The sequence below is a fragment of the Nocardia rhizosphaerihabitans genome, from assembly GCF_014646295.1.
Lineage (GTDB): Bacteria > Actinomycetota > Actinomycetes > Mycobacteriales > Mycobacteriaceae > Nocardia > Nocardia rhizosphaerihabitans.
In genome coordinates this window covers 1-115,343 of the sequence record NZ_BMNE01000003.1, presented here as the reverse complement: position 1 = coordinate 115,343, position 115,343 = coordinate 1, and the positions used below count along the sequence as shown (strand labels likewise).

Below are 115,343 nucleotides of genomic sequence, written 5' to 3'. Positions count from 1 at the left end.
ATATCGATATGAAAGCCACACTGAAGGCCAAGATCGGTGCAGACATCGAGGACTACCGCATCCTCGGCGCCTGCAATCCGCCGCTGGCCCACCGCGCCGTCAGCGCCGACCGGGACTGCTGCACGGACTGGTGACATCTGATCTGCGGTGCCGGGAGGCACTGCTGGAAGGATGTGTCCTGTGCCCAAGCCGTATCCCAAGGAGTTCCGCGCGGGCCAGCCGATGGCGTCGCGGACCGCGTGGCGGATCTGTTCGACCAACAAATGGTGGAGCAGTTTCGGTAGGAAACGCGGCTCCGAGTACAGCCGTTCAGGTCCACCGGTCCATGACGACCTCGTCGAGCGGAAGTTCACCGCTTGTTCACCAAATAGGTTGTGGCTCACAGACATTACCGAACATCACACGAGTGAAGGGAAGCTCTATCTGTGCGCGGTGAAGGACGTGTTCTCGGACCGAGATCGTGGGCTACTCGATCGACTCGAGGATGAAAGCGCGCCTCGCCGTTGATGCTCTGGGCTCGGCTGCGGCCCGACGCCGCACGGTCGGCGACCAGTTCGCTGGTTGCGTAGTTCACAGCGACCGCGGGTCGCAATTTCGGCGCAGACGATCTTGTTCAGGCGGTTCGAGAGGACCGTCGCGAATCGCAGATCGGCGATTTCAAGCATCGACCTCTCCTCCCTTCGTATCGGGCTGCTTGGATGCGATAGCACCTACAGCGTGCCCGCGGAGACCAGGGCATGCGATTGGTTAAACCCAGGCGACCTGTAGTCCGAATCCGGCGGCTGCAATCGCCTCTCTGGCAACCGCTTCGGGCGGTGACATCGGTCGTGTCAATGCCACCGCCCTTGGAGAGATGTACTGAAATCGGCGGTTGCGGACGTTTGTCAGATCTCGATCCGGCGTTTCCACCATGGGAGGTCGTGCGGGGCGAATGGGTCGCTGACCGTCCGGGCGATGACGCGATTGTCGAGCGGTCCGAGCTCTCTCCTCAGTTCTCGTTGGGCCCGGGGCCGGAGAGAACCGGCGGCCCGCTCGAGCAGCGTCCTGACGTGGTAATCGCCGCTGCGTAGGTTCGAGTCGTCATGTCCGTAGTCGGGTGCCAGGTCTCGACGTGAACGCCGACCCGTGTCGGCCCATCGTCGGAAGGCGTGGGCGACGGAACCGGGGTGCAGGCCGTGGGAGCGTTCGAAATCGGCGATCTGGCGATTCGCGGCGGGCGAGAGCCGTTGTATGACAGGAGGTGTCCGGTAGATAGCTGCAGGTCGGGGGTGTGCGTTGTGTCGCGGTAGCCGTGACCTGATCTCACCCGGTGATCGGCGAGGCATGGGGGAACTTCCAGGGGACCGGATATTGCAGGGTTCCCGCTGACTCTAGCGGCATGTAGCTGCTGGTCTCGATGGCACCAGTCCCGCCAGTCGTCACCTCAACAGGTGCCGCTGGATTCCGGCGAAGACTACTACCCCCTTTCGTGACGCCGACGCAGTTCGACGAGCTCTCGCCGGTAACCAACCGGGGACGGTTGGACTGTGGCCCATCCTGAAAATCGGCATGAGCGCGTCTCCAAAGGCCCAAGATGGTCTCAGGCCGTTGGCCTCGGGAGTGAGCGCCGTGACCGCTTCGAACCGCGCGCATCGCGGCAATAGAGTGCGTTCGCCAGCCAGTCATTCCCCCGCTCAGCTCTCGGCGAGGACCGCAGCATCCACATACCGTGGATCACGGGCGATCGCGGCGAAACTCGACTCGCCGTCGGCGTCAACCGATTCCTCCACCTCGGCCAACCGGACGAGTAGATCGAAATAGCTCGCCTCGGCCGTCCGCAACTGCGCGATCGCCGCCGTGAGGTCGATATCGGCGGCGAAACGCGCCCCGTCGACACCGACCAACAGGGTCGCCAGCCATCCGTCCGAATCGGCCGCGAACATCGCCCCGCTGGTTTCTGCCCAGAACAACACCGCGCTCGGCGCCATTTCAGAGCTCAACCGCCCTGCCGCGGCGAGCATCACCAGCGCGGTATAGATGTTCGCCTCACAGAACCCGAAGTGCATCAAATACGCCTCGAGCGCTCCCGCCCGATACCTCAGTACATAGGTCAGCCCACCGGTGTCCTCCCCGAAACAGTCGGCGAAATACTCTCGAGGCGTCATCCCCTCCTCGGCCTGCCGCCAATCCGGCGCCTTCCCGTCCCAGAACCACCGGTCATACATCGCGCCGTGATTGTCGATGGACTCCGGCCCCGGCGCCGGTGTCTCCAGCCACCGCTCGAATGCCTCCCGCCCCATGGGAATTCGAGCGGCAATGACAAACGTGTCCGACACAACCGGCTCCTCATCGATCTCGACGGCGCCCACCATCGCGGGCCCCGCGCCATCCTAAGATCTCGCCGCCTCCGCCTCGGCGGCCTGATCATCGATCGCTGCTGAGGCGACGCTGGCCACGGGCCGCCGCCAGCTCCTCGATACCGCCTTCAACGGGACCACGCCTACCGACGAGCAGCTCGGCTCCGTCGAGGTACCAAGCCTCGGAGATCACCGTTCAGCAGCTCCGCACGTGGTGCGCCGAATTCACCTGAGCGCACCAACCTGCGACTATGCCTGCGCGACCCGCAATCGAGGCAGTCCGGCGCCGAGCAACTCGCCTGACCCGGTCGACTCCGAGTTCAGGCCGGCCAGAACTCGTCCGAATCGCCGCGGCGAGGATCACCACCGCGATACCGACACCGAGCGATGACGGATCGAACATCGCGGCAATGCCGTTGGCTCCGATGAACCCGGCAGTCCCGGCCGCGGCCATCCGACCGTCCGGGTTACCCGACCACACTCGAATCGCGATGACCCCGAACACCACCGCCGCCCCGCGCACGGTGAGGGGTGGACGTGTTGCAGTCATGGACGCCCCGAATGTCGGCCACTGAACCGATTTTTCGCCACGGTATCAGTCCAGCCCAGGCGGCGGTCGGCCGTCGACGCCGTTCTAACGCTGAAACACGCTCGCACTGAGGCAATCTCGGCATCGAGCTGAGCGATCCGGTCGGCGTCAGAGTGCCCTGGGCAACCGAATTCGGCCGACGCTTCCGGCAACGGTACGGAGAGGGGATGTCAGGTCACCGCGCCAGAACGTGCCGGGTACGTCGCGTCGCTTTCGCCACCGCTGCCACACCGCGCGGGCCTGCCTGTGTGGCACACGGCAATACCGGCCTGTGTCACGGCAAGGGAGGTCAGAGCAGCCCGGGCGTGGTGCCCGGTGCTGCGGGCGGTGCGTCGGGTTCGCGCACCATCCGGAACGAATTGAGCAGCCCGAGCAGTGCGGCGAGGATCGGCACGAGCAGCGCCGCCTGCAGCGCGAGTGGCCGTGCGTCGGTGTTGATCCGGACGATCTCCTCGCGGATCGCCGGGGGCTGACCAGCGAGCAGGGACTCGAGTTCGGTGTTGCTCATGACCTGCGCGTCGTCCTCGAGGACCTGGGCGACGTGCTCCTGCTCTGCGGGTGGGAGCACCTCGCTCGACTTCGCCATCGCGGTGAAAGTGAGCGATAGCGTGGCCAGCATGACCGCGCCGGCGAACGCCAGACCGAACGAGAGCCCGAACGACCCGGCGGCGGAGTTGGTGCCCGAGGCTTCGCTGACTCGTTCCTCCGAGATCGGCGCGAGGGTGTAGTTGTTCAACTGCGAGACGAGCAGACCCAAACCCGCGCCGGCGACGACGAGCGGCGCCAGCAACGCCCACCCGAACTCGGCGCGGGGCACCAGCGGGACGAGCACCGCGATGCCGACGGTGACCAGGACGAAACCCCACCGGATGATCGTCGCCGAACGCCGAGCCCCTGCCCACTTCCCCGCGAGCAGCGCCACGGCGAACATGCTCAGCGACAACGGAGCCAGCGACAGGCCCGCCTGCATCGCGTTGTACTCGAGCACCATCTGCAGGTAGATCGGCAGAGCGATCATCGTGCCACCCAAAGCGATCTGCTGGAGCATCTGCCCGGTGACCCCGAGCCGGAACACCCTGGACCGGAACAGGTCCGGATCCATCAGAGCGGGTTCGCCCCGCCGCTTCCGGCGAATCAGCCAGTACGCGAGCCCGATCAACGCCGCCGCACCGACCACCAGCAAGGCCGCGACGGCCTCGCCACCTTCCTGCCACACCAGGATCCCCAGCACAATGCCACCCATGCCCACGACCGACAGCGCGGCACCGACCACATCCACTCCTCGCGCCCCCGTGTAGGGCACGTCGCGAACCAGCCCGATACCCGACAGGACGACGGCGATGATCACCACCTCGAGCGCGAACCCGACGCGCCACGACAGGTAGGTCGTGACGAAGCCGCCCAGCAGTGGTCCCACAGCGGCGGCGATCGCGGCCGCCGCGCCGACGAGTGCGTACACCTTCTTCTGCGCGGCCCCGTGGAAGTTGCCGTGCACCAGTGACTGCATGGCGGGCAACAGCAGAGACGCACCGATGCCACCGACCACGGCCCACAGGACGATCACCGTGGTCAGACTCTGCGCGAACGTCATCGCGGCCGCCCCGGTCGCGTAGCCGAGCAGGCCCAGCACGTAGGCGCGTCTGCGGCCGATCAGATCCCCGACTTTGCTGCCGATCAGGATGAAGGCCGCCGACACCAACGCCTCGAGCGCGATCGCGGACTGCACACCGCTGACGGTGGTGTCGAGGTCGCGCACCACCGCCGAGATCGACACGTTCATCAGCGAGGTGTCCACGACGAGGACGAACATCGCCATCGCCAGCAGGACCGCCAGCAGCCGTCCGCTACCCGACCACTGATCAGCACCCCCGGAAACCGCCCCGTCGACCATGGCAGTCCCACCACCTCGCTCGTCGTGAACCGGTGGCAACCGGTTCGGGCCAACCCACTGTTGAACCAGACAGTAGGCCCCTCGAGACCCCGAAACCCGCAACCAGCCACCAACCGTTACGACTGGCCCACTTCGTCGCCTACGAGCCCGCCTCGCCCGGTCCGGGTGTTGCCGAGGGCTCGCTACCGGCAGGTCGATGGGTCGGCGCAGGCTGTGAGCTCGCACGGGAAACGACGAGGACCGCACCGACCCACCGCTGTCATCTCGGCCGTCCGGCGTGCACCGCGGCTGTCAGAGACCTATGTTCGGTGCAGCGCACCGCTCAGCACCCCAATCCAGTGCGGGGTCACCGACGTTGGACCGGAGCCGGATTCGACGTGAATGCAATCGCCGATGCTTGGGATCGTGTGGCGTCCGCAGCGGCGCCGATCTGCGCTCCTGGCGCGTCGGAGAACAGGCCAGGCCTGGCCTTATCGAACGCCCGCTCGACCACATTGCGACCCTGGTAGGCATCGGAGTCGAACCCGGGCGGGCGTCCACCGTCACGTCCGCGTCGTTTCCGGTTGGCGACCTGATCAGACCGTTGCGGAATTACCACCACGATTCGCTTGCTCCGCAGCAGTTTTCGGTTCGCCGCCGAGGAATACGCCTTATCGGCCAAAACCCGATCAGGGGTGCGTCGCGCCGGACCACCGACCAGCTTCGGGACCACGATCGAGTCGAGTACCGCGGATATCATCGGGCAATCTGCGGCCTGGCCCGCGGGTGATCAACACCGCCAAACCCCGGCCGTTGCCGCCGGTGGCCAGATGAGCTTTGGTAGTCCGCCCGCCCCGAGACCGGCCGATCCCGTGATCAGCCGGCGCATGGCTCACCATCCGGGCCGGAAACCGCGCCACCACCACGACCGATGTTGGCGCCGTGTTGATGCACCCGCACGATCGTCGAATCGACCGCAACCACCCAACCGAGTTCCCGGTCGCGTCCGCGACCGCGGTCAACGCGACCAGCACCCGATCCCAGGTGCCGTCGGCGGCATAGCGGCGGTGCCGTTTCCATACTGTCTGCCACGGGCCGAACACCTCGGGCAGGTCCCGCCACGGCATCCCGGTTCGCAAGCGGAACAACATTCGCTCAACTCCCAGGCGGTTGTTGGGACATGTCCTGGCAGCCGAAGGTTCCACCGTCCAGTGCGCGCATTCAATGCGCCAATCGGGCGGCCATCGTGGTCAGGTTGTCGGCAAAGGTCAGCACGAATTCGACGCACAGGTTGATCAGTTCGTCGCGGCTGATGTCCATACCGCCGTCGAGCCAGGCCAGGACCAATTCGGCGGCGCCGCCGGTGATCATCAGAGAGACCGCACGGACCAGGGTTTCACTGCCGGCCGGCGGGTCGAACAGTGCGCGTTCCTGTTCGGCGACGACGTCGGCGATAGTGCGCATGGCGGCGGCGCGGCGGCGCATCAGGATTTCGCTGCCGTGCGCCTCGGCGAAAGCGATTCGGGCGCGGCGAGGATCGTCGACGACGGAATTGAGGATGGCGGTGACGGCTGCCCGCGTTTTGGCTGCGATGTCATCCGGTGCGGCGGCGAGTGCGTCCAATGAGCTGCGGATCGCGGTTTCGATGATCTCGTCGTGTACGGCGGCGGCGAGTGCGTCGAGGTCGTCGAAGCTCTCGTAGAAGAACCGCGGACCGACCTTGGCCTGTTCGCAGACTCCGCGCACGGTGGTCGCAGCCCAGCCCTGGGTGCCGATGATGTCGAGGGCAGCGTCCATCAACCGCCGGCGGCGTTCGTCGCGTCGCTGTTCGGCCGAGGTGCCGCGATAGATGCCGGTCGCTGCCCGTGTCACAACCCTCAGTATGCCGCATCAGAAACGGGAATCAATCGTTTACGGAAACGACTGATTCCTGTATGCTCCAAGTCACACCACATCGCAACGGTGCGAGAGGACAACGAAGATGATGTCGACCCTGGGCCGACGGGCCAAATCCGCCGTATCCGCTATTGCCGAGCGATATCCTTCGCAGACCCGCGCGCTGGCAGACCCGCTGCCCGGCAGCGGATTACGTCCGATCATGGGCGATTACGGTGTCCCGCTCATCGGGCACGCAATACCCGCGATGAGCGACAGTCTCGATTTCGCCCGCCGCCGTTTCGACAAGTATGGGCCGGTGCACTGGGCCGGACTTGTCGGGCGACGCGTTGTCATGGTCGCCGGACCGGAGGCCACCGAAGAGGTACTCGCCGACCGCGACAAGGTGTATTCCGCGCAGCGCGGCTACACCTTCTTCATCGGCCCGTTCTTCCACGGCGGCATCCTGCTGCGCGACTTCGAGGAACACCGCTACCACCGTCGGATTTTGCAGCAGGCCTTCACCCGGCCGCGGTTGGTCGGCTATCTCGATATCACCAGCCCGGCCATCGAGCGCGGTATGCGCGACTGGACACCGAATCGCGATTTCCAGCTCTATCCGGCGGCCAAACGCCTGCTGCTCGGCTTGTCCTCGGAAGTGTTCATGGGGGCGAATCTCGGCTCGGAGGCCGCCCGGCTGGAGCGGGCGTTCATCGATGCGGTGCGTGGCGGCCAGGCGCTGGTGCGCACGAATCTGCCCGGCGGTCTGTGGGCACGCGGACTGCGCGGGCGCGCAGTGCTGGAAGATCACTGTCGCCGCGAGCTGCCTGCCAAACGCGCGGGAAATGGCGAGGATCTGTTCAGCGTGTTGTGCCGCACCGCATCCGAGGAGGGCCATACATTCACCGACCAGGATATCGTCGACCATCTGATCTTCGTCCTGCTCGGCGCGCACGACACCAGCACGATCGCGGTGTCGATGATGGGGTATCAGCTCGGATTGCATCCCGAATGGCAGGACCGGCTGCGCGCCGAATCGCAGGCGTTGGGCAAGGAGTCACTCGACTATGCCGATCTGGACCGGCTGCCGACCATGGATCTGGTCTTCAAAGAGATTCTGCGGATGTACTCCCCTGTCGGGCAGCAGATCCGCGAAACCGTGCGGGATACCGCGATTCAGGGGCAGTTCGTACCCGCCGGCACCTTGGTGATGATCGGGTCGTACTCGGCCATGCGTCAGGCCCGCTGGTGGAACGACCCCGACGTGTTCGATCCCGAACGGTTCACGGCCGAACGGCACGAGGACAAGGCTCACCGCTATACCTGGGCCCCTTTCGGTGGTGGCGCACACAAATGCATCGGACTCTATTTCGGCGGTATGACAGTCAAGGCGATCATGCACCGCATGCTGTTGCACTACCGCTGGACCGTGCCCGCCGACTACACGCCGCCGATGGGCTGGGCAACCGGCCCTGTCCCCCTCGATGGCCTACCCATCCGACTCGAACACCTCGGCGCCTCGGTGTCCGCATGAAGATCGCCGCCGACCGCACCCGTTGCGAGGGCCACGGCATGTGCGAAGCATTGCTACCCGACATCTTTCGGGTGGACGACGAAGGCAACGTGACGGTGCTGACGGACCAGGTAGCAGAAGACGAACTCGACGACGTGCGGCTGGCGGTCGACAGCTGCCCGGTGGAGGCTCTGCGCCTGTTCGACTGAAGCACACTCGCGCCGGGGTTGTCGATGATGCCGCCGGAGACATCCTGGTTGTGTGGCAGACCCTGATCATGAACAGGGAGCGACGGATCGATCAGTGGCGGCCAGCGCCGCGAACCACGCACCGGCGGCGGGGGCGAATCGAACCCCTGACCCCCACGCTGACGAGCGTCCGCCACCGCCGATACCCGTCCAGGCGCTGACGTAGACGGTCGCGCTGACCGTGGTTTTCTCGACGATCACCATTCGTGGTCGACGCAGGCGCTGAACCATGGGCCGATGATGTTTCACGGCGCGGCGGACTCCCCCGCAACAGCGACGACATGGGCGATATGACCGAGCTTCGCGGGGTTGAACACCCAGTAGAGCCGGTCGATCGTCTCGTCGTCGGCCGCACCGACCCCGAGCCAGGCGATGGGGGCTCCGTCGCAGCTGATCACCACCGACGCGCGACCGTTGGCGTCGACCCAGTCGATGGCGACCCCCGTCCAGAAGTGTGAGGCGAACGCGGCCACGTACTTCGCCACGCGCGTCCGTCCGAATACCGGAATGCGCGAGGCATTGCGCACCGCGCCGCCGCCGTCGGAGTAACTGGCGACATCGGTGGCGAAAAGCGCCTCGAGTTCATCGAATTCACCGGCGCGCGCGGCATTCAAGAAGGCAGCGAGCAGACGTCGCTGATGCACGGTGTCGACTGATACCCGCCGGTCGGACTCGATGGCCTGGCGTGCCCGGCTCACCAGCTTCCGGGCGGCTGGTTCCTTGATTTCGAGCACTTCGGCGATCCGGCCGTAGGGGTAGTCGAAAGCTTCCCGCAGGACGAACGCCGCCCGCTCGGTCGGCGTCATCTTCTCCAGGACAACCAGGACCGCGGTCTCCAATGCCGCGGCGCGCTCCGCGCCGAGCGAGGGATCAGCACTGGTGTCCACAGGCTCGGGCAGCCACGGACCGATATAGGTCTCCCGGCGGACCCGCGCTGTCTGCGTGGCATTGATCGCCTGCCGGGTGGTCATGGTGACGAGGAACGCCTCCACATCACGCACGGAATCGCGGTCGGCGTAGGACTGCCACTTCACCCAGACGTCCTGGACGATGTCCTCGGCGTCGGCAACGGTGCCGAGCATTCGGTAGGCGATGCCGAACAGCCGTCCCTTCTGCGCGGAGAAATCGTCGACCGCTTTTCCCAGGTCGGTACCTGCGGGTCCACTCATCGCGCGGTCGTTCCGACGCCACCGGCAATCGCGTGATTCATATCCCCGCCTCGTTTCGGCCACCATCTCCCACGACGTTACTCGCGCCAGCCGTACGCGGGTGGCGTGGCATACAGCAACCATGCTGAGCGAGCAGCACCGAACAGCGGGTATCGAGTGCGCCCACACGATGCCGTCATTCGACCAATTTGCCTTCCGTCGATACATCTCGCATGAGCCGGGCGATATCGTCGGGGATCGCGGGGATCTCCTCGCGTTCGAGCTTGCCGGGACCGGACCACACGAGGTTCACCCGCAGCGCCGGATCCAGGTCGGGGTAATCGGACCGATTGTGGCAGCCACGGGTTTCGCGTCGCTCCAGCGCGGCTTCCAAGGTGGCGCGTGCCGCGAGCACCGAGGACTTCAGATCGAAGGCGTGCGCCAGATCCTGGAACCCGGCGGCGTCGGGGTGCACGCCGATATTCGTCATTCGATCCTCGACCTCGTCGAGTTCGGACAAGCCTGCCCGGATCCCGGTCTCGTCGCGCACCACGCCTGCGTGCTCGGTCATGGTGTCGCGCACGGCGCGTTGCAGGGCCCGTACGTTCTCCTGCCCGTCGACCGCCAGCAGCTCATCGATCTCGGCGCGGGCCTCGACGAGCGCACTGTGGGACCGACGCTGTGCAACCAGCTCGGCCGAGTACCGCGCTGCCGCCTCGCCGACGATCCGGCCGTAGACGAGCAGTTCGATCAGCGAGTTGCCGCCGAGCCGGTTGGCACCGTGCAGACCGCTCGATGCCTCGCCGATCGCATAGAGGCCCTCGACGCCGGTACCGTGATCTTCGGAGCGAACCCACACTCCGCCCATGGAATAGTGCGCCGTCGGCGCGATTTCGATCGGATCGCGAGTGATGTCGAGCATTTGCAGCTCCAACATCGTCTGATAGACGCGCGGCAGTCGCCGCATGATCGTTTCGCGAGGCAGGTGCGAAACATCCAGCCAGACAGCACCGTTCGGTGTTCCTCGACCCTCCTTGATCTCGGTATAGGCGGCCAGTGCGACCCGGTCGCGGGTCGAGAGCTCCATGCGTTCCGCGTCGTAGCGCCGCATGAAGCGCTCTCCCGCGACGTTGCGAAGAACGCCGCCTTCTCCCCGTGCGGCTTCCGATACCAGTGTCCCGGCCGCGTTCTCGGGTTCGATGAGCCCGGACGGGTGGAACTGCACGAGCTCCGGGTCACGAATCCGGCCGCCCGCGAGGACTGCGAGCCGGAACGAATCACCGGTGTTCTCATCACGTCGGGAAGAGGTGCGACGCCAGATGCGGGTGTGCCCACCGGCGGCGAGGATTACCGCGTCGGCTCGGAATACGTAGCGCTCGCCACTGTCGAGATCGAAACCGTAGGCGCCGAAAACCACGTTGTCACGCACCAGGATTCGGGTCACATAGCAGGTATCGACGATCTGGATGCCGAGCTGCGCGGCCCGGTTCACCAGGGTCCGCTGGATCTCGAGGCCGGTGTAATCACCGGCGAACGCGGTTCGCCGGTAGGTGTGCGCGCCGAAGAATCGCAGCGAGATCCGGCCGTCGGATTCGCGAGCGAACGGCATCCCCCAACGCTCGAGATCCTCGATTCCGCGCGCGGCGTTCTCGGCGACCACCTGGGCGGTATCGGGGCGCGCCAGCAGGTAGCTTTCGGTGATCGTGTCCGCCGCGTGCTGCTGCCAGCTGTCCTCGACGTCCATGGTCGACAGCGCGGCATTGATACCGCCGGCAGCGAGGGTGGTGTGCGCGTCCGCCTTCGGCCGCTTTCCCACCACCACAACATCGATGCCGCGCTCGGCCAGTTCGATCGCCGCACGGAGGCCGGAACCGCCGGTGCCGACGACGAGCACCGACGTCGCGATCTGACGTTCGTCGGATGTGAGCATCGCTTCGTTCCCTTCCGAAGGGGGCAGTGCGCGCGGGCGGGCCGACGCCGCCCGCGCGAACAGTTCAGTTGCTGGTCAGCCACTCCGACAGCCGCGTCTGCGCCAGTTGCGCATCGCCGCCGGGCAGCAGCTCGCGCTGCGGCACCGCCCCGAAATACCGGGCCTCGGGATCGGTGACCACCGTGCGCGCATCCGACCGCGCGCTCAGCACGGTCCGGATCCATTCGTCGAGGGCGATGACCTCCGGGCCACCGACCTCGATGGTCCCGTTCTTCGGCTCGCCCGCCGCCGTACGTCCGACAGCGGCAGCCACATCGTCCGCGGCCATCGGCTGCATACTGGAACCCGGGAGCCGCACCTGACCGTCAACGGTCGCGGAATCCGCTATACCACCGGCGAATTCGAAGAATTGCGTGGCGCGCACGATCGAGTACGGCAGACCCGATCCCGCGATCAGCTCCTCCTGCGCCACCTTCGCCCGCAGATACCCGGAATCCGGCAACCGTTCCGAACCCACCACCGACAGCGCGACGTAATGCCCGACACCGGCCGCGGCAGCGGCCTCGAGCAGGTTCGTCGTGGAGGTCCGGAAGAACTCCATCACGTCGTTGTCTGCGAACGACGGCGAATTGGAAACGTCGATCACCACGTTCGCGTCCTGCAGTACTTCTTTGACTCCCTCACCGGTGATGGAGTTCACGCCGGTATTGGGTGCGGCCGGAACCGCCTGGTGGCCGTGCTCACCGAGTCGTGCGACGAGCTTGGAGCCGATCAGGCCGGTGCCGCCGATGACGACGATCTTCATGCTCATTCCTTTCGTTCGGACGTTTCCGCGGGGTCAGCGAAACTCCGCTATACCAAGGACAGGGCAGGCGGTGATTTTGTGACAGTGCTTGTGCCGAGGCCGTTCGACTACGCTCGGTCCTGCGGCGCTACGTACTCGAAGGTCGGCCCCGCGGTGGTGCGGCCGTCACCGCTGGGCATCTTCATGAGCGCCTGGGCCTGGGACTTCAACGCGTACATCGTCCCCACCGCATCCCGCATCTGCGACGGGCTGCCATTGAAGGTGTCCTCCAGTAGATACAACAGCAGGCAGTAGGTGTTGTTGAATTCCACCTGCGCGCGGCGGACCGTGCTGCCTTCCGGATAGTCGGCGGTGCGGGGGTTGGGGCGCATCGGCAGCACTTTGTCGGGGTCGAACAGGATCGGTTCACCAGTGGGCCCGGACTGCGGGGTGTCACCGAGCTGGAACCGCTTGCCTTCCTTCAGTTCGAGGAAGCGATAGTAGTGGGCGACCTCGTCGCGATCGGGATGGAAGACGTCCTTCTCGCCGTCCCACACCTCGGTCCGTGCCGCGCCTTCGCCCTGCTCGACGATCTCGGCCAGCGCCGTCAGCGCCGACTTCAGATCGTGCACCGGAACGACCTGTCCGCCACCACTGGTGAAGTGCATCTCGTTGAGCTGCCGACCGGGGTCGCCGCAGAAGACGGCATCCTCGCCGAGGGTGTCGACCAGCGAGATGAGACCGAGTTCGACGGCCGCGTAGAACTGCCCGATCGTGTGGTAGCCGTCGGATTCGGGTAGCGCGTCCGCCGAGGCGGGCCGTTCGATGTTCAAGAACAATTCGAGGGCTTCGGAACCGAACGGCGCGAGCTGTATCTGTACGGATCGATCGCCGTGCGGCAGCGGATGCGGATACGCGGGCAGCAATTCGGGCGCGTCGAGCTTGGGCTCGCCACCTACCGCATTGAGCAGATTCGCCGCCAGCGCCAAGTGCAGCATCTCCTCTACGAATACGCTGCTGATGACCTGTGCCGCTTCGGCATTGGCGCCCGGCTCCAGCGAATACAGCGCGCACATGTACGGCGGTATGGTCGCGTGCTCGAGCTCGATCGCCCACTGCAGATGGCGACGCAGATCGTCCATTGTCTCGATGGCGTGACCCGTGCTGATGTCCATAATCCAACCTCGTCTCGACAGGTGTTCATGTGGTGTCGACAACTAGGACAGTGCGTCCGGGAGAACTGTGACAAGAACGTGCGACTCGCCGTCGCAACACCGGGTCGAGCTCGCGGGGCTCGGACACGGCGATCGTTTCGGGTCCGGCGGCGAGAGCAAGCCGCTGAAACACGACCCAAGAACCCCTGGACGAATGGCTCACGCAGACCTTCCACCCCCACCCCATCGAAGACACACTCGCAGCGCTCGAAGCCGCGCAGCCAGACCGCTCCCCCGAGCTCGACGCCGCCAGACAGCTCGTCAGGAGCTTCGACCGCAAGCTTGCCCGACACCGCGATGCGCTCGAAGCCGGTGCCGATCCAGCCACAGTGGCAGCGTGGACCCGACAGACTCAGGCCGAACGCCGTGACGCAATCGCGCGCCTGACAGCGCTGCAAGGATCGGCCGGCAACCAGGTACTTCGCCACTCGGATGCCGATGACAAGAACGCGGTCTACCGCCAGCTCGGACTGAAGCTCACCTATAGAGACGGAACACGGGTGATCGCCGAAGCGACACCACCCGTGGGCGTACTGTTTGTGTCCGGAGGAGGACACACTCGCTATCCACAACCATTCGGCTCGGCCGAGGTCGCAGACCAGAGAACGACCCAATTCGCTCCGCCAGCGCGTCACGACAGACAAACCTGCTGCGGCACATGCGGTTCAGCACGCACATACGACCACCGATCGGTCGCAAGAAGGTCCGTGCTCGTCGGACATGCGCCGCGCCCAGCTGACGGGAAAGACGGTTAGGAGTTTCCAGGTCGGAGCACGATAGCGCGCTCCTGGGCGACATCCTTCGAACGTCAGACTCGTCGGTGATGCCAGAGACGTGCCGTGGCCGAACGGATGACGAAAGTCCTGCATGACGTCGAAGCCTCCGAATCCATTGGTCTGCAACACCTCAGCGCCGACGAGAATCGTTACCTCACCATCTCCTCACAGCAAAACCAATCAGCCGTCACGCCGAGGACACGACGCATTCGACTGATCGGTGAATCGATGTAGTCAGCGGATGTCAGCCGCAGAGCGGCGCTATTCACTTCGATCGCTGAGATCGTCTGTGACCCAGTCGTTTGAGGCAAAGAAGCTGCGGTGGGATGACGCTCTGTCTCGATGGATCGCGAAGGCCAGCAGCCGAGTCGGCCAGGTCGCTCCGACGAACTTCAGCTGCGAGATCTCCTTGATGGAGCCTTTCATCGTCGCGTTGAACCACGTTGCCGTGCTGGATGATTGAGGCGTCCCTTGAGGTGCTAACTGGCGAAGCCCCTGGTAAGAGAGCTGATTACCAAGTCCGCTACGACTTCCGTCATCGAGTTCAATGGCTCGCCGACACCGGCAGTGGATGGGTCGCGCTGTGGGAGCCCCCGTGACCGACCAGGAGCGCTGGGAGATGGACTGATCTAGCCGGACGAGGCGGGGCACGTGCCCGGTGGGCACCTCGTTCCGCTGAACATCCTGTGCGTGTTGGACTGGGAACAGGAGCTCGGCATAATCGGCGACCGACTGCGCCGCTTCGCCTCGAGGTTGTCACGCCGACGGTATCGTTGACCCGATCCGACGTCCATCCCAATTTGACAGGGGTTCCGATGATTTCGGCCAGAATTTCGGCTTTGTCCGCTGGCGGCGCCCTTGCGTCGGCCACCCTTCTCGCCCTGACAGCGGCGCCCGCGTCCGCCGCGTCGGGCGGCGAATTCGAGACGATCTACTCGCTGACCAACGGCGCGTGTATCGCCGTGGTCGATTCGTCGGTGCATGGCCCGGGATACCCGGACTCGGCCGCGTTCACCGTCAGTACCAACATGACTGGCGTCGGCGCTTGCAGCCTGAAGGTCACCCTGCACTGGAAGAATCTCACCACCAGTGAAACCGGCATCCGCGTTGTCCATGCCATCGGTCCCGGCGCCTGGATGAGCGACCCCAAGTCGTCCATCTTCCAGCCGGGTCACGGACAGTTCGTCGCCACCGTCACTGTCGATGCCGTCCACCTCGGCGAGTCCGGACAGGTCGAGTTCTCCGTCTGAGCCGATGTCGAACCGCTCGAGCGTCGCCACGCTGGGTGGCGCAACGGCGGTGAGTCGGGCTGCAGGAATCGGCCGCAGCTCGGGATGAGGTTCCCCCGCTTTCTCGGAGGGCTCTGACTGTGGTCCGATAGGACCGGAAGGAGTCATTCGTGGCAGCACCGAAGAAGCACCCGGACGAGCTGGAGGCGCGGGCAGTGCGGCGGTACCACATTTCGGCTTCCTCGTACTCGGCGTTCTCCTCGATAAGCATGGCGAGCTGGGTCATCGCAGCGATGTCACCGGCCTCGGCCGCCGCGCGGTACACCGCCTCTGCGTCGTCAATGCTGCCGTGCTGGTCTGTGTCGGAAGCTGTGTTCGCCTGCACCCTACTCAAATGCAGACCACATGCGCCCGAACAACTCGACAACCCGGTCGCATCGACGATCGTGCTTGCCGACCGTGTGCTCGATCGGGCGCTGCGCCGCACAGAATAGCGCCGGCAGCGCATCGACGGCGACCGCGTGCTCGTCCGCCACGTCCACCTGCGCGGGGACCGCCCGTTATCTGATCGGGGTGAAGCCGGCGCCGACGCCACCCTGGGCCGCGAGATCCGCCAGCACGCCGCCGATTCCGGTGAACTGGACGGGGGCCCAGACGCGCAGCAGGTTGATCGAGGAGGCGATGCCGACCAGCGCCGAGCCCACGTAGGCCGGACCACCGGAATCGCCCGGGAAGACCAGCTGCCAGGACCGCACCGCGTTGCGGTCGCGTTCCAGCACCTTGCCGCAGGTGTGCTCGGTGACCTGGCCGTACTTGCACAGCAGCTGTCTGGGATCGGGGTAAGGGGTGATGCGGTCGACGCGATGGCCCTCCGGGGTGAGGTTGGTGGGCGTGACGACCTTGGGGTCGAGCTTGATCACCGCGTAGTCGAGCTGGGCGTCCTCCCGGAAGAGCTCCGAAGGCCACGTGCTGGACCAAGCCGCGAAATTCCCGACCTGTCGGCCGCCGACGCTCACGCCCTCATGCGGGACGCGCATGCAGTGCCCGGCGGTCAGCGCGACAAGATTGCCGTGGTTGTCGGTGCCGACGGAGGCGATGGTGCAGGTTCCGATCGAGGTTCCCGGGCCGACGACGACGTGGTCGTCGGCTTGTGCCTGAACCGCGGGCAGGATGGCAAGGCCGAGGGCGCAGAATGCAGCGGAGATGGATTTCTCGAGATTCACGGGTGTTCCCTTTCTCGACAATGCTCAGCTGTGATGTCGACTCGCCATCCGGGCCGGGTCGCGGGGGAACCGGTGCGGAGATTTTGCGGGCTCACCGGTTGGTTCGGGTCGGTCGGCATGGCCGGCATCGCCATGGTTTCGACCGTGAACTTGCCGGGCGGGAGGGCCAGACGCCGATCTCAGCCGCCACTTCTGTCGCTGTGACCAGCACATACCCGACCCGGCCGGTGGCGCGTCGATCCGCTCGGCGGTCCCGGCAGACTTCGCGCGGTCGCCAAGCAAATGGGCAGCGACCAGTGCGAACGTCAGCGGCTGCCACGAACGGGTCGAACTCATCCGCACATCCCAACACGGCTAACTGCGTAGACGATCAACGACATGCTCGAAGAAGACTACCCGGACTCGATGCCCGGTGTGTCGATGGTGCGCTTCTTGTAGTCGAGCTGAGGATTCAGTACACCAGCCAATTCAGGTCCGCTGGCCGTTTCGCGGCGTAGTACCCGCAGACACCACCGGCGAAGCTGGCACCGAGTAGTGCGAGGGCATCGGCACCTGCCGCAGCCTTGACAGCGGCGAGGCTGGCGCGGATGTCGTTGAGGATCGTGGACAGAGTCAACTCTTCCTGTTGGCCTTCGCTGCCGCCGTGACCGCGAAGATCGAACCGCAGCGATGCGACACCCTGCATTGGCCAGGCCCGCCGCGAGCCTGGTGAAGAACCCCCTTCCTCGCGAGTGACGCCACCACCGTGCACCATCACGACAGCCTGCCCAGATGGCCGGTCTGCGGTGACGAGTGTGGCGGCAAGGTGCAGCGGCAATGATCGCGTCGGCGGGAGGCAGCAGGTATTTCGATGACCACGACGTCGCCGCGGCGCGTGCTGTGCGTCGGAAGCCGGTCACCGCACGATGCGGGGCCGGCTTGCCGCGACCTGGTCCTTCATGGATCTCGGCGTATGCCGCTTTGGGGCGAGCCGTCCGTCTCAGTCGACAGCACCACGTCCGCGACCGTCGTCAAATGTGGACGGCCGCCGTCGGTGCTCACCTGCTCCAGCACGAGGCGGCTGGTCCTACCGCGCAGATGCAGCGTCGCTATCTGGTTGCCGAAGTAGGGGCCGGTGACCCGACTCCACTCGACCGACACTGGAGGAACGGTGGACACCCGGTCCAGGAGGAAACGCGTCACCCGTTCGGCGGCCCGACTCCACGAGACCCGGAAAATCACCTTCATGGCGGTCGGAACACAATTGTGCATCGGCGAACAGGTCAGCTGGTAGACCCGAGACCTCACGGCGTCGGGAAACTGCGCTTGTGCGGCATAGGCGTGGTGAACGTCGCCGGACAGCACGCAGATCGTGGCGGGCGCCCGTCCTCCCGTGCCGCTGCACTGTCCGCGGCCGACGCGGGCGACGAGCCGGGCGAGCCGGTCGAATGAATCTCGGAAGGCGGCCCAATGTTCCAGATCCGCTGAGCGCCGCAATCTTTCGGACCATCCGGTCACACGTCGGCCCCGCACCCCTGAGGCCATGCGCTCATTCCACGACTCCAGGTCGTGGACGGCGCGCGGCAGCAGCCACGGGAGCGAACTCCCCAACAGCAGGTGGTCGTAGTCGCCCTCGGTCTGTCGTTCGATCCACGAGAACTCGGGCTCGGAGACCATCGACCGCGTGCCACCGCCGAGTATGCGTCCGCACCGTGAATCGATGACGAGCAGCCGGGTTGTGCCGAGATCGCGGCGATACGACCATTGCGCTCCCTTCGCGCCGTCGGCTTCTTCGTCCGCTGCGGATGCGAAATCGCGGAGCAACTCCGCGCAGTCGCCGCCCTCGGATCGGATCCGCTGGTAGAGCTCGTCGTCGGCCAGGGCTGCGGGCGAGAGGTTGCCCAGGTGCTGGTAGATCCAGTACGACGACAACGCGCCCACGATGCGTTCCTCCCACCAATCGGTGGCCTCGATCTCGTCACGCCACGATCTCGAGATGTTCCAGTCGTCGATGACGTCGTGGTCGTCGAAGATCATCGACGACGGAACCGTGGACAGCAGCCAGCGCACCTGCGGGTCGGACCATGACTCGGAATAGAGCCACGTGTACTCCTCGAAGTTGCGGATCTGGGCGCCCGGCGGCTGGTCGAGGTCGTGCAACTCGTCGATGCGACGGAGGATCTCCGGGGACAGCAGCTCATCGGCGTAAACCTGGTCGCCGAGCAGTAACAATGCGTCGGGCAGATCTTCGGGTGGACGTTCCATGACTCGCCGCGCGTAGGCGTCGAGAGCGTCGGCGTCGAAGTGGTCGCTGTCCTGCGTCGCCGTCGGTGTGGCGAATCGGCACGAGCCGAAGGCGAGGATCAGATCGGCGTCGCCTCTGAGCGTGCGAATGACGGACGGGTACGGGGCGTCGGGGAGCGGCCAGACGCGCTTCCCGTTGAGACTGACCTCGTACCGCGTGACGGAACCGGCCGCCAGTCCCGCAATCAGGACGAGAGCGTAGTGGTGTCCGGCGATGGTCCAGGTGTTTTCGTAATGGCCGAGGACCTCGACAGTGCACGGTGCGGACGTCTCGACCCAGACGGTGGCGTCGCATTCGCCGACGTGACGCAGCAACGGACCCAGAACCAGCTCGGTCCTACTTTCCGGCAGCCGTGCCATCAGTCCAGACTATGTCGTGGACCGGCTGTCGAGCGGGGACATTTTGCCCCTTGCAGAACTGAATCCGGTTCGTGATCGAGGTACAGCCATCTCATGCCAGGGCGGGGCCAGCGGGATCCGTCGGATTCCGATGAACGCTACGACGACACACTCGATCGCGTGATCGGCATGCTTTCACGATCCAGCTCGGATTGGACCCGCATACAGTCTCGACGATGCCCGGCCTGATGTCGGCGGTCTCCGTGGGAGCGACGGTCTCCGTGGCCACGATCGTCTGAGTAGCATCGGGCCGGGTTCGGCGTCCATCTCCCCGGGTTTGCGCGAGGCTACAGGTGTGGAAGCGCCCCACAGAAACCCACATTTTGACCGGAATCAATGCGAAATCATGCGAATCGTTGAGAAGAGTTGTTTCGCGAAAGAGTCTGGTGCTGAGCACTATTGGGTCTTTGATAGGCAGGGTCCGGACAACTGGAACGCGCGACAGGTGGTCGCAGGTTCAAATCCTGTCAACCTCACAAGGAACCTGCGCTGACCTGGGCCTGAGGGATCTTGTTGTGTCCGAACACTTGACACGGCTTGGCCGAATCACACAGAAACCCCTCAGTCAGGGCGTCAAGCCCGCCAGAGCACCCCGCGGCTCCATCGGATGCTACAGATCAGGCCGCTGACGAAGATCCGATACCACTTCGTGAACAGGCAACCAGCCGTTCGCGCCAATACTCGGCATCGGAAGAGTCATTGATCGGAAACTCGTTGCCGCGGTACCCCATGGTCTCTTCCCGATTCCCGCCATCCCAGCACTCGCTACAGCGGCCTCCTCTTCACAAGCCTTGGCGCAGCACTAGTCCCTTTCTCCGCGCGGCCCCGTCAACGATCTTGTCAGTGCTCAGGGCGCGCCCAACGGAGCGCTGCCTTACCCAACCTCGGGGAAGCCCCAGCGAACCACCGATATTCAAGTCCTCAGCGGCCCGCGCCCTGTTGCGCCTTCTGATCCATGCCGCACGCGGTCCCGTATCGGAAGATTCTGACGACAAGGAGTTTTGATGACTGACCCGGTCAACGAGTGGGCCGTCCTCAACGACCTGTATGGACTCGAAACCACCGACCTCGATCCCGTAGGCGAACAGGAACTCGCTTCTATGGACGCTGCAGTACCGAGGACAACCAAGACCCCGAAACCTCTTACCAATGGCAACTCGGCAACGCCGAGAAGTTCGTCAACGGACGAATCGTGAAGAGCTACTTCGACATCGGTCAGTCCCGGTCGGTGCCCTGGCATCGCCGCACCGAAGCCGCCAAACTGCTCGACGACCTACGCAACCCTGGCCGCGGTTGGGCCGGCATCGTCGTCGGAGAAGGTACCCGCTGCTGGTTCGGTAACCAGTTCAGCCTCGTCGCACCCCGCATCCACGCCTACAACGTCTCCATCTGGGTCCCTGAACTCGGCGGCCGCTTCGACCCCGACAACGTCACCCACTCGGTGATGATGAACATGCTCGGCGGGCTCAGCGAGTCCGAACGCCAGCATGTACAGAAACGCACCCGCGCCAGCATGGACGCCCAAGTCCTCAACGAAGGCCGGCACCAAGGCGGACGCCCGCCCTACGGCTACCTCGTCGTCGACGGACCGCCACACCGCAGGCAGTGGCGGCGTCGATGGACAGGATGCGGAGTTTGAGGTTGTCGGCGGCCCGGTTGGGGCCCTGTCGTGCAACGGATCTTCCGCCTCTACCTCGACGGGCGCGGCGACCGCGCCATCGCCACCGACCTCAACCGCGAGAACATCCCTTGCCCGTCCGCGCACCGGCCCGAACAGAACCGACACCGCTCCGGCGACGGCTGGCAAGCCACGACAGTCGCCGCCATCCTCCAGAATCTCCGCTACACCGGGTACGCGATCTTCGGACGATGGACCAAGACCGAACAACTTCTCGACCCCGACGACGTCGCCGCGGGGCATATCGTCAAATTCAAACGCTCACCCGCACAACGGATCGTCCGCTCAGGCAGGCCCGCCCACCCGGCGATAGTCTCGGTCGAGACCTTCACACAAGCCACCCTCGAACGAAAGAAGCGCGCTGGAACAGGCAACCGCGCCCGCGGGCGCCTCGAACGGACAAGACCGATCACCACCGCGAATGTCTACCAGTTCCGCGGGCGGATCCACTGCGACATCTGCAACCGGAAGATGCAGGGCGAGATGCATCGGAAAGCGGTCTACTACCGGTGTCGTGGACGCTCACTGGCTCCAGGTAGCCCAGTGCAAGGCATCCATCCGGCAACTGTGGACCTCCGCGAAGCCGACATCATCGAACCCATCAACGACTGGCTATCCACCCTGTTTCACCCCGATCACCTTGATAGCACCATCGCCGCCCTACTCGACGCACAAGACGACAGTGAACGCGACACACGACGAGCCTCACTGCGACGCCGCATAGATCAGGCATCGACACGAATCGAGCGCCACCTGGCCGCGATCGAAGCCGGCGTCGACCCTCAGGCCGTCGTCGGCGCCATGAACTCCGCTCAAGCCGACAAGGCTGCCGCACAGGTCGAGCTGGACAATCTCCCCACTGAGGAAAGGCTTACCGAAACCGAGCTTCGCAAGATCATCGAATCGTACGGCGATGTCCGCCTGATTCTGGCGGGAGGCGCTCCTGAACATACGAAGGAGCTCTACAACGCAATCGAGCTCCAGATCCGCTATGCGCATCTGGAGCATCGAATGACCATTACTACATCCCCTGTCGGGGATAGCACTGGTGTCCGGAGGGGGACGCGACCACTACGCACACCAACTGTCCCAACGGATCTCGATCACGATCGGCTGATCAGGAGCCGTTGACACTCTGCTGTCGCATAAGCACTCGCCTCGGGGACACAGCCGCTCGGCCGCGCATTTCGGATGCGATGGCTCATCCCCGCTCGCGCGGGGAGCACGAGGAGCCGTTCGTGCGCAACGGTTTACAAGGGGGCTGATCCGCTGACCGCGTTGAAGGAAGCCGGTCTCGACACACCATCCCCGGCACCGCCGCCGATCCTCGACGACGAAGTGCGCTGGGTCCTCACCAAGGGCAAACTGCCTACCTCGGCGTGGATCGAGTGATCACCACCGCGCATTCCCTCGGCATCCGCTCCAGTTCGACGATGATGTACCGCCACGTCGACAATCCCCGCCACTGGGTTGGGCACCTGCGCGTGCTGCGCGGAATCCAGGACGAGACGCGGTTTCACCGAGTTCGTGCCGCTGCCCTTCGTCCACCAGAGCGCACCACTGTCCCCGGCGGGCACGGCCCGGCCCCACCAATCGCGACAACCGCGCCGTGCACGCCCTGGCCCGATGCTGCACGGGCGCATCGACAACATCCAGACCAGTCGGGTGAAACCAGGCACTCTCGGCACCCGGGCGATGCTTCAGGGCGGAGCCAACGATCTCGGCGGAACGCTGATGGAGGAAGACCATTTCTCACATGGCGGGTTCCCCGCACCGCTCGGCGAAAACGGTGGCGGAGCTGACCGAGATCGCGGCCGAATCGGGCGACCGCTGCGGGAACGCACCACGGTGTACGGGACAGTGGACCCCAAGGGCACGTCGCTGCCGATCTCCGTGGGGTGAGCGCCGGTTTCAGCGGTCCGAAGCGTGGACTGAGCCGTCGCGTGTGGCTGTCGGTGGATCAGCCCGCCGACAGCCGTGCGCCGTCAGGCCGGTGCGATGCGTGGTCCCCAGTAGTTGAGGTGAGCGGCCGAGTGGGCGAGTGCGGTGCGGCCGGGAATGATGTCCCAGATTCCGTATTTGTCGTGGGGGAAGTCGCGCAGGAAGTTGTTGAGGTCCACCGCGGTGGCGAACAGGCGGGCGGGGTCGATCGGTCCCAGCATTCCCGAGTTCGCCCAGTCGACAATGTGTTCGGCGATCCCGGTGATCATGGCGACCGGGTCGGTGAGGGTGAATTCGGTGGCGATGTCGTAGGCCTGTTTCAAGTAGGTGCCCGCGATGTTGGCGTTGCCGTAGATGTCGCCGGGCAGGCAGTAGTCGAACCAGTCGATGGGGTGGGTTTCGGTGATGTTGTCGCCCGAGATGCCCTGGTAGGCGAGGGAATTGCCGAGATGGAAGGTGCGGCCCAACCCGCGATGCGGTGAGGCGAGGGCGTGTACCCAGTGGCAGTCGCCGCGTCGGCCCTGCAGTGACCCGGACACGATGTCGCGACCGACCAGCGAGACCACTGCCCCGCCCTGGCTGTAGCCGAGCAGGCCGAACGACCCGTCGTGCGCGTTGATCAATCTGGTCAGTTCGGCGATGCCCATGTCGCGGGAGGCGCGGTAGGACGGTCGGCCCAGAGCGTCGAGCAGGGCGTCGCCGCCGCCGGGGACGGGTCCGAAACTGGCGGGATAGTTCACGTATTCGATGTCGAACCATTGCGGGTCGAGGGCGTTGGTGATGCCGGTCAGCATGCCGATGGGGTCCGACGGGCTGATTCCGCCCGGGTTGGCGTTGGCGGCGGCGACGGCTTCCCACGTGCCGGGCACGCAGAACAGTGTGTGCTTGGCGAGGGTCAGGTCGGGGATGATCAGGGTCTGCCCGACGGTGATCGTGTTCGGGTCGGCGAGCTTGTTGGCGGCCGCGATCAGCGGAAACCGCGCGCGGTCGCCGTAGAACCGCTCGGCCAGACCGGACAGTGTGTCACCTGCGACCACTGTGTGGGTGGCGGTGAGCCCGGGAACGATGAGCACCTGACCGACCCTGATCACGTTCGGGTCGGCTATCCGGTTCGCGATCGCGATCACCGGATAGAGCGACGATTCGCCGTAGAAGCGGCCGGCCAGCGCCGACAGGGTGTCACGTGCAGCAACCGTGTAGCGGATAGCCATGATCGACCTCTCGTCCTCGGGATCAGCATCGACGATTCCATTACCAGGCAAAACCGTCCCGAGTGGTGGAGTACTCGAAAATTGCGCCGATATCGACACCGTCGCGGCAGGACGGGCCACGACGAGCAGCCGGGCCCTGCGGGGCGACAGCCGGGGCGATCGACAGTGGGGTCTTCTGCCGCACATTCCAGATTCAAAGCTGACGCCATCGGCGCCTCGTCCCGCCACGCCATGTGTACCTCCGCCTGTAGACCTGCGACCGCAGCGTGTACCCGATCGCCCAACTGCGACGCGCGAGTGCGGGCGTCAGCAATGTTGTAGGCATCGGAGTCCACCGAAATCCCCACCGGTTCGGGAAAGCGCGACTTCTCGTTGAAAACGCTCTGTAGCGGGGACTTCCGACCTCTATCGTGCCTACCACCTTGTGCAAACGACGTTGATGAAGGAGCACAAGATGACCGGCGAAGTACAGCCCGAGACAACCAGCGGCATCCCCGCGCCTATCGCGGCGAAACGGCCCGCGATCGAAATCACCATCCGCTTCGACACCGACCAGCTCGCCGAGCTGGCTGGCCTCATGCAGGGTAGCCCGGCCGAAAGCAGCCCCGTGCCGGTGATGCCGAGCACCGACATCACCGGCACGGAGGCCAATCTGCCTGCGGTGACACCGGATCCGATGCCACCACCGAAGGAGGAACGAGACCTGCACCCGCTGGTCGCGCTGGGGATCGCGATGTCGCTGGCGATCGCAGCCGGTGTACTGGTCGACTGGCAGGCCGCGGTCACCGTGCTGGTGATCGTGCTCGAACTGTTCGTGGCATTCCGCGACGGCGAATAGCGTCGTGCATGATGAGGCCGCCGCCCTTGACCAGGGTGGCGGCCTCTTTGTGTGTTCGGTCGCGGCGGGACTGGCAGTCGTAGGCGAGCAATGGTCGTTGCTGGTGCTACGGGAGGTTGCCCTCGGCGTGCGGCGCTTCGACGCGATCCAGGAGGCGACCGGCGCCTCGCGCGCGATCTTGGGAGCGCGGCTGCGCGGACTCACGCAATCCGGAGTGCTCGAACGGGTTGAGTACCGCGAGCCCGGGTCACGCACCCGCCACGAATACCGGCTCACCGCCGCCGGTCGCGAGCTGCAACCGGTCCTGACCGCCCTGATGCAGTGGGGCGACAAGTATCTAACCGGCCCGGCAGGCCTCCATTGACCGTCACCCATACCGACTGCGGCGCCACGGTGCGGGCGACACCGCGATGCGAACACGGGCACGTGCTGCCGGACACCGGCCGGGATCTCACCGTCCATCACAACCGATAACCACGGCTGGCAGCATCGACGCTCCCGGACCAGCCCAGCGAACAGCGGGCACGATTCAACGCAGGATTCCCTCCCGCCGCCATCTGGCGACCTCCTCATCGGAAAAGTCGAGTTCGGCCAGCACCTCGTCGGTGTGCTCTCCGAGCGCCGGCGCGGGGCGCACCTGACTTCGAGCGACCCCGTGGAAGTGAATCGGCTGCCCGGCCAGCGTCAGCGGGGCCCCCGTCGGCGGGTGGGCCACCGTCCAGAGCATGTCGCGGCGGGCCAAGTGTCCGTCCTCCACGATCTGGCGCGCATCTTGGACCGGCCCGAACGGGACCCGGCCTCCGAGTCGGGCCCTGATTTCCTGCAGGGTTCGAGTTCGTGACCACGCTTCGATTGCGGTACGCACCTCATCTCGATGCGCTGAGCGGCCGGATCCTGAAGACAATCGCGAGTCTGAACCCAAGTCATCTCGACCGATGAGCGTGACCAGAAGGCGCCAGATCTCGTCGGTGGGTGCGGCGAGCGCGAACCAGCCATCCATCGCCGGGTACAGACCGAACGGTTCGAAAAACGGGTGAGCGTTTCCGACGCGATGGGCAACCGAGCCGTCGACCGAGTATTGGTAGACGATCCGTTCGCACAGGCTCACCATCGCGTCGTACATCGAGACATCGACGAACGAGCCTTGTCCTGTGCGCTGAGCTCGGACGACGCCGGCCAAAACCCCACTGGTGAGAAGTGCGGCCGGAAAGATATCGCCCAACCCAGGCCCCGACTTCATGGGCGGTCCCGCGGCCTCGCCGGTAACTTGCATGACTCCGCCCATCGCTTGCGCGACCACGTCGTACGCCGGCCAGTCGGTGAGTTCGCCCTCCCCTGTGCGCGGGTCGCCGAACCCTCGGATACACCCGTACACAAGCCGTGGATTGATCTCCCTGAGCGATTCGTAGGACAGGCCCAGCCGATCCATCACCCCGACGCGGAAGTTTTCGACGAGAACGTCGCACTGGGCGACCAGGCGCAACAGGACCTCGCGGCCCATGTCCGACCTCAGGTCGAGGCTGATGCACTTCTTGTTGCGATTGACACTGGCGAAGTAGCCGCCGTAGGTGTCTTCGTCGGTGATATCGGGGCCGGCTCGCCGGATCATGTCGCCTGCCAGCGGCTCGACCTTGATGACCTCGGCACCGAGGTCGGCCAAGGTCATCGTGGCATAGGGTCCAGCCAGCATGTGGGACAGATCCAGCACCTTGATCCCGCTCAGCGGAGCAGGGTCGCCTTGCGTGATGTCGGCCATGTCTCTCCTCGTTCATCTGTGAACAGAACTCGCGTCGATCGCTCGACCCGGTCATCGGTCAGCGGCCTGCGTTCTTCGACGCACAACAACCGGTCCGATTCCGCGCAGTGGCGGGATCCCATCCCGGAATCCCGCCTTCCCGCGAGGATCTCGGCGTGCGCTCGACAGCGGACGCCGAGGTCTGCCCCCGCGGGAAGGGTCACGGTTTCAATCCACTCGTGTCGTCGACGATGGGGCCCGTCGCATTCAGGCCCTGGCACCCGCAACTGCGGCAGGCGGCGTGAAGGTGGTGGTCGGGCTCATGCCCGCGGCGCGCCCCTTGAGTGCGATCGGCACCGCCATCTTTCGCGATGCCTCGTCGATCATCTCGTCGCCCAGCATCACGGCTCCCAGGCCACCGCCTGCGGCTGAGGTGTAGTACTCGTACGCCTGCAGGATCTGCTCGGCGCGGTCGTAGTCGGCTTGGCTGACCGCGTATGTCTCGTTGGCAGCGTCGATTTGCGCGGGGTGAAGCACCCACTTGCCGTCGAACCCCAGGGCGGCCGACCTCTGTGCCGCCCGGGTGTAGCCTTCGACGTCCTGGATCCGGCCGTAGGGCCCATCGATGGCTTGCTTCTTGTGAGCGCGCGCCGCCATCAGGATGCGCATCAAGATGTAGTGGTACGCGTCCGCCTCATAGCCGGGCGGCTGATCACCGACGACCAAGCTTCGCATATTGATGCTCGCCATGAAGTCCGCCGGACCGAACACGATGGTCTCCACCCGAGGATTGGCGGCGATCTCGTCGACGTGCACGAGACCTTCGGCGCTCTCGATCTGCGCCTCGATGCCGATTCGCCCCACCTGGAGCCCGCGAGCCTTCTCTATCTGCGTGAGCAGAATGTCCAGCCACGCCACCTGTGCGGCCGACTCGACCTTCGGGAGCATGATGCAATCGATTTCGGCTCCAGCTCCCTCCACCACGCGGACGACGTCCTGGTAGGCCCAGGGGGTGCTGACGTCGTTGACCCGCACGACTTTGGTGGGAGCCAGCCACTCGCCGGTCAGCAGGGCCTCGACGACGCGCTCGCGCGCGTCGTCCTTGGCGATCGGCGCTACCGAGTCCTCCAGATCGAGGAAGATCTGGTCGACCTGGAGGCCTTGCGACTTCGCGATCATCTTGTCGCTCGAGCCGGGCACTGCCAAGCAGGATCGCCTCAGCCGGGGCATCGTCTGGTCGTTCACTGGTGGTTCCCTTCATTCATTGCCTGATTGCCTTCCGACGCGCGACGGCGGCGGACTCGAACACTGCGGTCGGCCTCGAAAACCACGTCCCCGCGCTGGTTGACACCCCAGTGATGGCACTCCACAACCCCGGAGTCCTCCTGGTCGTCGCGGACACCGGTGATCTCGGTGTAGGCGTACAACGTGTCGCCGTGGACCACCGGTGCTTGGAGCCGCATGCCGGTCAATCCGAGTTCGGCGATGGCGTTCTCGGAGACGTCCTGCGAAGCGAGCCCGATGACGATGGACGCGGTAATGCCGCCGAACACGATCCGCTGCCCGACCGGATGGCCGACCATGGAGTGTTCGTCGAAGTGGGCCGCCGCGGTGTTGACGACGAGGTTGGTCAACAGCACGTTGTCCATCTCGGTCACCGTTTTCCCGCGAGCGTGCCGGAACTGTCGGCCCACGGTGTAGTCGTCAAAATATGTATCGGCTGCGGTCAAATGGTCGATAGTCATCGGGTAGCACCCACCTTGCCCAGCAAGCTGTCGGAGATGATTTTCAGTTGGATCTCCGAGGTGCCCTCGAAGATCTTCGTCAGCCGCGCGTCCCGCCAGTAGCGTTGCGCCGCGAAGTCTGTGGTGTAGCCGGAACCGCCATGGATCTGGAGTCCCTCGCTGGTCACTCGCTCGGCCATTTCCGAGGCCATGTATTTTGCCGCGGAGGCCTGGGGGCCGCACGCCTGGCCGGCGTCGATCTGCCTTGCGACGGAATAGGTCAGCTGCCGGGAGGCCTCGATCTGCGCAGCCATCTTGGCGAGCTTGAACCGCAGGCCTTGGAATTCCGCGATCGGGTGTCCGAACTGCAGTCGCTGCTGTGCGAATTCCAGCGCGTCTTCGAGCGCGCCGGTCGCCAGCCCGACAGCTCGTGCCGCGGTGTGGACGCGGGCGAGCTCCAAGAAGGACATTCCGGTGTAGAAGCCCTCACCCTCTACTCCGAGTAGCGCATCCGCCGGAACGCGGAAGTCCTCGAACACGAGCTCGAAGGTGTCCCATCCGTGGTAGCCGATCTTGCGGACAGGGGTGGCGTGGACCCCGGCGGGGAACTCACCGGCGGTCTTCTCTACGAAGAAGACACTGATGCCCAGGTGGCGCTTCCGGCTGGACGGCGGGGGCGTTGTCCGCGCGAACAGCACGATGTAGTCGGCCATATCCGCGTTCGTGCACCACATCTTTGCGCCGTTGATCACCCATCCGTCGCCATCGCGCACGGCTCTGCAGGTGATGCTGGCGGCGTCGGAGCCGGTGTCGGGCTCGGAGAGCGCAAAGGACCCGATGTACTCGCCGAGGAGCGCACGCGGCAAGAGTGCTTCACGTTTGGCCGCGCTGAGCCCCGCGGGCAGCACCGAGCTGCGAATGATGCTGCCGACGCTCATCCAAGCACGGGACAGTTCCTCGGTGACGAGGATGTACTCGAGCGCACCGAGGCCAAGGCCCCCATCGCTTTCCGGCGTCATGATCGCGAAGAAGCCGATCTCGCCCATCTTCTTGATGAGTTCCCTCGGGATCTTCCCGCCGATCGGGTCGAGCTCGTTGGCCAGTGGCAGTACTTCCTTGCGCGCGAATTCGCGAGCGAGCGCCTGAATCCCGAGCTGATCCGCAGTGAGCGAGCTGTTGTTGCCCGCGACATGTGTCTTCATGAACTGGGAGTCCCTCCAACAAGATTGGTCCTGGTGAAAGCGAGCACCGTGGCGCCCGACTGGTTGAACCCCTTCGAACGCCAGGTGACGATCCCACCGCCCGGCCTGCTCCTCGATGGCCGAAGGGCGACCACCTCACTGACGCCGGTCAGTGTGTCCCCCGGGTACACCGGCTCGAAGAACTCGAGGTCGTCGACGCCCAGGAAAGCGCCCTCGGTAGTGCCTTCGCTGAGGTCTTCGACCGAGAGTCCGAGAACGGTGAGGAACGTCAGGTAAGGATTCACCGGCGATGTGGAATGCCCGAGCTCGCGGGCCGACTCGGAGTTCACGTACAGCGGGTTGTAGTTCAGCGTCAGCGACGTGAACAGCATCGAATCACTCGCCAAGACCGTGCGGCCCCAGTGATGGACAAACAACTGGCCGAGCGCGAATTCATCGAAGAGGCGCCCCTTCCTCGCGCTGCCGATCTCGGCAAAAGTCAGTTCGGGCACAGTGGGAAACCTCCATGGTCTACATCGTTAGTGTTCATAATATTAGCCTTCTAACTAATGGTCAACTACAGCTCCGCGCTGGAGCGGGCAATGGACCCGGAAATCTGGATGGAGCGCCCACCCCTAGCCGATGGTCACCGACCGACCCGATCGAGCACGGCAGCCACCGAAGCGTCCAGGGTCGAGATCAGCTGATCGATCTCCGATTCGGTGATCACCAACGGTGGCGCGAAGGAGACGCACCCGTCGTATGCGCGCAACACACCGCCGCGGCCGAGGGCCTCACCAGGAATGAGAGCCGGGAAGTCCGTGCCACCTGCTGCCGCGAAAGCCTCCGGCGGGTTCAGATCGATGGAGACGATCAGCCCGAGGCTGCGAACTGCCCCGTAGACTTCCCGCGTCGCACTGAGCCGCTCCAGTCCAGCCCGGAAGTACTCCCCCAGTTTTCGCGAGCGCTCGACCAGGTTCTCGTCGTGGATGATCCGGAGGTTCTCCCGGGCGACCGCGCAACTCACGGGGTGTCCGCCCGTGGTGAAGCCGTGGAGCATCGGGCGGTCCGATTCCCGGAAGACCTCGTGGATCCGGTCGGACAGACCGACGGCACCCAGCGGGAGGTAGCCGCTGGTCACACCCTTGGACATCAACAACATATCGGGGTCTGCACCCCAGTGCTCCACGGCGAACATCCGCCCGGTCCGCCCGAAACCGGTGACGACCTCGTCGGCGATCCACAAGATGCCGTGCCGATCCAGCAATCTCCGCACTTCAGGCCAGTACTCCGGAGCCGGCATCGGACTGCCCGCCGGCATGGAGATCGGTTCGGCCACGAAGGCGGCGATGGTCTCGGGACCTTCTGCCAGGATGCGGGCCCCGAGGATCGCCAAATCCGCCTGCCAGTCGGCCGTCGGTTGGGGGACGTGGAGAAAGCCGGGCTGAAGTGGCCCGATACCGACGTGGAACTCCTTGTCCCAGGTCGCGGCGGTGCCGCCCATGGTCATGCCGTGATAGTTGCGTTCTCGCCCGATGATCTTGACGCGATCGGGTTCACCACGAAGCCAATGGAACAGCCGCGCGAACTTGTATGCGCTGTCGTTGGCTTCCGATCCACTGTTGGTGAAGAAGAACTGATTGATCTCGCCCGGGGCGAGCGCGGCAAGGTCGCCGGCCAGCGCCAGCGCCGGAGGTGTGGCTCGGCCGAAGAACAGGGTTCCGAAGGCGAGTTCCTCCATGCTGGCCGCGGCGACATGTGCCAATTCGCTGCGCCCGTACCCGACGTTGACGTTGATCAAACCGGCCATGCCGTCGAGGAGTTGGCGACCATCGGCGGTAGTCAGGGTCGACCCGGTGGCACTGGCGATGACAAGGGGACCGCCGGCTGCTACGCCCTTCAGCAAGCTCATCGGATTCACAAGGTTTCCGACGAACGGTTGCGTGGATTGCACGACCTGCATGCACGTTCCTTCCTGCTCCGGTCCACTCCCACTACAGGAGCGGACATCGCTCGGATGCGACTCGATTGGCGCCGGATTCGCCGAGCAATTACTTAGACTTGATACTATTAGAACTGACACTATCTTGGCTCCGCAGGGGAAGGCAATATCCTGTGAGCTCTAACTGTTCGAGTACGCTCCGGGTGCAGTTTCCAACCCGGTCACGCGATAGGAGCACCCGTGCACGACTCGCAAGCCCTGCAGTACGAGCGCCGGTTGCAGGAGCGGGCTCTCGAAGTCGACCCTCATGCCGATGTTGACGGCAACACCGCGATTCTCAACATCCTGCGGCTCGCGAATGTGGTGGGAGAAGACTTCGAGAAGCACATTCACCGCCCCCGGGGTTCCACTCGGGCCGGGTTCAAGGTGATGCTCGCCGTGTGGGTGATGGGCCCCCTCAGCCAGACCGACCTCGCGCGCTACTCCAACGTGACAGCCGCCTCGATCTCCAGCGTCCTCAACAAGCTCGAACGAGCAGGCATGATCCAGCGGACCCGAAGCGAGACCGATCGGCGAACCGTGACCATCGAGTTGACGGAGGCGGGGACGGAGAGCACCAAGGAGCTGTACCGGCTGCACCTGGCCCGAGAAGCTGCCTGGCTCGACGGCCTCAGCACCGCAGAGAAGGTGTTGCTGGCCAAGATCTCGCGCGACCTTCTCAGCCACCGTCCGTCGCTTCCGGACGACTCGCAGCCGACGACCCCGGTGTCGGCCGACATCGGTTGACATTTCGAGGCGCCCAGCGCACCGACTCGGGTTCACGCGACAGCGATGCAGACGTTTTTGACCTGAGTGTATGAATCCACGGCCGCCAAGCCCTTCTCGCGACCGAACCCGCTTCCCTTGCGTCCACCGAACGGCATCTCGACGCCGCCCCCGGTCCCGTAGTTGTTGACGAAAACCTGCCCCACCTCGAGTTGGGACGCTGCCGCCAGCGCCTCGGCGACATCGTCTGTCCAAATTCCGGCAACCAGTCCGAATTGGCTCGAGTTGGCAATCCGGATGGCCTCATCCATGTCGGTGATGGTCGAGATACCCAGAACAGGACCGAACAGCTCGGTCTGACTCAACTCGGCCCCGGGTGCCACGTTGTCGATCACGGTGGGCAGGACGAAGTTCCCCCGAGGAAGGCGGCTGCCGGGATCGCCGCCTGTCACGACCTGGGCGCCATCCTCTTCGGCCCGCGCCACATATTCCAGGACGCGATCACGCTGCTCGCCCGAGATGAGGGGCCCGACCTCCGTTCCGGCGGCCGTCGCTTCGCCGACTCGCAAGTTCTGCGCCTCATCGACGAGCAGTTCGCGCAGCTCGTCGTGTAGTTCAGGGAGGACCAGGACCCGCGATCCGGCGGAACACGCTTGCCCTGCGCTGCGGAACATGGTGCCGGCGATGGTTTTGGCCGCGACCGCCAATTTTGCGCGGCTGAGCACGATCTGCGCCGACTTTCCCCCCAGTTCCATGCATACCGGCGCGACTCTGCGCGAACACAATTCCATCACCCGTCCGCCGACGCCTCGCGAACCCGTGAAAGTCAGGTGCGCCACGTCTTCGTGCATCACCAGAGCCTCACCGGTTTCAGCGAAGCCGTGCACAACGTTGAACGCACCAGGCGGAAGCCCCGCCTCGACAGCCAGCTCTGCGATAGCCGTCGCAGTCAGCGGACTGCGCTCCGAAGACTTGAGAACCACCGTGTTTCCGGTAGCAAGGGCAGCCGCGACGCTGCGGGAGATCTGTTGCAGCGGAAAGTTGAACGGGACGATCACGCCGCACACACCCCATGGCTCTCGCAACGTGTAGTCCACCAGGCCTCCCGAGAGCGGGATGGAGGCACCGCCCACCTTGTCCGCGATGCCCGCGTAGAACTCGAAGTAGCGTGCAGCGACCTCGACGTCCATCAACCCCATCGAGAGCGGGATTCCCGCGTCCACGGCCTCGATGGTCGCGAGCTCGGACCTACGCTCCCTCAGCAATCGGGCGATGTTGTGCAGCGTTCGCCCTCGCTGCGCGAGCGGGGTTGCGCCCCACGCTTGCTTGAACGCCTGGAGGGCGTCCGTCACGGCGGATGCGACCAGCTCGGGTCCTGCGGCAGTCAGCGAGGTGACGATCGAGTTCGTGGACGGGTCCTCGACGTCGAAGGGGCGTCCGTCCGACAAGATCCGGCTGCCGGCGACAACACCTGCGTGGGCCTGAAATCTGGCGCTCAGCGTTTCGTTCATGACGGGATTCCTGTTCTCTATTTCTCTTCTCCGGGCTGCGGGGTATTGCCGACGGATCGGCAGTTGGGGCGTCGGCGCCCGATCGAGACCGAGTACCGCGCGGCAGACCGACTCAGGACGATCACCGAAGGCGACGCACCGCTCGGTGCACCGACCTCCACGGAATCACCTGGTCAACGCCGCCTAGCTCCGGCGGGCGACAGCCTGTTCGCCGAGCCAGGTGTTGACACCGACATCACCCTGCTGCACCATCTTAGTCATACGTTTAAGTCAAATGATAGACATCATTTGCGGCGAATCCAGGCGAATCAATGCGAAGCAACCTGTGAGCGCTCCCCGCCGTGACAGCTGGGCTCAGCGAATCGTTAGAGGAGACATCGTCATGATCGACAGCCACGCCGCGGTGCTCGCCGCGGTCGACGAGGCAGCGCGTCAGTACGGCGCGACCCACGTCATCAACGGAGCGGACGGCGACCCGCGCGAGCTACCGCACCATCAGTTGGGTGACGGTGTGGACTACTCGTTCGAGGCGGTCGGTTCGGCCCCGCACCGCGGCGACGGCACTGAGCCTCCTGCGTCCGACGGGTACCGCGTGCTTGGTCGGAATCGCGCCCGAAGGAACCGAACTCAGCGTCTCGGCAACAGACTTCTTCTTCGAGGAGAAGCGGCTGATCGGTTCCTCCATGGGCTCGGGCCACGCACACCAAGACATTGTCGAGCTCGCGCGCCTGTACCAGCACGGGCGCCTGCTGCTCGACGAGATGGTCACCAGCGTCGTGCCCAGCGAGATCAACGAGGGCTTCGAGGCAATGAAGTCCGGTGACGTCACTCGCATCGTCGTTGACGTCCAGTCCTGACAGTCGAAATGAAAGTTGAAGTGAGCTCAATGGCAAGCAACGAAGTCACGTTCCCGACTCCGGTGAACTACATCGCCGACGAGTGGTGCGAGTCCGCGACGGTCGGTGACGCGTGGAACGTCGACCCCAACACGCGTGTGCCCGTCCACCAGCAAATCACCACCCCGCCTGACGATCTCGAGCGCGCGCTGCGGCACGCGGAGCGCTCCTACGACATCGGCTGCTGGGACGAGGCAGCTCGGAGTGCGCGCGCCGACATTCTCGAACGCGTCGCCGAGATCATCGAGTCTCGCCTGGAAGACATCGCCCGCACGGACTCACTGACAACCGGCATCCCCATCACGGTCACACGCACAATTGCGGCCTTTTTGCCCGCGCGCGTCCGAGCGGCGGCGTCGGATCTGGTGAGCACGCCGCGCGTCACAGCGCTGGCAGCCGGTGGTCGCGACGTCCGCCTCTACCAGGTGCCGTGGGGGCCCGCGGCGATCCTGACGCCGTGGAACGGACCGAGCTTCATTCCGACTATCAAGATCGCGAATGCCATCGCGGCGGGCTGCCCCGTCATACTCAAGCCTTCGGAGCACGCTCCCGCCAGCACGCAGATCATCGTCGAGTGCTTCGTCCAGGCAGGCCTGCCCAGTGGCGCTTTGCAGATGGTGCACGGCGCCGGCGACATCGGTGCCGAGCTGTGCGCCGACCCGCGTATCAAGGTCGTCTCGTTTACCGGCGGACCTGGAGCCGGTCGCGCTGTCGCGCGGGCCGGTGCCGAGGACTTCAAGGTTCTGCAGCTCGAACTCGGCGGCAATAATCCGGTACTCGTGCTGGACGACGCCGACCTCGACGTCACCGCCGACGGGATTGTCGAAGGCATGACCAAATTCAACGGCCAGTGGTGCGAGGGACCGGGCAAGATCCTGGCTCCCCACAGCTTGGTCGATCCCCTACTCGAGGCGTTGACCGAGCGGATCTCCAAACTGGTCGTCGGACACTCACTCGACCCGAAAGTCGACATCGGCCCGATCTCCAACAGGGCCCAGTTCGAGGCACTCCAGGGCGGGATCGAGAAGCTGCGTGAGCTGGGGGCGACAATTCGGCAGCCCGCCCAGATGCCGGAACTCGGAGGCTTCTTCATGTCGCCCACCATCGCCTCGGGTGCTGACCCGGCGAAAGCCACCGCGGAGCTGTTCGGTCCGGTCGTCTCTCTGCACGCAGTGAGCTCGAGTGAAGAGGCGTTGCGCATTGCGAACGCCAATCCCTCGGGGCTCGACGCCTACGTGTTCGGGGCCGACACGCAGCGCGCGCTCGACATCGGCTCCAAGATCATCGCGGGCGAGGTCCGGATCAACGGTGCCAAGCTCGCCGACCTCGGTGAAGACTCAGCCCAGAGCTTCTGGGGTCCGTCCGGCATCGGCGGCCACGGTCCGGCCGAGTCGGTGCGCGTCTTCTGCGGTCACCGGGTGGTGGGAGTCGACTCACCCGATCTGCCGTTGTGACCTGCACTCGGCCATGATCTCCCGGCGGGCACCGCGACCAAGCTGTGCCCGCCGGTCACCCCCGCAATGTCGGTCTTTGGTGAACAATGAGCGGGGGCTGCGAATTCTCGGCACGATCCGCGAATCGCCCAGCGTCGCTGAATAATCGGTGCTCGAGGCACGCTGGGCTGAGGGCACCGAGATCGGGCAGGCAACATCTCCGCGATCCGCAGTTCCCCTGATCACTTCGTTCGCCGACGCGCCGTACCCGCAGTGTCAGCAACGCGCACTGCTCGCGCTGTCGCGCCCGCTCACCTGACGCCTCTCCAGAACCTGGCCGACCGCATGGCCGACGGACCAGCGCATTGTTTACGCACGCTCATGACGCCCATGTGCTGGCCGCCGAGGGTGCTGAGCTGTCGTTGCGCAGGGTCTGGCCGACGTTGCGATCGTCGGCTGCCGGAAAGACGAACTTTGAGCACGCCGGGTCATGCTGGGAACGTAATGGCCTCGACGGGAAGAGATTTGGCCGTCGGGCAAACGAGCGGCCGACAGGCCCAATCGCCGCGAGCGGTCGGGTGCCGTCGGCCCTCACCTCAGTATGCGGTGGGGCTGACGGCCGCCCGCCGGCCTCACCCTCAGCTCGTGGTCGGTTCCGCGCTCATCGAGGCACCTCGTCTGGCATTTCTTCGGCTTCCGTTGACCATGTCATTGAAACGATCGACGGCCCATACGGCCCGCAACGCTGTTCGGCCCATCACAATCGCCGGCGGAAACTTGGGCTTGTCCTTCCACACATTCCGCAGATCCTTGTGCCGTTCACCGTCGACGATCAGATCGGCGATGAGTGAACCGAGGTAGGGCGCCTGAGCCAGGCCGTGGCCGTTACACGCAATGGAGTAGAAGACGTTGTCGCCGACCTGCCCGGCCACCGACTCCCATGAGGATGTGATCGCGATCCAGCCTCCCCAGGCACGATCCACAGCGACATCGGCAAGTGATGGGAACCGCCTCGCAAAGGCGCCTGCGAGCTCTTCGACGAGCGCGGGATCCGGCTGTTTCCGCGGGAGCGGATAGGAAAAGCCGCGCTCGAGCCGTCGCACTCCGAACACGATTGTGTTGCGGGACGTCAGCCTGTAGTTCTCCATGATGTTGTGCTGAGTGGCCACCCCCGAGCGACTGCTCCACCCCAGTGCAGCCAAACGGTCGGGGGCGATCGGTTCGGTCTCCAACTCGATGATCCAGACGGGGACAGCGAGGTGACGAGGCGTGATGTCCCACTCTCCCGCGAACGCGTTCGTCGCCAGCACCACCCGATTCGCCCGTACCTCACCCTGGGGGGTGGTCAGGACGACCTGCCCACCATCACGTGTGACACCGGTGACCTTGGTCCGCTCGAAGACTCGCGCAGCCGAGTCCAGTAGTGCGCGACGTACTCCGGCAGTGAACTTGCCGGGGTTCATCATTCCGCCGATCGACTCACGCATGCCGCCGAGAAATCCCCGCGGGATCCCGAGTTCCTCGCTCGTACCCACCTCCACGTGACCTCCGGCCCGGCGGAGGATCTTGGCCACCCGGCGCACACGCCCCAACTGGCCCCGAGACACCGCCGCCAACACGTTGCCCGTCGGCTCGTAGTCACACTCGATGTTGTGCGTCCGGATGAGCCCCTCCACGTGGCGCGCGGCATTCTCAGCGAGCCGGACCATGCTCGGCATCTTCTTGCCGGCGAACAGGTTGAGCAGCTGGATATCTCCGCCTGGAGCCCCCACCAGCTGTCCGGCGTTTCGGGAGCTCGAGCCGTACCCGCAGAACTCGGCCTCCATCAGCACGACGTCTCGACCACGCTCGGCGAGCCGAAGCGCCGTCGACATTCCGCCCAGGCCCCCGCCGATGACGGCCACCTCGCAGGTGATGTCGGAGGCCAAGGCTCGTCGGACGTCACCGGGCGGATCTACCCAGCCACTGAAGTCGGTATATGCAACCCTGTCGGTTCTCATTTCAATTCTCCTTCACGATGCGTTCTTGTCCTCGGCTCGATGCGACAGCGCGCACCACGCCATGTTCAGATGCCGGTTGCGAACCCGTCTCCTCACGATGGGCATGCAATTTCTGGTACGAGATGTAGTAGGCGTAGAGCTGAAATCCCCAGACGGCGAGAGCGAAGATATAGAACTTGGTGCGCAATTCGTCGTCACCCGGGAACCGGAAGAAGTCGTCCATCAAGGCGACGGCGGTTCCCGCGGCGGTCGTCAGTCCAGCGCCGATGGCCAGACCCTTGGCACCTATCTGCCAGAGCCTCCACGAGAAATAGATCAGGAACACTGTCGTCAGCGCGTTGGTGATGAGGTAGAACGTTGCCGGGCCCATATAGAACTCGGGGAAACGGAACTGCTGGAGGTACACCCCTGCACCGATGGCCAGCGCAAACGCACCGATTTCGACCGCCACAGGCGGCTTGTAGCGATGGGTGACCTGCATCAGCCCCAGGACAAGGATCAGGGTCAGGCCGAATGAGCGCGAGAAGGCATCGAAGAAGTAGACCAGGGGGACCTGGATGCTGTGCTTATCGTTTCCGAGCAGTATCCAGACGAGTACGTTCAAGCCGGACGTGCCGATCACGATCCACTCCAGGCCGAGCAGATAGTTCTTGTACCGCCGAATGAACTTGAACCCGTAGGTGAAGCCTGCGAAGGTCATCCAAAGATCGGCCAGTAGGGCCAGTAAGAGGAGTATTGCCTCCACGTTTGTGTTCCTTTGAGTCAGGCCCGCTCAGGAGAGCAAGAGGCCGGTTGGTGTGTCGGTTTTCGACGAATGGCATCGGATGCGGACGCCCGTCTCGATTGTTGATTCAGGAAGCAATACCTCCAGCCGGCCGACATGAACAAGCGTCCAGGTGCGCGGTGACCGCCGCGCGTGGCCGAGAGCCGCTGGAGCCCGTGGCCGATCCAGGCGTCTGCCGTGGCGTGCGGGCCGAGTCGAGTGACCTCGTTGTTGCATGACAGTCCATTCCGCGGCGCTTCCTGCTCGCCCCGCCGGGCACTGTGGCCCGATTCGTGATGCAGCTCATACAGTACGCAACGCTAGTCATCTGATCAAGATGTTTGTTTTAAATGCTTGACTAAGTTCCCTGCCCGAACCACTGGGCAAGCACCCTCGACTGCTAGGCTTGGACCGACTTAATCAAGCGTCCAACACCTGGACGCCCGCCTAGGGAGGGCTCGTGTCTCGGATCACCGTTGCCCAGCGGCGCAGCGACCTCGTCGCCGCAGCAGTAGAAGTCATCGCGGTCCATGGCGTCGCCGGCGCGACAACCCGGCGGATAGTCGAGCAGGCCGGGGCCAACATAGCGATGGTTCATTACTGCTATGACTCCAAGGACGACCTCTTCGCCGATGTGTACAAGTTCGCGCTCGCAAGGTTCCGCACTGCCCTGACAGAAAGTGATCCACACACGGACCTGAAGGAGACAGCTCGCCAACTCCTTCGCGGAGTGATGAAGGTCTACCTCGAATCCCCCAGTTTCACCGCGGCGACATTGGAGCTCATCAGCTGGGCACGGCGTCGACAGGAGGGTGGTGTCATCGCTGTATACGACAAGTCGCTCGACACCGCCCGTGCCCTACTTCGCGAGGCCAGCTGGGACCGTCCGGTCGAGTCGGCGACGATCGATCAGATCGCCTTTCTCATCTCCATCTTGGCCGACGGCGTCGCCCTCCACTGGCTGAGTTACCGAGATCTGTCCAGCGCAGCGGAGCAGATGGAGATCGCCGTATCCACCCTCGACAGCTGGCTCGAGGCTCGGCTGGAATCGGCACCGGCAGATCTCTGATCGAAATGTCGTTCGATGGTCAACGTTGCCGGCCACACAGCAGGTCGTCGACGAGAACCGCGACATGCAGGGAGACGAGGATGTCCGGATCATCGAGGTCGACGTCGAGGACTCGAGCAATGCGGCCGATGCGGTCGTAGAGTGCCGACCGGGACATGTGCAGTTCGGCCGCGGCGTCGGATTTGCTGCCGGGGTGGCGCACGAGTGCTCGCAACGTGACCATCAGGTCGCCCTGGCGGCGGGCGTCGTGTTCTTTGAGTCGGCCGAGCTCTCGATCGGCGAACAAGCGCAGCCGGTCGTCGTCGGCGAGCATTCTCAACAAGCCCCGCAGATGCGCATCCTCGAGCCGGTACACGGCTCGGTCCGGCGCTTCCGGTCGAATCGAGTCCACGATGTGAAGTGCTTCGCGCAGGGTCCGGTCCACCTCCCCTGCACGCTCGACGGCCCGGCCGGCGGCCACGACGATTCGAGTCGTCCGGCTGTGAACCCGCTTGACGAGGTCGTCGGTCGCGGCGGCGGCATCAGCATTCATCGGGAAGGACAGCAGGCACCGCACCACCTCGTCGATCTCGCACACGAGGGCCGGCACGCACAATTCGTGTGTCGAGTGCACCAGTGCCCCAACGACGGATTCCAAACGTTCTGCCTGCCTGGCCGGCTCGTCGGCTGCTCGGTGCAGTCGGAGCGCCATCCCGACCAGCTGCCGGTCGACCAGCGGCACTCCCGCCAACTCGCAGCGTCGTTGTAAATCCGGAGCACCGGGATCTCTCAGTAGGCGCACGATGAGTTCGTGTTGGGTACGGCGGACCAAGCTGTCACGCTGGCGATCGTGCAGACGGTACGAGGCCAAAGCCGCGGCCGCGCGTTCAGCGGTCGCGACAAGACGTTGGCTGGGGGCGATGGGAGATTCGATGATCAATCGCCCCCAATCTCGGTCAGGCTTGCCCACCCTGGTCAGCAGCCATCCGCTCGCTTCGTCCCAGTTGGTGCGTGCGTCGAGCGCGATCGCGCGTGAACGGGTTCGCCAATCGGCCAGGAACGAGGAGGTATTGCCGGGGCCGGGACGGTAGTCGACGATGTCCTGGTGCCCGTCTTCGAGGACGACGGCAGCGCCCGCCAGGCGCTGCACCCATTCCAGAATCTCGACCGGCCCCGCCTCGGCGATGCTGAGCTCTGTGAAGATCTCGTGGACGCGTTGCGCTTCGCGAAGTTCCTCGACCTGCCGGTCCACGATCTGTTCGCCGAGAGCCTGTGCCACGGCAGCGAATCGAACTTCCCGAGAGAGCGCGATAAGCGGCAGAGACAGCCGCTCACATGGAATTGCGAGCGCTGCGGGTATCTCCCGCCAACGTCGTCCCAACTCGATCGCAAGCCCGGCAACGGCACTTCGATCAAGACTCTCGGCGAACGCGGCCAGGTCTTCAGCGCCATCGGGCAAAGCAATACCGGTGGTGAGAACGAAGTCGCCACGGCGCAGCAGGGGCCCGATGTCGGCCAGTTCTGTTGTGTGCACCCAATGGACCGAACGGCTCAGTCCGGCAGCACCCGCTACCACGACCGGTCCGGCGTTGCGAAGCGCCGGGACGGCCAGCGCCTCCCTGACGGACATGCCGGCCACGCTGTCTCCTTGGGTGATTCCAACTGCGACCGTCGACCCGAAATCGGCGGAATGACTTGCACTTCAACGGATCCGACAATTCTGCCGGTACGCTGGACGACCGAGGCTGGCGTGCCGACCACACACCCTCCGTTCAGGATGCTCCCACGGCCAACCGCCCCAGTCGCTCGTGGCACTGCCAACGCAGGGTGATCACGGTCGACCACTGCAGTGCACGCGCACCCGGGGAGGACAACAGACCCAACAACCGCAGATGGAATTCCGTCGGTCTCAGCCCGAACCGGATGAAGGCCTCGTCGTCGTTACCGCCGTACGGCGCCCACTTGGCCGCGAATTCGAGCATGTCGATCTCGAAGGGATCCATCTGACCGGCCGCCTCTCCGTGTGGCATTCGGGTGCCCTCCTGTATATAGATCCCGGCGTAGTGGTTGCGCGGGGACCCTTCTCAGCTGTCGAAGCGGAGAACGCCGTCGTCGATCGACTCGAGCAGGCGCACTGTGTCCGCGTAGTTCTGCGGGTTGACCCACGGTTCCCGGTCGCTCTGCAGTGGCAACCTGCCGGCGGCACGTTGCAGATATCCCGAGGTCACGTCGCTGACGTAGGGAAGCTCAGCCATAGACTGCCCGGCCACGGGGACCGGGGTGACACTGGTGAGACCCCGCTCGTCCATGTGCTTCAGGATCCGGCACCAGAATTCGTTGACCAGTTCGATGCGGAGAGTCCAGGACGCGTTGACGAAGCCGAAGCCGTACAGCAGGTTCGGGACCCCCGAGAAGGCCAGCCCCTTGTAGGTCCAGCAGCGGCCGAAATCGACTGGGTCACCGTCGATGTCGAAATCGGCTTCACCGCCCAGGACTATGTCCAGACCAGTTGCTTTCACGATGATGTCGGCCTCGATGTGCTGCCCGTTCTGCATCGCGATACCTGTGCGGGTGATCCGGTCGATGACGCCGGTAGCGACATCGGCCCGCCCCTCACGAATCGCGTGGAACAGATCGGCGTCGGGCACCACGCACACACGCTGGTCCCACGGGTCGTATGCGGGAGTGAAGTGCTGTTTCCGAACCTCTTCGCCGACGATTTCGTCGATGGCGTCGAAGATCAGCTTCTTGAAGACCTGCGGACTCTGCCGGGCCGCCGCATAGTTTTCCTGCTGGCTGGCGAGATTTCGTCCTCGGATCTGGCGAAACGCGGCTTCGGGTCCGAGTTCCTCCCTGAGCCGCGCAGTGTCGGGATCCACACCCGGTTCGATGTATACGTAGCCGGGTGACCGCTGAATCATGGTCACCTTCGCCGCGTCCCGGGCCAGGCTCGGAACAAGGGTCACCGCAGTGGCTCCCGAGCCGACCACAGCAATCTTCTTGTCGTTGTAGTCGAGATCATCAGGCCACTGCTGTGGGTGCAGCATCTGCCCACCGAAGGACTGCTCCCCGGGCAGGGGCGGGTTGTAACCGCCGCGATAGCTGTAGTAGCCGGTGGCGAGGTAGAGGAAGCGACATCGCAACGTCTCGTCGCGGTCGTCGCTCTCGATGGTCAGCGTCCACGCCTTCTCGACACTGCTCCAGGACGCGGAGCACAATCGAGTCCCGAGGCGGAGCCGTTCGGTGACTCCGAAGTCATCGGCAACCTCTTGAAGGTAGTGCTTGATCTCTGGCCCCGAGGCGATCGCCTGTGGCTCGGTCCACGGCTTGAACCCATACCCCAGCGTGAACATGTCACTGTCGGAACGGATTCCGGGATACCTGAAGAGATCCCAGGTGCCGCCGAGGGACTCACGCGTCTCGAGCACTGTGAACGTCTTGTCTGGACAGTCCTGTTGCAGCTGCACGGCGGCCGCTATGCCGGAGATTCCGGCGCCGACGATTACCACGTCGAACGAGGTCTCGCGGGTGGGGGTTTTCATAGTCACTCCTCAGTGATGCCGGGTGGCGGCAGGCAGATACGGGGCCGACGCGGGTCTGTGTCGAGACGCCCGGCGCGGCAGTGTCGCGCCGGGCGTCGTCAGGCCCAGCCCCTGGCCGAGCCTCGCAAGCCCCGGGAGGCCGTCGACTCGGCCGGGTTCAGACCAGTTCGAAGTTAAACACTTGACTAAGTCGTTTGATTAAACAAGCACGATTCTGAAGTGTCAAGACCCGGGCGAGGTATCTCAGGAAATGCGGAGGACCATCCCGACTCTGACCGCCTGCCTGCGGGTTGTCGATGTGCTCGTCGGGCTCGAAGTCATGCCTGCCGCGAGCGCTTCGGCGGCCGCGAGCTGCCTCTGGTCGGGCTGTGTCGCGGTGGCGAGGTTGACGACCGGCCGACGTCGGACACCACTACGTTTGCGCGGCCGGCAGCGAAGGTCCGTGCAGTTGCAGAACCGAATCCGCCGGCACCGCCGGTGACGATGACGGTGCGGTTGTCGATTCTCGGTGGGGCTCGGAACGTGGCGCGAAGAGCCGATCACTCCAGGCGGAGAAGGCTTGTCACGGTGGAGACATTGCTGCCGTCGGGCAGCTCCTCGATTGCCCTTATCAACTCGGTGCATCGTTGGGACCCGACCACGGGGCCGACAAGCTCGTGGAATTTCTCGCGCACAATCGCACGCCGGTCGCTCGCTGTGAGAGGTAAGGCCGAGTCAGCCGAGGCATGCAGTTCCGTCCCTCCCTCGAGCACAACGCGGACATGGGTTTGCTGAGTGCGTAGTGTCGCATCGAACCGGATCCGGACGCGTTCGGCCACCGACCTCAGGTCGGGGTCGAGGACTGTCGCGTGGGTGAAATCTTCGACCTGGCACGAACCCCGAACGAGAGCCAGTGCTGCGGTGAACGCCAGGCTGAACTTGCCCTCCAACGGTGTCGTGGCCACCGGGATCGCGCAGACAGTTCGCAACAGCTCCGGCACCGTCAGCTCGATCTCGCGCACGCGCCTGGGGTCGAGACCCTCGCGCAAAGTCAGCAGCGCATCGATCGCTGCGTGGGTACCGAAGCATGCAGCGTGCCTCTTGACCAAAACCTCACGTAGGTACCATCTCTCGGCAAACGGAACGATCACCGATTCAACAGCGGCCGCTTGACAGTGAGTTGCCGCGAATCCACCAGGTCCGAAGAGGGCATCACCCGGAGCTGTGACACCGGCCGCGGCCAACTGGGCCGAAAAGAGTCCCGCCTCAGACGCCCGCCCTACCTGCATCGCTTTACCCATCGAGCCGAACACCGCGCGTAAGCCTGCAGCTTGGGTCGCTGCGAGACCCCAGGCGCGTTGAATGCCGGCCGGCCCGAGACCGAGCAGGTGCGCGGCACCGGTTGCGGCTCCGAAGACTCCCACCGTGGCGGTGGGATGGAATCCCGCCTCGTAGTGCCGGGGCGCAAGCGCGGCACCGATGCGGGCTTGGGCTTCGAACCCGGCGATGTACGCGGCGAGCAGTCGGCCGCCGTCGACACTGGTCGGATCGGCTGACGCCTCGGCTTGCGCCCACACGGCGGGAAGAAGTGGTGCAGACGGGTGAAGCCCGCCCACAGGCAACCAGTCATCGAAGTCCAGAACATGAGCCGCGATGCCGTTGACCAGCGCTGCTGAGCGTGGCCCCACACGGGCCCCGTCGCCCAGTCGCGTGCAACGACCAGAATCGTTGGCGACCTCAGCCACCAGCTGCACGACTTCCTCGCACGAGCCACCGATAGCAGCAGCCAACGTGTCGATGATGCAATCCACCGCGATCTCGACGACGTCCGCCGGAACAGCCGCAAGTCGAAGCGCCGCCGCTTCCGATGCAATGTCGGCTTCACCAGCGCCCGTAGTTTCCGTCATCAATTGGTCCCTTCGGAGGATCGTGCCGTTCAGCAGCACGGTGGTTCATTCAGTGGTATCAATCCGGCATGATCGTCGGGCTGACGGCCTTCGCCCCGCGAGGCGGACCGAGCCCGCCGATTTCATCTCTCAACGTCCCTTGTCAACGTGCGCTTGTTGTCGGCTCGCCGCGATCGCTCGTGGTAACACTGTGTTGACCGGACATTGGTTCCGCTCCCATCCGTGCGTTGTGGTTATGCAACGCGCGGTAAGCGAAGTAGTACGCGCAGAGCTGGAATCCCCAAGTGGCAAGAGCCAAGGTGTAAAACGTGGTGCGGGTCGCGTCGTCACCCGGGATCCGGAAGAAGTCGTCCATCAGTGCGACAGCGGTGCCCGCGGCGGTAGCCAGCCCAGCACCGATCGCCAAGCGTTTGGCACCAATCCTCCAGAGCCGCAACGAGAAGTAGATTAGGAACAGTGTCGTCAGCGCGTTGACGACGAGGTAGAACGTTGCGGGGCCCAGGTCGAACTCGGGGAAGCGAAACTGTTGCAGGTACAGCCCCGCGCCGGTTGCCAACGCAAACACGGCGATGTCCACCGCCAACGGCGCCTTGTATCGATGGGTGACTTGCATCAACCCTAGAACGACGATCAGGGTGATGCCGAATGATCGGGAGAAGGCATCGAAGAAGTAGACGAGAGGGACTTGAAGGCTGTCCTGATTGCCTCCGAGCAGGAGCCAGACAAGAGCATTCATACCGGACGTACCGACGATCAGCCACTCCAGTCCGAGCAGGTAGTTGTCGTAGTGCCGAATGAATTTCCATCCGTAGACGAAGCCCGCGAAGGTCATCCATATATCAGCAAGCAGGCAGAGCAATTCCATGTTCGTGTTCCTTCGAATCAGGCCTATCCGTCGCGCAGAAGGCCGGTTGGCGTTGTGGTTTCGGCGAGCGGGGGCTATGCGTACGCCACATCACGCGCGTTCGGGTTCAAGCGCGGCACTTCGATACCCGCCGGCATCAGTGTCAAGATCAGCACGTTCACCAGCAGGAAGCGGCGCGAGCCATGAGAGTCGGTAGCCGATGCCGAAACGATCCCAGGCGGTGAACTCGAGAAGGGTTCTGCGAAACGGACTTCGGAGGGGCGCGGGACGCCGCCGACCACTACGGTCGACGGCGAAACCCACCGCCATGCAGGCGCCGGCGAGATTCGATGACTTGCCGCAAATATGGTGATGCTGCGTCGAACGCAGGTGCTATGTTCCGAGACCTAGGAAAAGGCAGCATCATGCATACATCGCCTGTTTGGCGTCCGTCAGACTCGGCCCGGCAGGCCAGCGCCGATGGCGGTGTAGTCGTCACGGCTGAGCAGTTCCATGGGGTCGGATATCTGCCCACCGACTTCGACCCAGCCGACGTAGTGTTCCGAGGACCAATCGAGTGCTCGCTGGATCTGCTCCGGGAACGACCGGATCTCGTCGAGGGTGTAGGTGAGGAAGGGATTCTCTTCGGGGCGCAGGAACGCGAGATCGTAGCCCGTCGAGAGGCCGAAGCGATACTCGTTCTCGGTCGTGTTTTCGCCACCGCCGTGGTATGTGGAGCCGATCCAGATGAGCGCGGACCCAGCCTTCATCACTGTCGGGACCGCTTCCTCGGGCCGCGGAGCGCGGTTGTCATCCCACAGGTGTGAGCCCGGAATCACCATTGTGCCGCCGTTCTCGGCGGTGAAGTCGCTGATCGCCACCATGATCTGCACCCGCGCTTCGCGCTGGTAAGTGGGATGACGCCACAGCCAGACCGTGTCATCGCGATGGAGCGGCTGGCGTCCCTGCCCCGGACCGATCTTGATGGCCTGCGTACCGCCGATGTGCATACCTGCTGGGCTGGTCACCGAGTGCTCGCCCAGGAAAACATCGATCGGTTTGTCGAGAATGCGCTCGGCGATGCTTCGGTACAACGGGTTCAACACGATAGTCACCATGTGTTCGGTCCGCGCGAACAAGCCACCGGCACGCTTTGTCTTGTTGCCCGCGAAGACCTCGTCGTGGCCGGTGTCGATCCCGTCCAAGATCGGGTTCAGGTCACTTTTGATGCCTTCGATGGTGGCCACATCGAAGAGCCCCTCGATGATCACGCCACCGTCTCGCATGATCACCTCCGTCGCTGCTTCTGCCGTGACGTCCGGGCTGAGACGGGTGAGTTCGTTGGTCGACATGATGGTCCGTTCGTAGTAGTCAGCGGGGTTGCCCCGACGGAGCGCCGGGCCGATTCGTGATGGAACTCATACTTTACCGATAGTTAGTCATCTGATCAATATGTTTGACTAAAATGCTTGACTAAGAAGACTCCCGAGGCCGCGGTGTCGGTGCCACCACCCGCTAAACTTGTTTGACTTAATCAAGCGTCCAACAATTTGGGCGTGCTGCTCAGGAGGATTCCTGTCACGGATCACCGTTGCCCAGCGGCGAAGCGATCTCATTGCCGCCGCTTCACCGCCAAGGACCACGTCCAAACCTGTTGCTTTCACGATGATCTCGGCGTCGATGTGCCACCCGTCCTGCATCGCTATCCCCGTGCGGGTGATCCGATCGATCGCACCGGCTTCATTCCGGCCTCCTGAGATCGGCGACCACACGGGTAACTCCGCCGTGTTTCATGAGCTGGAATCCGTCGTTGATCTCGTCGAGACTCAGAACTACCGAGATCATGTCGTCGAGGTTCAGCCGACCCTGGTTGTAGAACGCGACGTAGCGCGGGATATCGACGGGAAACCGGTTCGCACCCATGAACGCTCCTTGCAGGCGCTTATCGGAGACGAAGAGCTCCGACGCGCGCACAGTGACCGGCTGGCTGTCCGGGACGACTCCGAGGACGGTAGCCGTACCACCCGGCCCCAGCATGGCGAACGCCTGCTCGACCGTGGCAGCCAGACCGATCGCTTCGAAGGAATAGTCCACTCCCCCACCAGTGAGTTTCCGAACAGCTTCGACGGAGTCGACCGCGCCGGCTTCCACCGTCGCTGTGGCGCCGAACTTCAGCGCGTCGTGCAGTCGAGCAGCGACGGTGTCGATCGCGATCACCTGGGCGGCGCCGGCGATGCGGGCTCCCTGGATCGCCGCGATTCCGACACCGCCACATCCGAGAACAGCGACCGTCGACCCCGGTTCCACTCGGGCGCTGTGGAATACGGCGCCGACCCCGGTGACGATGGCACAACCCAGCACAGAGGCGGCGGCGAGCGATGTGCTTTCGGGGATACGGACGATCTGACGTTGGTGCACGACCATCGCGGTGGAAAAGGCCCCCAGGCCCGCGGTGGGGTGTACCGACCGCCCAGCCTGATCGGTCAGCACCGGCCGATCTCGCTGCCGCAGCCGGTAGCGGTTGGCGCACAAACTCATCCGGCCGACCAGACAGAAGTGACAACTTCCGCAGAAGGCGCTGACACAGGTCACTACGTGGTCACCGGATCGAACGTCCGACACCCGACTGCCGACCGCGCGGACTACACCGGCTGCTTCATGGCCCAGGACCGTTGGGCAGGTGGTGGGAAATACTCCCTCCATCTCGTGCAGATCGGACCGGCACAGTCCCGCGTAGTGCACGTCGATGAGCACTTCATCGGGGCCGGGATCGTCGAGCTCGAGCGTTTCCAGCTCGAGCCGACCAGGTGCGGTGCCGAGCACGGCGGCGGTGATCTGTTCTGGCATGACAGGACCCTCCGGTTGTCGTAGTTGGGCGGCTGAGCGATTCCTTGTTCACACCGCGATTCAGGTCGTCTCGAGCTGGGTGTATTTGTCGAGCCCGTAAGCGCCTCTGTCGCCGCCGTGGCCGGCAGACCACGGGACCGAAGATCTCGTCTCGGGCGATCTCCATCGAGGGGTCGGTTCCGACGAAGACCGCGGGAGCGATCGCACACCGTTCCGCATCGCCGGCTCGAGAACAACACTGTTGCCGGCCATCAGCGCGGGGACTATCTCGAGCATCGCCAGGCTGAGCGGGAAGTTCCAGGGGGGTAATGGCCGCCACCACTCCCACCGGTTCTCGGGTCACCAACGCCGCAGCGTCCGGTACGCCGTGCGGCGACAGATCCATGAGCTTGTGGGCCAGCTCGCCATACCAGCGGAGAAGCCTTGCAACGGAGGCTATTTCGACATCGCGGGCCTCGCGGGCAGGCTTGCCCATCTCGCGCGATATCAGCACAGCCAACTCGTCGGCATGCTGCTCGATCAGGTCGGCCCAGGCGATGAGGATTCGACCGCGCCCGACAGGCGCCATACGCGACCAACTGCCGCTCTCGAAGGCAGCGCGTGCCGTCTTGACGATGCGCTCGACATCAGCAGCAGTGGCCGCCGGCACGCTGGTGAAATGCTCGCCTGCCCACGGGTCCCACAGCGGAACAGTTTCGAAGTCGACTGCGTTGCCCCAGCCGCCACCTTCCCACATCCCGAACGATGTCGGAACGGTGGCGGCCAGGGCACGCCACTGTGCGCCGGTCGACATCACACCTCTGCGCCGGCGTGGAGTCCGCCCGCGCAGGCCGCACCCACGTCGTCGAGCAACCTCGAGCGCTCGGCGAAAATCGTCTCACCGGTGACTTTTGCAGTCATGGCTTCTTCCTTCTTGCCGTTGCGCCGAATTCGCCGATCAGACCAGTTCGAAGTAGCGGATCGATTCCCAGACCGAGATCTGCTCGTCGTCACGCTCGGTTTGCGTGTGGTAGGACAGCCACTCCCAGCGACGCAGGCCGATCCAGTAGTCGATGAACTCGTCACCGAGGTAGCGGCGCAGTTGGGTGTCCTTCTCCAGCGCTTCGATGGCGTCGTAAAGATTCGACGGAATCCTCGCGATCTCGCCAGGAGGCAGCCCCCACGCCATCCTTTGATGGGGCGGCGGAGGAGTCACCTTGTCGTCGAGGCCTGCCAGGCCCGCGGCGAGGAAGACAGACAACGTTTGGTACATGTTGGAATCGGCTGCGGGAAGGCGGTATTCGAGCCTGGTCGCCGAATCGCCCGCCAGAATCGCACGGACCGCACAGGATTTGTTGAACACACCCCAGGTCTGGGTAGTGGGCGGGCCCTCGAGTTCCTGTAGACGCCTGTACGACGTGATCGTCGGCAGCGCGAAGCTGGTCGATGCCTCGAGCGAACCCATCACTCCGCCCAGGAAGTGCAGCATCCGCTCACTCGGCCGGTCGGCGTCAGCCGAATCGAAGAAGATGTTCCCGTTCTCGTCGCTCACCGAGACGTTGAGATGCGAACCCTGGCCGTACTCGGCGGACAACTTCGACATGAAGGTGACGCTGCGCCCGAGCGAGAGCGCGACTTCACGCATGACGTGGCGGACCCGCGCCCAGAGATCGGCGGCCGCAACCGGGTCTGCCGGAGCGAGGTTGAACTCGATCTGCCCGCTCGCGGCTTCGTCGGACCATGCCTCCCAAGGAATTCCGAGTTCCTCGAACCGGGCCACGACCGCCTCCGTGTAGGCCATGAAGTCCGGCGATTTCGCGAGGACCAGCGCGGCGCCGGCGGTCCCGCCCAGGGGCGTCAGATTCTGGAACTGCTGAGCCCTGGCCTGATCCATGGACTCTTGGAACACGCTCGCTTCGATTTCGACAGCCGCGCGGACAGTGAGGCCACGCTCGGCATACGCAGCGACGATCCGCTTGAGTGTCTGCCGCGGGTCTGCTGCCACCGGTGCACCCTGAACCGTCCAGAAGTCACAGATGACCGAAGCCAGGCCCGGCTTCCACTCGATCAGAGTGTCCTCGTCCGGGCGGAGCACGATATCCGGCATGAAGCCGCCGGACCGCCAGTGCGGCAACTCGAATCCCAGCGCTCCATGGTTCGTCAAGTCCAGCCCCAGAGCGAAGTCCGGAACCGCGAACCCCTTGGTCCGTCCCGACCGATACTTCGAGGCGGACAGCGTTTTGCCTAGCAGTACGCCATCGTGATTGGTCGCTTCGAGACGGACAGCGGACGCCGATGTCATTTCGTCGAATGCGGAGCGGTCAGAGCTCACCACACACCACCTTCAGGTTGGCGCCGAAAAGCGCGGAGAAAACAGGAAACGAGACATCGATCGCGAACTCGCCACCCTCGAGTTCCTCGACAAGAGTCGACCGCCCCTCGAAGAACCGAGCGAGAGCGGCCGAAGTACCGAGAACCGTATGGCCGTCGGGTTGCGCGTCACCGAGCCCGATCGCCGTGCCGTCGTCGGCGCAGACGACACCCAGTCCTGCCGGGATCCCCGGGGCGGCGTTGACCCGTTTCCAGAAGCCCTCCGCAGCAGAACGCCAGTCGACATCGCGTCCGGCCAGCAGCTGCTGGACGTCCTTGGCGAAACCGTCCGGTCCGTCCTCGGTCGGAACTGGGTTGGACCAGCGGACGTTCCAGGTGATCTCCGCTTCGGCCGGCGCATCCGCGGTCACCAGAAGGTCGGAGCCCGAGAGGGTGACGTGGGCGCGCTGGCTATCGGTCGTGGATGCCAGGCACACGGTCCTGGCTTCATTGCCGGGAGCGGCTGTGACGCCGCGCGCGAGCCCTTCTCGCAGGCAGCGCGCGACCGACAGGACCATCGGCGTCCGCCGCCCGACCACCGTGACCGCGCCGGCCCCGGGATCCAGGGTTGTTGCTTGTGACATGACTTACCTCGCGTCAGAAGTTAAACACTTGACTTAGTCGTACGATTAAAACCCCGTGATCGGGCCGTGTCAAGGCAGTCGAGCAGGGTTTTTAGGAGGAATACAGAGGATTTGCCGCATGAATCTCCGGCGTTCGACTGCGGCCAGGCCGGAAAGGCGGGCCCGTGACGATCTGCGAACGACGAACCGTCGCCGAGCAGACCGGGACTACCTGCCATCACTCATGCACGCCCGGCTCAACGGCGCCGCGGTGGCCCAGACTGCCTGAGTTCCTTTGAACCAGTGGACTTTCCGTCGACTGTCGGAGAAACTCGCACACCACATCGATCGCCTGCCCGGATTGTGCGAACAGACCTACCTCGGGGAAGAACCCGTGGAACACGCCGTCGTACCGGACGGCGGTGACCGGAACGCCGTCCGCCGCCAACCGCACGGCGAAAGCCTCGGCATCGTCGCGGATGGGGTCCACCTCCGCGGTCACGACCAGCGCGGGCGGCAAGCCCTGCAGCGATTCCGCCCGCATCGGAGCGGCGAGCGGATCCGCCTGCCCACCCCACTCGGCTCCCACGTACTGGCTGTAGAACCACTTCGCATCTGCGGCGCTCAGGAGTGGGGCGTCGGCGAACTCCGTCCAGGAGTCTCGGGCGAACCGGTCATCGACCGCGGGATAGACGAGGACCTGCGCCGTGGGTAGGAAGCCGCCGCTGTCGCGCTGCACGAGACACACTGCGGCCGCGAGGTTTCCACCGGCGGAGTCACCACCGACGGCGATGACGTCGGGGTCGACGCCGAGGTCGCTCGCCGACTCGCGCAGCCAGGCGAAGGCATCGACGGCGTCTTCGAGCGCTGCGGGATACGGGTGTTCGGGAGCCAACCGGTAGCCGAGCGAGATCACCGTCCACCCGGATCGCGCCGCGATCGCACGACAGACCTCGTCGGCGCCGTCGAGTGTGCCGAGCACGAATCCCCCGCCGTGCAAATACAGCAGCGCCGGAGTGCGACCAGCCGGGTCCCGGCGGTACACGCGAGCGGCGATTTCACCGCCCCTGGCCGGAATTCGGACCGGCTCGGCGACGGCGATCGGCGTGATCGGATGCTCCGCGGGTGCTGTCGCGAGCAGCTTCCGGGCGAGGTCGGGCCCGAGTTCGCGCACCGGGGCGGGGATCGCCGTGGCGATCATCGACGCCACGTTCTTGGCATGGTCATCCAGGAGGTCCCAGCAGCGTGGAGTGCTCTCGGTCATCGTTGTCGCCTTTCGGGTGATTGACAAAGCGTCATCCGTTCCCGACGATCATAGTCATCCGTTTAAGACGGATGACTAAAATAAGCGCATCCGCTACGAGATCAGGCTCGGTCGGCGTGACCTGGCCGGCACCCGATCTCGAGAATCGAAAGGACCGAAAATGACGGGAACCATCGAGCCAACGGCGCCGAGCACCGGCGCGGCCTACGGCCACGGGGAGTGGATACCGTTCCACTCCGTCGGCGGCGTGTCGTTCGCCGAACTCCCGACGTGGGAGTCCCTGCGCTACTTCGAACTCCCGTGAGCACTGCGGTGGTGGGGCGCAAACCCCTGATCGGCTTGACCGGACGACGGTTCCGGCTGGACCTGATCAGAGGCAGCTATCCCGGGTACGGACAGCGCCTCACCGACAGCTTCATGACCGATTTCGCGAGCCGGATCGTGGCCGCCGGTGGTGTGCCGGTGATGCTGCCCTACGACGCCGACCCGGGAGAGCTGTGCGAGTGGCTGTCCGGGGTGGTGATCACCGGTGGCCAGGACGTGCATCCCGCCCGCTGGGGCGGTGACGAATCGGTCGTCGGCGACATCGATTCACTGTCGGATCCGAGCGTGCACGATCCGGCCCGCGACGCGTTCGAGATCGCGTTGACCCGGGCCGCGCTGACAGCGAAGATTCCGCTGCTCGGCGTCTGCCGGGGCATGCAGGTGCTCAACGTGACGCTCGGCGGCACCCTGATCCCCCATCTGCCCGAAGGGGCGGTGCGACACCTCCTGTCGGTGGGACCACTCTCGGACGGCGATCCCGACCATGTGGTCACCTTCGCCCCGGGGACGATCGCAAACAAGGTGTTCGGAGAACACCTGGTGACCAACTCCTGGCACCACCAGGCGGTCGACGACTGCGGGGCCGGACTCGTCGTCACCGGCCGCACCGCCGACGGTGTCGCCGAAACCGTGGAGCTGCCGGGGGCCGCCGTCCTCGGGGTCCAATGGCATCCCGAGTGGATGACAAGCGACGACGGCGCCCTGCGCTGGCTCGTCGAAGCAGCATCCGAGCTGCTCTGATCTGACACCTGTGGCCGCGACCCTGCTGGGGTTGCGGCCACAGGTGTCAGATCAGCGATGATGTCAGCGCACGCTCACCCAGGACACCAGCGATTTCATCGTCGGCTTCGGCGTCGGCGATGCGGCAGAGGCCACAGCCCCGGCCGCTGCGCCGAAGTGGCGCGACATCCACGCATCGAGCGCGTCCACAGTGAGCTCGATCTGCGCCGCCGCGGCATCGTCGTCGGTGAATACCAGCCAGTTGATCGCAATTCCGTCCGACAGCGCGGACACGACGTAGGCCAGCTGATCGATCGTGTCCTGATCGATCCGCCGTCCCGCGGCAGTCGCGTTCGCCCCAAGGATCGTCCGAATGGTCCCGAGCGCCTTGTTGTAAACGATCTCGGCATGATCACCATCCCGACGCTGCGCCCAGCTGATCAGCTCGAGGGCCGCCACGCAGAAGTCCGGATTCGCCCGATACCACATCAGTACGCCACGCAGCAGCCCCCGCGCGGTGGTTTCCACATCGCCGTGGACATCGCTGCGCGTCAGCACATCTCGGTATTGATCCGCGACGTACTCGAAGACCGCCGCGAACAGTGCCTCCTTGGTGGCGAAACAGTAGTGCAGCGTGGCGAGCGGCGCGTTCGCTTCGTCCGCGATCCGGCGCGTTGTGGCGCCGTCCACCCCGTGGGCGGCAATCACACGCACGGCAGCCGCCACCAGGCCGGCGCGGCGTTCGGCGGCGGGGATACGGGCCATGCGATCCTCCTGTAAACCAGATCTGATCGATTGATCCAGTCAACGCAACTCTAACAGGCCACCAGGCCGAATTGCTTGAGTCATACACCTCGATCGAATGACCTATTTCGGCCCTGTCGGAGATCCCATCCAGCCACTCGGCCGGATCTTCGGCGTGCCGATTCTGTAGCAACAGCACGACCCAGGCCACGATGTAGACAGCAGCTAGTACGCCCCCAACGAGTAGCCAGCCACGCGGCCGGTCTACCCACAATGCGACCATACCGACCACCACCAAACCCACCTCGATACATCGGCCGGCGATCACCCTCGGACTGGGCACAGTGAGCCTCCTTCACCATCCGGGTGGTCGACAACCGCGGCAAGGCCCAGACCCACGCACCGCAGAAGGCGACAGTTTGTCGGCTCTTGCCTTGAAATGCGGTCACATTGCCCGCCTGCAGACGCTGGATCTTCCTTCAATGTTGCTGAGAACGACCGACCGCCGGGCGCTGCACTTCTGTGCCGCGGACCGATGGCGGTTGCCCCACCACACACAGGAGCTACAACGATGAAGGTCGGCATCCCTCGCGAGGTCAAGAACCACGAATACCGAGTTGCGATCACCCCGGCAGGTGTCCACGAGCTGGCCACCCGAGGACATCGCGTGCTGATCGAATCAGGAGCGGGACTCGGATCGGCGTTCGACGACAACGACTTCAAGGCCGCCGGCGCCGAAATAGTGGACACCGCCGATCAGGTCTGGGAGATGTCGGACCTACTACTGAAGGTGAAAGAGCCTATTGCAGAGGAATACTCGCGACTACGTGAAGATCAGGTGCTCTTCACCTACCTGCATTTGGCGGCCTCCCAGGAATGCACCGACGCACTGCTCGCGTCGAAAACGACATCCATCGCCTACGAAACGGTCACCGCACGCGACGGTTCATTGCCGCTTCTGGCGCCGATGAGCGAGGTCGCCGGACGGCTCGCGCCGCAGGCCGGTGCATATCATTTGATGAAACCTACTGGAGGCCGCGGTGTCCTGATGGGCGGCGTTCCGGGCGTGCGGCCGGCAAAGGTGGTCATCATCGGCGCCGGCGTTTCGGGAAGCAACGCCACCGCCATCGCTGTCGGTATGCAGGCAGAGGTCACCGTGCTCGACTTGTCGCTCCCCCGGTTGCGTGAACTCGACACGCTCTACCGTGGGCAGGTCAAGACGATCGCATCGAACCGCCTGGAACTCGAGCAAGCCGTTCTCGGAGCAGATCTCGTGATCGGTGCCGTTCTGGTGCCGGGCGCACGAGCTCCCAAACTGGTCTCGAATGAGCTTGTGTCGCAAATGAAGCGGGGATCGGTACTCGTTGATATCGCGATCGATCAGGGCGGCTGCTTCGAGGATTCCCGCCCGACCACACACGCGGAGCCGACATATCAAGTGCACAACTCGGTGCTCTACTGCGTCGCCAACATGCCCGGTGCCGTGCCCCGCACCTCGACCTACGCGCTGACCAACGCGACATTGCCCTACGTCATCGCTCTCGCGGACAAGGGCTGGCGCCGCGCCACCGCCGAGGATGCCGGTCTCAAAGCCGGGCTGAGCACCCACCAAGGCACACTGCTCTCCGCCGAAGTCGGCGCAGCACATCGATACGACGTCACCGAAATCTGACATCGGCCCAACCGATCCGATCAGCCGAGGTCGGCGCGGATGTGGGCAGGGTGAGATCGGTTCGACCGACACCGGTCCCCAAGGCTCGATCGTGCCCGTCAGGCCCGGTTCAAGGCCGGGCCTGACCTGCTATTTCTGTGGAGCAAAGGGGACTCGAACCCCTGACCCCACCCACTCAGCAGTCCGGGCCGCTCACGCTAGCCACCGGGCCGACCTACAAGGGATAGTCGGCTTCGATCATCAGCTGACCGACTGAAAACCGCAGGTCACCCGCGTTCCCATCTACTTAGCGGGTAACGATTCACTGCCTGGCGACTCCCAGTTCCCATCCGGCCCCAAGGCCTCATCGAAGGCCGCGAGGGCTGGGCAGCCCACTCAGGGGCTGAGCAGCAACCGATTCCACTGCTGCTCAACCACTATCGGGCGTTTCATAGATCGTGGTCCAAGCCCGCCCGCACGACCGAACACCTCGGCGTTTCCGAGCTCACAGCTCTCAGCGAGACAGGTGCCGTGCAGGTTGCGCTGGGAGCGCGAACAACTCATCGGAGGCCAGCCCCATAGAGGCTCGTAAGTAGAGCGTCGCGCGTTCCTGCCTGGGTCTTGCGACCTGCGGAAACAAGCGAAGAATTGGAGGATGGATGAACCGCTACTGCGGGATCGACTGGGCCGAAGGCCATCACGACATCGCCATCGTCGACCAAGACGGCACGCTCGTGTCGAAGAAGCGGATCACCGACGATCCGGCCGGTTTCGCCACCCTTACCCAGCTGCTTACCGAGGCCGGCGACACCGCGGAGAACCCGATTCCTGTCGCGATCGAAACCCCGCGCGGGTTGATGGTCACCGCGATCCGCGCCACGGGCCGACCGGTCTACGCGATCAACCCGATGGCTGTGGCACGCTATCGCGAGCGGCACTCGGTCGCGAGAGCGAAATCTGATCACGCCGACGCGATGACGTTGGCCAACATTTTGCGGGTCGATGCCCGCATGCACCGGCAAATCCCGGCCGACAGCGAACTGGCCCAAGCCATCGCGGTCCTGGCCCGCGCCCAGCAAGACGCAGTATGGCGGCGGACCAAAGCCATCAACGAGCTACGGTCGCTGCTGCGCGAATACCACCCGATGTCCCTCGCCACGTTCGCTGACAATTCCGCGACCAGCCTAGCCAAGCCAGAGGTCCGCGCGGTCCTGGCCATCGCGTCGACCCCGGCCGCGGCGATGAAGCTGACCGCGACCCGCGTCTGCACCGCGCTGCGCAGAGCTGGACGTCAACGAGGGATCATCGAACTCGCCGCCGACATCGTCGAGCGGCTGCGCCACCCCGGGCTGCGCCAACCCGAGCTGGTCGAGAAGGCCATGGGCCGGCAATGTCTCGCCCTGCTAGCGACCTTGAATGCGGCCTGCTCTGGTGCCGACGACCTCGAACAGGCCGCTGCGGAGGAGTTCCGGCACCATCCCGACTATTCGATCATCACCAGTTTCCCCGACCTGGCCGATCTCACCGGAGCCCGAGTGCTGGCCGAGATCGGCGACGACCGCACCCGCTTCGCCGATGCCCGCGCGTTGAAGGCCTACGCCGGAACAGCACCGGTCACTCGCGCGTCCGGTCGCACCATCTCGATCACCTTCCGCAGGATCAAGATCGACCGCCTCGCCGCCGTGGGCTGGGTCCGGGGATTCAGCGCCCTCAGCCACCCCGGCCCCGCACGCGAGCACTACCTACACCCCGCCGCATCCCGGCACTTGGTCAACAAGATGCTCGGACAGCTCCACTACTGCCTGCAGAACCGAGAACCCTTCGACTCGATCAAAGCCTTCGGCCAAGCCCCCGCCCACACCCCAGAACCCGCTGCAGCTTGACAGTTAGGAACATCGGAGGTCTTCGATGTGCCCCGCCGATAGCACAAGCCTGCGACGAACGGTGCCGAACTTCCTCGTCTACCTTGTCAACGCTGTGGCGAAGATCCTCGCGTGTTAGCCATCCCGCCACTCATCAGCATGGGTTCAATCGTTGCTCTATCGCCCGGATGGCTTCTACAGCAGAGTTCCCAATTGTGACGTCTCCGATGTAAGACTTAAGCACCGTCGCAGTCTTGGCTGTTCCGATGGTGCCCAGATCTTCGATGAGTCGTCTCGGGCATTCGTGTGCCGGGTGTCTGAGGGTCGCAATCAGGCGGTTCTTGTTGTAAACAGCCCATTCGATGAGTTGTCGCATCTGGTCCGGCCAGAGGGTGAGCAGGCGTTCGTACATGGTGGGTTGTCCTGTGTGTATTCGGACATGCGCGCGGACTTGATGTGTGTGACTACGTCGGCCGCGGCCGGTGCAGGTCGAGGATGGTCCTGCCCATCTCGAGGTCGAAGTGCCCATGAGCCCTGTGCGTTTCCGGCAGTCCGAGCGAACGTAGTTTCGCCACAACGGTTTTAGGCGCGACAACGGCCTGGCGGACGAACTCCTCGCCCGCACCGACTGTCTGCCAGGTCTTGGCGAGCTCATGCCAGCGGTGGTCGGGATGCAGGACACTCGCACCGTCTGCCACCCAGCTTCGTACCGTGACAGTGGGATCGGCGACCACGCGATAGGTCAGCATCGCCCCGATGTCGTGGCCGACAAGATCGACCGGACCCGGAGTACGTCGCAATTCATCGATCAGCCACTGCGTGTACTCGTCGATGCCGGCGCCGAAGGTCTCCGGGCGATCGGACCCGAATCCGGGCAACCGTAACGCGACACTGTCGGTCGCGAGATGGTCTCGCACCCCGTCCCAGATATCGGCGGTCTCGGGGGCGCCGTGCACGAATACGACGGTCATGTGAGTTCCTCTCGGCGGAAAGTCCTGTGTGGCACGAGTGTCGGTGGCGGCACAGCTCACCTGCCAGGCCGAAAACTGCTCACTTCCCGAAAAGGCCACTGTGCCGCGTGGAGCGATCCACGCGGCACTGCCGGTTCGGCGGATGTCAGCCGACCGCGGTCGCGGCCTCGACGATGACCTTCGCGACGGGGCCGGGCTGGGAGACGGTGAGAGCGTGCGAGGCGCCCTTGATCTCCACCGTGGCGCGGGAACCGGCGCGTTCGGCCATGAACCGGTGCGCGGCGACCGGGATGTTGTAGTCGGCGTCGGGGAAGACGAACCACGACGGCACGGTCTTCCAGTTCGGTGCGCCGGACTTGCCGTTGAGGGCACGGTCGTTGAGCGGGCGCTGGGTGGCGGCATCGATGGCGGCTTTGGTGTTGGGGACGTCGGCAGCGAACTGCTGGTGGAACTTGGCGGGCTGGATGTAGAGGTCGGTGCTGCCGTCGGACAGCGCCACCTTGCTGAGGGTGTCTCCGAGCGTGCTGCCAGGGAATTTGCCCGAAAGCTCGCCGATGGTCTCACCCTCTTCGGGAGCGAAGGCGGCAACGTAGACCAGCCCCTTGACCTTCGGATCCTGGACCTGGGAGATGACCTGCCCGCCGTAGGAATGCCCGACCAGAACGACCGGCCCATCGATCGAGGCCACCACGCTGCGGACGGAGTCGGCGTCGCCGGCGACACTGCGCAGTGGGTTACCCGCGGCGATGCTGGTCAGGCCCTGCTCGTTGAGCTTGTCGATCACCCCGTTCCAGCTGCTGGATTCGGCGAAGGCGCCGTGGACGAGGACGATGGTCGGCTTGGTGGCGGAGGGCGCGGGCTGGGCGGTGGCGCAACCCGCGCTGGCGATGGTTGCGGTGAGGCCGAGAGCGACGGCGGCGAGCTTGACGGCGGAGTTGATACGCATGACAGTTCCTCGAGACAGTGGTGTTGTGGGAGTAGATGTTCGGCAGTGTCAGCCGACGACGGCTTCGATCGCGGTGAGGATGACCTCGGCGGGCTGAGATGCGGGCAGCGCGTGCGAGGCACCGACAATCTCGATCGTGGCGCGCGCACCCGCCCGTTCGGCCATGAACCGGTGCGCGGCGACCGGGATGTTGTAATCGGCGTCCGGGAAGACGAACCACGACGGCACGGTCTTCCAGCTCGGTGCGCCGGACTTGCCGTTGAGTGCACGGTCGCTGAGCGGGCGCTGGGTGGCGGCGTCGATCGCGGCTTGGGCGGCGGAGATGTCGGCGGCGAACTGCTGGTGGAACTTGGCGGGCTGGATGTAGAAGTCGGTACTGCCGTCGCACAGCACCACCTGGTTCAACGTTTCGCCGAGGGTGCCGCCGGGGAACTTCCCGGACAGTTCGCCGATGGTCTCGCCCTCCTCGGGGGCGAAGGCGGCGACGTAGACGAGGGCGGCGATCTTGGGGTCGTGGACCTGGGAGATGACCTGGCCGCCGTAGGAATGTCCGACGAGGACGACCGGACCGTCCACGGAATCGACGATGCCGCGGACGATGTCGGCGTCGGTGTCGACATCACGCAGCGGGTTGGCGGCGGCGATGACGGTGGCGTCGACGGTGCGCAGCCGGCTGATGACGCCGCTCCAGCTGGCCGACTCGGCGAAGGCGCCGTGGACGAGGATGACGGTGGGTGTGCTCATGATGGGCTCCTCAAAGGTGTGCTGCGGGTGATCAGTGCGCGAGGAAGGCGAGGAGGTCGGCTTCGAACGCGGTGCGGAATTCGCCGTAGAGGCCGTGCGGTGCGCCGGGATACACCCGCAGCGTCGCGTTCTTGATCAGCTCGGCCGACTTCATCGCCGAGTCGTGCAGTGGGACGATCTGGTCGTCGTCACCGTGGGCGACCAGTACCGGCACGTCGATCCCGAGCAGGTCCGCGGTGAAATCGGTCTCGGAGAACTGGGCGATGCATTCGTAGGCGGCGCGCACCCCGACCTGCATGCCGAGTCGCCAGAACGCACGGCGCGCACCTTCGGAGACGGTCGCGTCGGGCCGGTTGAAACCGTAGAACGCCTCGCTCAGATCCCAGTAGAACTGCGAGCGGTCGGCGGCGACACCGGCACGGATCCCGTCGAAGACCTCCATCGCAGTACCGTCGGGATTGGTGTCGGACTTGACCATCACCGGGGGCACCGCACCGAGCAGCACCGCCTTGGCGACCCGGGCGCTGCCGTGGCGACCCAGGTAGCGAGCGACTTCGCCGCCGCCGGTGGAGTGGCCGACCAGCACCGCGTCGTGCAGGTCCAGGTGCTCGATCAGCTCGCCCAGGTCATCGGCATAGCGGTCCATGGTGTTGCCGTCCCAGGTCTGGCTCGATCGACCGTGACCGCGACGGTCATGGGCGATGGCGCGGTAGCCCTGCTCGGCGACCAGGCGGGCTTGCTCGTCCCAAGCGTCGGCGCTGAGCGGCCAGCCGTGACTGAAGACCACCGGCTGGCCGGTGCCCCAGTCCTTGAAGAAGATCTCGGCGCCGTCGGTGGTGGTGAAGGTGTTTGTCATGCCGATGAAATTACGACCGAACCCATCCCCTGCGAATCAGTCGAACGACTGCATCGATGACTGAGTCATGGTGGCCGCCGATGACTCAGTCACTGCCCGATTACTGCACCTACCTGCGTCGTCGCGTTGTGAAACCGTCGGGTCTCTGTCAGGATCGGGCAGGTGAATGGTGAGATTTCGCAGTCAGCGTTGATCGGTCGGGAACGGTATCTGTCCACGCTGCGAGACCTCCTGGATCGTGCCGTCGCCGGAAACGGATCGGCGATCGTCCTGCGCGGGCAAGCCGGTATCGGAAAGTCGGCTCTGCTGAACGTGATTCGGGAGGCGGCTACCAACCAGCACCTGACCGTCGTCTCCGCCGTCGGTGTCGAGAACGAAGCAGGCTTGCCTTTCGCGGGCCTGCATCAACTCCTGCGTCCCCTTCATGCGGAGATGGCCAAGCTGCCCGTTTCTCATCAACGCTCGCTGCGCGCGGCGTTCGGGCAGGAAGACGGATCGCCCGACCTCTACGCGGTGGCGTTGGCCGCATTGCAGCTCGTCGGTGAAGCCGCCGCAGTCCGGCCGACGATTGTGATCCTCGACGATCTGCAGTGGCTCGACAGCTGCAGCGCCGATGTGCTCAGTTTCCTCGCCCGCCGCATCGGCAGTGACGCAGTGCTCGTACTGGGCGCCGCCCGCGCCGGATCCGAGGATTCCGCGCGACGAGCGGGGCTGCCGGAAATCACGGTCGAACCGCTGGACGAGCACGCTGCCGCCGCGCTACTCGAGGCGCAACCGCCCCTGTTGTCGAGAACCGTGCGGCAACGGCTGCTCGGCCAGGCCGCGGGAAATCCGTTGGCGCTCATCGAGTTACCACGCGCAATGCGACAGTCGACGGATCGGGTGGTCGAGGATTTCCCGTTGACCGCCCGGCTCGAAGCCGCCTTCGCCGCGCGTTCGGCCGAGCTCAGCGAGCCGGCACGAACCTTGCTCGTCGTCCTCGCCGCCGATGTGACCTGTGACGCGGGCAGGCTGCTCCGGGCGGCCACCGAACTCGCAGGCACACCGGTCGGTACCGCGCACCTGCAAGAAGCCATCGATGTCGGCCTGGTCGAGATGGCGGGCCCGCTGCTGCGTTTCCGGCATCCGCTGATGCGTTCGGCGACCTATGTCCGGGCGTCACTGACCTTGCGGCTCGGCGCGCATTCGATACTGGCCGAGGTGCTCGCCGGCTTCCCCGACAAACAACTGTGGCATCGTGCCGCGGCCACGCTCGGTACCGACGACGCCATCGCCGCGCAACTCGAGGACTATGCGCAGCGGTCGCGCGCCTGCGGCGCCATCATGGCCGCGGTCGCCGCTCTGGACCGTGCGGCGGAACTGTCCGAGCGTCCCGACCGCACCACCGCCCTGCTGCTGCACGCCGCGGAACTGGCGAGCGAGACCGGTGCGCGCCGCGAGGCCGTAGACCTGTTGGACCGGGCCGACCTCAGCGTTCTCGGCCCGATCGAACGGGCGCGCTTGGCCGTCGTCGAGGAAGTCGTCGCGTTTCAGCGCTACGGCGACTCCGACCGTCGCATCCGGGAGCTGGTCGATATCGCGGCCGACGTGCACGTGGCAGGAAATACCGACCTGGCAGCGGGAATATTGTGGTGTGCCGCCGCCCGATGCTCGTCCCAGGACGCCGGCGACGTCGCACGCAAAGACATTGCCGCTCAACTGGATGCTCTCGGTCTGCCCGCACACGACGCCCGCGTTCTCGCGGTCGGCGCGCTCAGCCTGCCGTGGGAGCGCGGTCACGGAATCCTCGCGCAACTCGAACAGCTCGACCCCGATCGCACCGACGTAGCCACCCTGCGTTTGCTCGGCTACGCCGCGCTATTCCTCGGCGATTTCCGACGGGGCACAGCGTATATCGACGACGCCGCCGCGATCAGCCGCAGCGAGGGGCGGCTCGGCCTGCTCTCCGGCATTCTCGGCGCCGGAAACTGGACTCGCATCTGGCTCGGCGACTGGGACACCGTCCGCGCCGAATCCGAGGAGGCTCGGACATTCGCCGAGGAAAACGGCCAGGAGTTCTATGCCGCGACCGGACGCGCCAATCTGGCGATGATCGCCGCGTTGCGTGGCGAATCCGACCTGGCAACCGATCATCTGCGCGCGATCGACGCCAGCCCGCTGGCCGCCGGAATGCGCTGCATCCAGATCGCCGCGCAACAGACCCGCGGCGTGCTCCTGCTCCTGGACGGACGCGCCGACGACGCGTTCGCGGCCCTGACCCGTGTCTACGATCCGACCGACCCGGTAAGCCACCCCATGCAATGCTGGTGGGTCGCCCCCGAACTCGCCGACGCCGCCGTAGCCTCCGAAAACATCGATGTCGCAAGGGAACTGCTCGCCGACCTACCGATACTTTCGAAGCGGGTACCTACTTCGATGCTGCTCGCCGTCGACGAATACAGCCGCGCCGTACTCGCCGACGACGACCACGCTGACGCTGCCTACACCGCCGCGCTCAACGGCAGCGCAGGCGCGTGGCCGCTCTACCGCGCCCGACTGCAACTCCATCACGGCCGCCGCCTACGCCGCCTACGCCGCACCTCGCAAGCCCGCGAACCACTCCGCGAAGCCCGCGACACCTTCGACGCACTCGGAGCCGACCCCTGGGCGCAGGCCGCTCGCAACGAACTGCGCGCCGCAGGAGAATCCAGCACCCGCCGCTGCGCCACCGCCCGCGACCAACTCACCGCCCAGGAATTGCAGATCGCCACCCTGGCGGCGGAGGGGCTCACCAACCGCCAGATCGCCGAAAGGCTCTATCTGTCCCACCGCACCGTCGGCTCGCACCTCTACCGCATCTACCCCCGTCTCGGAGTTACCCGCCGAGCCGAGCTCGCCGGAGCCATCTCGGGGATCAGCTGAGACCGGCCTGCCGGTGCTCCGGGCACCGCTCCACCGTCCCGATTACCGCACCTACCTGCGTCGTCGCGTTGTGGAACCAGTGGTTCACTGTCAGGATCGGGCGGTGAGTGGTGTGATGTCGCAGTCTTCGTTGATCGGTCGAGACCGGTACCTGTCCATGCTGCGCGACCTGCTCGATCGCGCGGTGGCCGGCAACGGATCGGCGATGGTCCTGCGTGGGCAAGCCGGTATCGGAAAGTCGGCGCTGCTGGGCAGTATTCGGCAGCTGGCAGCAGACCAGGGCCTGACCGTGGTTTCCGCGATCGGTGTCGAGAACGAAGCGGGCTTGCCCTTTGCCGCCCTGCACCAACTGCTGCGCCCCCTCGAGTCCGAAGTGGCCAAGCTTCCGGTGTCGCATCAACACACCTTGCGTGCGGCGTTCGGGCAGGAAGACGGATCGCCGGATCTCTACGCGGTGGCATTGGCCGCGCTGCAGCTCATCGGTGAAGCCGCCGCGGTTCGGCCGACGGTTGTGATCCTCGACGATCTGCAGTGGCTCGACAGCGGCAGCGCCGATGTGCTCAGTTTCGTCGCGCGCCGGATCGGCAGTGATGCGGTCCTTGTGTTGGGCGCCACCCGAACCGGATCCGAGGATTCCGCGCGACGAGCCGGGCTGCCCGACATCATGGTCGAGCCGCTCGACGAACAAGCCGCCGCCGTGCTATTGAAAGCGCAGGCGCCCACGCTGTCAGGCAACATGCGACAGCGACTACTCAGCCAGGCCGCAGGAAATCCCTTGGCGCTCACCGAGTTACCACGCGCAATGCGACAGTCGACGGATCGGGTGGTCGAGGATTTCCCGTTGACCGCCCGGCTCGAAGCCGCCTTCGCCGCGCGTTCGGCCGAGCTCAGCGAGCCGGCACGAACCATGCTCGTCGTCCTCGCCGCCGATGTCACCTGCGACGCGGGCAGGCTCCTGCGGGCGGCCACCGAACTCGCAGGCACACCGGTCGGTACCGCGCACCTGCAAGAAGCCATCGACGTCGGCCTGGTCGAGATGGCGGGTTCGGTCCTGCGTTTCCGGCATCCGCTGATGCGTTCGGCGACCTACGTCCGGGCACCACTGGCGCAACGTCTCGGCGCGCACACGATCCTGGCCGAGGTGCTCGCCGGCTTCCCCGACAAACAACTCTGGCATCGCGCCGCCGCCACACTCGGCGCCGACGACGCCATCGCCGCGCAACTCGAACACTATGCACAGCGATCGCGCACCTGCGGCGCCATCATGGCCGCGGTCGCCGCTCTGCACCGCGCGGCGGAACTGTCCGAGCGACCCGACCGCACCACCGCCCTGCTCCTGCACGCCGCAGAACTGGCCAGCGAGACCGGCGCGCGCCGCGAGGCCCAAGACTTGCTCGCTCGGGCAGACCTCAGCACGTTGGGGCCGACCGAACGCGCGCGCCTGGCAGGCGTGGAGGAAGTTGTCGCGTTCCAGCACTACGACGACCACGAGCGTCGCATCAGAGAGCTCGTCGACATCGCGGCCGACGTGCACGCGGCGGGCAATACCGACCTGGCGGCGGAGGTACTGTGGCGCGCCGCCTCACGCTGCTTCTTCCAGGACGCCTGCGACGAATCACGCAAAGCCATTGCCGCCCAACTAGATACCCTCGACCTGCCCGCACACGACCCCCGCGTACTGGCCATCGGCGCCTACAGCATGCCGTGGGAACGCGGCAGCGACGTTCTCGATCAAATCGCGCGACTCGACCCCGACCGCACCGACGCCGACGCCATGCGTTTCCTCGGCTACGCCGCGCTCTTCCTCGGCGATTTTCGGCGCGGCTCGGCCTACATCGACAACGCCGCCGGAATCGGCCGCAGTCAGGGAAGGCTCGGACTGCTCTCCGGCATTCTCGGTGCCGGGAACTGGAGCCGCATCTGGCTCGGCGAATGGGACAAGGTCCGCGCCGAAACCGAGGAGTCCCGCGCGTTCGCCGAAGAGACCGGCGAGGAGTTCTATCTCGTTGCCGGGCGTACGAATCTGGCCATGATCGCCGCGTTGCGTGGCGAATCCGAACTAGCGGCCGATCATCTGCGCGCGATCGGCGCCAGCCCGCTGGCCACCGGGATGCGGTGCATCCAAGTCGCCGCCCAGCAGACCCGCGGCATGCTCCTGCTCCTGGACGGACGAGCCGAGGACGCGTTCGCGGCCCTGACCCGTGTCTACGATCCGACCGACCCGGTAAGCCACCCCATGCGACGCTGGTGGATCGCCCCCGAACTCGCTGACGCCGCCGTTGCCTGCGAAAACACCGATTCCGCAAGGCAGTTGTTAGCCGATCTGCCGGACCTGGCGAAGCGGCTACCCGCCCCGATGCTGCTCGTCGTCGACCAATACAGCCGCGCGGTACTCGCCGACGACGCCGACTCCGACTCCGCCTACACCGCCGCGCTCAACGGCCATGTCGGCGCGTGGCCGCTCTACCGCGCACGTCTGCAACTCCATCACGGACGACGCTTGCGCCGCCTACGCCGCACCTCGGAAGCCCGCGAACCACTGCGCGCGGCCCGCGACACCTTCGACGCCCTGGGAGCCGACCCCTGGGCGCAGGCAGCCCGCAACGAACTGCGCGCCGCGGGTGAAACCAGCACCCGCCGCTCCCCCACAGCCCGCGACCAACTCACCTCCCAGGAACTCCAGATCGCTACCCTCGCCGCCGACGGCCTCACCAACCGTCAGATCGCGGAAAAGCTCTACCTCTCGCACCGCACTGTCGGTTCCCACCTCTACCGCATTTACCCCCGCCTCGGCATCACCAGCCGGGTCGAGCTCGCCGGAGCAATCTCAGCGATCAGCTGATCCGAGGGCAAGCAAGCACTCCAATTCCCTGTCACGCCGACTATGAGACCGGGAACCTATCCGAACCGGCAGACCGTGGTCGTCAGATCGGATAGGAATCCGCTACGACCAGCCGTTTTCCAGTTGCCCATGTTTTGTGTGTCCTGCCGAGGAATCGAACCTGCGACATCGCGCCAGGACTGCCATTCGCAAGACCTACTGGCCCACTCTTGTGCCTGAAGTTCGGACGTCGGGCGAGACCTGGATTCCGTCATCCAGATCGAGCGCTACCGGCCCGCACAGCGCGTGTTTCTACGATTTGCAGACGAGATCGAATAGGCACTCACGGGAATGTACGGGTGGCTTCAGTCCTACCAGATAGGCATCTACCTGCGGAAACTGGGAAATCATAGGAAGAGTCAGGCAACCTTGGGAACCTGCGGAAACGCCGTGCCGACTTCATGACCTGTCAAGCCTTGTCGCACTCAGGGACGCACGGAACCCTATCCACTCCCCCGTTAGCGGCCGATTAGGAGTACTTACCGGCTGCCAGGCCCCGATACCCGGACCTTGACCGACTCGCAGACGGCCGATGATCGAGCCTCGCCCAACAGGCAAAACGCCGAACGCCCCTCGCTCACAATGAGTTCGTAGCTATCCCTGGGGTGCCGGCCGTGAGCGCGTCGGCAGGTAAAGGTCCGGATTCGCTTCCAACAGCTTCAGCCATCGGCTGTCCATTCCTGGCAGCTCACCGGCGTCCTGCAGCTCATCGAGCAGGTCACGCCCGTCCAAACCAGCTGCCACGGTCAACGGCTATTTCAGGTACAGCCTCGACCCCACCGCATGGTCGGTCACACAGCCTAAGCTCGACTGGGGCGCACTCGGTGCTCCGGCAGCACTCGATCTTCTCCCCCGCCTCGAAACCGACACCGTTCTCGACAATCGGGCGGGCAGGCGGATCATCATCGAGACCAAGTTCACCAATGCCCTGAGCGTGAACCGATTCGGCGCTTTGAAGCTTCGGCCCGGATACATGTACCAGCTCTACGCCTATGTTATGTCGCAGTCCAGATCGAGGCAATCAGTCAGCGAGACAACCGAAGCCGGTTCCGGGCGCTCTCCGTCGACCTCGCCGCTGCCCCCTCGGAGATCCGCGCCCAATGGCAACGATGCCTGAGTTGACAATGACGTTGCACCTCAGGCGATCCCGTTGCAACATCCCGTTGAGTTCACACCAACGTTCCGAGCCAACCTCACCAAACTCGTCCACGATGCCTGGCTGCCTGGTCACCGGCATCATCGTGTTCACCGTCATGACCGTCTGGGAACGTGGCCGCGACATCGTCACCACCATGCGAGCGGCTCGAAAGACCGCTACGGCAGTTCGTCGACGACCTGATCGAAGCGTAGTTAGTCGGTGTAACAGCCGAAATCTCAAGGCCATCCTGCAACGGCAACCTCGATGTTGGCCTACAACAACGGCAACCACCCGGGACGGCAGCACGCGGGAACGTCGACCTCGACAAGACCTGGGATTGCGTACAGGGCCCGAGCCGATGGCGGCGCAATAAAGCGCAAAGCCGCGACACCGCCGATTCGCAAATCCTTCTCTGCTGCTGAATGCCCGAAATCACGCTGAGCCCCAAGAAGCACAGCTCCGGACAGCCATTCCCGAACATCGCTCCCCACCTGAACTTCGACCCGCTCACCCTGCCATACGTAGATCGCCGGAACCGCGGTCTACGCGAAAAGTCCGGGCGTGAGATAGTTGTCCATGCTGCCTCCCAAACCCGGGCGGCAGTGTCGGCCAATTCATCGACCAGACAGGAACACCCGCATGGCACGCAAAGTGGTAGTTGACATCGTCGACGACATCGACGGCACCACCCCCGCTAGCGAGACGGTCACCTTCGGTGTCGATGGCGCCCTCTACGAAATCGACCTCTCCGACAGCAACGCCGCCAAGCTCCGCGACAGCTTTGAGCAATGGGTTCCGCACGCCCGCAAAATCGGTCGCACCGCCAAGTCCACCAGTCGGACCACTCCTGCACCGGCCAAGCCGACGCGGAACAGCAGTGATCTCACCGCGATCCGCACCTGGGCCGCGGAGAACGGCCACAAAGTCTCCGCGCGCGGCCGCATCGCCGCCGAGATCGTCGATGCATACAACAAGGCCGTCGCCTAACCATCCAACGGGCCAATGCACTCGCCGCCTCCGCCGTCCGCCCTGTCGGACACCGAACGACGGCATCGAGGGTTGGACAGCGAGGATTCGCTGACCGCCGGGCTTTGAGCCCGGCATGGTCGGTGTCACTTCGGTAATTCGGAATCCGCGTACGTGAGCGCATAGCTGCAGCGACGCCACCTGCTGCCCCGTGCTGCCGGGCCCACACGAACGTCGGGGCCCAGATCGCCGCATCGAGGGCCCCTGCACTGCAACCCAACTCGCTGGAGGCTTGCGTGATCAGGGCGTTGATCGCATGGTCGTCACCGCAGTGGGTGGACGCCGGCGTCGCGAACGAACCGCGCGACATGCATGTCGACAGCGACGTGTCCGGTCGAGCTGGTCAAGATCGCGCGTGGCGATCGTCGGGTCGGGCTGTCCATTCCGTCGCTCGCCTCTGTCCGTTACGCCACCGCAATTCCCGAGCTGCGTCGAAACTTCTCGCAATCCGGCTACAGAACTGGGGGCGCGTCAGCGCCAGCGCCGTGACGTGAATTACTGGCAAGATCAATGCTATGCGCTCTACCGTGCCCACCCTCGTGTTGCTGATGGCGGCTGTTCTGCTGACCGGATGTGGCTATTTCGATCGAGGACGCGACCAGGCCGAGCATGACAGCTGGTCACGCAAGATCGAGACGGCCATCCGGGCCCTTCCTGGGGTGACCAACGCGTCACACCGCTTCGAGCACTACAAGGGCAGACACTTCACCGCCGAACTCGACGTGCAGCTCCGCGACGACACCACACCGGCCGAGGCCGCGTCTGTGGTGAGTGCCATGGGCGCTCAACAGCTTCCGCGCCGTTTCCATGGCGACCCGATAACGGTCACCATCGACCGGATGGCGGACTCCTATTCCGCGTACTGGCTTTTCGGCCGTGACGTGAACACGGAAGCGAACGCCGCAAACAACTGGGCTCGACTATGGGCCGCCGGCACCGAAGTGCACTGGGACTCGAGCGGCGGCGACGCGGACCGCATCACCAACACCATCGACGTCCGGGCGGGCTCCGAGAGCGAACCTCACCGCGCCACCGCGGCGATGCGCCGAATCATCCGGGACTTCCCCGAACTGGCATCCAACCAGTGGATCGTATCCACCGTTCATGAGCGGGAGCGCGGGTTCACCAATCACTCGGAACGGAGCCCCGGGTCGTATCCATGGCACCATGATCGCGTCACCCCCCCACCAAGAGCCCACCCCTCGCTTCCCGTCCAATGACGAACTCGACCTGTGGCAGTGGTTCCTGACCGATCAACCCATCCCGTTCTTCGCTCAAGTGTCGGTCTACGACCCGCCTTTTGAAGGCCGCACACTGGGCGTCACCGTATTCCCTCCCGTAGGTACGGAATTCAGCGCCGCACAGACCACGCAACTCGCCGATCTGCATCTCCCCTACCTGGCAGGCTCCGGCACGACGGTCGGCTACACGATCCACACACCCAACGGCCCCGGCTACTCCTACGGCCGCCCCTTGTTCGAGGTCGTGGTCGGCGGCTGCCAGACACCCGGGCACAACGTCTTACCGGAGTCGCAGCCCTACGTACGTCAATACGAACACTGCTGATCCGCTTCCCACAACCACCGTGTCGAGATGATCGGTAGCGCCGGCGTCGAAGGCCGGCACAAGACATCGCGGCGAGATCATCCGGCCTGATCTCGCATTACTGCGCTGATATTGGCCTTCTAACGCCGTACGGCGGTGAATAGTGCGGGACTGAGCCAACTATTCGGAACTCGGCATGAGAGTGCATTCGGAGGCCACGCCGAGGCAGCTGATTTCGCCGATCCCGGCCGATCTGAACAGCGCTATGTGAACGGCCCCGCGAGCCGGCGGTCCGAGCCGGGGTCGACGCCAGGCTATTGCAACGTGGGTGCTGGGAGATCGACCATTCGGGCCTGGGCGCGGATCTTTCGCATCTGGATGAGCTTCTGGTTCGCCGCGTCGAGACTGATCCGGGGGCCGTCGACTCCGCCGAGCCAGCCGCGTTCGGTGGCTTCGCGCAGTCTGTCGTTGAGGTGGACGACGATGGCCAGCAGTCGCGGTTCCTGGGCTGGGTCCGGCCTCAGCGTTGGCCATAGGGTGCAGGCATGCTCATGGCGGCAAAGGCTGCCATACGGGCGCGCGCAGCTGCCGAGTGGGCCATCTGACGGCCCGGCCCACGGTCTACTCCGAGCCAGTCGCGACGAATGCAGACTAGGTAGCTCCGGAGCAGCCCTGAAATGCCGAGCCATAGGTGCCCCATGGACTCTTCCCCGATTCTCGGCCTCCCCGCCCTCGAAATCCCGGCGGCTGATTCGCCGATCCCAGACCCGCACCGCAGGATTCGGTCGTGTAGCAGCGCCACCGCCTACACCGGCGCCGAACGCCCCGACGAGAGCCAGTAGCCGCAAACAAGCCAAGAAGGCCGCTGCGACCACGGTATGGCGAGATGTCGCGTAAGCGAGACGCCAGAGTGCCGGAGGCGGACGACCGATGTCATGTCAAGACGGTGTGCCCCAGCGAGCCGCCCGCACTCACCCTGCCAGCGGCCCGTGCGCTTCTGCGCCTGCTACTCCATGCCGCGCGCGGTTCCGAATCGAAAGACGATGACGACGAGGAGCTCTGATGACCACCGACGTCAACGAGTGGGCCGTCCTCGACGACCTGTTCGGACTCGAAACCACCGACCTCGATCCCGTCAGCGAGGAAGAACTGGCCTTCTACGGCCGCTGCAGCACCGAGGACAACCAGGACCCCGAGACCTCCTACCAATGGCAACTCGGCAACGCCGAGAAGTTCGTCAACGGACGAATCGTCACCAGCTACTTCGACATCGGGCAATCACGCTCGGTGCCCTGGCATCGCCGCACTGAAGCCGCCAAACTCCTCGACGACCTGCGCAACCCTGACCGCGGCTGGACCGGCATCGTCGTCGGCGAAGGCACCCGTTGCTGGTTCGGCAATCAGTTCAGTCTGGTCGCACCCCGCATCCACGCCTACAACGTCTCCATCTGGGTCCCCGAACTCGGCAATCGGTACGACCCCCAGAACGTCACCCACACCATGATGATGAACATGCTCGGCTGGCTCAGCGAGTCCGAACGCCAGCATGTTCAGCAACGCACCCGCGCCAGCATGAACGCGCAAGTCCTCAACGAAGGTCGCCACCAAGGCGGGCGCCCGCCGTACGGATACCTCGTCGTCGACGGTCCGCCACACCCCAATCCGAACCGGGCCGCGGACAATCTCAAACTCCGCATCCTGTCCATCGATGCCGCCACCGCCCCTGTCGTGCAACGGATCTTTCGCCTCTACCTCGAGGGACGAAGCGATCGAGCCATCGCGACCGAACTCAACCGCGAGAACATCCCCTGCCCGTCCGCGCAGCGCCCTGAACAGAATCGGCATCGTTCCGGTGACGGCTGGCAGGCCACCACGGTGGGGGCCATCCTGCAGAACCCCCGCTACACCGGCTACGCCGTCTTCGGGCGCTGGACCAAGACTGAACAGCTGCTCGACCCTGACGACGTCGCCGCCGGCAACATCGTCAAGTTCAAACGCTCACCCGCACAACGCATCGTCCGCTCCCGCAAACCTGCACACCCCGCGATCATCTCGGTCGAAACCTTCACTCAAGCCACGCTCGAGCGAAAGAAGCGCGCCGGGGCCGGCAACCGTGCCCGCAGCCGCCTCGACCGCACCAGGCCGATCAACTCCGGCAACATCTACCAGTTCCGAGGTCGGGTCTACTGCGACATCTGCAACCGCAAGATGCAGGGCGAAATGCTGCGCAAGGCGGTCTACTACCGGTGCCGAGCCCGCACACTCCCGCCCGGTAGCCCCGTCCGGGAAATCCACCCTCCAACGGTGAACCTCCGCGAAGCCGACATCACCGCACCCGTCGACGAGTGGCTGTCCACCCTGTTTTCATCCCGACCACCTCGACCGCACGATCGACGCACTCCTCGCGGCACAGGACGACATCGACAGCGACACACGCCGGGCCTCCCTACGCCTGCGCATCGAGCACGCGTCCACGCGGATCGAACGCCATCTCGCGGCGATCGAAGCGGGAATCGACCCGCAGGCAGTGGTCGACGCGATGAACGCCGCCCCAAGCCGACAAAGCCTCCGCACAGGTCGAGCTGAACTACCTGCCCACACGAGAACAGTTCAGTGAGACCGAGCTCCGCAAGGTCATCGAATCGCACGGCGATGTCCGCCTGATCCTGGCTGGAGGTGCGCCGGAGTACAAGAAGGACCTCTATAACGCAATCGAGCTCCAAGTGCGCTATGCGCACTTGGAGCATCGAACGATCATTGCGTCATCCCCTGCTGGGGATAGCACTGGTGTCCGGAGGGGGACTGAGCCTCTACGCACACCAGCTCTCGCAACGAACATCGTTCATGATCAGCTGATGCAAAAGTCGCACATTGCTGCTCGTGGAGCGTAGCTCATTGGTCATCCAACTGAGTTCAGAGTGCTCACACTTGCCGTGATCGACATCTCGATAAAGAACTTTCGCGACATCGACGAATTGCGTGCCCCACCGGAGATATTCCTCATCAAATGCAAGAACTGGAGCCACCCTGCCGACTCCGCCACCGTGAGCACCTTCGCCACCAAGATCCGTCAACGCGGCTGCGCCCTGGGGTCCTAGTCGCAGCGAACGGTGTCAGCGGCAACCCCACGACAAGACCGCGGCATTCCAATCCGCAGCATTCGCGCTGACGGAAGGAACCCGAATCCTCCTAGCTAAGCAGTGTGCCGCGATGTTTCCAGGCCAGCTGCAGACACGCCTTGGTTCCGAGGCGAGTGTTGGCGCTGTTGAGGTAATTGTCGACTTGATTGCAGTCAAACTGGCTGCCCGTGATGACAGTGCCCTCGAAGTTCCCGACGATACCTCCACCAAAGATGCGATCAAAGGAGCCATGTCGAAAGACTGCCACAGTGAGCAGTTCCGGCTTCCAGGTCAGGGGATCTAGGCCGAGGCCGAGCGCATAGTATTTCAACTCGCCGGCTGACACCGCTGCGCCGAGCTCGCGATATGGCGGTTCATTATCGTAGTCGAGAAATTTTCCACCGGAGCCTTGCGCATCAATGTCCCCGAGTAGTTCTTCGGCGAATTCTCTTTCGATGTTGCGCCGCAACGAGAAGTCGCGCTCGATTGCAGCGAGGCTGATGTCGGACGGGGCGAATTCTCCTGCAGGCACGACATGAAAGAGGCCGGGAGCGACGACAACGCTGGCGGCACGCTTGTGGATGAGAAACCTAGCTACTCCGCCGGTTTCATATATCGTGAGCGTTAGGATGCCGAGAGATGCAGTCCGCGATTCGAATTCGAACGGATCACCATCCTTTCGAAGCGATCGAGAACTAACCGAACAGCTGCGCTTGTAGCCGAAAATCTCACCGGTGTCAAGATAGTCAAAATAGTTGCCAATTTCGAAGTCTATCTGCGTGACGGTATTCGTGAACTCGGCTTTGATCGGACGATAGATGATACCGTTTGTGAAGTGGCTCATTCCGGCTAGCTCAGTGACTGCCTGGCTGTAGCTGATCCCTCCAGACAAGTCCAACCCGTACAGCAGTTCGCGCTTGCTCAGCGCCTGGCGAGGACGCTGCTCCGAGTTGAGACAGATGTGGACATCGTCCAACGGCACTGGCTGGTCGAAGATCCATCCCGCGCGAGTCAGCAACGGGACTCCTGATGCCCGCCACGATGGCGGACTGATATCGAGCACCTTGATATTTAGCGAGGTCTGATGGTCGCGTAGGGTACGAGACCGTTGCTTGAACGTTGCGACGTTGGTAGCCACCACGGCAGGTCGACTCGAACGCCGACTCGGCGTGATCACGACGACGGCCGCGACCATGGCGACCAACGTTGCGCCCAGACCTGCAATTGTGACGAGTGCTCCCGTGTCCATGAGATCCCCTTCGCACCGACCGTCGTGTGCCTCATCTTGCCACCATGGTTGCCACAGAGTCTGCCGAACCACCATCACTGCCGTCTCGTACGCAGTCGAGGGATCCGGCTCAAATTGACTGGTATGCAACGACTTCGCCATGCCCCCGAAGCTGCCGAAGCTCCGGCAGCGACCATTCCGATCACATCGACGGGTCGACGCGTACCTGATGTGACCGGCTTCCAAAGAGCCCTACCTTCGGTCATCGACAACCTCACCCGCGCGCTAGCGTGCGCCTACCACCTGATGATCACCCTCGATCCCAGCGACGAGCGGGTACACACCGCCTGGTACCGGCTGGCCGAGCTGGCAGATGGCGACACTGACCTGAGCGCCAAGGTGAACTGCAATGCGCGTCGCCTGCCCGTTCTCGGAGACCGCTGTTGAACATCGACAGTCGCCGAACCCGGCGTCGCCACCGAACGCGCTCACGGCATCCACAGTCCGATTCAGCCCGGCGGGCGTGGCGACCTGTGCTGTCCGCCCCTTGGTGTCCAGATGATGAATCACACCAATACATGCCAGTTGGTTTGTGTTGGGTATCATGCCTTTTGGCCACCATGCGCCTGCCTACTTCGCGAAGGCGAGGTGGTAACGGGCTGGGTGCGATCAGCATTCGACAATCGGCTTCGAAGCCGGGACAAGCGCCCGCAATGGACCGAAACTGAAGGGGTGTCTGATACCACCGACAATGTTCAGGCCATCACCGCCGTCTCCGGCGTCCTGATCAGCGCCGCGAGCCTGCTTGTCTCGGTTCTGATGTTGCGGGACAACAGGTTAGACCGGCAAGGCGGTGCCAACCGTGGCTCGTTCTCCACCGGCTATCAGGCGCCGGTCTGGCCTCCGGTGTACCCAACGCCGAGTTATCCACGCTATCCACCGCAGCAACTTTCGAGTGAACCAGTCCCGTGGTGGATGCAGGACGATTGGCGCGGGCTAGCAGCAAATTTCGCGCTCGGGTTCGGGTACTGGATGATCCTCGCGATCATCTTCGGCGATGCTCCGGGGCCACGGATCCTCTGCTCCGCAGTGACCCTCGCGGTCGGCACGGCCATCTGGATTGCGCATCGTCTCCGGAAACCCAGCGAACCCTCGCTGGTGTTGAGGTGGCTGGCAGCAGTGTTGATCGGCGCCGCGCTCGGCGCATTCCCCTGGCTGGGATAGTCGCCCCGACACCGACCCGGATGGGACCTGTGACGGAGTGTCCGCGGGGACATTCCAGGTGGGTTCTCCAAAGCTGCACAGGACCGCGCTGCCTCGCCGCCCGGGCTGCCAGGTCTACTGGCCGGCGCCGTACGAGGCATCACCACAGCGTCATTGCCACTCCGACACCCGCGTTGGTAGTTGACGCAACCCGCGGCGCGCCATCGGGTGGGCCGACACCGCACTGGACATTCTCAAGAGGGTCGCTGAGGCTGCGCGAATACCACGCTGAAGTCGCACCGGTCTTCAGATCCGCCCGGGGAGGAACCCTTCTGCTGCTCGCACTCGCCAACGCCGCACTAGACCGGCCCTAGCCCGAGCTTCCCGCTTACCATCTGCCGTATCTCCTCTCCTCGGGCTAAAGTTGTCTGAGTCCGCTGACGCGAGGGGCAGGGAAATGGTTGCGTTCGTTCAGATTTCAGTGTCAGATCCTGGCGAACTGAACTCGCTGCGCAAGTTGGTGCAACGGATACCCGGTCTAGAAATAGAACAGGTGCCAGGAAGACCTGGTCCAGGCGAGCAGGGCACGTTGGACCTCCTTCAGGTTGCCGCCACGGCCGGCGGAGGTGGAGGCGCTCTACTGTTGATGATCCGCACGCTGCCCGAGTTCATCCGATCACGGCGCCGGGATGTTTCGATCGCGCTCAAATCCGGCGAGCTGGAGTTGACAATTACCGCGGCAACCGCAGAAGACGCCGTCGAGCTGATCGCGAAGACACTCGATGCCAGACGCCCTTGACGGGGACCTCGCCCGATCGCGCGCGGTGCTGATCGGCACCTGGGACTACACCGAACTCCAACCGATTCCCGCCGCACGCACCAGTCTGCACCGAATGAAATCCCTACTCACCGGACAACTGTGCAGCTGGCCGGATGAGAACGTGACAGTCGTGGACAACCCACGCAAGCTCGACGAGCTGCCGGATCTGCTTGTCAGCAGCTTCCACGAAGCCAAGGACGTGGCCCTGTTCTACTTCGTCGGACACGGGCAGCAAGATGCCGACGACGAACTCTGTCTCGCGCTGGGCGAAACAACATCGGTAGCACACCGGAGACGCACCACAAGCCTGCGATACAGCCACGTTCGCGACGCGTTTCGTTCGAGCCAGGCACGGACAAAGATCGCCGTGTTGGACTGTTGCTTCGCTGGACTCGCGGTTCATCGCAACGGCAGCCTTGCCACCGAGGTCAAGATCCCCCCGGCCCCCGGCGCCTACCTGATGATGGCCACAGGACCCTTCAATACCGCCTGGTTCCAGCTCGGGGCCGAGTCGGACAACCCAGAGACCTTCTTCACCAAAGCCATCGTCGACGTGATCGAAGCCGGGATTCCGACGTCGGGACGTGGCCTCACGCTCGACGACATATTCAGAGCGGCGGCCGACCGCCTGGTCAATGACGGAAAGCCGCAACCAGATCAACTCAGCGCGGGGTTCTCCAATCCGTTCTACTTCGCCAGGAACACCACCCCATCGAGCTCGCCTCAACCCTCGGTCCCGATCTATCAGGCGCCCAAGCCGACACCTGATCCCCCTGACGAAACACCACCGCTGAGCACACTCCGCAGAAGCATCCGGCTTCGCCTATCGCGGCGACAGCTCACTCCGTTCACCGCAGCAGCCGCCCGGGAACGAGCGATGTCGCACGGCATTGCATTCGCCCCCTCCGACGCACCGGGAGTTCGGCTCGGCACGACAGTTCAAGGCCGTTCAGCGGTCTACGCTTCCTACCTGGAGACCCAACTGTGGATCTGCGGCACCAAACGAGGGACCACTTTGTCAACCTCCATACCGACAGTCGTCGATGCCCCAGGGCCCGTGCTGATCACCTCCACAAAGGGCGACGAAGTCGCGTTGACGCGCAACGTGCGTACGGAACGGGGCAGCCCGGTGTTCGTCTTCGATCCACACAGTTTGGTGTCCGAGCTGCCGAATTGGTACTGGGACCCGCTCGCATGGGTCAACATTCACCACCTCGGTGCGGAATCCAGAGCAGGCAGGCTCGCCGCGCACTTCGCCCACAGCGCCGACGGAGTCGACGCGACACCGTCGGCATCGGACGCCGACGCCAGCACCGAACTCCTCACCAACCTCCTGCTCGCGGCCGCTGCCGCCAGACGATCAATTGTCGCCGTGCTTGATTGGTTGTCCTCACCTACTGATGACGAACCCATCATCGCGCTCCGCGAAGCGGGGATCGACCGAGCAGCTACTGCGCTCACCCGCCGATACCACAGCGACTATAGAGAGCGCGACCGGATATTCGATGCAGCGTTGCGGATGGTGCGGTGCCTGGCGATCCCCGAGTTTCAGCAGTGGGTAACTCCGGGCGAGACCCGGACGCAGTTCGACGAATTGGAGTTTCTCGATCGCAACGGCACCCTGTTCGCTTTGTCGTCATCCGGACGAGGAACCGCGGCGCCGTTGCTGAGCGCCATGGTCGAGGCTGTCCTCGATGTCGCCGCCCGCAAAGCAAGTCGGTGCCGCGGAGGCGTCCTGCCCATACCGCTGGTGGCAGTCCTCGATGATGCGCCGCAGTTGCTTCGCTGGCCCGAGTTTCCCCGTGTCTACTCAGGTTTGGGCAACAAGGGCATTGTCGCGATCGCGATGATGCGGGCCTGGAACCACGGTGTGCGGTCCTGGGGTGCGGAGGGCATGGCCGATTTGTGGTCGTGCGCCGATTTTCGCGCTGTTGGCGGTGGCCTGTCCGATATCGAGTTCGCCCGCGCCCGGCTCGAGGCACTCGGTTACCCTGCTTCGCCGCCTCAGTCCTCCGGTTTCGACCGCGTGCTGGGTCGACAGCGCACAATGTTTTCGGTCTCGGACCTACTCGCACTTCCGCTAGGGCAAGTCGTGGTGATGCCGCAATTTGGTCCACCAATACTTCTACGCACTCCACCCTGGTGGGAAGGACAACATCGAGATGCCATCATCCGCTCCGCCGAAATCCACAATCCACACCGAAAGACCCTGATCACCGACCTCATCGGCGATCCATCAAACTGAACACGGCGGCACAGCGTCCACCGGCAACCCAGCCGCTCGCCGCACGTCGGCAGGTACAACAGCCGAAAGGCCGCCTGCATAGGATGAGCCGTGGTCTGCGTCATCGGGCCGAGTTCCGGGCGCGGGCGCATGAGGAACGGCTCGACCGGCTGGTCGGGCTCTATCTGGGGCGGCGGGCGGCGGGCACGACCCATCCGGTGATCGATTTCCTGTCACCTAATAGGGTTCGTAGTACTCACGATTGGCCTCAATACATCCCAAAACCGCCCGTTACCTGCGGCAACGGTCGCGGCGCGCATCCCAACCTATCCCGACATTTCTGATCGTTTCCTCCTGAACTCGTGTCGATCCCGTGTCGGACGTCAAGTTTCGTTCTACTGACTCTCACCTGCGTCGGTCGGCTGTTCTCGTGTGCAGCCATACATAGGAGACACCGGGCACCAGTTGCGGGTCGGCGACGACCTCGTGTACCGGGCCTACGACCCGACCGATCATCCCTGCGTTGATCCGATCGCTGCGATCTCCTGATCACGACCACCCCGAAGCGAGGCCAACAGGCATGCCGACTGCATCATCGCAAACTGTTCGGACCGAGCCGACCACTCGAGTAGATGTGCGCGCTGACCGTGCGCACATCTTCTTCTGGAGCGAGCTGTGTATCGCTGCTGGAGTCAGCGTGGTCGGCAATGCGACCCAAGCCGTCCTGCACACGACCGTCCTACCGGCCGTCGCTGCCGCAGTCGCCGTCATCCCGCCACTAGCGCTGTTGGCCGCAGTCCACGGCGTTGCGCTGCTCGCACGCGCGAACACCGTCTCGCCCACCGCCCGCCGGGCCGCGACAGCGCTGACCGTGGTCATTGCCGGTGGGGCGTTCTGGCTGTCGTTCACCGCACTGCGTGCGTTGGCGATCACCGCGGGTGTGCCCGTCGCCGAAGCATGGCTGTGGCCCTTGATTGTGGAAGGCGCGATGACTCAGAGTTCGATCGCCCTGTTGACGCTGGCACACGCACATCCGCCCGACACGCGGCCGGAGCCTGCAGCCGCCGTGCCCGATCCACAGCCCCCGGCTGCACAGTCGGCCCGCCCTGGTGTCGCTGCCGAGTTACCTGCCACCCAGACAGAAGCTTCCGAGATGGCCGGGAAATCCCGCGATGATCCTCTCGACGTAGTCGATCTCGAAGCGCTGGCGGCGCTGATCTGCGATCAGGATCCCGGCGGGCGACGCGACCCCGTCACCGTCGCTGCGGTGCTCACACACCGGTATGTCGACGGGTGGAGCGCTAGCCGCGTCTCGCGCGAACTCGGGTGCAGCCGCTCAGCGGTCAGCCGACTCCTGCGCGACGCCGACCGACTGCGTGCGCACGTACCCGCCGACCGTGCGCACACCGACGCGGGCCTAACTGCCAAGCGTGCACACGATGGCAATGACCGTGCGCACACCGATTCCGGCCGTGCGCACGCAAAGGCCGATCCGCGCGGCGATCGTGCGCACGCCGAGAGCGAGCGTGCGCACGCAGACCACAGCCCCGCAGACACCGAAGCGTCTGCGAACGGTTGAGACCGACGATGTTTCGACCGATGGGCAGACCACCCGAACCTCTGCCTGATGTGGTTCAGACCACATCGACAGCGGGCCGCTTCCCATATTGGATTGATGCACGGTTCGGTGCCAGGCATCACTTCTCGTGCATCATTCCAGCGAAACCACGCCCTTTGGGGGACCAGTGAACCTCGATCTCTCCTGCCCGCAATGCAGCCATGTCGACCAGGTTCAAAGCGTGCCCGCAGCCATGTCAGATGGAACGCACACTGGCCACAGCACTGGCGTGCACGCCGGTATCGGCTTCAGCCCGGATGGGCTCGTGCCTGTCATCGGAACCTCGTCGCACGAGTTCAGTCACTCTTCGGCGTTGGCGAGGAGCCTGGCCTGGCGCCCGACTTTGCCTGCGGGGGGTCGGCATGCCCTGCTCGGACTGGTCCTATCGTTGTTCTTCGTCGTCATGTTGGCAGCAAGCTGCGTCGCGTTTGCTCAAGATCCGCCACAAGGCAACCCACTTCAGGTCCTTGTCTCGCTGATCGGGTTGTTCCTGTTCCCGATTCTGCTGGCGATTCCTATCTACGCCCTCATCAGTGGAGCGTTCAAGCGTGCGAGGAGTCAGGCTAGAGTCCACGCGGGAAGCAGCCGAGCCTACGGCCTCTGGCAAAACGCCTATTACTGCCATCGCTGTGGCACAGTATTCTGGCCACTACCACCTGCGCCCGGAGTACCTCACCGGGTTGCGCTGACCCCCAACCAGTTCCGTTGGCACGTGTGGAGCGCGGGCGGCTACGCCAAACTCTGATCGACGGACTCGTCCACGTTCAGCACGACCTGTGGGCATGGTTCGACCTCCGCACGAACGACTTCCAACGTGTTGCCGGGGGTCGTGTCCTGTTCCGGGTGGGCGGCGTCGGCCATCGATTGCTCGCCTACGCGATCCGCGGCCGCCATGAGTTGTCGCACCTGCTTCACGGTCAACTCAAGCAGTTGGCCGATGCCGACATCGGACTCCCCCAATTCCCGCATCGCCGCGATCGCGCTAGCTTGCCGGGCACGCCATCGTGCAGCCTCGGCCTCGTGCTCGCGTTCTAGCTGTTCGATCTGTCGACGCAGTCCACCGATGCGCTGATCACGCACCGCGAGGCTTTGACGGATGAATCCCGCCGCGTGCAGGTAGGTCTCGACCGCGTCCGTCGTCGCGGCCGCGCGGCGTTCCGCCTCGGTGCGCCGAACCTTCATCATCTGGCGGACCTCGTCCAAACGCCGAACCAGTTCGGGATCGCGCTTGGAACGACGTGGCTTGCTAGCAGGCATCTCAAACTCCTGAGATCAACCCGACCAGCGGCTCTTCCACCTCCGAGGATACGCCCCACGGCCAACACCGCCAGCCAGCGCAGCAGTAGCGGATCACGACCGCCGCAACGCAACTCGGCGCTGCCGGGATTCCGCCCGGCACAGGAAGCCGACCAACGCTCGCTTGCCACATCACCGTTGCCGAAGGACGACCCGAATGACCGACACCCTCACCACGATCGAACCGCTGCTGCGCACCCTGCTAGGCGCGGAGTCCACCAGGACCCTCATAACCACCTTTGCGCAGCAGGACTGGGCCGACGACGAAATCACTCGCGCCCAGGAGCGTCACCCTGATGTCGCAGACGTTCTCTACCATGGGTTTTCGCTGTTGACAGCCACCCACGAACGGATGAGCACCGAGTTCGTCTACCGGGCCCACGCCCGGGAACTGCTCGAGCGGGTCGCGGCCGGACAGTCGACGAAACCAGCGACCGCCGTCGAGGTCGCGTTGTCGTTGATGCAGATCAGTCTCGCGACACCGTTGAACACGACCGCGTTCGGCCTGTACCTGCGGATGTGGCGCCAGGCGGGCCTGCCCGACGTCGGCGGGCCCGTCACCGACGTCGACGACCACTACGAAGCGATCGCCGCCCGCGGTATCGACGAATTCGAATCGATCGCGCGCCGCAAACTCGCCGAGCCGGACCGGGTGCTGGCGTTGGCCCTCTGCGACGGCAGTCATCACGGCGAACCCGTCGTCTGCCGCCTGGCGAACGCACGCGCCGCCTGACCGGATCCCCAGCTTCCTCACCGCTGTTCCTCGTTCTCGTCATTTCACGCCGCTCCCGGATTTCCGGTGCGGCGTTCGTCGTTTCTGCGAAGGGATTTCAATCGCCATGCCTGATGTGGAACTGCCCGACCCCTGCGGGGTCTGTCGAACCCGCGAGCCCGGCACCCGCTACACCATCGACGGCGGGCCCGTCTGCGAGGGCTGCGTGTACCGGTGCCCGCAGTGCAACCGGTGCGGCGCCCGCGCGATCACACTCACCAGCACCACCTGCGCGGGACAGCTGTGCTCGGACTGCGTATCCCGGCTCCGTCCGTGCGTGGTGTGCGCGGAAGTCACCTCAGCCACGCAGCGCGTCGATACCGGCGGCGTGGTGTGCGAGATCTGTGCGCGCCTGTTCGACCTGTGCTTCCAGTGCGAGCGCTTCACCCGACACAGCCGCTATGTCGTCGGTAACCAGCGCGCCTGCGCCGAGTGTGCCCGCGACCTGCGGTCCTGCAGTGACTGCGGCACCCTGATCCGCGGCCGCGGGCAGTGCGATCGCTGCGCGGACCCGTACAGGGTGTGGAACTACTTCTACCGGCCCGACCCGATCTTCCACGGCGACGGGCCCTTGTTCCTCGGCATGGAACTCGAAGTCATCGTCCCCCAGGACCGCTACGAGGACATGGTCGCGATCGCGGTCGACGCGCTCGGCCCCCTCGGCTACCTCAAGCGCGACTCTTCCATCCAGCCGGCCGGGTTCGAGATCGTGTGCCACCCGATGACCTACCAGTACGCCCTGACCGGATTCCCGTGGCAGATGCTCGACGACCTCCACGTGCTGGGGTGCCGGACCAACACCAGCGTCGGCCTGCACGTGCACGCCTCCCGCGCCGGGTTCACCGGGCCCGCGCACATCTACCGGTGGATGAAGCTGGTCTACCGCAACCACGCCGAGGTCACCGCGCTGGCGCGGCGCACCAGCCGCTATGCCCCCTTCGAGTCCGGCACCCGCGCCCGAGCCAAGGACCTGGCCAAGGGCGCCCACCGCGCCCTCGGGTTGCCGCGCAATCAGGCGATCAACCCCCACCCCCGCGACACCTTGGAGCTGCGGGTCTTCGCCAGTTCCCTCGAGGCTCAGCAGGTGCAGGCCGCGCTGGCGTTCACCGACGCTTCGATCCGCTACACCGCCGAGTTGTCGGTCTCCCAGATCCGCGCGGGTGGCTGGGACTGGGACCGGTTCACCGACTGGCTGAGCCGGCGCCTCGAATACCGGCCTCTGGTTGCCGAACTCGCCGATCTGGCCGACGACCCGCAGGAGGTCGTGCTGTGTGCCTCCTGACCTTCATCCCCGCCTCGGTCGCCCCCGACCCGCAGGCCCTGAGCCGCGGTGCCGAAGCCAACCCACACGGGCACGGATTCGCCCTGATCACCGGTGACCGGATCGTCACCGGGCACGGCATGAATGCCGAGAAAGTGATCGACACCTTCGCCCGCGTCCGCGCCGCCAATCCCGGCGGGCCCGCGTTGTTCCACTCCCGCTACGCCACCCACGGCATCCGCACCCTCGACAACTGCCACCCCTTCCGGCTCGGCGGCGACGCGCGGACGGTGCTAGCGCACAACGGGATCCTGCCCAAACGGGTCCATCCCGGAGCCTATGACTGGCGCTCCGATACCCGCATCGCCGCCGAGGACTACCTGCCGAACATGCCGTTCGGGTCGCTGGACACCTTTCGCGGGTCCCGTGGTTTGGAAGCCTGGCTCGGGTCCTCGAAACTGCTGATCCTGACCGTGGACCCCGCCTACGACCAGCAGGTGTACCTGTTCGGGGAATCGAAAGGTCAGTGGGACAACGGGATCTGGTATTCGAACAGCGGCTTTCTGCCCGTGTCCCATCGCTATTCCATGCGCGAGCGGTATGTCTGCGACGGCTGTGACGACATCGACCTGTACCGGGTAGGCCGCTACTGCCGCCAGTGCGGGTGGTGCTTCGCCTGCGAGATCCGGTTCCCGCACTGTGAATGCCGCCCATCCCGCGCCCGCAACACCCGCCATCGCGCCCCAGGCCGACAGCTTGCCCTGCCCGCGCCGCGACCACCGAGCACCTAGCCGACTGACCCGCTGTCCACGCCCATACATCTGAGCCTGCACCCATGGTGCGGGCTTTCGTCGTTTCCAGGGAAGGAACCGATGCCCACCGCCGTCCTCGATATCCCGGTCGACTTCGCCGAGTGCGAGTCCTGTTCCACCCGAACCCCTCCCGACGACCTCATTCACACCGCAGATGCCGAAGAGGTGTGTGCGAGCTGTGCCTCGGAGCTCGATCTGTGCCAGTCGTGTGATCGGCCCTCCCGCGATGTCGCCCAGACCGTCGACGAAGAGGACCTCTGCGCCGAATGCCGCAGCGGATTGAGCGAATGTGATGACTGCTCGCGCTACACCGACCACATCACCGCGGTCCTGTCCGGAGGCGACGTTTGCCCCGACTGCGCCGAGGAGTACTCGACCTGCTTCGACTGCAACCTTGTCGTCGCCGATCCGGTCTCGATCAACGGCGACTACGCGGTGTGCCCGGACTGCCGCGAGGACTACGACCGGTGCCGCGGGTGCCAGTGGCTGTTCCGCGGGTGTGAGTACTACTGCGAAGACTGCGCCCGACCCGACCATTCTCGGGTCCACGACTCCGACTACAAACCGGCCCCGGACTTCCACGGTCTCGGGCCGTTGTTCCTGGGTCTCGAGCTCGAAGTCCGCACCAGCTACACCGGATACGACGACTCGGTGAAAGCCGCGAACACCCAGCTCGATTCGTTGGGCTATCTCAAGGACGACGCGTCGGTCAGCGACGGATTCGAGCTGGTCACCCACCCGATGAGTTTCGACTACGCGATGGCCAACTTTCCGTGGTCGCTGCTGCCACGACTGCGGTTGCTGGGCTGCTACACCGACGGCGAGGTCGGCATCCACATCCACCTCTCCCGCGCCGGGTTCGACTCCCCAGCCCACATCTACCGCTGGCTCAAGCTCATCTACCGCAACGAGCCTGCGGTGACGGCGCTGGCGCGGCGCCGCTATTCCGAATGGGCGCAGTTCGATCCCGGCATCCGCGCCATGGCCAAGGCTCTCGCGCACGGCGATCACGGGTGGGGCCGCTACCACGCCGTCAACGCCCGCCCCACAGACACCTTCGAGCTGCGCGTGTTCGCCAGCTCGCTGAGAACCCGGCAGGTCCAGGCCGCGCTTGCCTTCGCCGACGCCTCGGTCGAATACACCCGCCGCCTGCGCTCCGGCGATGTCGCGCGCGGCGGCTGGGACTGGTCCGCCTTCACGGCCTGGGTTTCCACACGTCCGCAGTATGCGCCGTTGACCGCCGAGCTGTCCGCGCTCGCCGCGACCGGTGCATTCATCGATCTCGAGGAGGCCTATCCGTGTGCATCCTGACCTTCATCCGGCCCGCCATCACCCCCGATTACGACGCCCTCGCCGCCGGGACGGTCGCCAACCCGCACGGGCACGGCTGGGCCATCCACGCCGGTGACCGGCTCATCGTCGGGCACGGCCTGGACCCGCGCGAGACGATCACCGAATTCGCCCACGCGCGAACCGAGTTCCCTGACGGGCCCGCTCTGTTTCATTCCCGTTTCGCCACTCACGGCAAGCACACCACCGCGAACTGTCACCCGTTCGCGATCGGCGGGGACAAGCGCAGCGTGCTGGCCCACAACGGGGTCCTGCCCGACCACGTCCACCCGCTGCGCGGTGATGACCGCTCCGATACCCGGATCGCGGCCGAGGACTTCCTGCCCCGGGCCCCGTTCGGGTCACTGGATTCGTGGATCGGGCGGTCGCGATTCGAGCGCTGGCTGGGCACCGACAAAGCAGTCATCTTGACCGTCGACCCCGCCTACAAGCACCCCGCCTACATCTTCAACGAGCAAGCCGGGCACTGGCGCGACGGATCGTGGTACTCGAATCACACCTACGAGCTGGGCCGATTCCCCCACGGCGCCTACACCACCTTCGCTGAGGGCCTCGGGTTCGAGGACGGCTACTGCGACAACTGCGACGCAGACTTCGACAACCTCGACAACTGGGCGGAATTGTGCCAGATGCAACATCCGGCACAATTCTGAACTGGCGTAGCCGCCAGTCGAACTGCGGTCGGACCCGCAGGTCCGAGCTGTCGCCATGTCTACGACCTGGAGAGATCCCGGCACCTCTAGCCTGATTCAACTTTGTTGTGTTAGACGCAACATCATGGCGGAGCGAATCGACGTTCCCGGCGCGGCCCACCTGGTCCTCGCCGATGGTGTCGCACACCTGGACCCTGCCGCCGCGGTCCACGAAGCGATGCTCGAGGGCTGGGCGCGTCAACAGCGTGTCCGGTTCCTCAAGGCCGACACGATCGACAAGCGGCTACGGCTGGTGCGGCGGGTGGTCGAGTTCTCGAATCTGTATCCGTGGCAATGGAATTACGCCGAACTCGAGGCGTCCATCGACAGCTTGCGCAGCCGTGCCAAGCCGATCGAGATGTCGACCGGACGTGCCTACCTCGTCGAGCTGCGCTTGTTCCTCGAGTACGCCAGTGACACCCGCTATGGCTGGACCGGGATCTGCCTGGACCGATTCGGTGAAGCACCGCGCCAACTGCTCGGCGAGTGGAACATGGTCGCCCACGTCAGCGACTACGAAGGCCGCCCCGGACGCCGACCGCTGACCTACGACGAGGTCCAAGCACTGTTCGATGCAGCCGACTCCCGCGTCGACACGATCCGCGCCCGCGGTCGCAAAGGCTCACTCGCCGCGCTGCGCGACGCGACGCTGCTCAAGACCGTCTACGCCTACGGGCTGCGCCGACGCGAAGCCTGGGGACTGGACCTGCCCGACCTGCGCCACAACCCGAAAGCGCCGCAATTCGGCCGCGTCGGAGCGTTATTCGTGCGGTGGGGCAAATCCTCCAAGGGCAGCCCACCCAAGCGGCGCACCGTTCTCACCGTCCCGGAAATGGACTGGATCGTCGATGCCCTCGAGTACTGGATCGAGGAAGTCCGGCCCTTGCTCGCCCCTGGAAAACATCCCGCGCTCTGGGTGACCGAACGCTGCGGTCGGCTTTCCAAACGGGGCATCAACGAGGCGTTCGAACAGGCCCGCGTCGATGCCGGGCTGCCCAAGGAACTGGATCTGCACAGCCTGCGCCACTCCTACGTCACCCACTTGATCGAGTTCGACTATCCCGAGCGATTCGTCTCCGAACAGGTCGGCCACGCCTACGCTGCGACGACCGCGATCTACACCGGCGTCTCCGACGACTATCGAAACCGACTGCTGACCAAGGCATTCCGGGCGCAACACCCCGAACTCTGGGAGGAATGACGATGATCCGCAAGATGGGAATCACCTGGCACCTGCGGCTGAGGATGGCCGAGAAGGGGTTGTTCCAGACTTCCGACCTAGTCCCGAAGCTGGCCGAGCGCGGAATCCATCTCTCCCGCGAGCAAGTGTTCCGGCTGGTCACCCAGGACCCCCAACGACTGTCGATGGACACCCTCGCCGCGCTCTGCGACATCCTCGACTGCACCCCCAACGACCTGATCGAGATCAGCGCGGTCAACGCCGAAGTCCGCAAGACCGCCGACCAGAAGGCCGGTCCCAAACCCGAGTCCCGACCCACCACGATCCGGCGTCCGAAGCTGACATGACGGCCGGCGAACCAGCCGAGACGGCGCGGGCGCGAATCGTCGACCGAATCACCAATTCGGTCGCGGACCTGGACTCTGAGACCGCTCGCCGAATGCTCGACGATCTCGGCCTGTTGCGCACACCCCGGAAACTCGACGACTACCTTGGCCGCTTTCCCGACGCCTTGACCCATCCAGAAGTCCTGGCCCGCCCGAGCGCGGATGTTCCTCCGGGTCTGATCCGGCTGGCCCATCACCTCCTTGAGGCTGGCTACGACACGATCACCGCCCCCAGCTGCAACGGGTGCGGCAGGCCGACGAAGGATCTGACATGCCGGACCTCGGCCGGACGGGTCTGCATGCGCTGCTACAAACGAGATCCGAGATCCCACGAGGAATGCGGCCACTGCGGACGGCTGCGCACGGTCTATGGCCGATCCGCCGATGGCACCGCCCGATGCCAGGCCTGCATACCGAAGCCGCTGCACGAATGCTCACGCTGCGGAACCACGGCTCCAGCGCACTGCCGCGACGCCGATGGCACCGCCGTCTGCCAGCGGTGCTATCGCACGCCGAAACGCACCTGCGGCCGATGCGGACGGCTCGGAACCATCTCGCGCCGCGCCACAGAAACCGCACCCGATATCTGCGCTATCTGCGTCTCAATGGCCGATCGCGCGGTCGCCGAGTGCACCGTCTGCGGACACACCCGCCACTGCACCCGAATCCGCAACAACCCAATCTGCTATGGGTGTCGAACCAGGCCCGAACACCGCTGCGGGATCTGCTCCCAAACCCAACGCGCACAGGCTATCTGGCCTCTCGGACCGGTCTGTCGCACCTGCTACGAGCGGACCCGCCGCAACCCCGAACCATGCCACCAATGCCGCCAGCGTCGCGTTCTGATCGGCCGCGACAGCGAAGCGGCACCGATCTGTGGTCCCTGCGCCGGGATCGAATTGACCTACTCCTGCTGCCGCTGCGGCGCCAGCGGCGGCCGCTACAGCGATCAGCAGTGCGCTCGATGCGTTCTTACCGAACGAATCGACGCACTACTTTCCCTGCCAGGCAACTCGATCCCCGCGCACCTCGAACCGGTCCGGGAGGCGCTGCTCGGCGTCAAGGATCCCCGAAGCATGCTCTTCTGGCTGCGGCGCAGCCGCACGCCCGCGCTGCTCGCCGCACTGGCCGCCACCGGCGAGCCGATCACCCACGACACCCTCGATGCCTTCGACCCCAGTCCGGCGCGGGCCTACGTCCGCGAACTGCTCATCACCAGCGGCATACTGCCGCCCCGCAACGAATTTTTGGAGTGCCTACCCGCCTGGGCCGACACCCTGCTGGCCGGAACCCCGGCCCAGCACCGCCAGATCCTTTCCCCTTTCGTCCATTGGTTCCTGCTGCGGCGCGGGCGCCGGCGCGGCAGCACCTCCCGCGGCTCTGCGGCCTTCCTTCGCTCGCGCCTACGCCGGGCCGCCGAACTACTCGCATGGATCGACGAGCACCAGCTCACCCTCGGCACGCTCACCCAGGGCGAATTCGAGCAATGGCTCTCCGAAGGCACCACCACCCGAGCCAACATCGACGCGTTCATCAGCTGGGCAGAAGCCCGCAGCCTGATCGCCGACATCACATTGCCCCGGAAAGCCCGACACGGGCCACTCGGCGTTCTCGACGATGAAGAACGCCGAAATCAACTGCACCGCTGCCTCAACGATGCGGCGCTGCCCCTATCACTGCGTGTTGCCGGGGCATTGATTCTGCTGTTCGGACTCGAAGGAACCCGCGTCACGCGCCTCACCCGCGACGACCTGCACGACGATGGCAACCGGCTCCGCCTCGCGATCGACGACCACCAGATCGACCTTCCACCGAAACTGGCGAACCTCATCCGCGAATTGCGCGACGCACCTGCAACCCCGTCGTTGATGAACCGCGCGGTCGGTGGATCTGCCTGGCTATTTCCCGGTCGCTATCCATCACGCCCGATCGACAGGTCGGGTTTCGGCAGAGTCCTCGCCTCCCACGGCATCACAGTCAGGGACGGCCGCAACAGCGCCCGCTACGCCCTCGCCAGCCATCTGCCGGCCGCGATCCTCGCCGATCTGACGGGCACCAACATCAAAACCGCCGTCGAGTGGACACGATGGTCCAAACGCAATTGGTTCGACTACATCGCCATTCGAGCCAACGACCAGACGAATACCGCACAGTTCGAATAACTGCGGTCCACCGGTCGGATCGCACTGCCTGTACTGCGGCTACTGCACCGAATGCCTGCGAACCTTCCCGCGCTGTAGATGCGCCTACCTCGACGAGTCCGAGCGCTACGCCGACCTCGGCGATCCCGAACTCGAAATCGCATGAGCCACCCCGCACAAGCTCACCTTTCCGTTCCTCTCATCCGGCTGGCTGACCGTGACGGTGCCCGCGTGCACGTCAGCACCGACGGCTACTGGGTTCGCCTCCATCTGCACGACACGCTCGCCGGTGAAACCCGCTGCCAGCTCATCGATCTCGACCACACCGAAACCGACCGGCTCGCCGCTGCCTTGGCTGCCCGCCATCATCCGCGACCCGTCCGCCGGTTCGCGTTCCTGCGACGTCTCAGGAGGATCCACCGCCCATGACACAACCCCTGACAATCCCTCCCCTGCGCTACCGGCTCCGCGCCGCCATCGCCCAACTCCGAGCACCCGCACCGGCTGCTCCGTCGTCGGCGGTCTCGACCGCGATCGGCACGGAACTCAATGCCGCGCGCCGTCACGGCGACACCATCACCGTGCGGACCCGCGGCGGCCACACCCTGCCCGCCGCGACACCGACCACCGTCGCAGCCCGCTACACCGTGCTGACCACCTCCTCGAATGGGCGGGTGATCCTGCCACTGCGGTTCATCGAATCCGTCCAACGCCACACACGCACAGCGAGCGAGGGACCGGCGTGACCATGCCGACCAGCCTCGCCGCCGACGACCGACCAGACCCTGGTCGCTGGACCGCACGAGTACACCCGCTGCTGGCTGCTACCGAGGTCGTGATCGTCGGCTGGCACAGCGCTTTCGCCCGCCCACCGGCCGCGGGGACGAAACTCGCAGTCTTCCCCGAAACCAGCGACATCGACTTCGGGCGCCGCCCGGTGATGGGGTTGGTGCGCATCGAACACGCCGCCCTCACTCACAAGATCCGCGACGGCATCGCGATCCCACAGTGGGTGCCCGACCCCATCCGTGACGGGCTCGATGCGGTCTCGTGGCGGTTGATGCCGGCCGAACCCGACGGGGAAAGCTGGATGATCGCCGGTGGCGCGTGGGCCTACAGCGGCCACGACGCTGTCCTGCCCGTCACCGTCATCGACGCCGCGATGTTCCCTCCGGCGGTGGTGCGGGTCTACGGGCACAACCCCCACACCGGCCGCGAATGGATCGCGGCCTCGTGATCGCCGACGCCAAACAGCTCAACGCCTGGCTGCGCGCCCAGATGCCAGCCCTCGACGAGACCCGGTATCAGCCGTGGAACAGCGGAATCCCGACCAGCACCTCGATGGTCACGCTGATCCACCTGCGGGTGCAAACCCCATCCACCCCGGACCGGACAACCACCGTCGTCCTGGTCGCTCACCCCAGTCCCACCGACGGCACCGAACACGTTGCCGGCCCGGCAGATTCGAGGCCCGCTTGCCTACCACACCCCACTCCCCCGCACCCCGGCCGGCCGCGGCCGAGCGTGTTCCGATCCCCGCGCGCCTGGCGCACGCGCCGGTCTCGGCCGGGCTCGTAGTCCCCTACATCACCCTCGCTCACCGGGACCGGACCCGTCCGGTATGGGGCAGCATCGACCCGCACCGTCTCGGAGAAGTGCTGCACCACAAACGATGTCAGGTCTGTGGGGAACGACTCTACGACACCCTGGTGTTGATGATCCGCCCGTCCGATTACCTGCGTGGTGTGTCGGTCGAGCCCGGTTTGCACCCCGAGTGCGCCTGGTACAGCCGTCGCGCGTGCGTGATGCTGGCTGGGCACGTCGACCGCTACAACCCCGCCGGCAACACCCCACTCAACCGGTGCGGCGACCCGCTGTGCCGCTGCCGGTACTGGGCGCCCGCCGAGGACACCGTGCCGGGCCGGGAGGGCAAACCAGCCGAAGCGTGGTACGAGGCATGGATCCGGCTCGACGACTACGACGTCTTCACCGTCCCGGCCGACGAATCCGGTCCCGCGGCCACCGGAATCGCGCTTCGCGGGGTGCCGTTCCTCCGGTTGCGCAAGGTCCGAGACCCGGCACCGGACTCCGGAGATTCCCAGCCGATGGACTTGCTCGCCGCGCTCATCGCCGCTCGAAAGCTGTGGGAAACCATCGACGCCACCGACGACTCCGAAGCCAATCCCTGACCGCCGATCGCTCCGGCGTCCCCTGCATCACGGACTGCATCACCGTGGCCCTGCACGCGCGCCGGTAGTGACACGCGCTCACCGTATCCACATGTTGTGGATATTTCTGTGGACAACCACAACAGAGGCCGTCACACAGCCCAGCGCGCCATGCAGCCACAGCCTTGGTCCCGACTTTTTGAGAGGACTTCATCGACCATGGAGCCCTACAGTTCCGCCGCTGAGCGTGCGCGGCAGTTGGCGTGGGCGATCCTGGCTCGCGCGCCCTCCACCATCGCGGCGCGGTGGCGGTCCTGCTCTCGGCCCAGGCCCGCAGGCGCCGCCGACATCCTCGCTCACACCACCCCCGGCCTGACGGTTCGCGCCGGAGCCCACGTCACCCATGCGAACCGGATCGGCGCCAGGTTGATCACCCGCGAGGACCCCGAGTGGCCCCGCCAGCTCACCGAGTTCGACGACCCCGACGCTGATCGCTTCGGCCCGGTGGCGTTGTGGGCACGTGGATCTGGACGCCTCAACACCACCGGTGGCCGCAGCGTCGCGGACGTCGGGGCACGGGCCCGCACCGAACACGGGCACACCGCCACCCACGACTTCACCACCGCGGCGGCCGGGCAGGGGTGGGCGATCGTGACCGGCGGCGCCTACGGCATCGACACCGCAGCCCTCGAGGCCACACTCGTCGTGGACGGCTCGGCGGTCGTGGTCACCGTCAGCGGCTTGAGCCATGCCTATCCCGCGACCAATCGCGATCTGTTCGAGCAGGTCACCCGGCGAGGGCTGCTGGTCTCGGGATACCCGCCCTTCGACCGGCCGACCCGTGACCGGTTTCTGCACCGCAACAGGGTCATCGCCGCGCTCGGTCGGGCCGGGATGGTGGTGCCCGAGGCCGGGATCCGCAGCGGCACCCTCAACGCCGTCGGCTGGGCGAACCGGCTCGACCGGCCTGTGTTCACCCTGCCCACCCCGACACCGCTCGCGCCCGCGTGGGCCGGGTGCGCGGCCATGGTCGACGACGGCCGCGCACGCCTGGCCGCCGACACCGGGCGACTGCTCGCCGCGCTGGCGGCCGAGAACTGAATCATTCACCGACAGAATAGGGATCGACGATGAGCGTACGGATGGGCAAGTTCGAGCTGTTCTTCCCACTGAGGCAGGTCAGCGTGATCGCCGAGCACGCGATGGCCGCGACCGAGCATTCCTGGCCCGACTTCGACAGCGACAAACCCGACCCGATCCCACCTGCGCTGGTGTGGGCCAAGGACCAGGGCACCTACCTGCTCTCCAACGGCGTACCCCGCATGCTGGCCGACCCTGACAAACCCGGGGGCTCCTCGCAGGTGGTGTACGCGGCCGGCTACGAGCAGTACTTCGACTTCTCCTACACCGCGGTCGGTGGCGACGACTTCACCGAATACATCTCCCTCACCGAAGACCACGACGGCACCACGTTGATCGACATGATCCGCCACCACGCCCCTCTCGGCGGCATCCTGATCGTGTCCGTGTTTCCGGACGGCTTCTACGGTATCGAGTTCAGTTCGAACGCTTCGCCCTTGGACGGATAGCCCGTCATGCACACCCGAATCGATACAAACAGCAGCGGCTGTCGCTCGGCGAATCCTGCTGCGGCGGAGTAGATTCCCGTCCCGTCGGATCCCGAAGCGCCGGTGAGGGCAGGATTCGACATTGCTGCGGCGCAGGTCTCTGGCGGGATACATGCTCCGCACAAGTCCCGGTCGGCCGAGCCCGCCCCGTCAGGGCCCGGCCGACCGGGACCACCTCACACCTGCCGGTGGAAGTGCAACGCACTGCCCGACACCGCGGTGAAACCGAGCGCTTCGAAGAACCGCCGACGACCCCACCGCCCCCGAGGGTCGGTGTCCAGGACCACCGTCACTTCATCGGCACCCGCCGCCTGGGCTCGTTCGATGAACCCGCGTACCAGTGCCGACCCGACCCCGCATCGCGGCTGCAGGACACCTACCAGCGCGAGATGGCCGATGCGAGGGTTGCCGTCTAGGAACCCTTCGGCCGCACCGTCGCGGCGGGCGAGCAGCCGGATCGAGTCCGGTTCACCGATCCCGGTCAACCGCGCCGGTGCGGCGAAGACACTGTCGCGCAACTGGTGGATCTCGTCGAGCGACGCCAGCAGCTGCGGGAGCACCGCGTGCTCACCATCGATCTGCTCGACCTCGATCCTGTTCACATCACCCACGCTGCCATACCGGTACGGCCGTACAAAAATACTCACGAGTCGGATGTCGACCACCACACGCATCACGCCAGAACCCGATGGCGGGCCCGAGGGCTACTCCGCGGGGCTGAGCGCGTGCGCGGGACACCACTGATGGAGCTGGAGCTGTCCGTGCCCGTTGCCGGTCACCAGGGTGAAGGTGCACAGACCCAACCAAGTTCCGTCAGCGAGCAAGACCCAGGCATGTAGCCACCCGGGAACGTTCTCGGCGAGCCGGAGCCCACCCAGCTTCACCCGCATCGACAGTTCGCCCTGCCGGAAGTGCTTCGATTTGGTCGCGATCGCCAAGTGGGCGGCGACCATCACCTTCCGTGGCGGGTCGACGATCCGCCACGGCGAGGGGGTGAAGGCCACCGGCCAGTTCTCGAACACGCCGGTGAACTTACAGGGCTCGAATGTATGTTCGATAACAGGTAGGGTGCGTTCATGTCCGAGATGCCTCGCCCTGCTGTGACTGCAGGTCCTAGTTGTCACATGCAGGTGATGGTTGCCACCGCTGCCGATTCGGACTGGGCAGCAGCCGAGCTACCCGAAAATCGGTTGGCTTTCCTCCGGTGTACAGGCAGTCTCGGTCGGCATGAGCTGGAACGAGGCATTCTCGGAGAACTATGACGAATCGTCGGCCCATATGACGGCGGACATCGCGTTCTATGTCGAGCTCGCCAGGCGTGCCGACGGGCCGTTGGTCGAACTCGCAATCGGCAACGGCCGAGTGGCGATCCCGGTCGCCCAAGCCACCGGGCAGCCAGTAATCGGCGTCGACACCTCTCCTCGAATGCTCAAGCAGGCCGCGATCCGGGCCGATGAGGCTGGCGTGCGGCTCGAATTGCGCGAGGCCGACATGCGCGACCTCCGCCTCGACCAGCCAGCCGCCCTGATCTACTGCCCGTTCCGTGCACTCCTGCACCTCAACACCTGGGCTGACCGCCGCCGCGTTTTCGAGCGTGTAGCCGCCTGCCTGCGGCCCGGCGGACGATTCGCGTGGAACGCCTTCGCCTTCGACCACCACACCGCAGCACGCCTGGACGGCATTCGCCAGCTCGGACCGGTCCCGCACACAATCAGTTATGCGGTAGGCGACAACCGGATTGACCTCGTCCGCGACGATGGCGCGGTGAGCTCCTTGTGGTGGGCTACGAAGAACGAGTGGCTCGGACTCCTCGACGTGGCGAACCTGGAACTTGAGGCGCTCCATGGTGGGTTCGCCAACGAACCGTTCACCGAGGACAGTCGCGAATATGTCGTCATAGCCCGACGCCCGCATGGTGCGTAGCACGGGCTGGGCACGACCGCTCATCAGCTACCGGAGGTTCGAGGGCGACGGTGGCAACAAGCTTCGTCCCGTCTTGGTGACAGGAGCAGCCTGTAATCGGTGACAACCGTCGCCTGCACCACTCACCGAATGCTGTGGTCGGCGGTGACGACTGGTGACAACTAAGACCTGTAGTCACACCTGCTGCGACCGCAGCGACGCTGGCCACGGTCCGCCGCCAGCTCCTCGATACCGCCCTCTACGGGACCACGCCCACCGGCGAGCAGCTCGACTCCCTCGCCGCCCGGCTGACCGAGGTGCTGCGTGGCTACGCCGAAGCCGACACCCGCAAGCATCCACGGCTGCGGCGTCCGCTTCGCCCACGCTCGGCGCGGACCGTGCACCCCTGGCGGATCGGCCGCACCCCGACCGATCCCGATCAACCGGCCTCCTAGCCAGCAGGGCCGCTTTGCCTGGCGGATCGGACGCGCGGGATGGGCCCGGGTCCTCAGCGTGGTTTGACAACGATGCCGCGGACACAGCCGTCGCGACCGATGGGCGCTCTGCGGTATGGATTCTCTCGCGGCTGCTGGACCGGATCGAGGAGCCCCTCGGCGACAGCTGATGTTACGACCTGCGCCGCTGCGCACGACCTCGGCTGACGCGGTTTGCGGACCGCTGGCGCAAGTCGTCCGAATTGCCGGGAACCTCGACCGGGCGCGGTACGTCCAACCTGACATGACCCCCGAGGACCGTGATGCGTTGATCGAAGCGGGCTACGACCCTGACGACCCCGATGTCCAGGCCCGCATGCTGCAGGTGAACCGTGGCCTGCAACTGCTGCGTGAGCGCTGGCACGACAGGTCCGGCCTCGGCCACCCCCTTGCCGAGGGGCCCAGCGCGCAACAGACAGTCCCCGCGATGCCGCCGATTCGTCGGACACGGAAGCCGCCGTGCGCGCCACACTGATCCTGCTCCGCCACGCCGCGCCCGTCATCCCCTCACCCGGTGGGCCCGACGACTACACCCGCCCGTTGACCACCGAGGGACACCAGCAGGCCCGAAGCGTGATCGACGAACTACGCGCGCTGGCGCCACACGCGATCGTGTCAAGTCCCTACCTCCGAGCGGTCCAAACAGTTCAGCCACTGGCCCACGCCCTGGGCCTACCCATCCGGACCGACCACGAATTGCGAGAATGGGACTCCGGGCTCGCGCCCCGCCCGGACTACGCCCGCCACTACGCTCTCAGCTGGACGATGCCGAGATTGGCGCGCGTCGGCGGGGAAAGTCTGGACCAGCTCAGCCGCCGCGCGGTCGCAGCCCTGCTCGCGCTGGCCCAACAGCACGACGAGGGCACCGTCGTCGTCGGCAGTCACGGAACGTTCATCGCGCGCGCCCTTGTCGGGTTCGGATTCACCCAAGTGGATTGGGCATTCAGCCACGCGATGCCCATGCCCGCGATCTACCGCCTCGATCTCACCGACCGCCAGATCCTGGCCAACGGCCCCGGCCTGACCCGACCGTAGCCTTCTGCACGCCACCCGCGGCCGCGCGCAGGCCCCGGTCGCCTCGGCTGATGGACTGCGCCACTGCGCTGAGACTCACTCGCCTGCCACGAGTACTTCGCCTCCCGGTGCACGAGGCGACCTGAGGGTGGCGGCAGCTCGATCCCAGATCCACGGCGATGTTTCGACCACCGTCGCGACCCCGCAAGGCCAGGTCACCGGTCATCGCCACCCCGATCCCGGCAATCGTTTGATTCCCCTCCCCGCCGCTTCCTTCTGCAGGCCGCCGCCTCGACTCCTTTCACGGAAAGCGAACCTGTCATGTCGTGTGAACCAGCCCCGAGATCTCCGCACCGCGCACTGCTTCATCGAAATCCCACCCGCGCGAACGTCTTTCATCACAGAAACGCGACGTCATGACGGGTCAGCACATATCGGCTGTGTCCGATGGACCCCGCAACCCCTTGTCACCGTGGCGCAAGGGTGCTGCGGTCGTCGTGGTCGGCCTCTACGCCGCCGCGGCGGTTCGATTGATCGTCAGCGGAGATTGGAACGACCCAGCAGCGAAGAAACTGTTCAGTCTGACCCTCGTGGCCGCTGGTCTCCTGCTCCTCATCGGCGTAGCCACCGCCGGGTCCATCCCTGCCTGGGCCTCGGCAGGTGTTCGACAGAAGCGATGGTCGATACGCACGATTGTGGCCACGATCATCGTCGTCAGCCTGTTCATCGGAGGGCCAGGGTGGTTCATCGTCATCGGGGATTTCGGCGACCCGATCGCTCGACTGCTCAACCACACGGTGACGATCACCTTGGTCGTGCTCTACCTCATCGACTGGCTCCCTCTCCAGCGCTCCCGGCGCTAACACGCCGCGACCATACTCATATGGCGGCTTCGCTGTCGCGCCTCGATCGCCATGACAAGGGGCAGGCCGGTGTCGAATACCGGGCTACGGTCATGGACGATCGACAGCGATGTCAGTCGAGTCGGCGGTCCGGTCGACCAGCGCGGGTCCAGGCGGCAGGGAGAACCCAGTCCTTTCGGTCCACTCACCCCTGGTTGTGCCCGGCATCCGGCGACGCGCGACGGTGACCGACACGTGCACGTAGAAGGCCGCTACCCCCGCATTGCCGCGGCCAGGCCGCTGCGGAGAATTTGGGCCAGGGGAACTGAGCCGGTGTTGTAGTCCACCCAAACTGAATGCAGCGTGGTCAGATCGAGTGGCTTCTTGCCGTGCCTCATCAGCGAGGTCTTGAAGGTCATGCTGTGTATTTGCGCGGTCGGAGTCACCACGAGGCCGCCGTCGGGGTCCGGCTTCCGAGGGTTGTGGACCGACCAGCCGGTGACACCACCAATGAGATTACGACTCCGATTTGCCTCGTTGTACCACCGGTGCCGCTGCGGTGCGATCGCCAGTCGCGCCATGGCTTCGATGAACTCGTGCACCGCAGCAAGCTGGGCTGCGACCTCGGCCTGGCGAGCCTGTTCCGCGCGGACCATGGCCTGGTGCGCCTCCGCCGCCGACCGAGCGTCGCGCTCAGCTTCCTCCCACATGCCCATCGGGAAATGCTCCCACAGCAGGAACTTTGACGCCTAGACAAGTGTATGACGCTATACAAGAACGACTATGTTCTCCATTCTTGGCTGAAGGTGCCCAGTTCCTGGCCTCGCCGATCCCGACCAGCGCGGCCACCGCGGAAGCACCCGCAACACATGGCATCCCTGTCCAGACCCGCCACCGACACCACAACAGGAGCACACCCATGTCCGCCTCCCCCACCGTTGTCCCCGACCCGACCGTCGACGTTGTCGTGGAATCGGTGCCCCGCAACGACTTCGCTCTCCGCGAGCACCTCGGCACCGCCGGTGCCATCGCCGACCTCGGCGAGGATCCGGTCGTCGACCGCTGGCGCAGCCAGGCCCCGAGCTGGCGCGGCAAGCACTGGACCTACCGACCCGATACCGACGGCGCCCTGCGGTTGTTCCCGATCAACGTCGCTCGCGCCACCCGCACCACCCGCTGAGCGCATTTGCCCTGCTTCGCCTCTCCACAACGCTCCGCCCTCCCCGGCCCCGTTGAAAGGAACTCTGTTGACCACTGTCGTGACCGACTCCAGCGACCTCGATGTCGCCGATCCCCCACCCATGGCTGTCGTCGAGTCGAGCGCCGAGCCCGCCCAGGCGCCGCCGTCCGGTGCGATCGCGCAGAATCTGGATCCGCGGACTCTGGTGATCACCGGCAACAATGTGCGCCCGGCCCCGGATCTGGCCGACCATCCGAAAGAGGTCGCCTCGATCCGCCGGTTCGGGGTGCGTAACCCGATCCTGGCCGTCCGCGAACCCGACGGCAGTGTTCATGTCATCGACGGCCAGGTCCGCACGCTGGCCGCGATCGCCACCGGGCAGGAAACGGTGCCGGTGTGGGTGAGTGAGGTCGACCCGAGCATCGGTGACCGGGAGCGCCAGATCGAGCGGATCTTGACCCAGATCAACCTCAACGACCGCCGCATCGAGTTGACCGACTCCGCCCGCGCCGCCGGTGTCGCGCTCATGCTCGACCTCGGCGCCGGCGTGACCCGCATCGCCGAAGGCTTGCAAGCCTCGGACCGGTCGCGGATCCGCAAGGCCGGGGCGATCGGCCGTTCGGACACCGCGCGGCGGTTGCTCGACGACGGCCAGCTCAGCCTCGACCAGCTCGAAACCCTCGCCGGATACGAAACGCTTGGCGACACCGACGCCGTCGACACCTTGACCAGCGTGACGCGCTACCAGTTCGACTACCAGGCTCGCCTCATCGCCGAGGACCGCCAGACCCGCCGCGACCGACTGCGGGCAGCACTGCCGTATGCCGCGTTCGGGTTCGGGGTGCTGACCGACCTGCCCGACATCGGCACCGACCTGATCCCCGACAGTGAACTTCTCACCGGTGACGGGCTGCCGGTCAGCGAAACCGAGATCTATTGCCGACGCGAAGCGGTGGCGGGTGTTCCTCGACTTGGTCGACGACGCCGAACTCCTCGACGAGACCACCGGCGAGCTCGTCGATCCCGCCACCGTCGACTGGGAGACTCGCGAAATGGGCCCCGACGCCGAACCCGCACAAGGGATGCGGAGCGCGCACGGGCTCACCGCTCGCGACGCGTGGATGCCCGCCTACTATCTGCCTGCGGCAGCCTTGGCCGAGAGTGGACTTCGCCACGTCGACCATGTCTCCGACGTTATCGGTCTACAGGCCGGCGGTGACGCCGGCCAGCAGGCCGAACGCGAACAGCAGCAGGCCGAGCGGGAACAGGAACGCGCCAAGCGTGCCCGGGTGATCGAGCTCAACAAACGTGGTGTCGCGGCCAAGGCCCGCCGCATCGAGTTCCTGACCCAGTTGCTCTCGGCGCGGACCGCCCCGGCCGGGGCCGCGGAACTGGTCGCGGTGTCGTTGACCCGTGAACCAGGATTGCTGGGGTGGCCCGCGGCCGATCTTGCCCGCGACCTCCTCGGCGCCGACACCGCCGACGATCTGATCGCCAAAGCGACTGCGGCGACACCCGGGCGGGCGTGGGTGCTCGTGTTCGGCCTGGTGCTGGCCGCCCATGAAGCGCGCCTGGACAAGGACTCGTGGCGGCGTCCTAACGGCGCCGCGGCTCGATACCTGCACTTCCTCGCCGAGGCCGCCCGAAAACTCGCCAAGACCAACGGATCCGAGGAGTTTCGGCTCGTCGATGTCGAACTCGCCACCGCCGGTGACATCGACTACCGCGACATCGACCTCGACAACCCCCACGCCGACCCGGTGAACACCGAACCCGCCGACGACGAGGATCAGGACCTGCCGGTCGCGGCCTGACCAGGCTGCCGGTCCTCGGCTCGTCGGTGGAGGCGAGCCTGGGGACGTGCCTGGAGTTGTCGAGTTCGGCGATGATGCCATGTCCGCCGTGCGCAGCACCTCTCTGCTGCTGTGTTATTCGGGGCCTGTACGGAACCGATGTTGTGTCGATTCGAATGGTCAGCGGTGCTGCTGGTTCCACCAGTCGATGGCTTCGCCCTCGGCGTCGAGTTGTTCTATCAGGTCCGCGGTGAACTCGACCTGGGATCCGCTCTGGTCGCAGAACACCCACAACTTGCGGGCGGCCTGGGTGTAGTGGTGGATTGCCGCGTCGGTCTCGAACGCATCGGCCTCGCCGGCGCGGAAGCGGTCGATCGCTTCGCCGAGGGTGGTGACAAGCTCGGTGAGGCGGGCCTGGTGATAGGCGGCGACCTGTCGCCGGGCGGCGGCGCGTGCGGCTCTGTTCTGCACGCCCGCAACGGTACCCACGAACACCGTGCCGCTCAGCCCCGTAACGGCGCGTCTGTCCCGCCTCCGGTGCGCGTGTCGAAGGCACCGACTGCGGACGTCGAGTCGTCGGCATCCGCCCATCCACATACTGCTTCGCCCAGGTAGCAGATGGCCCGGATTACCAGCATCCAGGATCGTGCGGCACATCGCATGTGCATTCACACCCACCGAAGTGCCCTTCATGACCGGCGACCCGACCTTGCCCCTCACGAGCCGGTTGCGCGAGGGCATCCGAGACCGTCGGTTCTCGAACTTCGCGGTTGGTCGTCAAACCCGTTGCCGCCTCGACACATCGAGCGGTCAATCTGTCACTCTGAATTTGGAGGTTCCCATGGCCGGAGACACGGTCATCACTGTCACAGGAAATCTGACTGCGCCGCCGGAGCTGAGGTTCACCCCCGCTGGTATCGCTGTTGCCAATTTCACGGTGGCCTCGACGTCGCGGTTCTTCGATCGCCAGGCCAACGAGTGGCGCGACGGCGATGCTCTGTTTCTGCGGTGCAATCTGTGGCGTGAGGCCGCAGAGAATGCCGCCGAGTCGTTGGAGCGGGGCGCGCGGGTGATCGTCACCGGTCGTCTGAAGCAGCGATCCTACGAGACGCGCGAGGGCGAGAAGCGAACAGTTGTCGAACTCGAGGTCGACGAGGTCGGCCCCTCGTTGCGCAACGCGACCGCGAAGGTCACCCGCACCGGCCGGACCGGCAGCAGCGGCGGCGGGTTCGCCCAGCCCGACACCACAACCCGCACCACTCGCGCGAACGACACACCAGCCGCGCAGACCCAGAACCTCACTCCACGGACCGGCGACACCAGCGAACCCGCCGGCGGGCGGGCGCCGTGGGAGACGCCGGTAAGCGCCGGGGCAGGTGCCGGTTTCGGCGAGCCATCGTTCTGAACGCACAGGTCTGCTGACCCGTCCAGATTCGTTGGGCGGCTATCGGTCCCGAATCGCCAGTCGGTCCGTCCTCGACACCGGTGCACCAAAGTCCTTACATAGCTCTGGTCAGCGACCCCTGCCAGGAGCGGGTCCAGAGGCGGTGGGTCCGGGTGACGGTCTGGGGTGGACCCAGCCCTTCGAGGGCTACCAGGCCATCGTGCGCCACGGCTACGGGCCCGCGCCCGGCGGAAACGAATTCCCCACGCCGCCACCAGCCGCGCCCACCGGACTCGGCCGGATGGGCGCGGGGAATTCGCCCCCGCACGCAATGGCGCGTTCCCTCCGCCGTGTCGCCCGCTGTCCTGGTCGGTCGCCCTCGGCTGGGCCCACCCCAGCCCGGCACCCTCCTTTGTCGTGAAAAGCGTCGCGTTCCAGCGCGCCCGGGTGCCGCCGGTATCTCTCGTCCGAAAGTCAGGAGATCTGCTGTGTCTGCTATCGCTCACCCCTACCCTCAGGTCCTCCAAGCCCCGACCGTCGAACCCGGCGTCGTCGCGCCTGCCGTCGTCGATCCGGAACAGGTGGCGGGAACTCGTGCGTTCCTCGACGCGATCTTCGCCATCGAGCTCCAGCTCGACCTCGACCGCCGGGCGGCGTTCAAGGCGTTCCCCGCCGCACTCGAGTTGGCGACCGACGCCGATTGGTGGCTGCTGGACTTCATGGTCGAACAGTTCACCCTGCACCCGCGCGAAGCCGCACTGCGGCGCCTGGACGCGTTGTGGCGCCACGCCGACGACCTCGGGCGAGAACGGATGCTGGCGTTGGTGCCCGACACCGATCCCGGCCTGCACTCCCACAGCGACCACGATCTGAATCACCTCCTCGCGACCCGTGCTCGTCGCAACGGCACCACTATCGAGGACGAGCGGGCCAAGCTCGAAGTCCAGCTCGCCGCCGCGGAGATGCCTCGCCAGTCCATCCGCACCTGGTACAACCCGCTACCGCGGCTGTCTCTGGCGCCGACCAAACGCATCGACGCGTCCCGGTTGAGTCCCGAACAGATCCGGGCCCGCGTAATCGCCCGCGGCCACCGGCGGCCGGCCGAGGTTGAACCGTCCGTCGTGACGACCTATGTGCGTGAGAGCTTGTTCGTCGATACTGAAGTCGCTGACCAGGCGCGCCTGCGCCAGCGCTGGGCCGAATTGGCCGCGCGTGGAATCACTCTCACGACGTCCGCGCCACGTGGGTGGACGCCGCGGCAGCCTGGTGAACGGCCACCGCTGCCCACCGACTTGTCCGAAGCGATCTGGGATCACCAGTACTGCGCCCACGTCGCCGATCAGCGCGACCACGAACGCGCGCTGGCGGGTGAATCGGTGAAGTCGCCGGAACACTCCCACACGTGGGCGGCCGAACGCACCGGCCTGCGCTCCCGCGGCGACCGGCGCGAGGCATACCTGTTCCAGGGCAACGGTCTCGACGACTTCCGCACCGCCATGACCCCGGTCGCAGGGTGGCGGTGCGTGTCGTGCTTCGTCGAACGCCCGACCGCCGACCAGCGTCCCGTCCACGCCCGCGACGGTGTGCTGCGCAGCGACGACGGGCTATGTGACTACTGTCGCAGCGACGGCCGCACCGGTCTTCCCGAGCTCGCGCCCCGGTTCACCGGCGCCGATCTCGCCGCCGCCTACTGCGCGTATTTCGCGCAGCACTACCGGGACTCGGCGTACGCGTTGCTCGCCGAGGTCCGCCGCCGCGCCCCGGAATGGCTGACCGCGGTGATCGACCGATTCCTCGCCGATCACTCCGACCTGCCCGGCGCACCGGCGCCGGTCGAGGTCGATGCCGAGCTCGCACCGGCACCAGCCCCTTCGAAGCGTCGGCGTGAGCGGGTCCTGCCGCCCGGGCAGCGGCCCGGTAGGTGCGAAGGGTGCACGAAGTACGTGCCCGTGCACGACGACGGGTTCTGCACGACCTGCCGGGTCTACCTCGGCCTGCACGTGCCCGCGCCGCGTGAGCGGCGCCTCGTCGCCGCCTGACCTACTCGGATCCTGTCCTCGGCTGGGGCACCACCAGTACTCGGTGCCCCAGCCGCTCCACCTCACGCACCGCTAGGAGCTCACCGGTGTTTCACCGCACCCGTCACATCCGTGCTCGTCGCCGGTTCGTCCGCCGGCTTCGGCAACGTCCCGCGCCACCGTTGATGGTCACCGTCTATCTGTCCACCGATCCGCACTCGATGATCTACGGCTATCGCCCCGGCGACACCTTCCTGCTGGCCGACCGGTTCCTGCTCGACAACCCGGGTCACACCGGCGGCATCGACGACGACTGCGCTGTTCTCGAGCGGGTCTTCGCCGCACTCAACGACCACCCCCGCCACCACGACATCGACCACACCCGCCGCTGGTACCGGCGCGGGCACCGGTCCCTGTCGGTCGGCGATGTCGTCGGCCTCGGCCATCGCCACTACGCCTGCACCGCGGTCGGGTGGCGCCACGTCCCACCGCCCGGCTGACCCGGGATCGCCGCGCCTCACCCATAACCACCGAATCCGGGAGTCACAATGAGCACACCCACCTACGACGTCTACCTCGACGACGCCGTCATCACCCGTTCCCTCGACGAAGCACTCGACGCACTGGATGCTGCGTTGGCCAAGTTGTCGGCGACGATCGGCGTCGTCCGCGAGATCACCCCGCACGCCACCGGTGCGCTGATCCGGTTCACCGACTCGACCACCACCCACTACCTCATCGCACCCCACGACACCGACGACCACCCCGCCTGGGGCGCGCTGATCCAGGCCCGCCTCCAACGGCACTGGCGCAGCGCCGCTTTCGCCGTACGGCCTGCCGACAGCTGGGCCCGCACCGACCACCTGTGGCTGTCGTGGACCGACGGACCGGCCCCCACCGACGTCAGCATCTTCCTGGGCTACTCATTCCATCCCTACGTCGGGACCGTGCGCCACTACAACCGCGTCTTCTCATTCACCGCCTGGAACGGCCTGGCCGCCCTCGCTGAAACCACCGGCACGATCGCGGTGCCGCGCACCGCCGACGGCGACATCGATTGGGCCACCGCAGCAACGCTCACCCCCGACCCTTCGCCGGTCAACATCGCGGGCTTCGTCTTCGACACCGCCGCCACGCCGCCGCTGACCGTCGCCGAGATCCTGCGTGAACTCTCCCGCCGCGTCGACCTCACCCACATCACCACCGACACCGCCGCCCAGATCACCACGCCCACCCTCACCATCGCCGACCCCCGTTTCGGTCCGATCCGCGTCACCCTCACCGACGGCACCACGGCCGTCGTCGTCGGCAACCTCGCCGTCGAAGACCGCGCACCCCTGGCGCCCGGCACTCCCGTCACCTCAATCGGGCCGCAGCCCGACGCCGACAGCACCGAACAGGCAATGGCACTGGTCGAGGTCGGCGACTGGGAAGTCCTCGCCATCGCCGCCGACGGCACGTTGACCCGCCGGTTCCTCGGCGACGGCGACTTCACCATCACACCGACGCGCTGGATCCTCTACCCCGTCGACCGCTGCCCCGGCGGCTACGCCCTCACCCGGCGACCGGTCACCTCGACCGTCCCCACCCGCGACACCGTCGCGCAACTGCGGGGTGTGTTCGTCGACGGGCCGACCACGATCAGCGAGATCTTCGGCTAGATCCGACCACTTCCGGCCACACACCACGTGCCCGCAAAACCTGACACATCACTGCAGGTTTCTCGACGACCACCCCGAACTGCCCGGCGCGCCCGCACCGGCCGGCACGTCACCGAAATCCGACGGGAATCACTCATGGCCCAGTACTTCAAAGCTGTCTTCCTCGACGCAGACACCGGCGCCGTGACCGGATCCCTGCGCCCGGGAATCTCGTTCAAACTGATCGAGCACGCATGGCAGGGCAGCTGGTTCGTCGACGACGTCAGCCGAATCCTCACCACACCGACCCGCATGGTGTGGGCAGGTGACTACGCCGACGCCGAACCCGGTTACGACCCGAACGGCGAAGTGCCGAACAACCTCTACCACCTCGCCGACAAACTGGCGACCACACCGGTCCCCGACACCGATGTCGGCGGCTACCTGGTCAACCACGACCGCCGCCTCTACCTGCGCACCGACCACCTCACCGCGGAGGACCAGATCCACCCGCTGCCCGCGCTGACCATCGAAAACCACCAAGGCGATGTCGAGGACCCCGACGGTCTCGTCGGCACCTCGGCCCGCCAGCTCATCAGCGTCAACGACACCCCGCCCGACGGCTACACCGAAATCGACTTCACCCCCTGGTTCTGAACCTCACGCCCGCAGCAGCGCCAGGCACCAGCACACCGCCGGTGCCCGGCACTGCGTGGCAGGCCCAGCTTGTCCGTCCACGCCTCGGCGCGAGCTGGACCCATCCGGCTCGTCGACCACCACCCTCGCCCTTCCACGCTCCTCCTCCAGCCATCACCCACTCACGCCACCGCCTCATCCACACACCGCGCCCCCTGCACGCCCGCCTCACACTGACACTCCCGCACCCACTTTCGCCCTTCACACCTCCCCCACTCCCTCCTCAACGTCCCTACAACAAGCACACGTCTGGCATCTCGGAACACACTTTTGTAACGACCTGCGAAAACGCGCGAGTGTGATCTGCGTCAACCGCCGAATCCCTTGAAATTTACCCCTATTTCGGCGGTTCATGGAGTTATGGTCGCGACCATTCACAAGGTCGCCGCGGGAAACGGCTACCAATACTACTTGCGCAATATCGCCGCCAACGACACGACTGCTCGTGGACGCTCGTCTCTGGCTGACTACTACAGCGTCCACGGTGAATCGCCCGGGCGCTGGCACGGCACAGGTTTGGGCGCGCTCGGTATCGCCGAGGGCAACCTGGTGACCGAAGAGCAGATGAAAAACCTGTTCGGACTGGGCATTCACCCTGATGCCGACCTGATCCACGACCGCGTCATCGACGAGCAGATCAACCTCGGCGCCACCGCCACTCAAGCGACCAAGACAGCACAGAAGGCATCTAAACTCGGTGCGAAATTCGGCAACTACACACCAGTTTCGGAGTACCGAACACTGTGCGCTCGAGCGCACCGCGAATACAACACCGCCCACGGTCGCGACCCCACGAGCGCGATTCCCGATCGCGAAAGAGCCGAAATACGAACCGAAGTCGCGACGCAATTGTTCACCCTCGAGTACAGGCGCGCACCGTTGAACCCGCGCGAGTTGTCGGGCTGGGTGGCCAAGAACTCACGTCCGCCGCGCGTCGCGGTAGCCGGATTCGACGTCACATTCAGTCCGGTCAAGTCCATCTCCGCGATCGCCGCGATCGCCCCGCCCGACATCGCGCAGCTCTTTCACGCCGCGCATCGCCAGGCGATGGGCGACTCTCTGGCCTGGTTGGAGTCACACGGTGTGTACACGCGACTGGGTCGAAACGGTGTGCGCCAGTGCGACGTCGATGGCCTGATCGCTGTCGCGTTCGACCATCGCGACAGCCGCGCCGGGGATCCGGACCTGCACACCCACTACCTGATCGCCAACCAGGTACGCGGACCGGACGGCAAGTGGCGGACCCTGGACTCGCGGACCCTGCACGAAGCACAGGTCACCGTCTCGGAAATCTATGACACCCGTATCGAGCACTACCTCGAGATCTCCCTCGGCATCCGGTTCGAGAATCGCGGTGATCGCAACGTCCACGACCTGCCGATCCGCGAAATCATCGGCGTCCCCATCGAACTGATCCAGATGTGGTCGCAACGCAGGGCCGCGATCAGCACCCGTCTGGACCAGCTCACCCACGCCTTCCAAACCACCTTCGGACGCGAACCCGGCCCCGGAGAAGTGCACCAGCTCGCCGGACAGGCCACCCTGGAAACCCGCCCCGACAAGCACATTCCCGCCTCGCGCGCCGAACAGCGAACCCAGTGGCTGGCCGAAGTCGCTGCGCTGCTAGGCGGACACGACGCCGTCGACGAACTGCTCGCCCGTGTCCTGGCACCCCCGCAGACCCCACGCCCGATCCCCGATGAGGCGTTCGTCGAGGACTTGGCCCAACGCACCTTGGCGGCGCTGTCGGAGCGCCGACCCACGTGGCGCGTATTCAATCTGCGCGCCGAAACCGAACGTCAGCTGCGGGGACTGGTCACCCCGGCCGACTGGCAGCGTGTCTCCGAACACGTCTACTCAGCCGCTCTGTCATCGCGAACCGTCGTTGCCCGCGGTGACCCCGACCTGACCGAGGAACCCGTCCTGCGCGCGGTACCGCAGTATCTGCACCGCGGTGACGGCACGCCCCTGCACACCCGCGCCAATTCCCAGATCTACACCACCACCACCGCTCTGGCCACCGAGGCGGAACTGATCGCGCTGTCGTTGTCCACCGGCGCCCGTACCGTCCCCGCCGAGCTGGTTGCTACCGCGCTGGCCGACTACAACACCGCCAACCCCGACCGGCGCCTCAACGCCGGCCAGACCGCGGTGATCGAAGCCTTCGCCACCTCCGGCATGCGGGTGCACACCGCCAACGCACCGGCAGGGACCGGTAAGACGACCGCGATGAAAGTCCTCACGACGGCCTGGATATCGGGCGGCGGAACGGTTCTCGGTCTCGCTCCGACCGCCGCCGCATCCGCAGTGCTGGGTGAGTCGATCGGTGCCCGCGCCGAGACCGTGGACAAGCTCCTCGACGTCATCGCCCGCCACACACCTGGCCCGCGTAACCCCGTATTGCTGCGTGAGCATCCGCCGTCTCTGCCGCAATGGGTGCTCGACATCGACTCCACGACCCTCGTGATCGTCGATGAGCACGTCAAGCTCGGCAACACCAAACGTCTACGGCTGCTGCAGTTCCTCACCGACCGCGGCGCGACGATCCGCTGCATCGGCGACGACCGACAGCTGCCCGCGATCGACGCCGGCGGCGCCGACACCGACATGGCCTACTCCTCGCCCGAACAAGTCCTCACCCTGTCCCACGTCGTGAGGTTCGCATCGACCGGGGAGGCCAACGCCTCGATCGGCCTCCGCGACGGGGATCCGATGGCACTGGCTTGGTATCTCGACCACGGCAGGATTGCGGCCGGGCACAGCGGCAGCGTCTACGACGACACCTACCGAGCCTGGGCCGCCGACGCCGCCGCGGGCCGCGACACCGTCATGCTCGCCCGCGGCCACGACATCGTCCGCCAGCTCAACGCACGCGCACGCGCCGAACGCATCACCCGAACCCGCACCGAATCCGGTCCGGCAGCCGAGCTCGGTGACGAACTTTTCGCGTCCGTCGGGGACATCGTCCGCACCCGCCGCAACGATCCAACGCTGCGGCTCGGGGCCACCGACTGGGTGCGCAACGGCTACTCCTGGACCGTCGCCAGCGTTCACAACGACGGCGCACTCACCGTCGAACACCGCCTCCACGGTCGCGAAACCGGCGCAACGGTGCGACTTCCAGCCGAGTATGTACGTACCCACGTGCACCTCGGCTACGCGGCGACGATCGATTCCGCGCAGGGAATCACCGCCGACACCTGCCACGTCGCACTCACCGGCAGCGAGTCGCGGCAGCAGTTCTACGTCGCGATGACCCGCGGCGTGCACGCCAACCACTGCTACATCGCGACCGCGTTGGACGGCGACGAGGGCGCGATCTTCACCGAACCCGCGCACTTTCCCCGCACCGCGGTCGAACATCTGACCCGGATTCTTGACCGCGATGGCGCGCGCAAGTCCGCGCACACCGAGCTCCGTGATGCGCTCGACCCGCACCAGCGGATCGGTCCCGCCATCGATATCTACCTCGACACTGTTTGCCTGGCGGCCGAAGAAGCGCTCGGTGAACAGCAACTGGCCGCGCTGGACCGTCTCGCTGACGAACTCGTCGAGGGTCTGACCGACAGTCCTGCCTATACCACTCTGCGTCAGCATTTGGCGCTCATCGCGCTCGCCGGCGCCGACCCGGCCGCCGAGCTGCGCGACGCGGTGCACGCGCGCGAGCTCGACACCGCACTCGATCCCGCCGCCGTGCTCGATTGGCGCCTGGACCCCACCGGCGCACACTCAGCCGGCATCGGGCCGCTGCCGTGGACCCCGGGACTGCCGGCCGGAACCGTCGACGACACCATTTCCGAGCCGGTTCTCGCGCGAGCCCGCATCGTCGCATCCCTCGCCAGCCAGATCATCGCGGCCACCCGCGACTGGACTGCGACCACCGCACCGGCATGGGCGCGGCCACTGCTGCGCACCGACCCCGGCCTGCTCGGTGAGCTCGCGGTTTGGCGGGCAGGGCTGGGCATTCCCGACACCGACCACCGCCCCACCGGGCACCGACGTCACACCGCGCTCGAGCAAACCCATCAACGCCAGCTCGACGCCCGCATACTCGCCGTCCTCGGCGACCCGGATCTCCCTCGGCACCAGTGGCGCGAAGTCCTCGACCGCATCGACCCCCACATCGGCGACGACCCGTACTGGCCGGTGATCGCGGACAAGATCGACCTCGCCGCCCGCGCCGGACTCGACATCGAAACCCTGCTGACCACCGCCGCCCACAAACGCGCACTACCCGATGAGATGCCCGCAGCCGCCTTGTGGGCGCGACTGGAACTGGAAGCTTCCGCACTCGACACTCCCCAAGGGGACCGGCTGCGGCCGGATTGGCTCAACGATCTCGATGACATTCTCGGCCCTGACATCGCCGCCCAAATCGTCGACGACGCAGGCTGGCCTCGTCTGGTCGCCACCGTCGAACGCGCCGCCGGAGACTGGGTGCCACGCGATCTGCTGGCCACTGCACACGAACTGTTGCAGGCCGCGCAACCGCCAGACGCGCCGCCGCTGCGCGCGGATCAACTCACTGCCGCGCTGAGTTGGCGCATCGACACCCTGCTCCACCACCGCCCCGATGACCACACGACGCCCGAAACCCCCACCACCGAGCCGTCGGCTTCGCCGCCACCCACAGCGCATCCGCCACCCCGAGACGAGACCGTAACCGCCTCGGCACTCACCGCCGATCCCACCCCCCGTTCGGTCGATGCAGCCTTCGTCGACGAAGAATCGGCGCCCGACACCGCAGCCGAGCACCTCGACCGGATCGCCGCATTGTTCGCCGCCGGCCGGGTCGATGACGCCGTCACCGCGTTCCGCGACCTGCATGCCACGCTGACCGAGCAGCAGAAGACTGTGCTCACCACGGTCGCCGAAACCCTCTACCGGCACAGCTTCCCGGTCGCGCACGCCCGATTACGTTGGGCTGCCGAACAATTCCCGCAGCACCGCGATCTCATCCAGGCCTGCACACCAGCCACCGACCCCGGGGTCTATCAGCTTGCCGAGGACCAGATTCCGGACGCCCGGCCCGCAGCCCGCGATCACCGCGAACGCATCGACGCGACCATCGTGCGCGCCCCCTTCGACCCGGTCGAGGCCGCGGGCCGCGACATCGCTGAGGCCTACCTCTACGACAACCTCGATCAGCCCCCGACCCGATTCGATGATCGAAGCGACGCGACGCGGCCGGATCCGGGGTACCCGATCGACTACGACCGCGCCGCCGTACCGCCCGTCGCGGGCCTGGCGTGCGTCGAATGCAGCCTCGAACGCTCCCGCTACGACACCGTTGCGGTTCCGCCACGCAGATCTGACGACGGACTGTGCCAGCCCTGCCGCGACGACAACCACCCCGGTATCCCCGACCACGAACCCACCGAACACATCACCGCCCGCTGCGCCCACATCAGCGCTACACGCTCCCCGGCCACTGCTCTGGCAATGATGCGCCGCGACTGGCGCGCCCTGAACCCAGACGGGCGCGCCGCCATCGAAAGGTGGCTACACGAGCACCCGTTCACTGAACAACCACTGCCCGTGCTCGACACGCTCCAGCGCCGGTCCGACCATCAACTCACCGAAGCAATCGATGGCTTAGCCTTGCGCCTGAGCAACATCGCGACCGAGGCGGACTTCTTCGCCCCGATCCGGCACGCTGCAGCCGAGATCGCGCCCGATCCGGCGGTGGCTGAGCACCAGATCGCAGCCGACAACGCCCGCGACACCGCACAGCTTCGAGCCCGGGAACTCGACACCGCGACCCGTCGACTCCACGCCACCAAACGCCACCTCGAGACCGCGCGCGAAGAACTCGACGCGCTGCCGATCACGCGGCGCCGACAGCGGTCCGCCCTCCAAGCCCGCATCAACACCCTGGTCGGCGACCATCGCCAACACGACGAAGCACACGACAATGCCCGCGATACCGCCCGCGCGGCCAACCGGCACGCCAACGAGCTGGCTGCCCGGGCCGAGCGCACCACAGCCGCCGACGATCAGCGCCGCACCGACAAACAAGCCCGCGACACCGCCGAGGAAGCGATCGCCCGCAACGCGACCGTCGAGGCGCTACGCCAGACCCTCGAATCCGAGCTCACCATCCACCGCGCCGAACGCACCCGGCGCCAGACCCTCACCGGCCCACAACGAAATCTCGAAGAGCACGCACGCCGGCAATACGACGACGCCAACGATGAATTCGGCATCGACGAACAAGCCGCGGCGCAGATCAGCAGGCCAGACCATCGACCGGACCTGGGGCTCTAGACCACGCAAGAATCCTCCGCGCCGGTGTACACACCCGCACGATGCGCGTTCGCAAAGTCATGGCTATGGGCGGGCGGTTCATCGTTGATCACGGCACCGCAGCGCACTTCACTCCCTCGAGCTTTCGGCGACGGTATGGGCCAGCTCAGTCAGCTCGTGCGATCCCCGATCCTGCGCGCAGCCGTCGCAGATGCTGATCACACGACCGGGTAACGCGGCTGCGCACCGCCTGGGTGATCGCGGTCGAGTGAAGGTCGGCAAGCCGATGTCTTGCCCGAGCATCTCATCCCGCTCGACTGTCAGGTCGACCGGACACTCGTCGCACATCCAAGTCCAGGTCCAGGCCCAGTCATTGCGCGAATTGTTCGCTATTCCATGACGCTACGGCGCTACATCGAACGCTTTCATCCGAAATCTGGTGTGGCGAACCGTACATCGAGATCGGGTATTGTTGTCAGCGGGCACCGCTAAGGGCTGTCCCGTAAGTTGTTGAGTAGCAGTGGGTATCGTGTCTGCGGTGGTGATCTC

99 protein-coding genes and 8 pseudogenes (1 of these 107 running past the window's edge) are annotated in these 115,343 nt (G+C 65.4%); 60 read left to right on the top strand and 47 right to left on the bottom strand.

Annotated features, from left to right (window positions below):
• Both IEY60_RS13290 and IEY60_RS35710 read left to right on the top strand, forming a co-directional pair.
• Positions 1-134, top strand: a pseudogene (locus IEY60_RS13290) (DUF302 domain-containing protein); it begins 100 nt to the left of the window's first position.
• A gap of 109 nt (positions 135-243) precedes the next feature.
• Positions 244-607: pseudogene (locus IEY60_RS35710) on the top strand (DDE-type integrase/transposase/recombinase); the annotation flags it as partial.
• Positions 608-1,673: 1,066 nt separating this feature from the next.
• Here the strand turns inward: IEY60_RS35710 and IEY60_RS13285 are convergent.
• The 5 genes and pseudogenes from IEY60_RS13285 to IEY60_RS13265 all read right to left on the bottom strand — a co-directional run bounded on the left by IEY60_RS13285 (position 1,674) and on the right by IEY60_RS13265 (position 6,667).
• Complete coding sequence (locus IEY60_RS13285) at positions 1,674-2,351, bottom strand: hypothetical protein (protein WP_189027769.1); 678 nt, start codon at positions 2,349-2,351, stop codon at positions 1,674-1,676.
• An 863-nt stretch (positions 2,352-3,214) separates the two neighbouring features.
• Positions 3,215-4,816: an MFS transporter gene (locus IEY60_RS13280; RefSeq protein ID WP_189027767.1), complete on the bottom strand. Its 1,602-nt coding sequence runs from the start codon at positions 4,814-4,816 to the stop codon at positions 3,215-3,217.
• Between the two features lie 346 nt (positions 4,817-5,162).
• Positions 5,163-5,564 (bottom strand): annotated as a pseudogene (locus IEY60_RS13275) (transposase); the annotation flags it as partial.
• On the bottom strand, positions 5,485-6,000 hold the full coding sequence (locus IEY60_RS36495; RefSeq protein ID WP_373291713.1) for a transposase: 516 nt from the start codon (positions 5,998-6,000) through the stop codon (positions 5,485-5,487). The gene IEY60_RS36495 and the pseudogene IEY60_RS13275, both read right to left, overlap by 80 nt.
• 16 nt (positions 6,001-6,016) lie before the next feature.
• A complete protein-coding gene (locus tag IEY60_RS13265) occupies positions 6,017-6,667 on the bottom strand; it encodes a TetR/AcrR family transcriptional regulator (protein ID WP_189027760.1) in 651 nt (216 codons plus the stop codon).
• Between the two features lie 109 nt (positions 6,668-6,776).
• Between IEY60_RS13265 and IEY60_RS13260 the strand changes: the two genes are divergently transcribed.
• Together IEY60_RS13260 and IEY60_RS13255 are read left to right on the top strand one after the other, a co-directional pair.
• Positions 6,777-8,204 (top strand): cytochrome P450, encoded by a 1,428-nt coding sequence (locus IEY60_RS13260; protein ID WP_308426100.1) that lies wholly within the window; start codon positions 6,777-6,779, stop codon positions 8,202-8,204.
• The gene (locus IEY60_RS13255; protein ID WP_189027758.1) at positions 8,201-8,392 is read left to right on the top strand and encodes a ferredoxin; all 192 of its coding nucleotides are present in this window, start codon (positions 8,201-8,203) and stop codon (positions 8,390-8,392) included. Before IEY60_RS13260 ends, IEY60_RS13255 begins: the two co-directional genes overlap by 4 nt.
• 284 nt (positions 8,393-8,676) lie before the next feature.
• On the opposite strand, the gene IEY60_RS13250 is transcribed toward IEY60_RS13255, so the two are convergent.
• The 4 genes from IEY60_RS13250 to IEY60_RS13235 form a co-directional block, all read right to left on the bottom strand.
• Positions 8,677-9,600: an RNA polymerase sigma-70 factor gene (locus IEY60_RS13250; protein ID WP_189027756.1), complete on the bottom strand. Its 924-nt coding sequence runs from the start codon at positions 9,598-9,600 to the stop codon at positions 8,677-8,679.
• Positions 9,601-9,775: 175 nt separating this feature from the next.
• On the bottom strand, positions 9,776-11,509 hold the full coding sequence (locus IEY60_RS13245) for an L-aspartate oxidase (RefSeq protein WP_189027754.1): 1,734 nt from the start codon (positions 11,507-11,509) through the stop codon (positions 9,776-9,778).
• A gap of 64 nt (positions 11,510-11,573) precedes the next feature.
• Positions 11,574-12,314 (bottom strand): SDR family oxidoreductase, encoded by a 741-nt coding sequence (locus IEY60_RS13240; RefSeq protein ID WP_189027752.1) that lies wholly within the window; start codon positions 12,312-12,314, stop codon positions 11,574-11,576.
• 107 nt (positions 12,315-12,421) lie between these two features.
• Positions 12,422-13,468, bottom strand: coding sequence for a ferritin-like domain-containing protein (locus IEY60_RS13235; RefSeq protein ID WP_189027750.1), 1,047 nt, complete (start codon positions 13,466-13,468; stop codon positions 12,422-12,424).
• 878 nt (positions 13,469-14,346) lie between these two features.
• On the opposite strand from IEY60_RS13235, the gene IEY60_RS13230 reads away from it, so the two are divergent.
• The 3 genes from IEY60_RS13230 (at position 14,347) to IEY60_RS13220 (ending at position 16,006) form a co-directional block, all read left to right on the top strand.
• A complete protein-coding gene (locus tag IEY60_RS13230; protein WP_189027748.1) occupies positions 14,347-14,517 on the top strand; it encodes a hypothetical protein in 171 nt (56 codons plus the stop codon).
• Between the two features lie 605 nt (positions 14,518-15,122).
• Positions 15,123-15,533 (top strand): hypothetical protein, encoded by a 411-nt coding sequence (locus IEY60_RS13225; protein ID WP_229739796.1) that lies wholly within the window; start codon positions 15,123-15,125, stop codon positions 15,531-15,533.
• Between the two features lie 149 nt (positions 15,534-15,682).
• Positions 15,683-16,006 carry a hypothetical protein gene (locus IEY60_RS13220; RefSeq protein WP_189027746.1) on the top strand — a complete coding sequence of 108 codons (324 nt, stop codon included), beginning with the start codon at positions 15,683-15,685 and terminating at the stop codon, positions 16,004-16,006.
• A gap of 66 nt (positions 16,007-16,072) precedes the next feature.
• Here IEY60_RS13220 and IEY60_RS13215 read toward each other — a convergent pair whose 3' ends face one another.
• The 3 genes from IEY60_RS13215 to IEY60_RS13205 form a co-directional block, all read right to left on the bottom strand.
• Positions 16,073-16,735, bottom strand: a complete 663-nt coding sequence (locus IEY60_RS13215; protein WP_189027744.1) for a trypsin-like serine protease — start codon at positions 16,733-16,735, stop codon at positions 16,073-16,075.
• A 451-nt stretch (positions 16,736-17,186) separates the two neighbouring features.
• On the bottom strand, positions 17,187-17,489 hold the full coding sequence (locus IEY60_RS13210; RefSeq protein WP_229739795.1) for an alpha/beta fold hydrolase: 303 nt from the start codon (positions 17,487-17,489) through the stop codon (positions 17,187-17,189).
• A 182-nt stretch (positions 17,490-17,671) separates the two neighbouring features.
• The gene (locus IEY60_RS13205; RefSeq protein ID WP_189027742.1) at positions 17,672-19,378 is read right to left on the bottom strand and encodes an alkaline phosphatase D family protein; all 1,707 of its coding nucleotides are present in this window, start codon (positions 19,376-19,378) and stop codon (positions 17,672-17,674) included.
• Positions 19,379-20,441: 1,063 nt separating this feature from the next.
• On the opposite strand from IEY60_RS13205, the gene IEY60_RS35705 reads away from it, so the two are divergent.
• The 3 genes and pseudogenes from IEY60_RS35705 to fbiC all read left to right on the top strand — a co-directional run.
• The gene (locus IEY60_RS35705; RefSeq protein ID WP_229739794.1) at positions 20,442-21,056 is read left to right on the top strand and encodes a recombinase family protein; all 615 of its coding nucleotides are present in this window, start codon (positions 20,442-20,444) and stop codon (positions 21,054-21,056) included.
• Between the two features lie 30 nt (positions 21,057-21,086).
• A complete protein-coding gene (locus IEY60_RS35700) occupies positions 21,087-22,226 on the top strand; it encodes a recombinase family protein (RefSeq protein ID WP_229739793.1) in 1,140 nt (379 codons plus the stop codon).
• A 132-nt stretch (positions 22,227-22,358) separates the two neighbouring features.
• Positions 22,359-22,997: pseudogene (gene fbiC, locus IEY60_RS13195) on the top strand (7,8-didemethyl-8-hydroxy-5-deazariboflavin synthase); the annotation flags it as partial.
• A gap of 83 nt (positions 22,998-23,080) precedes the next feature.
• Here fbiC and IEY60_RS13190 read toward each other — a convergent pair.
• Entirely contained in the window at positions 23,081-24,247 is a 1,167-nt protein-coding gene (locus tag IEY60_RS13190) for a LysM peptidoglycan-binding domain-containing protein (RefSeq protein WP_229739792.1), read from the bottom strand.
• Positions 24,248-24,701: 454 nt separating this feature from the next.
• Here IEY60_RS13190 and IEY60_RS13185 point away from each other — a divergent pair, with 454 nt between their 5' ends.
• Together IEY60_RS13185 and IEY60_RS35695 are read left to right on the top strand one after the other, a co-directional pair.
• A complete protein-coding gene (locus IEY60_RS13185) occupies positions 24,702-25,085 on the top strand; it encodes a hypothetical protein (protein ID WP_189027737.1) in 384 nt (127 codons plus the stop codon).
• Between the two features lie 103 nt (positions 25,086-25,188).
• Positions 25,189-25,449: a winged helix-turn-helix transcriptional regulator gene (locus IEY60_RS35695; protein ID WP_229739908.1), complete on the top strand. Its 261-nt coding sequence runs from the start codon at positions 25,189-25,191 to the stop codon at positions 25,447-25,449.
• A 165-nt stretch (positions 25,450-25,614) separates the two neighbouring features.
• On the opposite strand, the gene IEY60_RS13175 is transcribed toward IEY60_RS35695, so the two are convergent.
• The 6 genes from IEY60_RS13175 to IEY60_RS13150 form a co-directional block, all read right to left on the bottom strand.
• Positions 25,615-26,841, bottom strand: coding sequence for a CaiB/BaiF CoA transferase family protein (locus IEY60_RS13175; RefSeq protein WP_189027735.1), 1,227 nt, complete (start codon positions 26,839-26,841; stop codon positions 25,615-25,617).
• A 246-nt stretch (positions 26,842-27,087) separates the two neighbouring features.
• Entirely contained in the window at positions 27,088-28,050 is a 963-nt protein-coding gene (locus IEY60_RS13170) for an HpcH/HpaI aldolase/citrate lyase family protein (protein WP_189029326.1), read from the bottom strand.
• Positions 28,051-28,061: 11 nt separating this feature from the next.
• A complete protein-coding gene (locus tag IEY60_RS13165) occupies positions 28,062-28,565 on the bottom strand; it encodes a MaoC family dehydratase (protein ID WP_189027733.1) in 504 nt (167 codons plus the stop codon).
• Complete coding sequence (locus tag IEY60_RS13160) at positions 28,562-29,746, bottom strand: acyl-CoA dehydrogenase family protein (protein WP_189027731.1); 1,185 nt, start codon at positions 29,744-29,746, stop codon at positions 28,562-28,564. Before IEY60_RS13160 ends, IEY60_RS13165 begins: the two co-directional genes overlap by 4 nt.
• Positions 29,743-30,237, bottom strand: coding sequence for a MaoC family dehydratase (locus IEY60_RS13155; protein WP_189027729.1), 495 nt, complete (start codon positions 30,235-30,237; stop codon positions 29,743-29,745). The genes IEY60_RS13160 and IEY60_RS13155 overlap by 4 nt, the downstream gene beginning before the upstream one ends.
• A 134-nt stretch (positions 30,238-30,371) precedes the next feature.
• Entirely contained in the window at positions 30,372-31,808 is a 1,437-nt protein-coding gene (locus IEY60_RS13150) for an aminotransferase family protein (RefSeq protein WP_189027727.1), read from the bottom strand.
• 99 nt (positions 31,809-31,907) lie between these two features.
• On the opposite strand from IEY60_RS13150, the gene IEY60_RS13145 reads away from it, so the two are divergent.
• Complete coding sequence (locus IEY60_RS13145; RefSeq protein ID WP_189027725.1) at positions 31,908-32,453, top strand: MarR family winged helix-turn-helix transcriptional regulator; 546 nt, start codon at positions 31,908-31,910, stop codon at positions 32,451-32,453.
• A gap of 32 nt (positions 32,454-32,485) precedes the next feature.
• On the opposite strand, the gene IEY60_RS13140 is transcribed toward IEY60_RS13145, so the two are convergent.
• The gene (locus IEY60_RS13140; RefSeq protein WP_189027723.1) at positions 32,486-33,943 is read right to left on the bottom strand and encodes an aldehyde dehydrogenase family protein; all 1,458 of its coding nucleotides are present in this window, start codon (positions 33,941-33,943) and stop codon (positions 32,486-32,488) included.
• A 596-nt stretch (positions 33,944-34,539) separates the two neighbouring features.
• Between IEY60_RS13140 and IEY60_RS35690 the strand changes: the two genes are divergently transcribed.
• Both IEY60_RS35690 and IEY60_RS13130 read left to right on the top strand, forming a co-directional pair.
• Positions 34,540-34,800 (top strand): MDR/zinc-dependent alcohol dehydrogenase-like family protein, encoded by a 261-nt coding sequence (locus tag IEY60_RS35690; protein ID WP_229739791.1) that lies wholly within the window; start codon positions 34,540-34,542, stop codon positions 34,798-34,800.
• A gap of 29 nt (positions 34,801-34,829) precedes the next feature.
• Complete coding sequence (locus IEY60_RS13130; protein ID WP_189027721.1) at positions 34,830-36,293, top strand: aldehyde dehydrogenase family protein; 1,464 nt, start codon at positions 34,830-34,832, stop codon at positions 36,291-36,293.
• Between the two features lie 617 nt (positions 36,294-36,910).
• Here IEY60_RS13130 and IEY60_RS13125 read toward each other — a convergent pair.
• On the bottom strand, positions 36,911-38,272 hold the full coding sequence (locus tag IEY60_RS13125; protein ID WP_189027719.1) for an NAD(P)/FAD-dependent oxidoreductase: 1,362 nt from the start codon (positions 38,270-38,272) through the stop codon (positions 36,911-36,913).
• Position 38,273: 1 nt separating this feature from the next.
• Positions 38,274-38,972: a transporter gene (locus tag IEY60_RS13120; RefSeq protein ID WP_373291723.1), complete on the bottom strand. Its 699-nt coding sequence runs from the start codon at positions 38,970-38,972 to the stop codon at positions 38,274-38,276.
• A gap of 523 nt (positions 38,973-39,495) precedes the next feature.
• Here IEY60_RS13120 and IEY60_RS13115 point away from each other — a divergent pair.
• Entirely contained in the window at positions 39,496-40,104 is a 609-nt protein-coding gene (locus tag IEY60_RS13115; RefSeq protein WP_189027716.1) for a TetR/AcrR family transcriptional regulator, read from the top strand.
• A gap of 19 nt (positions 40,105-40,123) precedes the next feature.
• Here IEY60_RS13115 and IEY60_RS13110 read toward each other — a convergent pair whose 3' ends face one another.
• From IEY60_RS13110 to IEY60_RS13060, 13 genes and pseudogenes are all read right to left on the bottom strand, one after another.
• A complete protein-coding gene (locus IEY60_RS13110) occupies positions 40,124-41,713 on the bottom strand; it encodes a PucR family transcriptional regulator (protein ID WP_189029324.1) in 1,590 nt (529 codons plus the stop codon).
• A gap of 142 nt (positions 41,714-41,855) precedes the next feature.
• Positions 41,856-42,113 (bottom strand): DUF3263 domain-containing protein, encoded by a 258-nt coding sequence (locus IEY60_RS13105; protein ID WP_189027714.1) that lies wholly within the window; start codon positions 42,111-42,113, stop codon positions 41,856-41,858.
• Positions 42,114-42,167: 54 nt separating this feature from the next.
• Positions 42,168-43,625: a flavin-containing monooxygenase gene (locus tag IEY60_RS13100; protein WP_189027712.1), complete on the bottom strand. Its 1,458-nt coding sequence runs from the start codon at positions 43,623-43,625 to the stop codon at positions 42,168-42,170.
• A gap of 539 nt (positions 43,626-44,164) precedes the next feature.
• Positions 44,165-45,550 (bottom strand): MmgE/PrpD family protein, encoded by a 1,386-nt coding sequence (locus IEY60_RS13095; protein WP_189027710.1) that lies wholly within the window; start codon positions 45,548-45,550, stop codon positions 44,165-44,167.
• Positions 45,551-45,653: 103 nt separating this feature from the next.
• Positions 45,654-46,376, bottom strand: coding sequence for a transporter (locus IEY60_RS13090; protein ID WP_229739789.1), 723 nt, complete (start codon positions 46,374-46,376; stop codon positions 45,654-45,656).
• 431 nt (positions 46,377-46,807) lie between these two features.
• Positions 46,808-47,707, bottom strand: a complete 900-nt coding sequence (locus IEY60_RS13085) for a phytanoyl-CoA dioxygenase family protein (RefSeq protein ID WP_189027708.1) — start codon at positions 47,705-47,707, stop codon at positions 46,808-46,810.
• Between the two features lie 388 nt (positions 47,708-48,095).
• Positions 48,096-49,202, bottom strand: coding sequence for a Zn-dependent alcohol dehydrogenase (locus IEY60_RS13080; RefSeq protein WP_189027706.1), 1,107 nt, complete (start codon positions 49,200-49,202; stop codon positions 48,096-48,098).
• Positions 49,111-49,419: pseudogene (locus IEY60_RS36725) on the bottom strand (hypothetical protein); the annotation flags it as partial. The gene IEY60_RS13080 and the pseudogene IEY60_RS36725, both read right to left, overlap by 92 nt.
• Before the next feature lie 21 nt (positions 49,420-49,440).
• Positions 49,441-49,496, bottom strand: a pseudogene (locus IEY60_RS36720) (hypothetical protein); the annotation flags it as partial.
• Positions 49,497-49,518: 22 nt separating this feature from the next.
• Positions 49,519-49,938 (bottom strand): annotated as a pseudogene (locus tag IEY60_RS36485) (aldehyde dehydrogenase family protein); the annotation flags it as partial.
• Between the two features lie 201 nt (positions 49,939-50,139).
• Entirely contained in the window at positions 50,140-51,513 is a 1,374-nt protein-coding gene (locus tag IEY60_RS13070; RefSeq protein ID WP_229739788.1) for a glutamine synthetase family protein, read from the bottom strand.
• On the bottom strand, positions 51,503-52,135 hold the full coding sequence (locus IEY60_RS13065; RefSeq protein WP_189027704.1) for a hypothetical protein: 633 nt from the start codon (positions 52,133-52,135) through the stop codon (positions 51,503-51,505). Before IEY60_RS13065 ends, IEY60_RS13070 begins: the two co-directional genes overlap by 11 nt.
• A 217-nt stretch (positions 52,136-52,352) precedes the next feature.
• Complete coding sequence (locus IEY60_RS13060) at positions 52,353-53,378, bottom strand: alpha/beta hydrolase (RefSeq protein ID WP_189027702.1); 1,026 nt, start codon at positions 53,376-53,378, stop codon at positions 52,353-52,355.
• 160 nt (positions 53,379-53,538) lie between these two features.
• Here IEY60_RS13060 and IEY60_RS13055 point away from each other — a divergent pair, with 160 nt between their 5' ends.
• On the top strand, positions 53,539-53,682 hold the full coding sequence (locus IEY60_RS13055; protein WP_189027700.1) for a hypothetical protein: 144 nt from the start codon (positions 53,539-53,541) through the stop codon (positions 53,680-53,682).
• Positions 53,679-54,443 (top strand): gamma-glutamyl-gamma-aminobutyrate hydrolase family protein, encoded by a 765-nt coding sequence (locus IEY60_RS13050; RefSeq protein WP_229739787.1) that lies wholly within the window; start codon positions 53,679-53,681, stop codon positions 54,441-54,443. Before IEY60_RS13055 ends, IEY60_RS13050 begins: the two co-directional genes overlap by 4 nt.
• Positions 54,444-54,506: 63 nt before the next feature.
• Here the strand turns inward: IEY60_RS13050 and IEY60_RS13045 are convergent, their stop codons facing one another.
• A complete protein-coding gene (locus IEY60_RS13045; protein ID WP_189027698.1) occupies positions 54,507-55,187 on the bottom strand; it encodes a TetR/AcrR family transcriptional regulator in 681 nt (226 codons plus the stop codon).
• A gap of 550 nt (positions 55,188-55,737) precedes the next feature.
• Between IEY60_RS13045 and ald the strand changes: the two genes are divergently transcribed.
• Together ald and IEY60_RS13035 are read left to right on the top strand one after the other, a co-directional pair.
• Positions 55,738-56,838 carry an alanine dehydrogenase gene (gene ald, locus IEY60_RS13040; protein ID WP_189027696.1) on the top strand — a complete coding sequence of 367 codons (1,101 nt, stop codon included), beginning with the start codon at positions 55,738-55,740 and terminating at the stop codon, positions 56,836-56,838.
• Between the two features lie 638 nt (positions 56,839-57,476).
• Complete coding sequence (locus IEY60_RS13035) at positions 57,477-58,700, top strand: IS110 family RNA-guided transposase (RefSeq protein ID WP_189027694.1); 1,224 nt, start codon at positions 57,477-57,479, stop codon at positions 58,698-58,700.
• A 133-nt stretch (positions 58,701-58,833) separates the two neighbouring features.
• Here the strand turns inward: IEY60_RS13035 and IEY60_RS13030 are convergent, their stop codons facing one another.
• The 5 genes from IEY60_RS13030 to IEY60_RS13010 form a co-directional block, all read right to left on the bottom strand.
• The gene (locus IEY60_RS13030; RefSeq protein WP_189027692.1) at positions 58,834-59,091 is read right to left on the bottom strand and encodes a hypothetical protein; all 258 of its coding nucleotides are present in this window, start codon (positions 59,089-59,091) and stop codon (positions 58,834-58,836) included.
• A gap of 52 nt (positions 59,092-59,143) precedes the next feature.
• Entirely contained in the window at positions 59,144-59,650 is a 507-nt protein-coding gene (locus IEY60_RS13025; protein ID WP_189027690.1) for an alpha/beta fold hydrolase, read from the bottom strand.
• Positions 59,651-59,795: 145 nt separating this feature from the next.
• Positions 59,796-60,596 carry an alpha/beta fold hydrolase gene (locus tag IEY60_RS13020; protein WP_189027688.1) on the bottom strand — a complete coding sequence of 267 codons (801 nt, stop codon included), beginning with the start codon at positions 60,594-60,596 and terminating at the stop codon, positions 59,796-59,798.
• A gap of 48 nt (positions 60,597-60,644) precedes the next feature.
• On the bottom strand, positions 60,645-61,340 hold the full coding sequence (locus IEY60_RS13015; RefSeq protein ID WP_189027686.1) for an alpha/beta fold hydrolase: 696 nt from the start codon (positions 61,338-61,340) through the stop codon (positions 60,645-60,647).
• Positions 61,341-61,371: 31 nt separating this feature from the next.
• The gene (locus IEY60_RS13010; RefSeq protein WP_189027684.1) at positions 61,372-62,196 is read right to left on the bottom strand and encodes an alpha/beta fold hydrolase; all 825 of its coding nucleotides are present in this window, start codon (positions 62,194-62,196) and stop codon (positions 61,372-61,374) included.
• 162 nt (positions 62,197-62,358) lie between these two features.
• On the opposite strand from IEY60_RS13010, the gene IEY60_RS13005 reads away from it, so the two are divergent.
• From IEY60_RS13005 to IEY60_RS12975, 7 genes are all read left to right on the top strand, one after another.
• Entirely contained in the window at positions 62,359-65,097 is a 2,739-nt protein-coding gene (locus IEY60_RS13005; RefSeq protein WP_189027682.1) for an AAA family ATPase, read from the top strand.
• Between the two features lie 103 nt (positions 65,098-65,200).
• On the top strand, positions 65,201-67,939 hold the full coding sequence (locus IEY60_RS13000; protein WP_189027680.1) for a helix-turn-helix transcriptional regulator: 2,739 nt from the start codon (positions 65,201-65,203) through the stop codon (positions 67,937-67,939).
• Between the two features lie 1,816 nt (positions 67,940-69,755).
• Positions 69,756-70,103 carry a histone-like nucleoid-structuring protein Lsr2 gene (locus tag IEY60_RS12995; protein ID WP_189027678.1) on the top strand — a complete coding sequence of 116 codons (348 nt, stop codon included), beginning with the start codon at positions 69,756-69,758 and terminating at the stop codon, positions 70,101-70,103.
• A 554-nt stretch (positions 70,104-70,657) separates the two neighbouring features.
• Positions 70,658-71,362, top strand: coding sequence for a hypothetical protein (locus tag IEY60_RS12990; protein WP_189027676.1), 705 nt, complete (start codon positions 70,658-70,660; stop codon positions 71,360-71,362).
• Positions 71,310-71,708, top strand: a complete 399-nt coding sequence (locus tag IEY60_RS12985; protein WP_189027674.1) for a hypothetical protein — start codon at positions 71,310-71,312, stop codon at positions 71,706-71,708. Before IEY60_RS12990 ends, IEY60_RS12985 begins: the two co-directional genes overlap by 53 nt.
• Positions 71,709-72,749: 1,041 nt before the next feature.
• Positions 72,750-74,273, top strand: a complete 1,524-nt coding sequence (locus IEY60_RS12980; RefSeq protein WP_229739786.1) for a recombinase family protein — start codon at positions 72,750-72,752, stop codon at positions 74,271-74,273.
• A gap of 332 nt (positions 74,274-74,605) precedes the next feature.
• Positions 74,606-74,785, top strand: a complete 180-nt coding sequence (locus IEY60_RS12975) for a hypothetical protein (RefSeq protein ID WP_189027672.1) — start codon at positions 74,606-74,608, stop codon at positions 74,783-74,785.
• A gap of 91 nt (positions 74,786-74,876) precedes the next feature.
• Here the strand turns inward: IEY60_RS12975 and IEY60_RS12970 are convergent, their stop codons facing one another.
• Positions 74,877-76,055 (bottom strand): hypothetical protein, encoded by a 1,179-nt coding sequence (locus IEY60_RS12970; RefSeq protein WP_189027670.1) that lies wholly within the window; start codon positions 76,053-76,055, stop codon positions 74,877-74,879.
• Positions 76,056-76,178: 123 nt separating this feature from the next.
• Here IEY60_RS12970 and IEY60_RS12965 point away from each other — a divergent pair, with 123 nt between their 5' ends.
• The 5 genes from IEY60_RS12965 to IEY60_RS12945 all read left to right on the top strand — a co-directional run bounded on the left by IEY60_RS12965 (position 76,179) and on the right by IEY60_RS12945 (position 81,860).
• Complete coding sequence (locus IEY60_RS12965; protein ID WP_189027668.1) at positions 76,179-76,481, top strand: hypothetical protein; 303 nt, start codon at positions 76,179-76,181, stop codon at positions 76,479-76,481.
• A gap of 285 nt (positions 76,482-76,766) precedes the next feature.
• Positions 76,767-77,258, top strand: coding sequence for a hypothetical protein (locus IEY60_RS12960; RefSeq protein ID WP_189027666.1), 492 nt, complete (start codon positions 76,767-76,769; stop codon positions 77,256-77,258).
• A 436-nt stretch (positions 77,259-77,694) separates the two neighbouring features.
• Complete coding sequence (locus tag IEY60_RS12955; protein ID WP_189027664.1) at positions 77,695-78,036, top strand: effector-associated constant component EACC1; 342 nt, start codon at positions 77,695-77,697, stop codon at positions 78,034-78,036.
• On the top strand, positions 78,020-80,302 hold the full coding sequence (locus IEY60_RS12950) for a caspase, EACC1-associated type (RefSeq protein WP_189027662.1): 2,283 nt from the start codon (positions 78,020-78,022) through the stop codon (positions 80,300-80,302). Before IEY60_RS12955 ends, IEY60_RS12950 begins: the two co-directional genes overlap by 17 nt.
• 559 nt (positions 80,303-80,861) lie before the next feature.
• A complete protein-coding gene (locus tag IEY60_RS12945) occupies positions 80,862-81,860 on the top strand; it encodes a DUF2637 domain-containing protein (protein ID WP_189027660.1) in 999 nt (332 codons plus the stop codon).
• A gap of 768 nt (positions 81,861-82,628) precedes the next feature.
• Here the strand turns inward: IEY60_RS12945 and IEY60_RS12940 are convergent.
• Positions 82,629-83,102 carry a hypothetical protein gene (locus tag IEY60_RS12940; protein ID WP_189027658.1) on the bottom strand — a complete coding sequence of 158 codons (474 nt, stop codon included), beginning with the start codon at positions 83,100-83,102 and terminating at the stop codon, positions 82,629-82,631.
• A gap of 250 nt (positions 83,103-83,352) precedes the next feature.
• Here IEY60_RS12940 and IEY60_RS12935 point away from each other — a divergent pair, with 250 nt between their 5' ends.
• From IEY60_RS12935 to IEY60_RS12870, 14 genes are all read left to right on the top strand, one after another.
• Positions 83,353-83,928, top strand: coding sequence for a hypothetical protein (locus tag IEY60_RS12935; RefSeq protein WP_189027656.1), 576 nt, complete (start codon positions 83,353-83,355; stop codon positions 83,926-83,928).
• Positions 83,929-84,034: 106 nt separating this feature from the next.
• Entirely contained in the window at positions 84,035-85,249 is a 1,215-nt protein-coding gene (locus IEY60_RS12930) for a hypothetical protein (RefSeq protein ID WP_229739785.1), read from the top strand.
• Positions 85,237-86,019 (top strand): class II glutamine amidotransferase, encoded by a 783-nt coding sequence (locus IEY60_RS12925; protein WP_229739784.1) that lies wholly within the window; start codon positions 85,237-85,239, stop codon positions 86,017-86,019. The genes IEY60_RS12930 and IEY60_RS12925 overlap by 13 nt, the downstream gene beginning before the upstream one ends.
• 81 nt (positions 86,020-86,100) lie before the next feature.
• Positions 86,101-87,351 (top strand): amidoligase family protein, encoded by a 1,251-nt coding sequence (locus tag IEY60_RS12920; RefSeq protein ID WP_229739783.1) that lies wholly within the window; start codon positions 86,101-86,103, stop codon positions 87,349-87,351.
• Entirely contained in the window at positions 87,339-88,043 is a 705-nt protein-coding gene (locus tag IEY60_RS12915; RefSeq protein ID WP_189027654.1) for a class II glutamine amidotransferase, read from the top strand. The genes IEY60_RS12920 and IEY60_RS12915 overlap by 13 nt, the downstream gene beginning before the upstream one ends.
• Before the next feature lie 124 nt (positions 88,044-88,167).
• Positions 88,168-89,283 carry a tyrosine-type recombinase/integrase gene (locus tag IEY60_RS12910; protein WP_189027652.1) on the top strand — a complete coding sequence of 372 codons (1,116 nt, stop codon included), beginning with the start codon at positions 88,168-88,170 and terminating at the stop codon, positions 89,281-89,283.
• A gap of 2 nt (positions 89,284-89,285) precedes the next feature.
• Positions 89,286-89,609 (top strand): helix-turn-helix domain-containing protein, encoded by a 324-nt coding sequence (locus IEY60_RS12905; protein WP_189027650.1) that lies wholly within the window; start codon positions 89,286-89,288, stop codon positions 89,607-89,609.
• Entirely contained in the window at positions 89,606-91,810 is a 2,205-nt protein-coding gene (locus IEY60_RS12900; protein ID WP_189027647.1) for a hypothetical protein, read from the top strand. The genes IEY60_RS12905 and IEY60_RS12900 overlap by 4 nt, the downstream gene beginning before the upstream one ends.
• Positions 91,811-91,951: 141 nt before the next feature.
• A complete protein-coding gene (locus IEY60_RS12895) occupies positions 91,952-92,218 on the top strand; it encodes a hypothetical protein (protein ID WP_189027645.1) in 267 nt (88 codons plus the stop codon).
• A complete protein-coding gene (locus IEY60_RS12890) occupies positions 92,215-92,535 on the top strand; it encodes a hypothetical protein (RefSeq protein WP_189027643.1) in 321 nt (106 codons plus the stop codon). Before IEY60_RS12895 ends, IEY60_RS12890 begins: the two co-directional genes overlap by 4 nt.
• On the top strand, positions 92,532-93,026 hold the full coding sequence (locus IEY60_RS12885; protein WP_189027641.1) for a hypothetical protein: 495 nt from the start codon (positions 92,532-92,534) through the stop codon (positions 93,024-93,026). Before IEY60_RS12890 ends, IEY60_RS12885 begins: the two co-directional genes overlap by 4 nt.
• A 238-nt stretch (positions 93,027-93,264) precedes the next feature.
• Positions 93,265-93,978, top strand: coding sequence for a hypothetical protein (locus IEY60_RS12880; RefSeq protein WP_189027639.1), 714 nt, complete (start codon positions 93,265-93,267; stop codon positions 93,976-93,978).
• Between the two features lie 198 nt (positions 93,979-94,176).
• On the top strand, positions 94,177-95,058 hold the full coding sequence (locus IEY60_RS12875; protein ID WP_189027637.1) for a DNA-processing protein DprA: 882 nt from the start codon (positions 94,177-94,179) through the stop codon (positions 95,056-95,058).
• A 29-nt stretch (positions 95,059-95,087) separates the two neighbouring features.
• Positions 95,088-95,546: a DUF3085 domain-containing protein gene (locus tag IEY60_RS12870; protein ID WP_189027635.1), complete on the top strand. Its 459-nt coding sequence runs from the start codon at positions 95,088-95,090 to the stop codon at positions 95,544-95,546.
• Between the two features lie 215 nt (positions 95,547-95,761).
• On the opposite strand, the gene IEY60_RS12865 is transcribed toward IEY60_RS12870, so the two are convergent.
• Together IEY60_RS12865 and IEY60_RS12860 are read right to left on the bottom strand one after the other, a co-directional pair.
• Positions 95,762-96,187, bottom strand: a complete 426-nt coding sequence (locus IEY60_RS12865; protein ID WP_189027633.1) for a GNAT family N-acetyltransferase — start codon at positions 96,185-96,187, stop codon at positions 95,762-95,764.
• 102 nt (positions 96,188-96,289) lie between these two features.
• Complete coding sequence (locus IEY60_RS12860) at positions 96,290-96,607, bottom strand: hypothetical protein (protein WP_229739782.1); 318 nt, start codon at positions 96,605-96,607, stop codon at positions 96,290-96,292.
• A 205-nt stretch (positions 96,608-96,812) separates the two neighbouring features.
• On the opposite strand from IEY60_RS12860, the gene IEY60_RS12855 reads away from it, so the two are divergent.
• From IEY60_RS12855 to IEY60_RS12840, 5 genes and pseudogenes are all read left to right on the top strand, one after another.
• Positions 96,813-97,508, top strand: a complete 696-nt coding sequence (locus IEY60_RS12855; RefSeq protein WP_229739781.1) for a class I SAM-dependent methyltransferase — start codon at positions 96,813-96,815, stop codon at positions 97,506-97,508.
• A 194-nt stretch (positions 97,509-97,702) separates the two neighbouring features.
• A pseudogene (locus tag IEY60_RS36480) lies at positions 97,703-97,942 on the top strand (DUF6374 family protein); the annotation flags it as partial.
• A gap of 283 nt (positions 97,943-98,225) precedes the next feature.
• The gene (locus IEY60_RS12850; protein WP_189027631.1) at positions 98,226-98,456 is read left to right on the top strand and encodes a hypothetical protein; all 231 of its coding nucleotides are present in this window, start codon (positions 98,226-98,228) and stop codon (positions 98,454-98,456) included.
• On the top strand, positions 98,441-99,016 hold the full coding sequence (locus IEY60_RS12845) for a histidine phosphatase family protein (RefSeq protein WP_189027629.1): 576 nt from the start codon (positions 98,441-98,443) through the stop codon (positions 99,014-99,016). Before IEY60_RS12850 ends, IEY60_RS12845 begins: the two co-directional genes overlap by 16 nt.
• A 476-nt stretch (positions 99,017-99,492) precedes the next feature.
• Complete coding sequence (locus IEY60_RS12840; RefSeq protein ID WP_189027627.1) at positions 99,493-99,858, top strand: hypothetical protein; 366 nt, start codon at positions 99,493-99,495, stop codon at positions 99,856-99,858.
• Positions 99,859-100,109: 251 nt separating this feature from the next.
• Here the strand turns inward: IEY60_RS12840 and IEY60_RS12835 are convergent, their stop codons facing one another.
• The gene (locus IEY60_RS12835; protein WP_189027625.1) at positions 100,110-100,553 is read right to left on the bottom strand and encodes a hypothetical protein; all 444 of its coding nucleotides are present in this window, start codon (positions 100,551-100,553) and stop codon (positions 100,110-100,112) included.
• A 203-nt stretch (positions 100,554-100,756) separates the two neighbouring features.
• Between IEY60_RS12835 and IEY60_RS12830 the strand changes: the two genes are divergently transcribed.
• The 3 genes from IEY60_RS12830 (at position 100,757) to IEY60_RS12820 (ending at position 102,831) form a co-directional block, all read left to right on the top strand.
• Positions 100,757-101,017, top strand: a complete 261-nt coding sequence (locus IEY60_RS12830) for a hypothetical protein (RefSeq protein WP_189027623.1) — start codon at positions 100,757-100,759, stop codon at positions 101,015-101,017.
• 67 nt (positions 101,018-101,084) lie between these two features.
• Positions 101,085-102,236, top strand: a complete 1,152-nt coding sequence (locus IEY60_RS12825; RefSeq protein ID WP_189027622.1) for a ParB/RepB/Spo0J family partition protein — start codon at positions 101,085-101,087, stop codon at positions 102,234-102,236.
• Complete coding sequence (locus tag IEY60_RS12820) at positions 102,139-102,831, top strand: hypothetical protein (RefSeq protein ID WP_189027620.1); 693 nt, start codon at positions 102,139-102,141, stop codon at positions 102,829-102,831. Before IEY60_RS12825 ends, IEY60_RS12820 begins: the two co-directional genes overlap by 98 nt.
• Positions 102,832-102,990: 159 nt before the next feature.
• On the opposite strand, the gene IEY60_RS12815 is transcribed toward IEY60_RS12820, so the two are convergent.
• On the bottom strand, positions 102,991-103,281 hold the full coding sequence (locus IEY60_RS12815; RefSeq protein WP_189027618.1) for a hypothetical protein: 291 nt from the start codon (positions 103,279-103,281) through the stop codon (positions 102,991-102,993).
• A gap of 370 nt (positions 103,282-103,651) precedes the next feature.
• Between IEY60_RS12815 and IEY60_RS12810 the strand changes: the two genes are divergently transcribed.
• From IEY60_RS12810 to mobF, 6 genes are all read left to right on the top strand, one after another.
• A complete protein-coding gene (locus IEY60_RS12810) occupies positions 103,652-104,215 on the top strand; it encodes a single-stranded DNA-binding protein (protein WP_189029308.1) in 564 nt (187 codons plus the stop codon).
• A 467-nt stretch (positions 104,216-104,682) separates the two neighbouring features.
• Complete coding sequence (locus IEY60_RS12805; RefSeq protein WP_189027616.1) at positions 104,683-106,233, top strand: hypothetical protein; 1,551 nt, start codon at positions 104,683-104,685, stop codon at positions 106,231-106,233.
• An 86-nt stretch (positions 106,234-106,319) separates the two neighbouring features.
• Entirely contained in the window at positions 106,320-106,712 is a 393-nt protein-coding gene (locus IEY60_RS12800) for a hypothetical protein (protein WP_189027614.1), read from the top strand.
• A 48-nt stretch (positions 106,713-106,760) separates the two neighbouring features.
• Positions 106,761-107,873 carry a hypothetical protein gene (locus IEY60_RS12795; protein ID WP_189027612.1) on the top strand — a complete coding sequence of 371 codons (1,113 nt, stop codon included), beginning with the start codon at positions 106,761-106,763 and terminating at the stop codon, positions 107,871-107,873.
• A gap of 135 nt (positions 107,874-108,008) precedes the next feature.
• Positions 108,009-108,509: a hypothetical protein gene (locus IEY60_RS12790; RefSeq protein WP_189027610.1), complete on the top strand. Its 501-nt coding sequence runs from the start codon at positions 108,009-108,011 to the stop codon at positions 108,507-108,509.
• A 399-nt stretch (positions 108,510-108,908) separates the two neighbouring features.
• Entirely contained in the window at positions 108,909-114,815 is a 5,907-nt protein-coding gene (gene mobF / locus IEY60_RS12785) for a MobF family relaxase (RefSeq protein WP_189027607.1), read from the top strand.
• Positions 114,816-115,343: the final 528 nt, after the last annotated feature.

Coding starts and splice junctions, on each gene's coding strand:
- IEY60_RS13285 (WP_189027769.1), bottom strand. CDS start 2,351: ATGGTGGGCGCCGTCGAGATCGATGAGGAGCCGGTTGTGTCGGACACG.
- IEY60_RS13280 (WP_189027767.1), bottom strand. CDS start 4,816: ATGGTCGACGGGGCGGTTTCCGGGGGTGCTGATCAGTGGTCGGGTAGC.
- IEY60_RS13260 (WP_308426100.1), top strand. CDS start 6,777: ATGATGTCGACCCTGGGCCGACGGGCCAAATCCGCCGTATCCGCTATT.
- IEY60_RS13255 (WP_189027758.1), top strand. CDS start 8,201: ATGAAGATCGCCGCCGACCGCACCCGTTGCGAGGGCCACGGCATGTGC.
- IEY60_RS13250 (WP_189027756.1), bottom strand. CDS start 9,600: ATGAGTGGACCCGCAGGTACCGACCTGGGAAAAGCGGTCGACGATTTC.
- IEY60_RS13245 (WP_189027754.1), bottom strand. CDS start 11,509: ATGCTCACATCCGACGAACGTCAGATCGCGACGTCGGTGCTCGTCGTC.
- IEY60_RS13240 (WP_189027752.1), bottom strand. CDS start 12,314: ATGAAGATCGTCGTCATCGGCGGCACCGGCCTGATCGGCTCCAAGCTC.
- IEY60_RS13235 (WP_189027750.1), bottom strand. CDS start 13,468: ATGGACATCAGCACGGGTCACGCCATCGAGACAATGGACGATCTGCGT.
- IEY60_RS13210 (WP_229739795.1), bottom strand. CDS start 17,489: ATGGTGCACGGTGGTGGCGTCACTCGCGAGGAAGGGGGTTCTTCACCA.
- IEY60_RS13205 (WP_189027742.1), bottom strand. CDS start 19,378: ATGGCACGGCTGCCGGAAAGTAGGACCGAGCTGGTTCTGGGTCCGTTG.
- IEY60_RS13190 (WP_229739792.1), bottom strand. CDS start 24,247: ATGGCTATCCGCTACACGGTTGCTGCACGTGACACCCTGTCGGCGCTG.
- IEY60_RS13185 (WP_189027737.1), top strand. CDS start 24,702: ATGACCGGCGAAGTACAGCCCGAGACAACCAGCGGCATCCCCGCGCCT.
- IEY60_RS13175 (WP_189027735.1), bottom strand. CDS start 26,841: ATGGCCGACATCACGCAAGGCGACCCTGCTCCGCTGAGCGGGATCAAG.
- IEY60_RS13170 (WP_189029326.1), bottom strand. CDS start 28,050: ATGCCCCGGCTGAGGCGATCCTGCTTGGCAGTGCCCGGCTCGAGCGAC.
- IEY60_RS13165 (WP_189027733.1), bottom strand. CDS start 28,565: ATGACTATCGACCATTTGACCGCAGCCGATACATATTTTGACGACTAC.
- IEY60_RS13160 (WP_189027731.1), bottom strand. CDS start 29,746: ATGAAGACACATGTCGCGGGCAACAACAGCTCGCTCACTGCGGATCAG.
- IEY60_RS13140 (WP_189027723.1), bottom strand. CDS start 33,943: ATGAACGAAACGCTGAGCGCCAGATTTCAGGCCCACGCAGGTGTTGTC.
- IEY60_RS13130 (WP_189027721.1), top strand. CDS start 34,830: ATGGCAAGCAACGAAGTCACGTTCCCGACTCCGGTGAACTACATCGCC.
- IEY60_RS13125 (WP_189027719.1), bottom strand. CDS start 38,272: ATGAGAACCGACAGGGTTGCATATACCGACTTCAGTGGCTGGGTAGAT.
- IEY60_RS13120 (WP_373291723.1), bottom strand. CDS start 38,972: ATGACCTTCGCAGGCTTCACCTACGGGTTCAAGTTCATTCGGCGGTAC.
- IEY60_RS13110 (WP_189029324.1), bottom strand. CDS start 41,713: ATGTCCGTCAGGGAGGCGCTGGCCGTCCCGGCGCTTCGCAACGCCGGA.
- IEY60_RS13105 (WP_189027714.1), bottom strand. CDS start 42,113: ATGCCACACGGAGAGGCGGCCGGTCAGATGGATCCCTTCGAGATCGAC.
- IEY60_RS13100 (WP_189027712.1), bottom strand. CDS start 43,625: ATGAAAACCCCCACCCGCGAGACCTCGTTCGACGTGGTAATCGTCGGC.
- IEY60_RS13090 (WP_229739789.1), bottom strand. CDS start 46,376: ATGGAATTGCTCTGCCTGCTTGCTGATATATGGATGACCTTCGCGGGC.
- IEY60_RS13085 (WP_189027708.1), bottom strand. CDS start 47,707: ATGTCGACCAACGAACTCACCCGTCTCAGCCCGGACGTCACGGCAGAA.
- IEY60_RS13080 (WP_189027706.1), bottom strand. CDS start 49,202: ATGCCAGAACAGATCACCGCCGCCGTGCTCGGCACCGCACCTGGTCGG.
- IEY60_RS13065 (WP_189027704.1), bottom strand. CDS start 52,135: ATGTCACAAGCAACAACCCTGGATCCCGGGGCCGGCGCGGTCACGGTG.
- IEY60_RS13060 (WP_189027702.1), bottom strand. CDS start 53,378: ATGACCGAGAGCACTCCACGCTGCTGGGACCTCCTGGATGACCATGCC.
- IEY60_RS13055 (WP_189027700.1), top strand. CDS start 53,539: ATGACGGGAACCATCGAGCCAACGGCGCCGAGCACCGGCGCGGCCTAC.
- IEY60_RS13045 (WP_189027698.1), bottom strand. CDS start 55,187: ATGGCCCGTATCCCCGCCGCCGAACGCCGCGCCGGCCTGGTGGCGGCT.
- ald (WP_189027696.1), top strand. CDS start 55,738: ATGAAGGTCGGCATCCCTCGCGAGGTCAAGAACCACGAATACCGAGTT.
- IEY60_RS13035 (WP_189027694.1), top strand. CDS start 57,477: ATGAACCGCTACTGCGGGATCGACTGGGCCGAAGGCCATCACGACATC.
- IEY60_RS13030 (WP_189027692.1), bottom strand. CDS start 59,091: ATGTACGAACGCCTGCTCACCCTCTGGCCGGACCAGATGCGACAACTC.
- IEY60_RS13025 (WP_189027690.1), bottom strand. CDS start 59,650: ATGACCGTCGTATTCGTGCACGGCGCCCCCGAGACCGCCGATATCTGG.
- IEY60_RS13020 (WP_189027688.1), bottom strand. CDS start 60,596: ATGCGTATCAACTCCGCCGTCAAGCTCGCCGCCGTCGCTCTCGGCCTC.
- IEY60_RS13015 (WP_189027686.1), bottom strand. CDS start 61,340: ATGAGCACACCCACCGTCATCCTCGTCCACGGCGCCTTCGCCGAGTCG.
- IEY60_RS13010 (WP_189027684.1), bottom strand. CDS start 62,196: ATGACAAACACCTTCACCACCACCGACGGCGCCGAGATCTTCTTCAAG.
- IEY60_RS12995 (WP_189027678.1), top strand. CDS start 69,756: ATGGCACGCAAAGTGGTAGTTGACATCGTCGACGACATCGACGGCACC.
- IEY60_RS12990 (WP_189027676.1), top strand. CDS start 70,658: ATGCGCTCTACCGTGCCCACCCTCGTGTTGCTGATGGCGGCTGTTCTG.
- IEY60_RS12985 (WP_189027674.1), top strand. CDS start 71,310: ATGATCGCGTCACCCCCCCACCAAGAGCCCACCCCTCGCTTCCCGTCC.
- IEY60_RS12980 (WP_229739786.1), top strand. CDS start 72,750: ATGACCACCGACGTCAACGAGTGGGCCGTCCTCGACGACCTGTTCGGA.
- IEY60_RS12970 (WP_189027670.1), bottom strand. CDS start 76,055: ATGGACACGGGAGCACTCGTCACAATTGCAGGTCTGGGCGCAACGTTG.
- IEY60_RS12965 (WP_189027668.1), top strand. CDS start 76,179: ATGCAACGACTTCGCCATGCCCCCGAAGCTGCCGAAGCTCCGGCAGCG.
- IEY60_RS12955 (WP_189027664.1), top strand. CDS start 77,695: ATGGTTGCGTTCGTTCAGATTTCAGTGTCAGATCCTGGCGAACTGAAC.
- IEY60_RS12950 (WP_189027662.1), top strand. CDS start 78,020: ATGCCAGACGCCCTTGACGGGGACCTCGCCCGATCGCGCGCGGTGCTG.
- IEY60_RS12945 (WP_189027660.1), top strand. CDS start 80,862: ATGCCGACTGCATCATCGCAAACTGTTCGGACCGAGCCGACCACTCGA.
- IEY60_RS12935 (WP_189027656.1), top strand. CDS start 83,353: ATGACCGACACCCTCACCACGATCGAACCGCTGCTGCGCACCCTGCTA.
- IEY60_RS12930 (WP_229739785.1), top strand. CDS start 84,035: ATGCCTGATGTGGAACTGCCCGACCCCTGCGGGGTCTGTCGAACCCGC.
- IEY60_RS12920 (WP_229739783.1), top strand. CDS start 86,101: ATGCCCACCGCCGTCCTCGATATCCCGGTCGACTTCGCCGAGTGCGAG.
- IEY60_RS12910 (WP_189027652.1), top strand. CDS start 88,168: ATGGCGGAGCGAATCGACGTTCCCGGCGCGGCCCACCTGGTCCTCGCC.
- IEY60_RS12905 (WP_189027650.1), top strand. CDS start 89,286: ATGATCCGCAAGATGGGAATCACCTGGCACCTGCGGCTGAGGATGGCC.
- IEY60_RS12900 (WP_189027647.1), top strand. CDS start 89,606: ATGACGGCCGGCGAACCAGCCGAGACGGCGCGGGCGCGAATCGTCGAC.
- IEY60_RS12895 (WP_189027645.1), top strand. CDS start 91,952: ATGAGCCACCCCGCACAAGCTCACCTTTCCGTTCCTCTCATCCGGCTG.
- IEY60_RS12890 (WP_189027643.1), top strand. CDS start 92,215: ATGACACAACCCCTGACAATCCCTCCCCTGCGCTACCGGCTCCGCGCC.
- IEY60_RS12875 (WP_189027637.1), top strand. CDS start 94,177: ATGGAGCCCTACAGTTCCGCCGCTGAGCGTGCGCGGCAGTTGGCGTGG.
- IEY60_RS12870 (WP_189027635.1), top strand. CDS start 95,088: ATGAGCGTACGGATGGGCAAGTTCGAGCTGTTCTTCCCACTGAGGCAG.
- IEY60_RS12855 (WP_229739781.1), top strand. CDS start 96,813: ATGAGCTGGAACGAGGCATTCTCGGAGAACTATGACGAATCGTCGGCC.
- IEY60_RS12850 (WP_189027631.1), top strand. CDS start 98,226: ATGACCCCCGAGGACCGTGATGCGTTGATCGAAGCGGGCTACGACCCT.
- IEY60_RS12835 (WP_189027625.1), bottom strand. CDS start 100,553: ATGGGCATGTGGGAGGAAGCTGAGCGCGACGCTCGGTCGGCGGCGGAG.
- IEY60_RS12830 (WP_189027623.1), top strand. CDS start 100,757: ATGTCCGCCTCCCCCACCGTTGTCCCCGACCCGACCGTCGACGTTGTC.
- IEY60_RS12820 (WP_189027620.1), top strand. CDS start 102,139: ATGCCCGCCTACTATCTGCCTGCGGCAGCCTTGGCCGAGAGTGGACTT.
- IEY60_RS12810 (WP_189029308.1), top strand. CDS start 103,652: ATGGCCGGAGACACGGTCATCACTGTCACAGGAAATCTGACTGCGCCG.
- IEY60_RS12795 (WP_189027612.1), top strand. CDS start 106,761: ATGAGCACACCCACCTACGACGTCTACCTCGACGACGCCGTCATCACC.
- IEY60_RS12790 (WP_189027610.1), top strand. CDS start 108,009: ATGGCCCAGTACTTCAAAGCTGTCTTCCTCGACGCAGACACCGGCGCC.
- mobF (WP_189027607.1), top strand. CDS start 108,909: ATGGTCGCGACCATTCACAAGGTCGCCGCGGGAAACGGCTACCAATAC.